General features: G+C 60.9%; 126 protein-coding genes, 2 tRNA genes and 1 pseudogene (2 of these 129 only partly in view). 59 read left to right on the top strand and 70 right to left on the bottom strand.

What is annotated here, in order from left to right; all coding sequences use genetic code 11:
• A protein-coding gene (locus Q3Y53_RS10330) for an FAD-binding oxidoreductase (protein WP_303535614.1) crosses the window boundary here: on the bottom strand, nt 1–1,214 show its 5' portion. The gene continues 100 nt to the left of window position 1, outside the view; 1,214 of the gene's 1,314 nt are visible here — the first part of the coding sequence; it begins with the start codon at nt 1,212–1,214; the stop codon falls past the left edge of the window.
• Here Q3Y53_RS10330 and Q3Y53_RS10325 point away from each other — a divergent pair.
• Complete coding sequence (locus tag Q3Y53_RS10325) at nt 1,155–2,270, top strand: sirohydrochlorin chelatase (protein WP_303535612.1); 1,116 nt, start codon at nt 1,155–1,157, stop codon at nt 2,268–2,270. The two genes, Q3Y53_RS10330 and Q3Y53_RS10325, sit on opposite strands and share 60 nt — an antisense overlap.
• A 406-nt stretch (nt 2,271–2,676) precedes the next feature.
• Nucleotides 2,677–2,943, top strand: coding sequence for a DUF2811 domain-containing protein (locus Q3Y53_RS10320; RefSeq protein WP_226399210.1), 267 nt, complete (start codon nt 2,677–2,679; stop codon nt 2,941–2,943).
• Here Q3Y53_RS10320 and Q3Y53_RS10315 read toward each other — a convergent pair.
• From Q3Y53_RS10315 to Q3Y53_RS10290, 6 genes are all read right to left on the bottom strand, one after another.
• On the bottom strand, nt 2,924–4,567 hold the full coding sequence (locus Q3Y53_RS10315) for a GMC oxidoreductase (RefSeq protein WP_303535608.1): 1,644 nt from the start codon (nt 4,565–4,567) through the stop codon (nt 2,924–2,926). The genes Q3Y53_RS10320 and Q3Y53_RS10315 overlap by 20 nt on opposite strands.
• A gap of 59 nt (nt 4,568–4,626) precedes the next feature.
• A tRNA-Met gene (locus tag Q3Y53_RS10310) sits at nt 4,627–4,703 on the bottom strand.
• 45 nt (nt 4,704–4,748) lie between these two features.
• The gene (locus Q3Y53_RS10305; protein ID WP_303535606.1) at nt 4,749–5,717 is read right to left on the bottom strand and encodes an asparaginase; all 969 of its coding nucleotides are present in this window, start codon (nt 5,715–5,717) and stop codon (nt 4,749–4,751) included.
• Nucleotides 5,718–5,734: 17 nt separating this feature from the next.
• Nucleotides 5,735–6,229, bottom strand: coding sequence for a CGLD27 family protein (locus tag Q3Y53_RS10300; RefSeq protein ID WP_226424268.1), 495 nt, complete (start codon nt 6,227–6,229; stop codon nt 5,735–5,737).
• Between the two features lie 11 nt (nt 6,230–6,240).
• Nucleotides 6,241–6,597 carry a ribosome silencing factor gene (rsfS, locus tag Q3Y53_RS10295; RefSeq protein WP_226424269.1) on the bottom strand — a complete coding sequence of 119 codons (357 nt, stop codon included), beginning with the start codon at nt 6,595–6,597 and terminating at the stop codon, nt 6,241–6,243.
• Nucleotides 6,590–7,225 (bottom strand): DUF3318 domain-containing protein, encoded by a 636-nt coding sequence (locus tag Q3Y53_RS10290; protein WP_226424270.1) that lies wholly within the window; start codon nt 7,223–7,225, stop codon nt 6,590–6,592. Before Q3Y53_RS10290 ends, rsfS begins: the two co-directional genes overlap by 8 nt.
• 104 nt (nt 7,226–7,329) lie before the next feature.
• Between Q3Y53_RS10290 and carB the strand changes: the two genes are divergently transcribed.
• The 3 genes from carB to Q3Y53_RS10275 are packed head-to-tail and all read left to right on the top strand — an operon-like array spanning nt 7,330 to nt 12,763.
• A complete protein-coding gene (carB, locus tag Q3Y53_RS10285; protein WP_226424271.1) occupies nt 7,330–10,653 on the top strand; it encodes a carbamoyl-phosphate synthase large subunit in 3,324 nt (1,107 codons plus the stop codon).
• A gap of 35 nt (nt 10,654–10,688) precedes the next feature.
• On the top strand, nt 10,689–11,354 hold the full coding sequence (locus Q3Y53_RS10280; RefSeq protein WP_226424272.1) for a DUF3386 domain-containing protein: 666 nt from the start codon (nt 10,689–10,691) through the stop codon (nt 11,352–11,354).
• 56 nt (nt 11,355–11,410) lie between these two features.
• A complete protein-coding gene (locus Q3Y53_RS10275; RefSeq protein WP_303535600.1) occupies nt 11,411–12,763 on the top strand; it encodes a sodium:alanine symporter family protein in 1,353 nt (450 codons plus the stop codon).
• Nucleotides 12,764–12,825: 62 nt separating this feature from the next.
• Here Q3Y53_RS10275 and Q3Y53_RS10270 read toward each other — a convergent pair whose 3' ends face one another.
• The gene (locus tag Q3Y53_RS10270) at nt 12,826–13,056 is read right to left on the bottom strand and encodes a DUF6447 family protein (protein ID WP_186510210.1); all 231 of its coding nucleotides are present in this window, start codon (nt 13,054–13,056) and stop codon (nt 12,826–12,828) included.
• A gap of 49 nt (nt 13,057–13,105) precedes the next feature.
• Nucleotides 13,106–14,851, bottom strand: a complete 1,746-nt coding sequence (locus Q3Y53_RS10265; RefSeq protein ID WP_303535597.1) for an ABC transporter ATP-binding protein — start codon at nt 14,849–14,851, stop codon at nt 13,106–13,108.
• A gap of 39 nt (nt 14,852–14,890) precedes the next feature.
• On the opposite strand from Q3Y53_RS10265, the gene Q3Y53_RS10260 reads away from it, so the two are divergent.
• From Q3Y53_RS10260 to Q3Y53_RS10245, 4 genes are read left to right on the top strand one after another with little or no spacing between them, the layout of a single operon-like run.
• Nucleotides 14,891–15,088, top strand: a complete 198-nt coding sequence (locus Q3Y53_RS10260; RefSeq protein ID WP_226424450.1) for an RNA-binding S4 domain-containing protein — start codon at nt 14,891–14,893, stop codon at nt 15,086–15,088.
• A 32-nt stretch (nt 15,089–15,120) separates the two neighbouring features.
• Nucleotides 15,121–15,852, top strand: a complete 732-nt coding sequence (gene tpiA, locus Q3Y53_RS10255; RefSeq protein ID WP_226424451.1) for a triose-phosphate isomerase — start codon at nt 15,121–15,123, stop codon at nt 15,850–15,852.
• Nucleotides 15,830–16,675, top strand: coding sequence for a dihydropteroate synthase (folP, locus tag Q3Y53_RS10250; RefSeq protein ID WP_303535593.1), 846 nt, complete (start codon nt 15,830–15,832; stop codon nt 16,673–16,675). The genes tpiA and folP overlap by 23 nt, the downstream gene beginning before the upstream one ends.
• A complete protein-coding gene (locus Q3Y53_RS10245) occupies nt 16,672–17,655 on the top strand; it encodes a GlcNAc-transferase family protein (RefSeq protein ID WP_303535591.1) in 984 nt (327 codons plus the stop codon). The genes folP and Q3Y53_RS10245 overlap by 4 nt, the downstream gene beginning before the upstream one ends.
• Before the next feature lie 80 nt (nt 17,656–17,735).
• On the opposite strand, the gene Q3Y53_RS10240 is transcribed toward Q3Y53_RS10245, so the two are convergent.
• The gene (locus Q3Y53_RS10240) at nt 17,736–21,746 is read right to left on the bottom strand and encodes a magnesium chelatase subunit H (RefSeq protein WP_303535589.1); all 4,011 of its coding nucleotides are present in this window, start codon (nt 21,744–21,746) and stop codon (nt 17,736–17,738) included.
• Nucleotides 21,747–21,863: 117 nt separating this feature from the next.
• Between Q3Y53_RS10240 and dapB the strand changes: the two genes are divergently transcribed.
• From dapB to Q3Y53_RS10215, 5 genes are all read left to right on the top strand, one after another.
• A complete protein-coding gene (gene dapB, locus Q3Y53_RS10235) occupies nt 21,864–22,697 on the top strand; it encodes a 4-hydroxy-tetrahydrodipicolinate reductase (protein WP_303535587.1) in 834 nt (277 codons plus the stop codon).
• 10 nt (nt 22,698–22,707) lie between these two features.
• On the top strand, nt 22,708–23,364 hold the full coding sequence (locus Q3Y53_RS10230; RefSeq protein WP_226424279.1) for a hypothetical protein: 657 nt from the start codon (nt 22,708–22,710) through the stop codon (nt 23,362–23,364).
• Nucleotides 23,365–23,429: 65 nt separating this feature from the next.
• Nucleotides 23,430–23,681 (top strand): high light inducible protein, encoded by a 252-nt coding sequence (locus Q3Y53_RS10225; RefSeq protein WP_186493572.1) that lies wholly within the window; start codon nt 23,430–23,432, stop codon nt 23,679–23,681.
• 41 nt (nt 23,682–23,722) lie between these two features.
• The gene (locus tag Q3Y53_RS10220; RefSeq protein ID WP_303535582.1) at nt 23,723–24,868 is read left to right on the top strand and encodes an FAD-dependent monooxygenase; all 1,146 of its coding nucleotides are present in this window, start codon (nt 23,723–23,725) and stop codon (nt 24,866–24,868) included.
• 20 nt (nt 24,869–24,888) lie between these two features.
• Nucleotides 24,889–25,101: a DUF2949 domain-containing protein gene (locus Q3Y53_RS10215; RefSeq protein WP_115010222.1), complete on the top strand. Its 213-nt coding sequence runs from the start codon at nt 24,889–24,891 to the stop codon at nt 25,099–25,101.
• Here Q3Y53_RS10215 and Q3Y53_RS10210 read toward each other — a convergent pair.
• Nucleotides 25,092–25,655 carry an adenine phosphoribosyltransferase gene (locus tag Q3Y53_RS10210; protein ID WP_303535578.1) on the bottom strand — a complete coding sequence of 188 codons (564 nt, stop codon included), beginning with the start codon at nt 25,653–25,655 and terminating at the stop codon, nt 25,092–25,094. The two genes, Q3Y53_RS10215 and Q3Y53_RS10210, sit on opposite strands and share 10 nt — an antisense overlap.
• Here Q3Y53_RS10210 and Q3Y53_RS10205 point away from each other — a divergent pair.
• The 3 genes from Q3Y53_RS10205 to Q3Y53_RS10195 are packed head-to-tail and all read left to right on the top strand — an operon-like array spanning nt 25,654 to nt 27,252.
• Nucleotides 25,654–26,202 (top strand): DUF3038 domain-containing protein, encoded by a 549-nt coding sequence (locus Q3Y53_RS10205; RefSeq protein ID WP_303535575.1) that lies wholly within the window; start codon nt 25,654–25,656, stop codon nt 26,200–26,202. The two genes, Q3Y53_RS10210 and Q3Y53_RS10205, sit on opposite strands and share 2 nt — an antisense overlap.
• Before the next feature lie 7 nt (nt 26,203–26,209).
• Nucleotides 26,210–26,824: a DUF4335 domain-containing protein gene (locus Q3Y53_RS10200; protein WP_303535573.1), complete on the top strand. Its 615-nt coding sequence runs from the start codon at nt 26,210–26,212 to the stop codon at nt 26,822–26,824.
• A gap of 59 nt (nt 26,825–26,883) precedes the next feature.
• Entirely contained in the window at nt 26,884–27,252 is a 369-nt protein-coding gene (locus Q3Y53_RS10195) for a hypothetical protein (RefSeq protein ID WP_226424285.1), read from the top strand.
• On the opposite strand, the gene Q3Y53_RS10190 is transcribed toward Q3Y53_RS10195, so the two are convergent.
• The gene (locus Q3Y53_RS10190) at nt 27,237–27,701 is read right to left on the bottom strand and encodes an EF-hand domain-containing protein (RefSeq protein ID WP_226424286.1); all 465 of its coding nucleotides are present in this window, start codon (nt 27,699–27,701) and stop codon (nt 27,237–27,239) included. The two genes, Q3Y53_RS10195 and Q3Y53_RS10190, sit on opposite strands and share 16 nt — an antisense overlap.
• A 136-nt stretch (nt 27,702–27,837) precedes the next feature.
• Here Q3Y53_RS10190 and Q3Y53_RS10185 point away from each other — a divergent pair, with 136 nt between their 5' ends.
• The 3 genes from Q3Y53_RS10185 (at nt 27,838) to ppk2 (ending at nt 30,873) form a co-directional block, all read left to right on the top strand.
• Complete coding sequence (locus Q3Y53_RS10185) at nt 27,838–28,563, top strand: response regulator (RefSeq protein ID WP_226424287.1); 726 nt, start codon at nt 27,838–27,840, stop codon at nt 28,561–28,563.
• On the top strand, nt 28,520–29,890 hold the full coding sequence (locus tag Q3Y53_RS10180) for an ATP-binding protein (RefSeq protein ID WP_303535570.1): 1,371 nt from the start codon (nt 28,520–28,522) through the stop codon (nt 29,888–29,890). Before Q3Y53_RS10185 ends, Q3Y53_RS10180 begins: the two co-directional genes overlap by 44 nt.
• A 158-nt stretch (nt 29,891–30,048) precedes the next feature.
• The gene (gene ppk2, locus Q3Y53_RS10175; protein WP_303535790.1) at nt 30,049–30,873 is read left to right on the top strand and encodes a polyphosphate kinase 2; all 825 of its coding nucleotides are present in this window, start codon (nt 30,049–30,051) and stop codon (nt 30,871–30,873) included.
• 168 nt (nt 30,874–31,041) lie between these two features.
• On the opposite strand, the gene Q3Y53_RS10170 is transcribed toward ppk2, so the two are convergent.
• Nucleotides 31,042–31,353, bottom strand: a complete 312-nt coding sequence (locus Q3Y53_RS10170; protein ID WP_303535568.1) for a hypothetical protein — start codon at nt 31,351–31,353, stop codon at nt 31,042–31,044.
• A gap of 171 nt (nt 31,354–31,524) precedes the next feature.
• On the opposite strand from Q3Y53_RS10170, the gene Q3Y53_RS10165 reads away from it, so the two are divergent.
• The gene (locus tag Q3Y53_RS10165; RefSeq protein WP_226424291.1) at nt 31,525–31,737 is read left to right on the top strand and encodes a hypothetical protein; all 213 of its coding nucleotides are present in this window, start codon (nt 31,525–31,527) and stop codon (nt 31,735–31,737) included.
• Nucleotides 31,738–31,903: 166 nt separating this feature from the next.
• On the opposite strand, the gene Q3Y53_RS10160 is transcribed toward Q3Y53_RS10165, so the two are convergent.
• Nucleotides 31,904–32,644 carry a hypothetical protein gene (locus Q3Y53_RS10160; RefSeq protein WP_303535566.1) on the bottom strand — a complete coding sequence of 247 codons (741 nt, stop codon included), beginning with the start codon at nt 32,642–32,644 and terminating at the stop codon, nt 31,904–31,906.
• 122 nt (nt 32,645–32,766) lie between these two features.
• Between Q3Y53_RS10160 and Q3Y53_RS10155 the strand changes: the two are divergent.
• Nucleotides 32,767–32,940, top strand: a pseudogene (locus tag Q3Y53_RS10155) (efflux RND transporter permease subunit); the annotation flags it as partial.
• Nucleotides 32,941–32,972: 32 nt separating this feature from the next.
• Here Q3Y53_RS10155 and Q3Y53_RS10150 read toward each other — a convergent pair.
• The 3 genes from Q3Y53_RS10150 to Q3Y53_RS10140 all read right to left on the bottom strand — a co-directional run bounded on the left by Q3Y53_RS10150 (nt 32,973) and on the right by Q3Y53_RS10140 (nt 35,588).
• On the bottom strand, nt 32,973–33,194 hold the full coding sequence (locus Q3Y53_RS10150; protein WP_041435027.1) for a hypothetical protein: 222 nt from the start codon (nt 33,192–33,194) through the stop codon (nt 32,973–32,975).
• Nucleotides 33,195–33,315: 121 nt separating this feature from the next.
• Nucleotides 33,316–34,569 carry an organoarsenical effux MFS transporter ArsJ gene (arsJ, locus tag Q3Y53_RS10145; RefSeq protein WP_226424292.1) on the bottom strand — a complete coding sequence of 418 codons (1,254 nt, stop codon included), beginning with the start codon at nt 34,567–34,569 and terminating at the stop codon, nt 33,316–33,318.
• Complete coding sequence (locus Q3Y53_RS10140) at nt 34,566–35,588, bottom strand: ArsJ-associated glyceraldehyde-3-phosphate dehydrogenase (RefSeq protein ID WP_226424293.1); 1,023 nt, start codon at nt 35,586–35,588, stop codon at nt 34,566–34,568. The genes arsJ and Q3Y53_RS10140 overlap by 4 nt, the downstream gene beginning before the upstream one ends.
• Before the next feature lie 60 nt (nt 35,589–35,648).
• Between Q3Y53_RS10140 and Q3Y53_RS10135 the strand changes: the two genes are divergently transcribed.
• The 3 genes from Q3Y53_RS10135 to Q3Y53_RS10125 all read left to right on the top strand — a co-directional run bounded on the left by Q3Y53_RS10135 (nt 35,649) and on the right by Q3Y53_RS10125 (nt 37,675).
• Nucleotides 35,649–35,966: a metalloregulator ArsR/SmtB family transcription factor gene (locus Q3Y53_RS10135; RefSeq protein WP_303535564.1), complete on the top strand. Its 318-nt coding sequence runs from the start codon at nt 35,649–35,651 to the stop codon at nt 35,964–35,966.
• Between the two features lie 2 nt (nt 35,967–35,968).
• Nucleotides 35,969–36,586 (top strand): DUF938 domain-containing protein, encoded by a 618-nt coding sequence (locus tag Q3Y53_RS10130; RefSeq protein WP_226424295.1) that lies wholly within the window; start codon nt 35,969–35,971, stop codon nt 36,584–36,586.
• Nucleotides 36,587–36,649: 63 nt separating this feature from the next.
• Nucleotides 36,650–37,675 carry a mechanosensitive ion channel family protein gene (locus tag Q3Y53_RS10125; protein WP_303535561.1) on the top strand — a complete coding sequence of 342 codons (1,026 nt, stop codon included), beginning with the start codon at nt 36,650–36,652 and terminating at the stop codon, nt 37,673–37,675.
• Here Q3Y53_RS10125 and Q3Y53_RS10120 read toward each other — a convergent pair.
• Together Q3Y53_RS10120 and Q3Y53_RS10115 are read right to left on the bottom strand one after the other, a co-directional pair.
• On the bottom strand, nt 37,636–37,950 hold the full coding sequence (locus Q3Y53_RS10120) for a Tat pathway signal protein (protein WP_303535559.1): 315 nt from the start codon (nt 37,948–37,950) through the stop codon (nt 37,636–37,638). The genes Q3Y53_RS10125 and Q3Y53_RS10120 overlap by 40 nt on opposite strands.
• Before the next feature lie 38 nt (nt 37,951–37,988).
• Nucleotides 37,989–38,378 carry a hypothetical protein gene (locus Q3Y53_RS10115; protein WP_303535557.1) on the bottom strand — a complete coding sequence of 130 codons (390 nt, stop codon included), beginning with the start codon at nt 38,376–38,378 and terminating at the stop codon, nt 37,989–37,991.
• Between the two features lie 70 nt (nt 38,379–38,448).
• On the opposite strand from Q3Y53_RS10115, the gene purS reads away from it, so the two are divergent.
• From purS to Q3Y53_RS10100, 3 genes are read left to right on the top strand one after another with little or no spacing between them, the layout of a single operon-like run.
• Nucleotides 38,449–38,703 (top strand): phosphoribosylformylglycinamidine synthase subunit PurS, encoded by a 255-nt coding sequence (gene purS / locus Q3Y53_RS10110; protein WP_226399180.1) that lies wholly within the window; start codon nt 38,449–38,451, stop codon nt 38,701–38,703.
• Nucleotides 38,700–39,350 (top strand): phosphoribosylformylglycinamidine synthase subunit PurQ, encoded by a 651-nt coding sequence (gene purQ / locus Q3Y53_RS10105; protein ID WP_303535554.1) that lies wholly within the window; start codon nt 38,700–38,702, stop codon nt 39,348–39,350. The genes purS and purQ overlap by 4 nt, the downstream gene beginning before the upstream one ends.
• Entirely contained in the window at nt 39,350–40,303 is a 954-nt protein-coding gene (locus tag Q3Y53_RS10100; RefSeq protein WP_226424300.1) for an LD-carboxypeptidase, read from the top strand. Before purQ ends, Q3Y53_RS10100 begins: the two co-directional genes overlap by 1 nt.
• An 86-nt stretch (nt 40,304–40,389) precedes the next feature.
• Here the strand turns inward: Q3Y53_RS10100 and fba are convergent, their stop codons facing one another.
• From fba to hisA, 19 genes are all read right to left on the bottom strand, one after another.
• Complete coding sequence (gene fba, locus Q3Y53_RS10095) at nt 40,390–41,463, bottom strand: class II fructose-bisphosphate aldolase (protein WP_226424301.1); 1,074 nt, start codon at nt 41,461–41,463, stop codon at nt 40,390–40,392.
• 60 nt (nt 41,464–41,523) lie between these two features.
• Nucleotides 41,524–42,606 carry a Gfo/Idh/MocA family protein gene (locus tag Q3Y53_RS10090; protein ID WP_303535551.1) on the bottom strand — a complete coding sequence of 361 codons (1,083 nt, stop codon included), beginning with the start codon at nt 42,604–42,606 and terminating at the stop codon, nt 41,524–41,526.
• A 1-nt stretch (nt 42,607) separates the two neighbouring features.
• Nucleotides 42,608–42,979 (bottom strand): hypothetical protein, encoded by a 372-nt coding sequence (locus Q3Y53_RS10085; RefSeq protein WP_303535548.1) that lies wholly within the window; start codon nt 42,977–42,979, stop codon nt 42,608–42,610.
• Nucleotides 42,976–43,857, bottom strand: a complete 882-nt coding sequence (gene accD / locus Q3Y53_RS10080) for an acetyl-CoA carboxylase, carboxyltransferase subunit beta (protein ID WP_226424304.1) — start codon at nt 43,855–43,857, stop codon at nt 42,976–42,978. Before accD ends, Q3Y53_RS10085 begins: the two co-directional genes overlap by 4 nt.
• Before the next feature lie 53 nt (nt 43,858–43,910).
• Nucleotides 43,911–44,708 carry an A24 family peptidase gene (locus Q3Y53_RS10075; RefSeq protein ID WP_303535546.1) on the bottom strand — a complete coding sequence of 266 codons (798 nt, stop codon included), beginning with the start codon at nt 44,706–44,708 and terminating at the stop codon, nt 43,911–43,913.
• A complete protein-coding gene (locus Q3Y53_RS10070; RefSeq protein ID WP_303535545.1) occupies nt 44,696–44,983 on the bottom strand; it encodes a hypothetical protein in 288 nt (95 codons plus the stop codon). Before Q3Y53_RS10070 ends, Q3Y53_RS10075 begins: the two co-directional genes overlap by 13 nt.
• 67 nt (nt 44,984–45,050) lie before the next feature.
• A complete protein-coding gene (locus tag Q3Y53_RS10065; RefSeq protein WP_226424307.1) occupies nt 45,051–45,953 on the bottom strand; it encodes a phosphoribulokinase in 903 nt (300 codons plus the stop codon).
• A gap of 64 nt (nt 45,954–46,017) precedes the next feature.
• A complete protein-coding gene (gene leuB, locus Q3Y53_RS10060; RefSeq protein ID WP_303535543.1) occupies nt 46,018–47,091 on the bottom strand; it encodes a 3-isopropylmalate dehydrogenase in 1,074 nt (357 codons plus the stop codon).
• A 32-nt stretch (nt 47,092–47,123) separates the two neighbouring features.
• Nucleotides 47,124–48,167 (bottom strand): UDP-3-O-(3-hydroxymyristoyl)glucosamine N-acyltransferase, encoded by a 1,044-nt coding sequence (gene lpxD / locus Q3Y53_RS10055; RefSeq protein ID WP_226424309.1) that lies wholly within the window; start codon nt 48,165–48,167, stop codon nt 47,124–47,126.
• A gap of 35 nt (nt 48,168–48,202) precedes the next feature.
• Nucleotides 48,203–49,276, bottom strand: coding sequence for a glutamate 5-kinase (proB, locus tag Q3Y53_RS10050; protein ID WP_226424310.1), 1,074 nt, complete (start codon nt 49,274–49,276; stop codon nt 48,203–48,205).
• Nucleotides 49,273–49,794: a YqeG family HAD IIIA-type phosphatase gene (locus tag Q3Y53_RS10045; RefSeq protein ID WP_226424311.1), complete on the bottom strand. Its 522-nt coding sequence runs from the start codon at nt 49,792–49,794 to the stop codon at nt 49,273–49,275. Before Q3Y53_RS10045 ends, proB begins: the two co-directional genes overlap by 4 nt.
• A complete protein-coding gene (locus tag Q3Y53_RS10040; RefSeq protein ID WP_226424312.1) occupies nt 49,782–50,336 on the bottom strand; it encodes a DUF3727 domain-containing protein in 555 nt (184 codons plus the stop codon). The genes Q3Y53_RS10045 and Q3Y53_RS10040 overlap by 13 nt, the downstream gene beginning before the upstream one ends.
• Nucleotides 50,337–50,356: 20 nt before the next feature.
• Entirely contained in the window at nt 50,357–50,833 is a 477-nt protein-coding gene (gene ruvX / locus Q3Y53_RS10035; RefSeq protein WP_226424313.1) for a Holliday junction resolvase RuvX, read from the bottom strand.
• The gene (locus Q3Y53_RS10030) at nt 50,833–51,864 is read right to left on the bottom strand and encodes a hypothetical protein (protein ID WP_226424314.1); all 1,032 of its coding nucleotides are present in this window, start codon (nt 51,862–51,864) and stop codon (nt 50,833–50,835) included. The genes ruvX and Q3Y53_RS10030 overlap by 1 nt, the downstream gene beginning before the upstream one ends.
• Nucleotides 51,865–51,901: 37 nt before the next feature.
• Nucleotides 51,902–53,062: a F420-0:Gamma-glutamyl ligase gene (locus Q3Y53_RS10025; RefSeq protein ID WP_226424315.1), complete on the bottom strand. Its 1,161-nt coding sequence runs from the start codon at nt 53,060–53,062 to the stop codon at nt 51,902–51,904.
• Between the two features lie 64 nt (nt 53,063–53,126).
• Nucleotides 53,127–53,693, bottom strand: a complete 567-nt coding sequence (locus tag Q3Y53_RS10020; RefSeq protein ID WP_226424316.1) for a thylakoid membrane photosystem I accumulation factor — start codon at nt 53,691–53,693, stop codon at nt 53,127–53,129.
• 15 nt (nt 53,694–53,708) lie between these two features.
• Nucleotides 53,709–55,304 carry a DUF3685 domain-containing protein gene (locus Q3Y53_RS10015; protein ID WP_303535788.1) on the bottom strand — a complete coding sequence of 532 codons (1,596 nt, stop codon included), beginning with the start codon at nt 55,302–55,304 and terminating at the stop codon, nt 53,709–53,711.
• Nucleotides 55,305–55,372: 68 nt separating this feature from the next.
• Entirely contained in the window at nt 55,373–55,741 is a 369-nt protein-coding gene (locus Q3Y53_RS10010) for a Fur family transcriptional regulator (RefSeq protein ID WP_226424454.1), read from the bottom strand.
• Nucleotides 55,742–55,869: 128 nt separating this feature from the next.
• Nucleotides 55,870–56,637: a 1-(5-phosphoribosyl)-5-[(5-phosphoribosylamino)methylideneamino]imidazole-4-carboxamide isomerase gene (gene hisA / locus Q3Y53_RS10005; RefSeq protein WP_303535539.1), complete on the bottom strand. Its 768-nt coding sequence runs from the start codon at nt 56,635–56,637 to the stop codon at nt 55,870–55,872.
• 71 nt (nt 56,638–56,708) lie between these two features.
• Between hisA and Q3Y53_RS10000 the strand changes: the two genes are divergently transcribed.
• Nucleotides 56,709–57,629: an NAD-dependent epimerase/dehydratase family protein gene (locus Q3Y53_RS10000; RefSeq protein WP_303535785.1), complete on the top strand. Its 921-nt coding sequence runs from the start codon at nt 56,709–56,711 to the stop codon at nt 57,627–57,629.
• On the opposite strand, the gene Q3Y53_RS09995 is transcribed toward Q3Y53_RS10000, so the two are convergent.
• Nucleotides 57,598–58,134: a CDP-alcohol phosphatidyltransferase family protein gene (locus tag Q3Y53_RS09995; RefSeq protein ID WP_226424319.1), complete on the bottom strand. Its 537-nt coding sequence runs from the start codon at nt 58,132–58,134 to the stop codon at nt 57,598–57,600. The genes Q3Y53_RS10000 and Q3Y53_RS09995 overlap by 32 nt on opposite strands.
• A 31-nt stretch (nt 58,135–58,165) precedes the next feature.
• Here Q3Y53_RS09995 and Q3Y53_RS09990 point away from each other — a divergent pair, with 31 nt between their 5' ends.
• Nucleotides 58,166–58,639, top strand: coding sequence for a CBS domain-containing protein (locus Q3Y53_RS09990; RefSeq protein WP_226424320.1), 474 nt, complete (start codon nt 58,166–58,168; stop codon nt 58,637–58,639).
• Between the two features lies 1 nt (nt 58,640).
• On the opposite strand, the gene Q3Y53_RS09985 is transcribed toward Q3Y53_RS09990, so the two are convergent.
• Nucleotides 58,641–59,804 carry a hypothetical protein gene (locus Q3Y53_RS09985; RefSeq protein WP_303535537.1) on the bottom strand — a complete coding sequence of 388 codons (1,164 nt, stop codon included), beginning with the start codon at nt 59,802–59,804 and terminating at the stop codon, nt 58,641–58,643.
• Nucleotides 59,805–59,889: 85 nt separating this feature from the next.
• Between Q3Y53_RS09985 and Q3Y53_RS09980 the strand changes: the two genes are divergently transcribed.
• The 3 genes from Q3Y53_RS09980 to Q3Y53_RS09970 all read left to right on the top strand — a co-directional run bounded on the left by Q3Y53_RS09980 (nt 59,890) and on the right by Q3Y53_RS09970 (nt 61,705).
• On the top strand, nt 59,890–60,348 hold the full coding sequence (locus tag Q3Y53_RS09980; RefSeq protein ID WP_303535536.1) for a L,D-transpeptidase: 459 nt from the start codon (nt 59,890–59,892) through the stop codon (nt 60,346–60,348).
• 25 nt (nt 60,349–60,373) lie between these two features.
• On the top strand, nt 60,374–60,643 hold the full coding sequence (locus Q3Y53_RS09975) for a hypothetical protein (protein WP_303535535.1): 270 nt from the start codon (nt 60,374–60,376) through the stop codon (nt 60,641–60,643).
• 771 nt (nt 60,644–61,414) lie between these two features.
• Nucleotides 61,415–61,705, top strand: a complete 291-nt coding sequence (locus Q3Y53_RS09970; protein WP_303535533.1) for a 2Fe-2S iron-sulfur cluster-binding protein — start codon at nt 61,415–61,417, stop codon at nt 61,703–61,705.
• A gap of 171 nt (nt 61,706–61,876) precedes the next feature.
• Here the strand turns inward: Q3Y53_RS09970 and Q3Y53_RS09965 are convergent, their stop codons facing one another.
• From Q3Y53_RS09965 to grrP, 4 genes are all read right to left on the bottom strand, one after another.
• Entirely contained in the window at nt 61,877–62,104 is a 228-nt protein-coding gene (locus Q3Y53_RS09965) for a hypothetical protein (RefSeq protein ID WP_226424456.1), read from the bottom strand.
• A 461-nt stretch (nt 62,105–62,565) separates the two neighbouring features.
• Complete coding sequence (dcd, locus tag Q3Y53_RS09960) at nt 62,566–63,090, bottom strand: dCTP deaminase (protein WP_226424324.1); 525 nt, start codon at nt 63,088–63,090, stop codon at nt 62,566–62,568.
• A 467-nt stretch (nt 63,091–63,557) separates the two neighbouring features.
• Nucleotides 63,558–63,893: a GrrA/OscA1 family cyclophane-containing rSAM-modified RiPP gene (gene grrA, locus Q3Y53_RS09955; protein WP_303535531.1), complete on the bottom strand. Its 336-nt coding sequence runs from the start codon at nt 63,891–63,893 to the stop codon at nt 63,558–63,560.
• Between the two features lie 39 nt (nt 63,894–63,932).
• Nucleotides 63,933–64,817, bottom strand: coding sequence for an extracellular substrate binding-like orphan protein GrrP (gene grrP, locus Q3Y53_RS09950; RefSeq protein ID WP_303535530.1), 885 nt, complete (start codon nt 64,815–64,817; stop codon nt 63,933–63,935).
• Nucleotides 64,818–65,090: 273 nt separating this feature from the next.
• On the opposite strand from grrP, the gene Q3Y53_RS09945 reads away from it, so the two are divergent.
• A complete protein-coding gene (locus Q3Y53_RS09945) occupies nt 65,091–65,534 on the top strand; it encodes a hypothetical protein (RefSeq protein WP_303535529.1) in 444 nt (147 codons plus the stop codon).
• Nucleotides 65,534–65,932 carry a hypothetical protein gene (locus Q3Y53_RS09940; protein ID WP_303535527.1) on the top strand — a complete coding sequence of 133 codons (399 nt, stop codon included), beginning with the start codon at nt 65,534–65,536 and terminating at the stop codon, nt 65,930–65,932. The genes Q3Y53_RS09945 and Q3Y53_RS09940 overlap by 1 nt, the downstream gene beginning before the upstream one ends.
• Nucleotides 65,933–66,169: 237 nt before the next feature.
• Here Q3Y53_RS09940 and Q3Y53_RS09935 read toward each other — a convergent pair whose 3' ends face one another.
• The 5 genes from Q3Y53_RS09935 to pdeM are packed head-to-tail and all read right to left on the bottom strand — an operon-like array spanning nt 66,170 to nt 69,369.
• Complete coding sequence (locus Q3Y53_RS09935; RefSeq protein WP_368506443.1) at nt 66,170–66,490, bottom strand: hypothetical protein; 321 nt, start codon at nt 66,488–66,490, stop codon at nt 66,170–66,172.
• Complete coding sequence (locus tag Q3Y53_RS09930; protein WP_303535525.1) at nt 66,469–66,666, bottom strand: hypothetical protein; 198 nt, start codon at nt 66,664–66,666, stop codon at nt 66,469–66,471. Before Q3Y53_RS09930 ends, Q3Y53_RS09935 begins: the two co-directional genes overlap by 22 nt.
• Before the next feature lie 28 nt (nt 66,667–66,694).
• A complete protein-coding gene (locus Q3Y53_RS09925; protein ID WP_303535522.1) occupies nt 66,695–67,264 on the bottom strand; it encodes a 4'-phosphopantetheinyl transferase superfamily protein in 570 nt (189 codons plus the stop codon).
• 3 nt (nt 67,265–67,267) lie between these two features.
• Entirely contained in the window at nt 67,268–68,698 is a 1,431-nt protein-coding gene (locus Q3Y53_RS09920; RefSeq protein WP_226424331.1) for a hypothetical protein, read from the bottom strand.
• Nucleotides 68,695–69,369, bottom strand: coding sequence for a ligase-associated DNA damage response endonuclease PdeM (gene pdeM, locus Q3Y53_RS09915; RefSeq protein ID WP_226424332.1), 675 nt, complete (start codon nt 69,367–69,369; stop codon nt 68,695–68,697). The genes Q3Y53_RS09920 and pdeM overlap by 4 nt, the downstream gene beginning before the upstream one ends.
• A gap of 89 nt (nt 69,370–69,458) precedes the next feature.
• Here pdeM and Q3Y53_RS09910 point away from each other — a divergent pair, with 89 nt between their 5' ends.
• Nucleotides 69,459–69,638 (top strand): hypothetical protein, encoded by a 180-nt coding sequence (locus tag Q3Y53_RS09910; protein WP_226424333.1) that lies wholly within the window; start codon nt 69,459–69,461, stop codon nt 69,636–69,638.
• A gap of 87 nt (nt 69,639–69,725) precedes the next feature.
• Nucleotides 69,726–70,799 (top strand): transporter substrate-binding domain-containing protein, encoded by a 1,074-nt coding sequence (locus Q3Y53_RS09905; RefSeq protein WP_226424334.1) that lies wholly within the window; start codon nt 69,726–69,728, stop codon nt 70,797–70,799.
• Between the two features lie 8 nt (nt 70,800–70,807).
• On the opposite strand, the gene Q3Y53_RS09900 is transcribed toward Q3Y53_RS09905, so the two are convergent.
• The gene (locus tag Q3Y53_RS09900) at nt 70,808–71,044 is read right to left on the bottom strand and encodes a CopG family transcriptional regulator (RefSeq protein WP_115009451.1); all 237 of its coding nucleotides are present in this window, start codon (nt 71,042–71,044) and stop codon (nt 70,808–70,810) included.
• Nucleotides 71,045–71,128: 84 nt separating this feature from the next.
• Here Q3Y53_RS09900 and Q3Y53_RS09895 point away from each other — a divergent pair, with 84 nt between their 5' ends.
• Together Q3Y53_RS09895 and Q3Y53_RS09890 are read left to right on the top strand one after the other, a co-directional pair.
• Nucleotides 71,129–71,731, top strand: a complete 603-nt coding sequence (locus Q3Y53_RS09895) for a DUF296 domain-containing protein (RefSeq protein ID WP_303535517.1) — start codon at nt 71,129–71,131, stop codon at nt 71,729–71,731.
• Complete coding sequence (locus Q3Y53_RS09890; RefSeq protein ID WP_226424336.1) at nt 71,709–71,945, top strand: DUF6737 family protein; 237 nt, start codon at nt 71,709–71,711, stop codon at nt 71,943–71,945. Before Q3Y53_RS09895 ends, Q3Y53_RS09890 begins: the two co-directional genes overlap by 23 nt.
• Here the strand turns inward: Q3Y53_RS09890 and Q3Y53_RS09885 are convergent.
• Together Q3Y53_RS09885 and Q3Y53_RS09880 are read right to left on the bottom strand one after the other, a co-directional pair.
• Complete coding sequence (locus Q3Y53_RS09885; protein ID WP_226399143.1) at nt 71,936–72,136, bottom strand: hypothetical protein; 201 nt, start codon at nt 72,134–72,136, stop codon at nt 71,936–71,938. The genes Q3Y53_RS09890 and Q3Y53_RS09885 overlap by 10 nt on opposite strands.
• 43 nt (nt 72,137–72,179) lie before the next feature.
• Entirely contained in the window at nt 72,180–73,715 is a 1,536-nt protein-coding gene (locus tag Q3Y53_RS09880) for an NAD(P)/FAD-dependent oxidoreductase (protein ID WP_226424337.1), read from the bottom strand.
• Between the two features lie 44 nt (nt 73,716–73,759).
• On the opposite strand from Q3Y53_RS09880, the gene Q3Y53_RS09875 reads away from it, so the two are divergent.
• Nucleotides 73,760–74,299, top strand: a complete 540-nt coding sequence (locus Q3Y53_RS09875) for a rhomboid family intramembrane serine protease (protein WP_226424338.1) — start codon at nt 73,760–73,762, stop codon at nt 74,297–74,299.
• 16 nt (nt 74,300–74,315) lie between these two features.
• Here the strand turns inward: Q3Y53_RS09875 and Q3Y53_RS09870 are convergent, their stop codons facing one another.
• A complete protein-coding gene (locus tag Q3Y53_RS09870; protein WP_226424339.1) occupies nt 74,316–75,047 on the bottom strand; it encodes an AhpC/TSA family protein in 732 nt (243 codons plus the stop codon).
• A gap of 84 nt (nt 75,048–75,131) precedes the next feature.
• Here Q3Y53_RS09870 and Q3Y53_RS09865 point away from each other — a divergent pair, with 84 nt between their 5' ends.
• The 5 genes from Q3Y53_RS09865 (at nt 75,132) to Q3Y53_RS09845 (ending at nt 77,114) form a co-directional block, all read left to right on the top strand.
• Nucleotides 75,132–75,530: a hypothetical protein gene (locus Q3Y53_RS09865; protein ID WP_226424340.1), complete on the top strand. Its 399-nt coding sequence runs from the start codon at nt 75,132–75,134 to the stop codon at nt 75,528–75,530.
• Nucleotides 75,531–75,784: 254 nt separating this feature from the next.
• Complete coding sequence (locus Q3Y53_RS13130) at nt 75,785–75,952, top strand: DUF4278 domain-containing protein (RefSeq protein WP_226424341.1); 168 nt, start codon at nt 75,785–75,787, stop codon at nt 75,950–75,952.
• 406 nt (nt 75,953–76,358) lie between these two features.
• On the top strand, nt 76,359–76,556 hold the full coding sequence (locus Q3Y53_RS09855) for a hypothetical protein (RefSeq protein ID WP_303535510.1): 198 nt from the start codon (nt 76,359–76,361) through the stop codon (nt 76,554–76,556).
• Between the two features lie 47 nt (nt 76,557–76,603).
• The gene (locus Q3Y53_RS09850) at nt 76,604–76,834 is read left to right on the top strand and encodes a hypothetical protein (RefSeq protein WP_303535508.1); all 231 of its coding nucleotides are present in this window, start codon (nt 76,604–76,606) and stop codon (nt 76,832–76,834) included.
• A 64-nt stretch (nt 76,835–76,898) separates the two neighbouring features.
• The gene (locus Q3Y53_RS09845) at nt 76,899–77,114 is read left to right on the top strand and encodes a TFIIB-type zinc ribbon-containing protein (protein ID WP_226424344.1); all 216 of its coding nucleotides are present in this window, start codon (nt 76,899–76,901) and stop codon (nt 77,112–77,114) included.
• Here Q3Y53_RS09845 and pepN read toward each other — a convergent pair.
• The 3 genes from pepN to Q3Y53_RS09830 all read right to left on the bottom strand — a co-directional run bounded on the left by pepN (nt 77,104) and on the right by Q3Y53_RS09830 (nt 80,992).
• Nucleotides 77,104–79,707, bottom strand: a complete 2,604-nt coding sequence (gene pepN, locus Q3Y53_RS09840) for an aminopeptidase N (protein ID WP_303535505.1) — start codon at nt 79,705–79,707, stop codon at nt 77,104–77,106. The genes Q3Y53_RS09845 and pepN overlap by 11 nt on opposite strands.
• 180 nt (nt 79,708–79,887) lie before the next feature.
• On the bottom strand, nt 79,888–80,187 hold the full coding sequence (locus Q3Y53_RS09835; protein WP_226424346.1) for a cAMP phosphodiesterase: 300 nt from the start codon (nt 80,185–80,187) through the stop codon (nt 79,888–79,890).
• A 217-nt stretch (nt 80,188–80,404) separates the two neighbouring features.
• On the bottom strand, nt 80,405–80,992 hold the full coding sequence (locus Q3Y53_RS09830; protein WP_303535503.1) for a hypothetical protein: 588 nt from the start codon (nt 80,990–80,992) through the stop codon (nt 80,405–80,407).
• Nucleotides 80,993–81,100: 108 nt separating this feature from the next.
• Between Q3Y53_RS09830 and Q3Y53_RS09825 the strand changes: the two genes are divergently transcribed.
• Nucleotides 81,101–82,252, top strand: a complete 1,152-nt coding sequence (locus Q3Y53_RS09825; RefSeq protein WP_226424348.1) for a histidine kinase — start codon at nt 81,101–81,103, stop codon at nt 82,250–82,252.
• A 47-nt stretch (nt 82,253–82,299) separates the two neighbouring features.
• Nucleotides 82,300–82,372, top strand: a tRNA-Glu gene (locus Q3Y53_RS09820).
• Nucleotides 82,373–82,545: 173 nt separating this feature from the next.
• Here the strand turns inward: Q3Y53_RS09820 and Q3Y53_RS09815 are convergent.
• The gene (locus Q3Y53_RS09815; RefSeq protein ID WP_226424349.1) at nt 82,546–83,067 is read right to left on the bottom strand and encodes an SRPBCC family protein; all 522 of its coding nucleotides are present in this window, start codon (nt 83,065–83,067) and stop codon (nt 82,546–82,548) included.
• 161 nt (nt 83,068–83,228) lie between these two features.
• On the opposite strand from Q3Y53_RS09815, the gene Q3Y53_RS09810 reads away from it, so the two are divergent.
• The 7 genes from Q3Y53_RS09810 to Q3Y53_RS09780 all read left to right on the top strand — a co-directional run bounded on the left by Q3Y53_RS09810 (nt 83,229) and on the right by Q3Y53_RS09780 (nt 90,421).
• Nucleotides 83,229–84,419, top strand: coding sequence for an FAD-binding oxidoreductase (locus Q3Y53_RS09810; RefSeq protein ID WP_303535501.1), 1,191 nt, complete (start codon nt 83,229–83,231; stop codon nt 84,417–84,419).
• Between the two features lie 169 nt (nt 84,420–84,588).
• Nucleotides 84,589–86,112: a glucose-6-phosphate dehydrogenase gene (zwf, locus tag Q3Y53_RS09805; RefSeq protein ID WP_303535499.1), complete on the top strand. Its 1,524-nt coding sequence runs from the start codon at nt 84,589–84,591 to the stop codon at nt 86,110–86,112.
• A gap of 56 nt (nt 86,113–86,168) precedes the next feature.
• A complete protein-coding gene (locus Q3Y53_RS09800; RefSeq protein WP_226424352.1) occupies nt 86,169–87,455 on the top strand; it encodes a glucose-6-phosphate dehydrogenase assembly protein OpcA in 1,287 nt (428 codons plus the stop codon).
• Between the two features lie 14 nt (nt 87,456–87,469).
• Entirely contained in the window at nt 87,470–88,897 is a 1,428-nt protein-coding gene (locus Q3Y53_RS09795) for a cobyrinate a,c-diamide synthase (RefSeq protein WP_303535497.1), read from the top strand.
• Nucleotides 88,825–89,145 (top strand): acylphosphatase, encoded by a 321-nt coding sequence (locus tag Q3Y53_RS09790; protein WP_368506446.1) that lies wholly within the window; start codon nt 88,825–88,827, stop codon nt 89,143–89,145. The genes Q3Y53_RS09795 and Q3Y53_RS09790 overlap by 73 nt, the downstream gene beginning before the upstream one ends.
• Before the next feature lie 85 nt (nt 89,146–89,230).
• The gene (locus Q3Y53_RS09785; RefSeq protein ID WP_303535495.1) at nt 89,231–89,605 is read left to right on the top strand and encodes a hypothetical protein; all 375 of its coding nucleotides are present in this window, start codon (nt 89,231–89,233) and stop codon (nt 89,603–89,605) included.
• 129 nt (nt 89,606–89,734) lie between these two features.
• On the top strand, nt 89,735–90,421 hold the full coding sequence (locus tag Q3Y53_RS09780) for a GAP family protein (protein ID WP_226424356.1): 687 nt from the start codon (nt 89,735–89,737) through the stop codon (nt 90,419–90,421).
• Between the two features lies 1 nt (nt 90,422).
• Here the strand turns inward: Q3Y53_RS09780 and Q3Y53_RS09775 are convergent, their stop codons facing one another.
• From Q3Y53_RS09775 to folD, 5 genes are read right to left on the bottom strand one after another with little or no spacing between them, the layout of a single operon-like run.
• Nucleotides 90,423–91,874, bottom strand: coding sequence for an AAA family ATPase (locus Q3Y53_RS09775; RefSeq protein WP_303535491.1), 1,452 nt, complete (start codon nt 91,872–91,874; stop codon nt 90,423–90,425).
• A complete protein-coding gene (locus Q3Y53_RS09770; RefSeq protein WP_226424358.1) occupies nt 91,871–92,383 on the bottom strand; it encodes a divergent PAP2 family protein in 513 nt (170 codons plus the stop codon). Before Q3Y53_RS09770 ends, Q3Y53_RS09775 begins: the two co-directional genes overlap by 4 nt.
• Nucleotides 92,380–93,270: a geranylgeranyl diphosphate synthase CrtE gene (crtE, locus tag Q3Y53_RS09765; protein ID WP_303535488.1), complete on the bottom strand. Its 891-nt coding sequence runs from the start codon at nt 93,268–93,270 to the stop codon at nt 92,380–92,382. The genes Q3Y53_RS09770 and crtE overlap by 4 nt, the downstream gene beginning before the upstream one ends.
• 40 nt (nt 93,271–93,310) lie before the next feature.
• Nucleotides 93,311–93,988: a TIGR02466 family protein gene (locus tag Q3Y53_RS09760; protein ID WP_226424360.1), complete on the bottom strand. Its 678-nt coding sequence runs from the start codon at nt 93,986–93,988 to the stop codon at nt 93,311–93,313.
• Nucleotides 93,989–93,996: 8 nt separating this feature from the next.
• Nucleotides 93,997–94,878, bottom strand: a complete 882-nt coding sequence (gene folD / locus Q3Y53_RS09755) for a bifunctional methylenetetrahydrofolate dehydrogenase/methenyltetrahydrofolate cyclohydrolase FolD (RefSeq protein ID WP_303535487.1) — start codon at nt 94,876–94,878, stop codon at nt 93,997–93,999.
• 70 nt (nt 94,879–94,948) lie between these two features.
• Between folD and Q3Y53_RS09750 the strand changes: the two genes are divergently transcribed.
• Nucleotides 94,949–97,039 (top strand): HDIG domain-containing metalloprotein, encoded by a 2,091-nt coding sequence (locus Q3Y53_RS09750; RefSeq protein WP_226424361.1) that lies wholly within the window; start codon nt 94,949–94,951, stop codon nt 97,037–97,039.
• Between the two features lie 30 nt (nt 97,040–97,069).
• Here Q3Y53_RS09750 and Q3Y53_RS09745 read toward each other — a convergent pair whose 3' ends face one another.
• The 4 genes from Q3Y53_RS09745 to Q3Y53_RS09730 all read right to left on the bottom strand — a co-directional run bounded on the left by Q3Y53_RS09745 (nt 97,070) and on the right by Q3Y53_RS09730 (nt 98,805).
• Nucleotides 97,070–97,675 (bottom strand): RluA family pseudouridine synthase, encoded by a 606-nt coding sequence (locus Q3Y53_RS09745; RefSeq protein ID WP_303535485.1) that lies wholly within the window; start codon nt 97,673–97,675, stop codon nt 97,070–97,072.
• Nucleotides 97,676–97,683: 8 nt separating this feature from the next.
• Nucleotides 97,684–98,172 (bottom strand): hypothetical protein, encoded by a 489-nt coding sequence (locus Q3Y53_RS09740; RefSeq protein WP_226424363.1) that lies wholly within the window; start codon nt 98,170–98,172, stop codon nt 97,684–97,686.
• An 82-nt stretch (nt 98,173–98,254) separates the two neighbouring features.
• On the bottom strand, nt 98,255–98,557 hold the full coding sequence (locus Q3Y53_RS09735; protein WP_226424364.1) for an MTH1187 family thiamine-binding protein: 303 nt from the start codon (nt 98,555–98,557) through the stop codon (nt 98,255–98,257).
• Nucleotides 98,557–98,805 (bottom strand): hypothetical protein, encoded by a 249-nt coding sequence (locus Q3Y53_RS09730; RefSeq protein WP_226424365.1) that lies wholly within the window; start codon nt 98,803–98,805, stop codon nt 98,557–98,559. The genes Q3Y53_RS09735 and Q3Y53_RS09730 overlap by 1 nt, the downstream gene beginning before the upstream one ends.
• A gap of 90 nt (nt 98,806–98,895) precedes the next feature.
• Between Q3Y53_RS09730 and Q3Y53_RS09725 the strand changes: the two genes are divergently transcribed.
• Complete coding sequence (locus Q3Y53_RS09725) at nt 98,896–99,342, top strand: hypothetical protein (RefSeq protein WP_303535481.1); 447 nt, start codon at nt 98,896–98,898, stop codon at nt 99,340–99,342.
• Between the two features lie 70 nt (nt 99,343–99,412).
• Nucleotides 99,413–99,622, top strand: a complete 210-nt coding sequence (locus tag Q3Y53_RS09720; protein WP_303535479.1) for a hypothetical protein — start codon at nt 99,413–99,415, stop codon at nt 99,620–99,622.
• Between the two features lie 18 nt (nt 99,623–99,640).
• Here the strand turns inward: Q3Y53_RS09720 and Q3Y53_RS09715 are convergent, their stop codons facing one another.
• Entirely contained in the window at nt 99,641–99,886 is a 246-nt protein-coding gene (locus tag Q3Y53_RS09715; RefSeq protein WP_226424368.1) for a Nif11-like leader peptide family RiPP precursor, read from the bottom strand.
• 62 nt (nt 99,887–99,948) lie between these two features.
• Here Q3Y53_RS09715 and Q3Y53_RS09710 point away from each other — a divergent pair, with 62 nt between their 5' ends.
• The gene (locus tag Q3Y53_RS09710) at nt 99,949–100,263 is read left to right on the top strand and encodes a hypothetical protein (RefSeq protein WP_226424369.1); all 315 of its coding nucleotides are present in this window, start codon (nt 99,949–99,951) and stop codon (nt 100,261–100,263) included.
• On the opposite strand, the gene Q3Y53_RS09705 is transcribed toward Q3Y53_RS09710, so the two are convergent.
• Entirely contained in the window at nt 100,180–101,004 is an 825-nt protein-coding gene (locus Q3Y53_RS09705) for a carbohydrate ABC transporter permease (RefSeq protein WP_303535476.1), read from the bottom strand. The two genes, Q3Y53_RS09710 and Q3Y53_RS09705, sit on opposite strands and share 84 nt — an antisense overlap.
• A 10-nt stretch (nt 101,005–101,014) precedes the next feature.
• Nucleotides 101,015–102,637 carry a 2-isopropylmalate synthase gene (locus tag Q3Y53_RS09700; protein WP_226424371.1) on the bottom strand — a complete coding sequence of 541 codons (1,623 nt, stop codon included), beginning with the start codon at nt 102,635–102,637 and terminating at the stop codon, nt 101,015–101,017.
• Nucleotides 102,638–102,746: 109 nt separating this feature from the next.
• On the opposite strand from Q3Y53_RS09700, the gene Q3Y53_RS09695 reads away from it, so the two are divergent.
• Nucleotides 102,747–104,363: a glycoside hydrolase family 57 protein gene (locus Q3Y53_RS09695; protein WP_303535473.1), complete on the top strand. Its 1,617-nt coding sequence runs from the start codon at nt 102,747–102,749 to the stop codon at nt 104,361–104,363.
• A gap of 72 nt (nt 104,364–104,435) precedes the next feature.
• Here Q3Y53_RS09695 and Q3Y53_RS09690 read toward each other — a convergent pair whose 3' ends face one another.
• On the bottom strand, nt 104,436–107,883 hold the 3' end of the coding sequence (locus Q3Y53_RS09690; RefSeq protein WP_303535471.1) for an autotransporter outer membrane beta-barrel domain-containing protein. The gene runs 7,244 nt beyond the window's last position; only the last 3,448 of its 10,692 coding nucleotides appear in the window; the start codon falls outside the window, past its right edge — the gene reads right to left on this strand; it ends in the stop codon at nt 104,436–104,438.

Raw genomic sequence — 107,883 nt, 5'->3', positions numbered from 1 at the left:
AAGGGCAGATGGTCATGAAACTGCGCCAGATGCACACCAGGGCAGACCGGCTGGAGGACCTGCCAGACCTCCTCTAACCAAGCGAGGCTGCGCCTGGAGCCCGGGGTATCCCCCGGGCTCCAGGCGGCCGTAATCCATGGTTTCCACTCGGCATTGCGGTGCACAAACGAGCTGGCCTCCACGTCAACCTGTTGCGTCGCCGCCCCAAGCTGCTGACAGGCCAGACTGCAGAGCGGATGAGGACGGTGCTGCAGCAAACGGCATAAATCCGGCATCAAAGGCCCCCAGAGCTCAGCAGCTGCCGGCCCCAACAAGCCGACCACCTCCGTGTGAGAGCGGGGAGGCATCGGAGCCGATCCACTCAACGGTGGAAGCTGATGCAACCCTTCGATCTCCTGCGCACCAGCCCATGGGGCATCGGCAATCCGGAGCAACTGCACCGCGTCTGCGCTCTCCCAATGCCACTGCAGGCTGGTGCTGGAGTCGGCCGCTTCCGCCTGAAGCATGAACTCAGGCAGTTGATCCGGAGACACCACGCATTGCTCCACCCACAGCGGCACGAGCGGCTGGGTGGTCATGCGCAACTCGCTCACCACCCCCAGAAACGGCGCAGCACCACAGAGGCTCCGCCACTCCAGGGAACCAGCATCGGCAGCCCGAGACAGCGAAAAGGGGCTGCCATCTCCCCAGACTCCATGGATCTCGAGCACTTGATCAACAGCAAGCCCCACCTGCCGGCTCAGCGGCCCCATGCCGCCCGTGAGCACATAGCCAAGCCCAGGCAGACCCGACAAACCTGCAGCCACGGTTCGGGCGTGGGGAAGCAAGGCCTCCAGCACCTCTCCCATGCGGCAGCCCCCGCCAATCCAGACCGACTGATCAGCGGGCTGCCACTCCAGGCGCTGGAAGTGGGTTTGAAGATCAAGGGTCCAGTGGTCGGCCACGGCGGCCCGAGACGTGGTCCCCCCGCCACAGAGACGCAGCGGCCGGGGGCCGGTCCAGTTTTGAACCAAGGTCACCAACTCCTCTGGTCGGGGGGACACCAGACCGGAGCGCCTCGCATCAGCCGCCTGCGCATTGAAGAAAACGGGACGGTCTGAATCCATTGCGATGCGACCGATATCGTCAAACCATTGGAACAGCAGAGCGAGCTTTTGGCCGAACAGCACGAGGAAACCGGCAACGAGCGCCTTGGCGTTCTGATCTGCGGCCATGGCAGTCGAAACCGATTGGCCGTCGAAGAATTCGCCGAGATGGTGGACGCCCTGCGACCTCGGCTCGCCCCCATGCCGGTGGAGCACGGCTATCTGGAATTCGCCCGGCCCATCCTTCGAGATGGCCTTGAAGCGCTCCGGGGAAAAGGCGTCACCAAGGTGTTGGCCATTCCAGCCATGCTTTTCGCCGCAGGGCATGCCAAGAACGACATCCCCTCTGTTCTGAACACCTACACGGCCGAAACGGGTTTACCGATCGATTACGGCCGGGAGCTGGGGGTGGACCGGTTGATGGTGTCGGCCGCCGGGGCCCGCGTTCAGGAGTGCCTGGATGCGGCGAAGCACGACGTTCCACTGGCCGAGACCCTGCTGGTGGTGGTGGGTCGAGGTTCCTCGGATCCAGACGCCAACTCCAACGTGGCCAAGGTGACGCGGCTGTTGGTGGAGGGATTTGGCTTCGGCTGGGGAGAAACGGTGTATTCGGGCGTGACCTTCCCCCTGGTGGAACCGGGGCTTCGTCACGCCGTGAAGCTGGGCTTCCGCCGGGTGGTGGTGGTGCCCTATTTCCTCTTTTCAGGGGTTCTGGTGAGCCGAATCCGCCAACACACCGAGCTGGTGGCTGCCGATCACCCCGAGGTGGAGTTTCTCTCTGCGGGCTATCTGGGCGACCACACCCTGGTGGTGGACACCTTCAAAGAACGGGTCGAAGAGGTCTTGCGGGGGGACACCGCCATGAACTGCTCACTCTGCAAGTACCGCGCCCAGGTGCTTGGCTTCGAACAGGACGTGGGACGCGCCCAGGAAAGCCACCACCACCACGTGGAAGGACTTGCGGAAAGCTGCACGCTCTGCGAGCTGGAGTGCACGGGTGCCTGCCAACCTGACGGCATCCCGATTGCCCATGACCACAGCCACCCTTCAGACCACAGCCATGGGTCAGATCACAGCCATGGGTCAGATCACAGCCATGAACACCATCACCCCCCTTATCCCCACGCCGACCATCCCCTGGGGCCTACCACGTTGAAGCGCAACAACGGCATCCCTAAAGATTGATTCTATGGATCCAAAGAGAACCTGCTGTTGACTTGTCGCCAATGACACGGTTCTCGAAAGCGACAGCAGCGACGAAGCAAAGATCAGGCTTTCTTATCGAAATTGCTTCGCAAGGGTTCACCCTCTTTTTCCACAAAAACTGACATCGTTTTCCACAGACGGAAGTTGGCACGCCGGCTGTGACGGTCAACCTGTGAATTTCTGAGGGAATCGTGCCACCGGGTTGACAGACTGCCTATTCGACCTAGAGCAACCGCAGTTCGTCATTTCTTGTGCACTCAAACCCAGTCACAGACTGCAGTCTCATCTCGTCTCACCTGCAATTCAACAAATGTCGACGGCTTTGACGCAAGCGCCGGTTGTGTGGCTTTCTTGGTGGGCGTTGGACAGGGACAAGCTGGAAGGAATGAACCGAAATCACCTCGAGCGATGCCATGAAAAGGGGACCACGGAGCGCGGAACTGCTTCAAAAGCCAGTTACGTCAGCCTGGAAACGGAAATCCCCGAGGTGCTCTATCGAGGCATGAAGGATTTCCTCGGGGAGAACCCCACCTGGGACCAATACCGCGTGATGAGTTCTGCTCTCGCCCACTTTCTGTTTCAGAACGGCTGTGACGACCGCGCGGTGACCGAGCGCTATCTCGACGATCTGTTCATCCGCCCCGACCACTGAAGGCCAGCAGACAGGCTCGACGGCTCAGGGCCATCATCGTCAGCGTTGGGCTCTGCCAGGCCGACGTCGGCCAACAGGCGCCATCCACCACAAGAACATTGGGAGCTCGCCAAAGACGGTTAGAGGAATCAACAACGCTGTTGGTCTCGCTTCCCCCCATCGCAGCCCCTCCAACCTCGTGGATGTAGTAGCCCGGGGGGGCTGCGCCGTCAGACAGCGCAACAGCACCCTCCAGAAAAGGCTCAACCAAGGGCAGGTGAAAGAGGTCTTTGATCGATTTAGCTTCGCCTCCGGCGGCGGCAATGCAGGACTGGATCGAAGCGCGCATGTGCCTCACCATTGCCAATTCATTGCCGCTCCATCGGCAGGCAATCGAAGGGACACGCACGCCCCAGCGATCCGTGCGCTCGCTCAGGGTCACCCTGTTTTCAGCCCTGGGAAGAACTTCGCCATGACCAATGAGGAAACCGGTGATGCTTGAAGGGCGACGCCGCAACCACCGCGGCGGATCAAACCGTCCAATGCCACCCCAGAGGGCATAGCCACCCTGAAAATCAGCCGATGGCAGGTGTCGGCCAAACGGAACAAAAAAACTTCCAGCCCCCGTGAGCGTGGGTTGTTCCCCATGCACAGCCTCGGGGAAGGCAAAAAACTGCGATGTGGACACATGGTCCATCAAGCGTGTGCCAAGTCGCCCTGAAGGGTCGTCCAAACCGTTGCTCTGTTCCCCACGACGGGAACGCAACAGGATGGACACGGTCTGAATCGTGGAAGCAGCCAAGACCACGAGATCCGCCTTCAACTCCTTGCGGTTGCCGTTGGATTGGTCAACGGCAACCACACCAATGGCTTTGTCTCCGCCGGCACCCATCAACAGATGCTCCACCAAATGCGCAGAAAGCAGCTGTGTGCGTCCTGTGGCCATGGCGCGGGGAAGGCTGCTGCCGCGACTGCTGGAGCGGGGCCAGGCGGGGGCCGCTCCCTGCGGCGCCGGACCAAACCCCCTTGAGGGAATCACGGGATACCCCAACCGTTGCCTCACAGCTTCAGCAAAACGCTGTTCCGCCGGAGTCGCCGCCAGAGCCGGTTGCGTTTCGCCATCCGGCAGATGATTCAAACCATCGCGCCCACCATGAACGCCAAGCCAGCGCTCCAGTTCGGAGTAGTGAGGTGTCAGCTCACCGCTGCGCAAAGGCCAACTGACCTCTTCACCCTCCACATCCACACCGGCCAGATCCTCATCGGAGAGACGCAGGGTGATGCCACCCCAGGTGAGGCTGCGGCCGCCAACCTGCAAGCCTCGCGTCCACAGAAACGGCTGTTCCGCCGGGTGCTCATAGGGATGCAGACGCTCGTCGGCATACAGACGAGGGTTGGCTTTCCAGTAGCCAGGATGCTGGGACTGCTGGCGATGGCTACCGCTGGTCAGGCCCACGATCCGCCGCAGCAGATTTCCTGGTTCAGCCCCGAAGGCTTGCGTGCTGTTGAGGTCAGGTCCTGCCTCCACCACGAGCACGCGCGCTCCTGCTTCAGCCAAGGTCATGGCGGCCACGCCGCCACTCGCTCCAGAGCCAACAACAATGGCGTCCCAGGGGCCATCGCAGTTCATGGAGCGACTGCTCATGGAGGTACGACAGGCAAAAAAAAATCTCCCATGAGGGAGATCTTTCATTCAATCAGAGTTGGTGGCGGGGGGGAGATTTGAACTCCCGACCTTCGGGTTATGAGCCCGACGAGCTACCAGACTGCTCTACCCCGCGGCGACCCAAAAATCATACATGTCGGTGTCGCAGGTGACAGCAAAGTCACGACTGCAAGGAACCGGACACGCTGAGCTTGACGCTCGGGTTCACGACCAGCACCTGCTCATCGAGCTCATCGAGCCCCATCGGTGTGAGCCACTCCAGTTGACGCAAGAGATGCAGAGCAACCGCTTGCTTGGCACGACGGGAGCCGTCTTCCACCTTGATGGCTACTCCAAGACCTTCACCAACACGGCTGAGGCATTGAATGCCCTCTGCACCACCTTTGCTCAAGACCTGACCATGGCTGCGCCGCATCAGCTCGGTGTCAAAACGACCCTCGCCGGCCACCAGGTCGGGATGACTCAGCATCGCCCGACTGATCTGCTCGAGTTCAGCATTCTGTGAGGCGCCGAGGTGGGCATACAGCAAGGCCATCTGAGCCAACTGCAACACCAGGGTGGGAGCACCACAGTCATCCCGTTCTGCAACCAATTCCTCAGCAGGAAGACCGATTAGTTCAGCGACCCGGCGGTTCACTTCAACCTGCAGCGGATGGTCCTTCTGGAGATAGGTCTCGATCGGCCAGCCCATCTTTCGACTGGTGGCCAGGAAGGCAGCGTGCTTACCGGAACAATTGTGCTGCAACGGACTGTCAGCCCCGTTTGGAACTGGACATTGCAGTGAGGAACTGTCCAACTCTGCTTTCCAGAGCAATCTGAAGGCTTCCCGGGCGTGGACATTGGTGCCCGCATGGGACGCGCAGCTGATGGCGATGCCCCGTTCATCTACATCCAGTTGGTCGGCGGTTCCACTGCTGAGAAACGGCAGGGCCTGAAAGGGTTTCAGAGCCGAACGAATGAAACTTTCCTGCCCGGGGTTTCCTGCCGACATCAACACCCGTCCTCGGCCATCACAAACCACCGCATGAACCCGATGCACCGATTCCGTGATCGATCCGCGCCGCAGACAGACCTCAAGGGGGGCTGAACCAGACCGGGCTGCAGGGCTGAAGCCCGAGGGCAAAGTCATCGGACACCCCAATTGATTCAGAGAGCCTGACAGAGACTGGCACCAGCCAGCATCAAACCCGCCGAGGTGGCCATCGCTCGTCCTAGACGACCAAGGATCGGGCGAACCTCATGCCGGGCCACAAGCAGATCCCGTTCCCGCCAGGACAGCGGCTTTTCCCAGGTCTGCCCGTCATACCAGCCGGATTCCTCGTAGTCGACGGATTCACGCAGAAGCCTCTGCATGACGTAAGTCCAACCAAGCCATTGCCGGACCAGCAGCAGCAGGGGGAGCACAAGAGCTGCAACAGCGGCTGAGGCCAGGAGCCTGGGGGGATCCTGCTTCAAGGTCCAACTCCCACTGGCAATCAGGCTGCAGACCGGGAGGATCAGCAGCCAGAAGCCGGCAAGGCGTTGGGTCAGGCGAGGATCCTGACCCGCTGGCCAGGAAAAGAACCATGACTCGCAGAGCTGCTGAAACTCCTCGAGTGGCCGCTGCTCCGGTGGAACGGGGCAGGACACCGCTTCAGGCATGGGGCAAGCGGTTACTTCACCGACGGTAAGAAGGTTCGGGTTTCACCGTGACTCCAAAACGCCTCAAGGTCGTAGTAGCCGCGCTCATCGGGCATCAGCACATGCACGATCACATCGCCGTAGTCCAGAAGAGCCCAGCGCCCCTCATTAAGCCCTTCCTTGCGCAAAGGAAGTAGATCAGCCTCAGTCTCCAGGCGGTCTTCAACCGACCGAGCAATCGCACGTACCTGAACGTCGGACTGACCGCCGGCAATCACCATCCAATCCGCCAGGCTAGAAACCTCATCAACACGGATCAAGCGGATATCGGTGGCCTTGCGGTCATCACAGGCATCGGCCACCAATTCGGCAAGCTTTTCGCTATCCATAGACGTTCTCGCTGGTAACGGAGCTTCGTGAGCCCTCCTGTTGGGCCATTTCAGCTCTGGCCTTGCTGGCACTCTTGCGCAGCGCCTCAAGACGGTCTTCGTAGTAACTGCGGCGGCGCTTCTTGCGGGTCTTTTCCACCAATTCCTTCAACGCACCCCCCAAGCTCCGATAGGCGTTCGGCACGCTGTATCCGAAGCGGCAGGCCAGATCGATTGCACGCTCGTCGGCACTGATGGCGTCCTGCAGGCGTTTCTCAGAGTTGTTCTTCAAATAGAGCCGATAACCCGCAAAGCCAGACAGGCCGAGGGCCATCATCAGCAGAAGACCGTCTTGAACCCACAACTCACCGATGGCACCGCCGAGGCCGATGGCCAGAGCGGCCATCTCCCACCCATCCCGGGGAATGGTGTCGTTCTGGATCCGACCGACTTCATGCCAGAACAGCAAATTGCGGTGATCCAACGCGAGAGCGTCCCATTCTTCGAGATCCACCTGGATCTCCACTTCATCCCGGCCGATCTCCTCAAGGGTGATCAATGGAGGATCGACTGCAGCAGCTGATTCCACAAACACCCAGCTCTGCATTTCCGGTGGCAGCAGCCCCTTCAGGCGCTGGAGCTCACTCATTGCAACTCTGGTGCTGATCTCTCATCACCGTAGCGAGGCCAAGTCCCCCAGTCGGGGCGAGTCCGCGTGAGAGGCTTGAAATGTTTGGCCAAGGACGATTTCCCATGCCGAGGCGGTCTGATCTGCGTCGCATTCTCCTGGTGGGATCTGGTCCGATCGTGATCGGCCAGGCCTGTGAGTTCGATTACTCCGGAACCCAGGCATGCAAGGCCCTCAGAGCCGAGGGATATGAAGTCATCCTGATCAACTCCAACCCGGCGTCGATCATGACCGACCCGGAGATGGCGGATCGCACCTACATCGAGCCGCTCACGCCCGACGTCGTGACCCGGGTGATCGAAAAGGAGCGGCCGGATGCTCTGCTGCCGACCATGGGCGGGCAGACCGCCCTGAACCTGGCGGTCACCCTGGCGGAAAACGGGACCCTGGAACGCTTTGGCGTCGAGTTGATTGGTGCTGACCTCCAGGCGATTCAGAAGGCGGAAGACCGTCTGCTGTTCAAGCAGGCCATGGAGCGCATCGGGGTGAAGGTCTGCCCTTCGGGCATTGCCTCATCCCAAGAAGAAGCCGAAGCCGTCGGGGCCGCGATCGGAAGTTTCCCGCGGATCATCAGACCTGCCTTCACCCTGGGGGGAAGTGGCGGGGGCATTGCCTACAACCCCGAGGAATACGCAGCAATCTGCAAGAGCGGGCTTGAGGCGAGTCCGGTTTCTCAGATCCTGATCGAGCAATCGCTCCTGGGCTGGAAGGAATTCGAGCTTGAAGTGATGCGTGATCTGGCGGACAACGTCGTGATCGTCTGCAGCATCGAAAACCTCGACCCCATGGGGGTGCATACGGGGGATTCGATCACGGTGGCTCCGGCCCAGACCCTCACGGACCGGGAATACCAGCGGTTGCGCGACCAGTCGATCGCCATCATTCGAGAAATCGGTGTCGCAACGGGCGGCAGCAACATCCAATTCGCGATTAATCCCGACAACGGCGACGTTGTGGTGATCGAGATGAATCCCAGGGTGAGCCGATCGTCGGCCTTGGCCAGCAAGGCCACCGGCTTCCCGATCGCCAAGATCGCCGCTCGCCTCGCCGTCGGCTACACCCTCGACGAAATCCTCAACGACATCACCGGGAAGACGCCTGCCTGCTTCGAGCCGACCATTGATTACGTCGTCACCAAAATCCCGCGCTTCGCCTTCGAAAAATTCCGAGGTAGTCCGGCCGTCCTCACCACCTCAATGAAATCGGTGGGCGAAGCGATGGCCATCGGCCGTTGTTTCGAAGAGTCCTTCCAGAAAGCCATGCGATCCCTGGAAACGGGATTCTCGGGATGGGGAGGCGACCGGGAGGAACCGGAGCTCACTGATGGTGAGCTGGATCGCCAGTTGAGGACCCCCTCTCCAGAGCGCATCCTCAGCGTGCGAACGGCGATGGTGCGCGGACGCAGCGATGAGGAGATTCATCGGATCAGCACGATTGACCCCTGGTTCCTGGCCAAACTGCGACGCATCATTGAGGCGGAGGCAAGGCTGATCAAGGGCAAAAGCCTGGAGCAGCTGAATGCCGACAGCCTGTTTGAAGCCAAGCAACTGGGTTTTTCAGACCGACAGATCGCCTGGCAGACCAACAGCGACGAATTGTCGGTGCGTCAGCGGCGTCATCAGCTCGATGTTCGCGCCGTCTTCAAAACCGTCGACACCTGCGCTGCGGAGTTCGCTTCCTCCACTCCTTATCACTACTCGACCTACGAGCGTCCCTTGCAGACCCTGCAGGCCGACGGATCGCTCAAGCCCCTTCCCGCTTCATCTGAGGTGAGTCGCCGCGAGGGCGGCCGCAAGATGATGATCCTTGGTGGTGGACCCAACAGAATCGGGCAGGGCATCGAATTCGACTACTGCTGCTGCCATGCCTCCTTTGCAGGGCAGGAGCAAGGGATCACCACGGTGATGGTGAACAGCAATCCGGAAACGGTGTCCACCGATTACGACACCAGCGACAGCCTCTACTTTGAACCGCTCACTTTGGAGGACGTGCTCAATGTGATCGAAGCGGAGCGTCCCGATGGCGTAGTGGTGCAGTTCGGTGGACAAACACCTCTGAAACTCGCGATTCCCCTGCTGCGCTGGCTTGACAGTGATGAGGGGCGCGCAACGGGCACCAGCATCTGGGGCACCTCTCCTGAATCGATCGACCGGGCCGAGGACCGCGAACAGTTCGAAGCCATCCTCCGGAAGCTGAACATTCGCCAACCCCGCAATGGCTTGGCACGCAGTGAGGAGGAGGCACGGGCCGTGGCGACAAGGGTGGGCTATCCAGTCGTCGTGCGTCCCTCCTATGTCTTGGGCGGACGAGCCATGGAGGTGGTGTTCGACGAAGAGGAACTCAACCGCTACATGCGCGAAGCCGTGCAGGTGGAGCCAGACCATCCGGTGCTGATTGACCAGTACCTCGAAAATGCCGTTGAAGTGGACGTGGACGCCCTCTGCGACCACACCGGTGCTGTGATTATCGGTGGTCTGATGGAGCACATCGAACCGGCGGGAATCCATTCCGGAGACTCAGCCTGCTGCTTGCCCGCGGTCTCCCTCGGCGAAGCGGCACTGAACACGATTCGCGAGTGGAGTCGCTCCTTGGCGCAAACCCTCGAGGTGCGGGGTCTGATCAACCTTCAGTTCGCCGTGCAGCGCAACACCGATGGATCAGAGGTCGTCTACATCATCGAAGCCAACCCCCGCGCCTCCAGGACTGTCCCCTTCGTCGCCAAGGCCACAGGACAACCACTGGCTCGCCTGGCAACCCGACTGATGGCGGGCGAAACCCTCACCGACATCGGTATGACCAGCGAACCGAAGCCCCCGCTTCAGTCGATCAAGGAGGCGGTGCTGCCGTTCCGGCGCTTCCCAGGGGCGGACACGGTGCTGGGGCCAGAAATGCGCTCCACGGGAGAGGTGATGGGATCCGCCGACAGTTTCGGCATGGCCTATGCCAAGGCTGAACTCGGCGCTGGAGAAGCTCTGCCCACCCAGGGGACAGTGTTCCTCTCCACCCACGACCGGGACAAGCAAGCGCTGGTGCCCATCGCCGCTCGGCTGATCGAACTCGGGTTCGATGTCACGGCCACCTCAGGCACGGCTCAGGCTCTCGCCAACGCGGGGTTGAAGGTGCAATCTGTACTCAAGGTGCATGAAGGGCGCCCCAACATCGAGGATCAGATTCGCTCCAATCAGGTGCAGCTGGTGATCAACACACCGATTGGCCGGCAAGCTGCCCATGACGACAAGTACCTGCGTCGGGCAGCGCTCGATTACGCCGTGCCAACGGTGACGACTCTCGCGGGAGCACGGGCGGCAGTGGAGGCGATCTCAGCACTCCAGCAACAGCCGAGGCTCAGCATCCATGCCCTGCAGGACGTCCACGCCATGCAGCGTTAGGCCACCGGTAGGGTTGCAGAAGCCTACTCACCGCTGTGACAGCCTCCGTTCCCGTTAAGTCTGGTAGTGACCTGCGTGATGACTTCCGTCGCGCCTACGAAAACCGCTACACCTGGGCACCTGGATTCCCCGGCTACCGCGGACGCTGCATCTGGCAGCAGGGGGATCAACGGGTCGAAGGCAAGTTTGAGATCGGCGCAGATCTCAAAGCCAAGGTGGAAGGCATTGAAAACGAAGAGATCCTCAAGGCGGTGAATTCCCAGCTCTGGGAAGTCGCAATCCATCGCGTGCGTCGCAGCTTTGAGCAGACCCACGGTGAGAACACCTTCACCGCCGGTGATACCAACGACGTGGGAACCGAAGTCCTGGTCGGCGGCAAAGGAGCAGGGGACAAATACCGCATCAAGGATGACGTGGTGACCATGGTTCACCGTCACATCCACGGCACTGTCGTGACGATCTACACCACCGATGTCACCGACACGGGTGCGGGCTACCTCAGTCACACTTACACCAGTCAGTATTCCGACCCGGCAACGGGAGAAGCCCGGGGCGGGCGCAGCAGCTTCAAAGACAGCTTCGCTCCTCTTCCTGGGGATGGCCCCTGGGTGCTGGCCGAGCGGGTCGTGACCACCGAAGCCCATGGCGATACCCCCGCAGGCAGCCAAACCTTCCGCTTTGAAGATCTCGAATCGCTCTGAGTTGATTGCCGGTACAAGCCGGCTATGAGACCATCCGCCCAAACCTGTTGAAAGGCATGGGCGGAGTCGAGTCGACCATTCAGGCCATCAATGGCCCGATCAACAGCATCGTCTGGGGATGGCCCACCGTCCTATTGATTGCCGCGACAGGCATTCTTCTAATGGTGGGCCTGCGGTTCATGCCACTGCAACGGCTGGGCTATGGCATCTCAATGATGCTGCGTCCTGCCGCATCTCAAACCGAAGGAGAGATCACCCCCTTTCAAGCGCTGATGACGTCGTTGTCGGCCACGATCGGTACAGGAAACATCGCCGGTGTTGCCGGGGCCATCGCCGTTGGTGGACCTGGCGCCGTCTTTTGGATGTGGATCATCGCGATCTTCGGCATCGCGACCAAGTACGCCGAAGCAGTGCTCGCGGTTCAGTTCCGCGAAACCGATGGAGACGGCAACCACGTGGGTGGGCCGATGTATTACATCCGCAACGGTCTCGGCAGCGGCTGGAGCTGGATGGCTGGCCTGTTTGCCCTCTTCGGCATGTTGGCGGGCTTCGGCATCGGCAATGGGGTTCAGGCCTTTGAGGTGTCGTCAGCCTTGAGCCTGATCGGCATCCCGAAGCTGGCGACCGGCGTGGTTTTGGCGGCTCTGGTTTTTGCTGTCGTCATCGGGGGCATCAAGCGCATCGCCCAGGCGGCCTCCGCCATTGTTCCGTTGATGTCGATCCTCTACGTCGCTGCATGCCTTCTGGTGTTGTTGGCCAATCTGGGGAGCGTGCCTGAGGCCTTCGCCACGATTGTCTCCAACGCGTTCTCTGGCAAAGCTGCGGCCGGTGGTGCCCTCGGTCAGGTTGTGCTGATGGGGTTCAAACGGGGCATCTTCTCCAATGAAGCAGGCCTGGGGAGCGCTCCGATCGCTCACGCGGCTGCCAAAACAGATGATCCCGTTCGCCAAGGAACGGTGGCGATGCTGGGCACCTTCATCGACACCCTGATCATCTGCACAATGACCGCCCTGGTGATCATCACCACCAAAGCCAATCTGATCCTCGATGCAGCAGGCGAAAAGCTGAGCGGCGCAGACCTCTCAATCGCTGCCTTCAACACCGGCATCGCCGGCAGCGGCGTGGTGGTCACTTTGGGGTTGGTGGTCTTCGCCTTCACCACCATTCTCGGCTGGAGCTTCTATGGCGAGCGCTGCACCACCTATCTGTTCGGTGAGTCCGCCGTGCTGCCCTTTCGTCTGACTTGGGTGGCTGTTGTCGTGATTGGTGCTGTCGCCGGGGACCGTGGAGTGATCTGGTCGATCGCCGACACGCTGAACGGCCTGATGGCTCTCCCCAACCTCGTGGCCTTGATCTTGCTCTCCGGAACGGTGTTCAAACTCACCAAGGCCTACAGCTTCAGCGACTGAGCACAACGACGAGCAATAAAAAAAGGGGGGCTCAACGCCCCCCTTTTTTTATTGGCGGCTGATCAACCCTGATCGGGCAACGGAGTTACGGACTTGAGCTTTTCATTGAGCTGCATGGCCAGGCTCTGACGACCCACAGCCAGAACCTTGAGGGTGTCTTCGTGCATCCGCAGCTGAGCGTCGGCAACCTGCATGCCACGCACAAGCTCCTTGAGCTCATCGGGAAGCGTATTGAGGTCGTAGCGCTTGCCCTCAAAGGTCAAGACAGGGTTGTTGGCTGCAGAGTCAGTCATCGTTCATCGCCGGGATGGCGGTGTGCCGGCGGCCAGATCGTAGAGGGATTCAGGACTTTTGCCGATCTCGAATGAACTGCCGTTCGCACAATTCGCGATAACGCCCACCACGCTGCATCAATTCATCGTGGGTTCCTCGATCGACAACAGCACCTTTCTCAAGAACCACGATTCGATCGGCTTCCTGCACCGTGGCCAGACGGTGAGCGATCACCAACACCGTTCGTCCCTTCATCGCCTGCTTAAGGCCGAGTTGCACCGCAGCCTCGGCTTCTGCATCGAGGGCACTGGTGGCTTCATCCAGTAGCAACAGCGCTGGATTGCCGAGCACCGCCCGGGCAATGGCGATCCGCTGCAGTTGTCCTCCGGAAACGTTGGTTCCCCGTTCCTCAAGCTGGGTGTCATACCCCCGGGGCAAGGCACGGATGAAATCATCCGCATTGGCCAACCGAGCCGCATCGCGCACCTCGTCGTCCGTCGCACGACGCCCGAACCGAATCGCTTCGGCAACGGTTCCGGAGAACACGGTTGTGCGCTGCGGAACCAGGGCCACCTGCTGACGCAGCTCACGGGCGCGCATCAGGCTGATGTCGGTGCCATCAAGGCGGATCTCGCCCTGTTGAACGGTGTTGAATCGCAGCAGGAGCGACAGCAAGGTGCTTTTGCCCGCACCGGAGGGGCCAACGATGGCCAGAACCTGACCGGCATCCACCTGCAGATTCAACTGATGCAGCACCGGCTGGGCTGGGTCATAGCCAAAGCTCACCTGATCAAAAACCAAATCACCTCGAAGAGCACCGATGGATTGCGCCTCGACTGGATCGGCGGCCTCCTGAGGCTCTCTCTCGATCTCACGCAGACGTCGCAGCGACGCCTGACCCTGCTGAAATTCGTTGAAGTTGTTGGTGACGTGAGCAATGGGATCGATCAGCACGATCAGCCCCGTCAGGTAACTGCTCAGCCCGGCAATGCTCAGATCACCGGTCTGAATCCGCCAGGCTCCGAGAGCCAGCACGGCAAACAGACCCACCACCTCGATGATGCCAACCACCGGATGCTGAAGCGCCACGAGGCTGTAGGTGCGGTGGCGGGCCTGCCGGTGCTGGTCGATTTCTGTCTCGAAGCGGTCCTGCAACCAGGGCTCAGCGGCAAAAGCACGCACCAGGGGCAAACCTTCGATGGCCTCACCAAGCAGACCGGCCAGTTCACTCACCTTTTTCTGACTGCGTTCCGTGGCCACCATCACGCGCGCACCAAACAGGCTGATCAACCAGACGATCACCGGTGCCAGCAACAGGATGGCCAGCGTCAGTTTCCAGTCGAGCCAAAGCATCATCCCCAGCACAGCAAAGAGCTGAAGCACGCTGGGAACCGTGTCGTGAATGGTCTTGTAAAGCACCTCGCTGACGCGATCTGCGTCTTCGGTGAAGCGGTAGGTGAGATCACCGGCCGAGAGCTTCTCCAGCGCTCCCAGCTCCACGGTCTGCAAGCGGCGGAACAGATCGCGCCGTAAATCCTGGCTCACCAGCAATGCAGGTCCGGCAAGAAGAGAGTCCTGACCGAACTGGGCGATTTTCTGAACAGCAAAGATCAGCAACGCCAGCCCGATCAGCTGAAACACACGAGCAAGATCACCCGACCCCAGCGCTGGAAACAAGTCCCCGGCCAGCTGCACGAGGAGCGGAAAGCTGCCGACGTAAACCACCATGCAGCAGCCCCCCCAGAGCAGTTCCCGCATGTGGGGGCGAAGCAGCGGCAGCAGCCGGCGGAATCCGGCCTGGGATGGGGTCAGCATCGCGGCACAGTATCAATGTTGAGCTCAGAACTCTCTCCAATGAAGCTGGATCAGTTCCTGAAATGGAAGGGTTGGGTCTCCACCGGCGGTGAAGCGAAGCAACGCATTCAGATGGGTGAAGTGGAGGTCAATGGAAGCGTTGAAACCCGGCGCGGTCGTCAGCTTTCCCCGGGAGATCGGGTTGTGCTTGCTGGGGAGGAGTCCGTTGTCGAGAGCGAAAACGCGACCGGGCCGTAAGTTGGCTGCCACATTCCATGGGGAAGCAAGGCGTGCGCAGACGGGTGATCGCTGGCAACTGGAAGATGCACATGACCTGCGCCCAGTCGCGGGAATTCATGGAAGCCTTCCTGCCACTGATTGCTGACACCCCTGACGACCGCGACCTGGTGCTGGCACCACCCTTCACGGCGCTGTCGACCATGGCGGAACTCAGCAAGAACTCCCGCCTCTGCCTGTCAAGCCAGAACGTGCACTGGGAAGGCCAAGGTGCCTTCACTGGAGAGATCTCCCCAGCGATGCTCAAGGAGCATGGTGTGACCCACACGATCGTGGGCCACAGCGAACCCCGGAAATACTTCAGTGAAAGCGACGAGCAGATCAACCACCGGGCCAGGTCATCCCAGTCCAACGGTCTGATTCCGATCGTTTGCGTTGGCGAAAGCGATGAGCAACGCGAACGGGGCGAAGCCGAACGGGTAATCCGCCGCCAGATCGAGCAGGGACTCGAGGGTCTCGATGCCGAGAAATTGGTGGTGGCCTACGAACCGATCTGGGCAATCGGCACAGGCAAAACCTGCGCTGCCGAAGAAGCCAACCGCATCTGTGGTCTGATTCGAAGCTGGGTGGGCTCCCCCGATCTGGTGATTCAGTACGGCGGCTCCGTCAAACCCAGCAACATTGATGAGTTGATGGGAATGAGCGATATCGACGGGGTTCTGGTGGGGGGCGCTTCCTTGGAGCCTGAAAGCTTTGGACGGATTGCCAACTACCAAGCGGCTTGATTCAGGCGACTGGCCCCAGGGCTGGCGCCAACGCACAACTGTGATGGGGGTGATCAACATCACTCCCGATTCCTTCAGCGACGGAGGACGATTCCTGGCCAGTGAAAGGGCCCTCGCCGAAGCCCAGCGGCAACTGTGCAATGGCGCTGACGTACTGGATCTGGGAGCCCAGAGCACCCGCCCTGGAGCTGAGGAGGTTGGCGCTGAGGAGGAATTACGCCGACTGTTACCTGCGCTCCAAGCAATACGGCAGCACTGCCCAGAGGCCCTGATCTCCGTCGACACGTTTCTCGCACCAGTTGCCGCGAAAGCCCTGGAGGCAGGTGCCAATTGGATCAATGATGTGAGCGGTGGCAGGCGGGATCCCGATCTGCTGCGCGTGGTTGCCGATGCGGGCTGTCCGGTGGTGCTGATGCACAGCCGCGGTGACAGCCAAACAATGGATCAACTCACGACTTACACCGATGTCGTGACGGATGTGAAAGAGGCGTTGCTGGAGCGCAGCGAAGCCGCGATTCAAGCCGGCGTTGATGAAAGCCAAATCATCTGGGATCCGGGTCTCGGCTTCGCCAAGACCCACGAGCAAAACCTCCAACTGCTGCGGGATCTGGAACAACTCACCGAAGGCCCAAAACCGGTGCTGATCGGCCCTTCGCGCAAACGCTTCATTGGTGCCGTGCTCGACGAGCCCAGACCGAAGGCGCGGCTCTGGGGGACCGCTGCCGTGGCCTGCCGCTGCGCTCAGGCGGGCGCTGCCGTGCTTCGGGTGCACGATGTAAGTCCCATCAGCCAGACGCTGCGCATGGCTGCTGCCCTCTGGTGAGATCCACGATCTTCATACAGATCGCGGCTTACCGAGACCCGGATCTCCCGGCCACGCTGCACCACCTGATCGAAAGGGCAGCGCAACCCGAACGCCTGCGCTTCAGCATCTGCCTGCAGCTGGCTGATAACGACCCAGCCCACTGGGGAGAAAGCGCGTTTCCGAATCATCCACACCTGAAGATCGTCAGGTTCGATGCAACTGAAAGTCATGGAGCCTGCTGGGCCCGTCGGCAGGCCCAAAGCTTTTACGGAGGAGAAGATTTCCTGCTCCAGATCGACAGCCACATGCGGGCCGTGGAGCACTGGGATGACCTACTGCTGAAGACCTGGAAGGAATGCAGCGATGAGCGAGCCGTTCTCAGTGTTTACCCCAACGGCTTTCACCCACCCTGCCGATTTCAAACATCAACATTGCCGGTGATGGGTGCCGACGAGTTCGATGCGTACGGCATCCTCAAGCTGCGAGGCATCAGCCGATTCCAACTTCCAGAAGAACAGCCAGAACGTCCTATCCCCGGAGCCTTTATCGCTGGAGGCTTCCTGTTCGGAGCCGGCTCAATCGTGAGCAAAGTTCCCTACGACCCAGAGCTGTATTTCTACGGAGAAGAGATTGCAATGTCGGCACGACTTTGGACTTCGGGTTTCAACATCTACGCCCCAAACCGTCTACTGCTCTTTCATCTCTATAAATCGGAAAGTACGGCAGCAGAGCATTCAGCCACCCATTGGGGCGATCACAGTGACTGGCACCAGTACAACCTTCGCTCACACAAACGTGTTCACAGACTACTTGGCAGCCTCGACAACGCCCCGGCGGCAATCCGTTGCTTCAATGATCATCCTGACGGGCCAAAACCTTTTGAATTAGGGACAACACGAAGCCTAACCATGTATCAACAGTGGGCTGGGGTTGATTTCAAAAGAGCAGAAATCAGCCAAGCTGCAAGAAAGGCAGAGTTCAACATTTCGCAGCTCTGAAATGCAGCACATTCATCTCCAACAAAAAAGCCAGAGTTTCTGACGAACTCTGGCTTTTTTGTTCATCACTTGGTCGAAGATTAGTCGGTGACAACACCCTCAATCCGATCTTCCACTTCCTGATACAGCTCCTGCAGCTGCTCGATGTTCTCGTCTGAGGTCTCCCAGTAGCCGCGACCGTGAACCTCAAGAAGCGTACCCACGATCTGACGGAAGCTGTTGGGGTTCAGTTCCAGCAGACGCTTGCGCATCTCCGGATCGTTGATGAAGGTCTCGTTGGCTTCCTCGTAAACGAAGTTGTCGACGGCACCACTGGTTGCACTCCAACCCAAAGTGAAGTTGAGACGCTTGGCCACCTCTCGCACACCCTCATAGCCGGAGTCGAGCATGCCTTCGTACCACTTGGGATTCAGCAACTTGGTACGAGAATCCAAGCGGATGGTTTCACTCAGCGAGCGCACCTGCGCGTTGGCCGTGGTGGTGTCAGCGATGTAGCTGGTGGGAGCTTTGCCGTCATCACGGAGGCCCGCGATCAGCTTGGTGGGATCGGAGTCGAAGTAGTGGCTCACATCAGTGAGGGAAATCTCAGCCGAATCCAGATTCTGGAAGGTGACATCCGCAGTCTTCATCACGTTCTCGAACACCTCACGCTTCTGGTTCATCTCACCAGGGTTGTCGGCATTGAAGGCGAAGGTCTTGCGAGAGAGGTACATCTCCTGCAGCTCACCTTCCTCCTCCCAGGTGCTGTTCTCCACCGCAAGGTTCACATTGGAGCTGTAGCTACCGCTGGCATTGGAGAACACCCGGCAGGCCGCATCACGCAGACTCATGCCTTCTTTCTCGGCCTGCTCGAGGGCGTGCTTGCGAACGAAGTTCTGCTCTAGGGGCTCGTCGGCCTCTGCAGCCATTTTCACGGCCTGATCAATCAGGGCCATCTGGTTGATGAACAGATCGCGGAACACACCGGAGCAGTTCACCACCACATCAACGCGGGGGCGACCGAGTTCTTCAAGGGGGATCAGCTCAAGCTTGTTGACCCGACCCACGGAATCAGGCATCGGCTTGACGCCAACGAACCAAAGAATCTGAGCCAGAGATTCGCCGTAGGTCTTGATGTTGTCCGTTCCCCAGAGCACGCAGGCGATGGTCTCGGGCCAAGTGCCCTGTTCCTCGCGCTGACGCTCAATCAACTTATCGACAACACTCTTGGCTGCAGCCACCGCGGCACGGGTGGGAATCGCCTGCGGATCCAGCGCGTGGATGTTCTTGCCGCTGGGAAGCACACCAGGATTCCGAATCGGATCACCACCAGGGCCCGGAAGGATGTATTCGCCATCCAGAGCCTTCAGGAGACTCTCCATTTCCATGTCGGCACACACCTGCTCGAGGCAGAAGCGCAGATAAGCAAAGAGCTTGTCGAGCTCGGCGGAATCGATCTGAACGAAACCGGCCGTGCAACAGGCCCGCAACCAGGGTGAGGGAAGCTTGAAGCCAAACTTCGCCAGCAGGTCGTAGAACCAACCGAAGCTGTTGCGCAGGCTGACCCGACCATCACGACCGGTGAGGGTACGAACCATGGCACCGATCGCAGCACGGGATGTCTCCGTGATCGTGCGATTGAACTCAACATCAGCGAGCACGCCCTCGTCGTTGCCTTTGTAGATGTCTTCGATGGAGCGGCCCATTGCCTCAGCCAGCAGGCCGGGGAGTGAGCGCAGGCCATCCTCCTCACGCTCAAGAGCAGCGATGCTCACCAACGTGGCAACGGCTTCCTCTGCGGTGGGAGGCTTGCCAATGGTGTGCAGGCCACAAGGAAGGAGACGACTTTCAATCTCCATCAACTGGCGGTAGACGGCACCCACAAGGGCATCGCGTCCCTCCAATTCGAGAGTCGAGGCATCTTCCTCAGGAAGGTCGACGTCCTTATCGAGGTTGCACTGACGTGCCGTCTCAACGATCGTGTTGACGATCTGAATGCCGCGGCCGCCCTCACGGAGCTGCTGGTAGGAACCCACCAGCTCACCCAGCTCCTTCAGGCCCTTGTATAGACCGGCGTTTTCGGCAGGAGGGGTGAGGTAGCTGATGGTGGAGGCATAACCCCGCCGCTTGGCAATGGTGGCCTCGGAGGGGTTGTTGGCGGCGTAGTAATAGAGGTTGGGCAGCGCACCGATCAGTGAATCGGGATAACAGGTTTCGCTCATGCCCATCTGCTTGCCGGGCATGAATTCGAGGGAGCCATGGGTGCCGAAGTGCAGCACCGCATCAGCCTTCCAGATCTTCTGCAGGTAGGTGTAGTAGGCGGCGAAGCCGTGGTGAGGGCTTGCACTACGGGAGTAGAGCAGGCGCATCGGGTCACCTTCGTAGCCGAAGGTGGGCTGAACACCAACGAAGACGTTGCCGAAATGGCGACCGAAAACCAAAAGGTTCTGGCCATCGCTGTTGAGGTTGCCGGGGGGCTTGCCCCAGTTCTCTTCAAGCCGCTCGGAGTAAGGAGTTAGGCGCTCGTACTCCTCAACGCTCATCCGATGGGCGATCGACAGCTCCGGGGAGCCCTGCATGGCATCGGCGTCATTGATGACGGCCTCCAACAGCTCTCGAGGAGTGGAAGGCATGTCCTGAACGTCGTAGCCCTTTGCCTTCATCTCCTGCATCACCCGATGGATCGAGCCGAAGACGTCGAGGTAAGCCGCCGTTCCGACATTCCCCTTGTCGGGAGGGAAGCTGAACACGGTGATCGCCAGCTTCTTTTCGTTTCGGGGCTTGATCCGCAGTGATGACCAGCGAATTGCACGCTCAGCAATGGCATCAACCCGGTCTTGGAGGGTGTGAGCTTTGCCGGTGGCGTCGTCACGACCGGACAGAACGATGGGCTCGATGGCACCATCAAGTTCCGGAATGGCGATCTGCAAGGCCACCTGCACCGGGTGCAGGCCGAGGTCGCTCTGTTCCCACTCCTGGGTGGTTTGGAAGACGAGGGGAAGCGCCACCATGTAAGGGCGGTTGAGCTTTTTCAGAGACTCAATCGCCTTCGGGTGGTCCTGGCGGGCCGGACCTCCGACCAGCGCAAAACCGGTGAGGGAGACGATGCCATCCACCAGGGGCTGTTCGGGATTTAGCGGGTCGTAGAAGAAAGCGTTGACCGGCCTAGAGAAGTCGAGGCCACCGCAGAAGATTGGAATCACGCGGGCACCACGGAACTCCAGTTCCTGGATGGTGGCCACGTAATGCGCATCGTCACCGGTGACGATGTGGCTGCGCTGGAGAACCAGGCCGATCACAGGTCCTTTTCGGGCTTCCTCAGACAGGTCTGTGCGACTGGAGTTCCAGTTCAAATATTCCTTGAGGTCCTCGAACATCGAGGGAGCCAGGGGGTGCCAGATGCCGAGGTCGGGGAACACTTCGGGCTCCGCCACGTCCATCGCTGGACGCTCCTCACCTTCTGCGGCTGGGAAGACGTACTTGTCCGCCAGCATCAACAGGAAGTTGCGCAAGTTGTCGGGAGTACCGCCGAGCCAGTACTGGAAGCTGAGCATGAAGCTGCGGGCATCCTGCGCCTTCTCGACCGGCAGGTACTTGAGGACGGTGGGCAGCGTGTTCAGTAGCTTGAGCATCGCGTCCTGGAAACCAGCACCTCCGGCCTCCTTCCGCTTCTTCATGAAGCCTGCGATAGCGCTCTTGCTCTGACCGAGCTGGGCCATCGAGAAGCTGCCCAGCTTGTTCAGCCGCATCACTTCAGGCATGGACGGGAAGACCACAGCCGCCTTGAGTCGATCGCGGTGTGGGGCAACGGCGTCCACAACCTTCTGAGCCAGATCTTCAATGAAGATCAAGGAGGCGATAAAAACATCAGCCTCTGCCACATCGGCACAGAAGCCGGCGTAGTTGTCGTCGTCGCGGAGTTCTTCGATCAGATAGCCGCTCAGCTCGATCCCGAGATCGCCACCTGACGCATTCAGTGCCGTCGCAGCCTGGGTGAGGGCGTTTTGATACTGAGGCTCGAGCACCACATAAACCGCCTTCATCACGGACTTGTGGTTCTGACCCTCCACAGGAGCAACTCGGCGATCGGCGGAGCGGACCTGCGTGAACATCTGCGCGCTTTGAGCAATGTAAAGAACCTTACGGTGACTGGCCCTAAGGACGCGAGGATTTCTGATCGGCCGTTACACGAGCCGACCCATAGGCTTTGAAGCGTCTGCTGCGCTTTCATGACCGCTCCGATTCCCGTCGTTGTCGCCGGTGCCCTGGGGCGAATGGGTGCCGAGGTGATTAAGGCTGTGGTGGGAGCCCAGGACTGCAGCCTGGTTGGCGCCATCGACAACACACCCGGCAAAGAGGGGGCAGACGTGGGTCTGGAGCTGGGCCTGGGCGAGCTTGAGGTGGCCGTGACGGCTGATTTTGAAGGCTGTCTCTGCGCTGTGAGCCAATCGGTGCGAGACAGCGGCAGCGGCGCCGTGCTGGTGGACTTCACCCACCCTTCCGTTGTGTACGAGCACACCCGAGCGGCGATCGCCTACGGCGTTCATCCCGTGATCGGAACCACAGGGCTCTCCCCTGAACAACTCAACGACCTCACCGAGTTTTCGGCCAAAGCGTCCGTGGGTGGGGCCGTGATTCCCAATTTTTCAGTGGGCATGGTGCTGTTGCAGCAAGCGGCAGCCGCAGCGGCACGGTTCTACGACCACGCGGAACTGACGGAGTTGCACCACAACCGCAAGGCCGACGCCCCCAGCGGTACCTGCATCAAAACCGCGGAGCTGATGGAGGAGCTGGGGAAAAGCTTCAATCCCGAGGAAGTGGACGAGCACGAATCCCTGGCGGGTTGCCGCGGTGGACAGCGGGACAGTGGCCTGCGGCTGCACTCCGTACGGCTGCCGGGCCTGGTGGCTCACCAGGAAGTGATGTTCGGTGCCCCGGGGGAGACCTACACCCTGCGTCACGACACGATTGATCGTTCCGCCTACATGCCAGGCGTGCTGCTCACGGTGCGCAAGGTGGGCAACCTCGGCAGCCTTGTGTATGGCCTTGAGCGCCTGATCTGAAGGCGACACCATGCTCATTCCCCTTCGCCCCGGTGAACTTCAACGGCTGATCCCTGCCGTTGCCACGGGCAACCAGTTCCGCTTCTCCCTCGGCAACCCCCAGGAGGTGCTGCAGCGCCTGATGATCGCCGCCATCGGTGGAGTCATCACATTCCTGATCTACAACCAAGCGCAGCTCGGCAGCCGCTGGGGCCCCGTCTGGCTGGTGATCAGCGTCGTGTTCTTCCTGTATGTGCTTTGGGGCCCAATCGTTCAGGCCGGCCAGCGCAACGCCACCCTTCGGCGATATCCCTCGGCAGCCCTGTTCGAGGGCGAGGTGGCAGACGTGATCACGAGAGAGCGGGTGGAAAACCGCCACGAGCAGGCCGACAGCCGCGGCCGGCTGGAACTCGTGGAGAACCGACGCACATGGATGCTGCTCGAACTCGAAGACGAGGAGGGTTATCTCGGCCGAGTGGCATTTCCGATGGAGAAAAAACACCAGTCGATCCGCCGCGGCAGCCTGATCCGCTGCCTGGTGCTGAGTGAGCGCAAGGATTTCTCAAAGATCGGCGCCCTCAGCGATGCTTGGCTGCCGGGCATGCGGATGTGGGTTGGCGAATACCCATTCCTGCTCCGCCCAGCCTTTGAGGAGCTCTGCCAACTGCGCCTGAACAGCCGGCGCTGAACAGCCACTGCTGAACATTTCTTAAACCTGGTTTACACTTCTTAGTAATTCAACCGGTGGCTTCCATGTCTCAGTCCTCACCTTCCACTCCTGTCGTGCGCGGTGCACAAGTCACCATGGAAGACGGCGGCCGCCTCAACGCCTTTGCCACCGAACCCCGCATGGAAGTGGTTGAAGCGACGCAGGGTTGGGGTTTCCACGACCGCGCCGAAAAACTGAACGGCCGCATGGCCATGCTCGGCTTCATCGCTCTGCTCGCCACCGAGTTGGCCCTGGGCGGCGAATCCTTCGTTCACGGACTGCTCGGCTTGGGCTGATTGCCTCGCGCTGGATTGGGATGGCTGGCCAGACTCCCTGAATGGCCCCTTCCCTTCCAGAGATTCATGTGTTGGGCGCTGGTCCTACCGGCGCCCTTACAGCTCTTGCCCTCGGCCTCCGTGGTCAGCGCGTGGTCCTGTTTGACCCGCTGACGGCATCGGAACTGCAATCCAGAAGCCGGGCCTACGCCATCACCCACTCCAGTCGTCGGTTGTTGACGAATCTGGGGCTCTGGCACGACCTACGCGATGCCTTGGTGCCTTTCCGTGACCTCGATTTGCGAGATGGGGCCACCAACGCCCGCGTTCTCTTCGGCCAGAACGATCTGGCATCAGCCAATCAGAACCATGACGGCATTGGCTGGATCCTCGATCACCGGCCGTTGATGAAGCTGCTGCTGGCACGGCTTGAGGCCAATGACAACGTTGCCATGTACCTGGACGAACCATGCCCTGATCCAAGCGCTGATGCCCTGATCGTGGCGGCTGATGGACCGCGCTCCCCCACGCGAGAGGCCTGGGGCATCCGTCACTGGGGCATCCGCTATCGCCAGGGGTGCCTCACCGCCAAAGTTGCCCTGCGGGGACTCCCCCACGACAGGGCCTGCGAGTTGTTTCGCCCGGAAGGCCCTCTTGCTGTTCTGCCCTTGGGGCAGGGCACGTTCCAGGTGGTGTGGAGTGCACCCTGGCAGCGTTGCCAGCAGCGCAGCACGCTGCAGCGCAGTGCGTTTCTCGATCAGTTGGCCGCTGTTCTGCCGGAGGGTATTGAACCGGATTTCCTTCTGGATCAACCCCGAGCCTTCCCACAACAATGGCTGCTGGCTCGCCGCATGCATCGCGGACGGGGCGTGCTGATTGGCGAAGCGGGCCACCGCTGCCATCCCGTGGGAGGCCAGGGGCTCAATCTCTGCTGGCGTGATGTGGAAGGCTTGCTGCGCGCCGTGGAGCAGGGCGGCAGCGCCGCAACAATTGCTCGGCGCTACGGGATGAGCCGCTGGCTGGATGTGCTCCAGGTAGGTGTGGCGACGGATCTTCTGGTGCGGGTGTTCTCCAACCGCCAACCGCTGTTGCTTCCCCTGCGGCACTTGGCCCTGCTGCTGCTGAAACAGTTCTCTGTGCTGCGCCAACTCAGCTTGCGGGCCATGAGTGACGGCCCCATGCAGCTCTGGCGGGCCTTGCCAAACTGAGCCAAGCGCGGGTCGCAACCATGGTGATGTCCAGCCAGCGGCAACCCCCAGCAACAGACGCCTTGCTGCAATTCCTTCAACGCCGATTGGGGTTGAGTCCAAGCGCCCTGGAGCTAGGGCAACGCCAGGCGGAGCTGGAACAAGCCCCCCTCCCGATTGTGCTGTGGAGCTTCGGGTTGTTGAGTTTGCAGCAGTTGGAAGACGTCTTCGACTGGCAGAACAGTCAGCCGTAGCGCAACAACGCTTCCACGGGTTGACCCGCAGGTAACGCCTGACGGCCTCCCAGCCCCTCCAGCTCGATCACAAAGGCAAAACCCACCAAGCAACCACCGGCCTGCTCCACTAGTTGTCCAGTCGCTGCTGCTGTTCCACCGGTGGCCAGCAAATCGTCCACCACCAGGACACGGGGTGAATTCTCAAAGGCATCGGCTTGAATCTCGAGCCGATCGGTGCCGTACTCCAGGGCGTAGTCGAGACCGACCACCTCACCGGGCAGCTTTCCAGGCTTCCGCACAGGCACGAAGCCAAGCCGTCGGTCGCTGGCCAACGGAGCCCCAAAGATGAACCCCCGGGATTCGATCCCCACGATCAGGTCAGGCTTCACCTGGTCGCAGAACCGGCCCAGCTGGCGGATCACCTCGGCCATTGCTTCGGGCGACCGCAGGAGCGGGTTGATGTCTCGAAACAGAATTCCAGGCTTGGGAAAGTCTGGAATTGAACGAATGTGCGACTGAAGATCCAAATCCAGGTGACGCAATGGCGGTGCCCCTGGCATCATCGCAGCCATGACTGAAGCTCCAGCCCCAAGCGCACCCAGCGACGGCGCGCGTCTCAGCCGGCGGGGCGTCGAGCGCCTCGACCTATTGCTTCTGACCATTGAGGCTCTTGATCTCAATGGTGGGGAGGCGATGGTCTGGACCAGCCAGCAGATGGGCCTTCAAGCGCAATTCCCTAACCGGGTTGAACTCTGGAAGCGGCGCTGTCATAACCCCCTTCGGCGCACCACCCGGCGGGACCAGCTCGACCCAGTGGACGCTGAATCCCTGATTTGCCTGGTGTGTGCCATGGCAGATCGGCTCTATCCAATGCTCCACCAACTCCTCTCGAGCCGCGAGCCGGAACAGCTCACCCAACAGCGTTGGCAGTTGTTCCACGAGCGCCTGCGCGACCTCATCGAAGAGCGGATGAATCAACGCCGGGAAGCGGTTGTTCGCCTTCTCACGATGGAGCCGGCGGCCCCTCTGCACCGCGAACTGATCAGCACCCTGGCGTTCTGCGCAGGCCCAGGAGGAATCGATCGACTCCGCGCCACCCTGCTCGACCCCACGCCCTAGGCCGACCATGTTGAAAACGACGTACCAATACGAACAGACCGCAGCACGGCTGGTGGTGGAAGGCTTTCCCGACCTCTCCGCCGACCATTCCAATGAGGCGATCGGCATCCTGTCGTCTTGGCGGCTGCAGTTGGTCGGAGCACCGGAACTGGAAGGCACACGGGATCATCTCGAGGCTCTGATGGGAGCCGTGATGCCCTACGCCAGACATCGTTTGTCCGGTGTGCAGCGCCGTTTTGGCCAGGAGAGCGGTTTTGTGAGCATCGCGCCGGATCAGGCCAACCATCGGCTGGAACTTCGCAGCAGCAGAGAGGGCGTTGAGCCGCTGCAGCTCAAGCTCGATGACGCCGAACTGGCCGATCTGGTGCGATGCCTCGATCGCTTGCGGCTGGACAGCCGGGTCAAGCTGACCTGGACGTTCCCCGAGGACCGCCCCTTGAAGCGTCAGGAGATCGTCGATCGCGTTCCTCTACAGAAACGCCTTGGACCACCCCTTCTGGCTGGGGTCGCTCTGGCGTGCACCATCGCCACAGCATGGCTTGTTCCTCTGCCTCAGGAGACCAAGGAGTCATCGCCGGCGCCCGCCCCCGTGGACAAGCCTGAAACGCAGTCCGAACGTTGACGTGCAGGAAACACGCTTCAGAATCGCCGCATTAACGGCTCACTGATCAGCACCATGCCATGAGGAAGGCACGCCGTAGCAGCAAACTCGATCAACGACGGGTCTTCCGCCCCCGTCGTCGCTTTCCCTACGGCGCCGTCTTGCGTCAGTTCACGGTCGTCGTTCTGATGCTGGCTGCGGCAGCCGGGATCGCTGTGCTTCTTCATCAGTTGCCCCAGCAGGTCGACATCATGCTGCTGCTGAGCAAGGCCATCGATGATCTGATTGGCGGTGTTCAGCAACTGCTGGAAGCCATGCTTGGGCTCGCAGCCATCGTGCTGATCGCTGGCATCGTGCTCCTGGCCGGCATTCTCTTACTTGGTGCGCTCTGGAGGTTGATTCGCATGATCCGCCTGGTGATCTCGCCCCCCGCTCAAGGCCGGCGCTGAGGCGGAGCCAGAGAGCGCTGATGATTCCACAACTCCTCCAGCGTCACGGTTCCATCCCGATCACCATCCAAAACATTGAAGTTGCGACTGATCCAGGGGATGCGCTGGGCTTCCTCTGAATCCAAGCGAAGATTCCGGTCGCGGTCGGCCTGGCGGAAATGGCGCTTCAGGCGAGGGCCAGTGGGCGATGAATCCTGAAGACGTAGGTCCTTCAAGAGGAGATATGAGCGATTGTTCTGGCGTTTGAGCACACGGCTCAAGGCACGTCGACCCTGCACTTCCGAGGCATCCAATCGACCGTCTCTGTTGACGTCCAAGCGGATGAACAGGGTTTCCATCCTGGTGCTGTAGACGCGCATGGTCTTGTCGCCCGGGGCGGCCTGCAACGCCATAGGACTCAGTGCCAATGCCAACGGGCCGAGCACACGGATGGCTTTTGGCGCAGTCATGTCACCAGCCTATGGAGCATGAGCAGCTCTGACGATGACTGATGCATGACCGCCGGCTGCTGAGCTGTGACTGGGTCCTACCGGGGAGGGACAGACGCCAGGCCACTGCATACCATCAGCCCATCCGCTGATGGCCATGGCCAAGGACACCATGATCTGGGTGGTGGACGACGACCCGGAACTGAGAAAGATGGTCGGCACCTACCTGATCGACCAGGGCTATGACGTGCGCAGCCTCTGCGATGTGAAGCAATTCGAGGCACGTCTGGAGTGCCAACGCCCGGATCTGGTGGTCCTTGACCTGATGCTGCCTGGTGATGATGGGCTGACGGCTCTGAGAAGGCTGCGGGATGCCGGAGATGATCTCCCCGTGTTGATGCTCACCGCCCGCGCGGACGGTGTGGATCGGATTATTGGCCTTGAACAGGGGGCCGATGACTACCTGGCCAAACCGTTCTTGCCCAGAGAACTCACGGCTCGAATTGAAGCCGTGCTCCGGCGGCGCAATGCGATGCCAGCGGGAACACCGGTGGAAGGTGGGGAATGCATCCGCTTTGGCGACAACCAACTGGATCTCTCCGCCCGCACCTTGCTGCAGAACAACGAGCCGGTTGTGATCACCAGCGGTGAGTTCAGCCTTCTGGCCGCCTTTGTGAGCCATCCCCATCGCCCCCTCTCGCGGGAACGTCTGATCGAACTCGCCCGAGGTCCCGGCAGCGACACCGACAGCCGCAGCATGGATGTTCAGGTGTCGCGGGTGCGCAAGCTGGTGGAACCGGATCCAACCCGCCCCCGCTACGTGCAGACGGTTTGGGGGTATGGCTACGTCTTTGTGCCGGACGGCACGCCGAGATCCCGCTGAGATGCCTCGCCAACGGGGACTGACACGCGGACTTGCTCGCTTCGGCGCATGGGGGACAGCCCTCATGGCCTGTTGGATGCTGGCTCTGCTGCTGCTGCAGGTGCTGTTCGGCAGGCAACTGGAACGGATTCAGACGCTGCAATTGGGGCGGGACCTGGCGTTGAACATCCGCCTCACCGAACTAACCCTGGAGCGTTACCCCCCTTCACTGATCAGCGAACTCACGGGCCTGGAACTCGTGGTGAGCGCACAACCAGCGGCGCCGGATCGAGAAAGCCAAGCTGCGGCCCAGCGGCGCCAAGAGCTGCGGCAGGTGCTCTGCTCTCGCCTCACGCACTGCCGTGAGCTCCGGCCTGCCCCGAGCAGGGCTGGCACGCCGGAGGCATGGATTGAACTGTTCTCTCCGCTGGAACCAGTCTGGCTGCGCACACCCCTGCCCATGTCGCGCGCCTGGCCGCCTCCACCAACACTGCTGCTGCTGGCCCTGGTGGGCGCGACGGTGATGACCGGGGTGCTCTATCTGCTCCTCGATGTTGCCCGTCCTCTTCGAAAGCTTGAGGACGCTGTTTCTCGAGTGGGAGAAGACATCAACCGCGAACCTGTCCCCGAACAAGGATCCGCTGAAGTACGGCGGATCTCCCGACGCTTCAACGCAATGGTGCACCGCCTGGCTGAAGGGGAAAAAGAGCGCGCCACGATGCTGGCCGGCATCGCCCACGATCTACGTGCACCTCTCACGCGGCTGCAGTTTCGGTTGTCGATGCCGGAGCTCAATTCCGAGGAGCGGACGCGTTGCCACAGCGATCTGGAGGCCCTAGAGCGCATTACAGGTCAGTTTCTGCTGTACGCCGGAGGCGGTGAACGGGAGGAAAGCGTTGAATGTCCACTGGATCAGTGGCTTGCTGAAACCGTGGCGGGCCAACCGAGGGACCAGATTCAGCTCGAGCTCAGTCCGATCAGCTTGCCGATTCGGCCGGTCGCCCTGGGCCGCGCCGTGAGCAACCTGATCGACAACGCTTTCAGCCATGGCACCGCACCGGTTGTCGTTCGGCTGCGCAGGCGGGGAGCGGAGGTTGCCATTGAAGTGTGGGACCAGGGGCAGGGAATGCCCGCCAATGCCTGGGAACGAGCCCTGCAACCCTTTCAACGCCTGGATTCAGCGCGAGGGAGTCAAGGCCATTGCGGCCTCGGGCTGGCCATCGTGAACCATGTGGTCCGCACCCACGCTGGACGACTGAGTATTCGGCAGGGCAATGGCGATCCAGGCCGGTTTGCCGTGATCATCACCCTGCCGGTGAAGGAGACGAAAATGCCAGACATTCCGTAAAAAACCGGACTGGATCATCCCGGAAGATTGCATTGCTGGCAGAACTGAACTGGCGATCCACCTGAAGCATGAGCCAGCCCAGCGACCCTGACATGACAGCCGTCCTGGATGCCATCGATCACTACAGCGATGGCGATGTCGACCAGCCGCAGGAAATCATGGTGGAGCTGCAGGAGGGTTGTTCAAACAAGCACAAACCGCTGAACAAAAAGGTCTACGAAAAAGAGCTGGCCAAACTCCAGACGGAACTGGTGAAGATGCAGTACTGGGTGAAAGCCACCGGCTTTCGCATGATCATCCTGTTTGAAGGGCGGGACGCCGCAGGCAAGGGAGGATCGATCAAACGGCTGACGGAGCCCTTGAACCCCAGGGGATGCCGGGTGGTGGCCCTAGGCACACCTTCAGAGCATCAAAAAAGCCAATGGTATTTCCAGCGCTATGTGGAGCATTTCCCCAGTGCCGGAGAAATCGTTATCTTCGACCGGAGCTGGTACAACCGGGCCGGCGTGGAGAGGGTGATGGGCTTCGCGACACGCGAACAAGTGGAGCAGTTTTATGTGTCGTGCCCACAGTTTGAGCAAATGCTGGTGCAGGACGGAATCCTGCTACTCAAATACTGGTTCTCCATCAACGATGACGAACAGGAGAAACGCTTTCAGGAACGCATTGATAACGAAGAGCGTCGCTGGAAGATGAGTCCGATGGACATCGAATCACGCAATCGCTGGGTGGAGTACTCGAAAGCGAAGGACATCATGTTTTCCAAGACGCATATTCCGGAAGCCCCATGGTTCACCGTGGAGGCCAATGACAAGCGCCGCGCCCGCTTGAATTGCCTGCGCCACATCCTCAGCAAGGTGCCCTATGAAGACATGACACCTCCGCCCATCAAGATGCCGAAGCGTCCAAAGCAAGGCAGCTACAAACGACCTCCCTTCAACGAACAATTCTTTGTTCCCAACAACTATCCATACAAGAACTAAACAGAGGAGCTCAATGGAATGGGAGCAGGCCAAGAAGCACGTCAATAAAACCAAGCTCCACTCGCAAAGATCGTTTTAGAGATTCCAACCAACCCATCGATCTGCTGCCCTCAGACAGACTGATGAGTTTCGCCTAAGCCAAAGCCATCGAAATCCGTTTCATCCAACTCAATACACAAACCAGCAAAACAAATAGACGAGCAGCGACAAGCCAAACACCAACATTCCGACCGATGTTTTAATCCTCATCCACTTTTTGTCCCACTTGTAGGGAGCCATCACCACGATCGTAAAAAATGTCAAAGCGGCATACACAACTAAAGTGTGCTTGGGATGCTCTTTGGCAACCAACATGCTGATGCCATGCCAAAAGAAGGTCAGCATCGAGGCATAGGATGAAATCGCTCCAAGGTTGTAAAGCAACTCTTTGCGCTTTTGGAGTTGCCCACTAATCCATTCTTGAAGGCGCATCAGGGACATCGAAGGGACGAGAACTTCAACTTAGCGATTGGATCTTTTAACTCACATTGCAAGGAATCCCCTCACCACATCGAGTGTCATGTGCAGCGGGCTTGAGCCCAGACAGCAGCACGCTTTAAGGTGACCAACCATCAAGTCCCCCAGGTTTTGCTCGCTTCCTGGCAAGTCCTAATGCGGTGTATCGCCAGCGCACTGTTCCTGGTGGCCCATGGCCTGCTGGTGCTGGAGCACATCACCATTGGGACGGCACTCCATGGGATTGCGGAGTTGTTCCTTGCCCCTTGGGCTCTGCGCCACAAAGCCTGGGACATCATCGTGATCGGACTGATTTTCTGCGTCTTCGACCTGTGGGGAACGCTGCGCTTGACCGGCGCCCTGGTCTAAGAGCCCCTCAGCCACTGAGCTGCTGGGACCAAAAACCAAAGAGCTGCCAAGACGACCAGAGGAACATCCCAAGGAACACCCAGTTCAGCCAAGCGGGACGTCGGTCGTTTTCAAACATCTCTCAAGACAGCGAGAAGGCGACACCTGACCTTATCGGTGCCGCCAGTCAATGACCATGGAGCAGGAGTTGAAGCAGCAACAGCGCTCCCATCCCGCCACAGCCCGCCAGCAGCCAGGGCAATCGAGCCTGCCGGGGATCGGGCAATTCTTCGCGAAACACCCCCATCAAAAGGCCTCCACCTAAGAAGGCCGAAGCCGTTGCCAACGTGAACTCATTGACCACACCAAAGACCGAGGCATGAAGAAGACCCAGAACGAGCACAGCACTGCCAAGCAAACTGGCACGACGACGGAACCGCGGTGGGTGGTGCATCGCGGCATGACGGTCCATCAACAACACGTGAGTACTGATGGCAACCGTGAACAAAACGACATAACCCACTCCTTCTGATTTGAACAGTGTCGGCAGGGAATAGGCGTAGATGTAATTGAGAGACGCGTAGTTAAAAAGATCAAGCCAAGCCGCATAGGCCGGTGCGACCTCTTTTTGCTTCGTCAGCACATTCAGGCTGAAGACCGCCAGCACACCCCCAAACGCGGCCAGAAACAGCCAGGACTCCACCACAGCTGTCGGCACGTGACTCATCAAACCCTGGGCTTCCGAGAGTTCAGATCCCCCAGCCGCCAACTCCGGCAGCAAATGAAGGAACACGTAAGCCAAGCTGGCGCCTCCTCCAATGGAAGCCAAACGGTGCTGCTGCTGCTCTGGAAATGATGCGAGCCAGCCTGCCAACCAATGACAACCGCTAATCGCCAGGACACACAGTGATGGAACCAGCCAGATCATTTACGGCCAATCAGATGATCAAATTCTGATGAGGTTCAGCGGAAACGTCATGTGGTCTGACTGGGGCAGATCAGCGGGCCCAAGCGTTCGCGATTCGCATCAGAACACCGACATCCACAACCGGCATCCTGATCGTGGTGGTGGCCAATGGCGCCGGCGCCCACAGCCAGCAGTCGCTTGGCACCGTGATCTTCGGAGGCCTGGTGGTGGCCACTGTGCTGTCGCTTGGGGTCGTTCCCCCGGTGTACGTGCTGGTGAAAAACTTCGAACAGCCTCTGTTTAAACCGATCAACTGACCTGATTCGTCATTGATGCCGCGGCCGAAGCATCACTTCGCCGAGGAACTCCAATCGGCCGAACGAAACGACACGTTGGCACCACCACTGCGTTTCAAGTCGTGCATGCCCTCCAACTGGTTGTAGACCGACAGCAGCTGCCGGCGCATGTGATCGGTATGCGGCAGATCAGCGATCAAACGCAGCACATCCTCTAAGGATCGCTTGGCATCGATGACCAAACGACAATCGGGGCTGCCAGGCTCATCACGCATAAATCAGAAGCGAATACCTCTATTCAGCAGAAAATCGCTGCTTGCGGGTGTCTGAATCCCTACCAATACAGCGATATTCAGCAGAAATTCAGGGTTTGATCCCAACTGGCTTAACGCTCATTCATCCCGCGGCGTTTCGCACCGCTGGCAGCCTGAGGCTGCTGAGCCACGACAACAGCACCAGCAAGGATGAAGCCCAGAGACAAGCCTGCATGCCTGCGGCTTCGGTTCTGCCAAGCATGAACACCGCTCCCGAGAGCAACGTGCCCACGAGTCGCCCGGCAGCATTGGCCATGTAATAGAAGCCCACATTGAGGCTGACGCTCTCCGCATCGGTGTACGCCAGCACCATGTAGGAGTGGATCGACGAATTCATCGCGAACACCACCCCGAAGGCGGCAAGGCCTGCGGTGATAGCAACCGCCACATCAACCTGGCGCCACAGCGCCACAGCAATCAGGGCCGGTATCGCCGTCAACAACGCACTCCAGAACTGCACAGCAGACACCCCCGGGGATGTGGTCTGCCCCCAGAGCCGTCTCAGGCCAGGCGCTGATCCCTGGACGATGCCGTAGCCAATCACCCAGAGACCGAGGAAGCCACCGATCTCCCAGAAACTCCAGCCCAGGGAGGTCTCGAGAAACACCGGCAAGGCCACCACGAACCAGACATCCCGGGCACCAAACAAGAAGAAGCGCGCCAGAGACAGCACGTTGATGCCCTGGGATTTGGAGAACAGGGAAGAGAAGGCCGGCTTGGACTTCATCTTTCCGATCTCCCCGGGCAGCACCAGCGTGAGTAGGAAGGCGAAGGCGAGGCCTGCCGCCATCCAGCCCACAGCGGCATTGAAGCCAAAGGCAGTCAGCAGCACCCCACCGAGGAAGAAGCCGACACCCTTGAGGGCGTTCTTGGACCCCGTGAGGATCGCCACCCACTTGAAAAGCTGCTGTTGCCCCTGCTGCTGATCATTCGGAGTTTCCGGTACCACCGTCTTGATGGCACTCTTGGCGCTCATCTTGTTGAGGTCTTTGGCGATGCCGCTGATGGCCTGAGCGACCATCACGTAGATCACGCTCAACAGTTTCGGCCAGCTGGCGGCGACGGGCATCAGCATCAGCAGCGCAAAAATCTGCAGCAGCGTGCCCACCCAGAGGGTGAGCCGAAGCCCATAGCGGGCACCGATCCAACCGCCATAGAGGTTGGTGAGCACCCCGAAAAACTCATAAAAGAGGAACAGGAACGCGATCTCGAGGGTGGTGTAGCCGAGCTGATGAAAATGGAACACCACCAACATCCGCAGGGCCCCATCGGTGAGCGTGAAGGCCCAGTAATTGGCGGTGACGATGCCGTACTGCTGCAGGGGGGAAAGCTTCATGCGTCCAGCCCAACCACGTGACAGGTGAGGTCGGCCATGCGGCAGCTGTAACCCCATTCGTTGTCGTACCAGGCAAACACCTTCAGCTGGTTGCCATCCACCACCATCGTCGAAAGGGCATCGACAATCGAGCTGCGGTTGTCGTTGGTGTAGTCGCAGGACACCAAAGGGCGTTCCTCGTAACCCAGGATTCCCTGCAGCGGCCCTTCAGCAGCGGCTTTGAAGGCAGCATTCACCTGCTCCACCGTGACGCTCTGCTTGAGCTCGAACACCGCATCGGTGAGCGATCCATTCAGCAGAGGCACGCGAACAGCATGACCATTGAGCTTGCCCTTCAGCTCGGGAAAGATCATTGCAATCGCCTTGGCAGAGCCGGTGGTGGTGGGGATCAATGAGGTGAGCCCGGAGCGCGCCCTACGCAGATCGCTTTTGAAGGAATCGATCGGCACCTGGGTGTTGGTGATGTCGTGAATGGTGGTGATCAGGCCGTGCTCGATGCCGAAGCTCTCGTGAACCACCTTCACCACCGGAGCCAGGCAATTGGTTGTGCAGGAGGCAGCCGTCACCAACTTGTGCCGCGCCGGTTCATAAAGGTGATGATTGATGCCGTAGACGATGTTGAGTGCTTCCTCACCGGCGACGACACCCTTCACGGGACAGGCCACCACCACACGCTTCAAACCAACCTGCTCGAAATAGGGGTTGAGGGTCTCCGGCGTTTTGATCTTGCCGCTGGCCTCGAGCACCATCTCCACACCCCGATCGATCCAGGGAACGGCGGTGGGGTCTTTTTCGCTGGACCAGGTGAGTGCGGATCCCTCCACACTGAATCCATCAGGGCTGCTGGTGATGCCTCGATCCCAGCGACCATGAACAGAATCGAACTCCAGCAGGTGGGCCGCCGTTGCTGCATCGCCAGCGGGATCATTGACGTGCACCAATTCGATGCCAGGCCGGCCCCAGAGGGCCCGGAACACCAGGCGACCAATCCGCCCAAAGCCATTGATACCAATCCGCATGCCAGCCTCTTTGATCAATCAAATTATGTTGATCCAAACAGAGCGGGGGACACTGCTCTTGTGATCCAGAACACCCTCAATGTTGAGCAGTCGAGACAGCTGCTCAAAGCACTGGCCGACCCGATCCGCCTCGACGTGATCCATGCACTGGCGCAAGGCGAACGATGCGTCTGCGACCTCACCGGTGTTCTCAACCTCTCCCAGTCAAAGCTCTCGTTTCATCTCAGGGTGCTTCGAGAGGCGGGGCTGCTGACAGACCGACAAAGCGGCCGCTGGATCTACTACCGCCTGCAACCGGATGCCCTGGCAGCACTGGAAGCCTGGCTGGCTGAACTGCGCCGCAACTGCAGCCAAAGCGCCGCCCCCTGCCCGAGTTAACGATGGACCAACGGCTTTTTTTCCCAGCCACGGAACGCAATCGCGGCCCCATCGGAGATCTGCTGCACCAGCTGTTGCCTGCCTCAGGGGCCGTGCTGGAACTGGCCAGCGGCAGTGGTGAGCACGCCGTCTGTTTTCAGCAGCGCTTCCCCAATCTGCGCTGGCAGGCCAGCGATCCGGATCGAGACCATCGCGCCAGCATCAACGCCTGGATCCAGCACCAGGGTCTGAGCCAGGTGATGCCAGCAGCCCTCAACATCGATGTTGAGAAACGCCCCTGGCCCCTTCCCCAGACCGTCCGAGGGGCACTGAACGCTGTGGTTTGTATCAACCTGCTGCACATCAGTCCAGCCAGCTGCACGGATGCCGTGCTCGAGGAATCCGCCCTGTTGCTGCCCAGCGGAGCCCCCTTGATCATTTACGGCCCGTTCATGCGCAATGGTGCTCACACGAGTGCAAGCAATGCCGCCTTCGACCAATCCCTGAGGGAACGCAACCATCAGTGGGGGTTGAGGGAGCTGAATCAAGTGACAGCCATCGCCGCCAAAGCAGGCTTCAAAACTGAAAACGTGCTCTCCATGCCCGCCAACAATCTGAGTCTCATTTTTCAGCGCGCTTGAGCCCGATCTTGTTGCCAGCTTCAGCACGGCCGTCGACAATCACGGACATCTCCTGTGTGCGCGATGGATCTGACTGGTTTTTTAACAACGCTGCTGATCGGTTCAGCCATCACCCTGACCCTGGCCTTCCTGTGTAGGACGGTTTTTCCTCGGTTTACGAAGCGGACCACATCAGACTTCGACGACGTTGTGCTCAAGACCTTCGCCGCCTCGGTGGTGCCTTTCGGTTTGGTGGTCACCCTGATCCTCGCGCAGGATGATTTGGGCTTGCCCAACAACATTGAAAGGGCCTACGACACATCGCTGCGCATTGTTGGCACGATCATTCTGATTCGGTTGGTTAACCGGATTGGATCGCGATTTCTTTTCGGATTGGTGCGACGCGCAGGCGCGGATGATCTTCAACAACTCCTCCAAAGCCTGCTCCCACTGCTGAGAACCGTGGTGTGGGCCATCGGCACTTTGGTGCTGCTGCAGAGCTTGGGCGTGAAGATGACGGTGATCTGGGGTTTGCTCAGTGCCGGCGGAATCGGCATCGGCTTGGCCCTTAAAGAACCGGCCCAGGAATTGTTCGCCTACCTGATGATTCTTCTGGACAAGCCTTTCACCGTTGGGCAATTCATCACGGTGGGATCCACCTCAGCAACGGTGGAACGCATTGGTGTTCGCTCCACCCATCTGCGCAGCCTGCGCGGCGAACAAGTGGTGATGAGCAACTCGACCCTTACCGGCTCCACCATCCTCAACTTCGCCGAAATGGCGCAACGCCGGATGATCTATTCCATTGGCGTCACCTACAGCACATCCGTCGAGCAGATGCAGTCGATCCCGACGATGGTTCAAGCCATCATCGATGCTCAGGAGCACAGCACCTTCAACCGCTGCCACTTCACCGAATTCGCTGATTCAAGCTTGAATTTTGAACTGGTTTATTACATCGACACCCGCGATTTCACCGTCGCTCTGAACGAACAGCAAGCGATCAACCTCGGCATCATGGAGGCCTTCGCCCAAGAAGGCATCGACTTTGCCTTCCCAAGCAGGACGCTCTACCTGGAGGGAGATTCACTCACTGGCAAAGCCTCCTGAGCCGTCGGCACAGCAGAACGCCAGACGATGCCACCGATCAGCAGGGCCAAGGCCGCCACAGCAGCAGCTAGGGGAATCAAGCGGCGCTGATCCGGACTGGGTCCAACGGCGATCTGGCCCGAGATGTTGTCGCGTCGTGACGCCAGAAATGTCCCCTGCCGGCATCGGGTGCACACCGTGTTGGTGATGCCGGCACTTTTCAACTTGAAGCCGTAACGCCCAGGTATCTCAACGGGTGTTCCGCAGCTGGAACAAGTGAGAGAAAAAACTGTCATGGGGAATCTGCCCTCACTTCAGATTTATCACCCCGGTTTCACTCCAGCGGGATGACGCCCGTGGCACACACAGAACCCCAGCAGAGGCTGTGATCCACCGTCCAGAAGGGCTGCACTTCAAGCCAGTCCTCAGCCTGACCAAGCCGCATCATCATCTGACCGCTGCCGTCATGGACAAATTCGACGCGCTGCTGATTCCAGGTCAACACCCAGCGCTCTCCAGGGCTGGAGGCGACCATCCGACAGGGACTCCAGGCCTGCTGATCGATCCGGCAACGCATTGAGGCCGCTTCTACCGAGGTTCCACCTACTGAGCTGCCAATCAGCAGCAGAGCAGCGGTCCAGAGCTGAATGCGAAACACAGACAACGACTCGGCAACACGCTGGAGAAAGGCCTCCTTTTCACCATGGAGCCCGGCGATGGTCATGCCGTTGAGGCGCACCGGATCTCTTCAGGGTTTGGTGTCTGTCAGGATTTGATCAGAGCAGTTGCTGATCGTGCCGCGTTTTCAAGCCCGCGTCCTTGTGCGTTTGCGCCCCTCTGTGCTCGATCCAGCCGGAGAAGCCGCGCGTGGTGCCGCTGAACGGCTTGGGGTGGAAGGCCTTAGCAAGCTGCGCATCGGCAAAGCCGTGGAAATGGAGCTGGAGGCTCCTGATGAAGCCGAAGCCCGCCGCAGGTTGGAACTGCTCAGTGATCGCTTGCTGGCCAACCCGGTGATCGAAGACTGGACCCTGGAGCTGGAGCAGTCATGAGCATCGGGGTCATCGTTTTTCCCGGCTCGAACTGCGATCGGGATGTGCAATGGGCAACCGAGGGTTGCCTTGGGATAAGCACACGCCGGGTCTGGCATGAGGAGACCGACCTCAGCAGCTTCGACGCCATCGTTCTGCCGGGCGGTTTCAGCTACGGCGACTACCTGCGTTGCGGTGCCATCGCCCGCTTCGCGCCAGCCCTGCAGTCCTTGATCGACTTTGCAGCCAAGGGCGGACGAGTGCTCGGCATCTGCAACGGATTTCAGGTGCTCACAGAACTGGGGCTCCTCCCCGGTGCACTCACCCGGAACCGGGATCTGCACTTCATCTGTGAAGATGCGCCCCTCAAGGTGGTGAGCCAACGCACGGCCTGGACGCAGGGTTACAACGAAGGGGCCCTGACCCTGCCGATCGCCCACGGTGAAGGCCGTTACCAATGCAGCGATGACACGCTGAAGCAGCTTCAGGATGAAGACGCCATTGCCCTCAGCTACGGCAACAACCCGAATGGGTCGGTATCCGACATCGCAGGCATCACCAATGCCAGCGGAAGTGTTCTTGGCCTGATGCCCCACCCGGAGCGAGCCTGTGATCCAGCCACGGGAGGCACCGACGGCCGCCGGATGCTGGAAGCCCTGCTGGGCTGATGCCAACCCGACGGACGCTGCTGCTTTCAGGGGCATCCACCGTTGTCACGGCCCTGCTCTCCCCCAGGGGCATGGCTGCCCAGCGCAGGCTGAAACCCCTGAAACCTGGATCACGCATCCGCGCCGTGAACCCCGGCACCTGGATGGATCCGGACACCGATCTGCAGGCCTTGCGGGAACGCTGTGATCAACAGCAGTGGCATCTGGAGATTCCCGCAGCTGTCACCCGTCAATGGCGCTATTTCTCAGGAACTGACCAGGAACGGGTTCAGGAGCTGAAATCAGCCTGGAACGATCCAACGGTGGATGCCGTGGTGACCCTTGGCGGTGGCTGGGGGGCCGCCCGTGTGCTCGAAGCTGGGTTTCGCTTTCCTCCTCGTCCCAAATGGAGCCTGGGGTTCTCCGACACCAGCTCCCTGCTGCTGGCCCAGTGGGCCGCTGGGCTGCCGGGGGCCATCCATGGATCCAGCGGCGGCACTGAGGCGCAGTGGCAACGCACGGTTGATTTGCTCTGCGGACGTCCGGTGGCGCCCCTGCTGGGCGAGTCACGACGCCGGGGGATCGCTCGCGGACCTTTGGTGGTAACCAACCTCACCGTGGCGACCCACCTGATCGGAACGCCCTGGCTTCCCTCCCTGAAGGGGGCCATCCTCGTGCTGGAAGACGTGGGCGAAGCGCCTTACCGGGTCGATCGGATGCTGACCCAGTGGCGCAGCGCAGGCCTGTTGCAGCACTTGGCAGGGGTGGCCTGCGGTCGCTTCAGCTGGGCTGAAGACGACATCCTTCCGGGTGACTTCACGATGGACGAGATCCTTGAAGAACGACTTGGCGATCTCGGTATTCCACTGGTGCTGAATCTGCCACTGGGCCATGGACGGCCCAACCAGGCCTTGCCCCTGGGAGCGCAAGCGCAACTGGATGGCAACCACGGCCGTCTCAGCCTGATGGCCTGATCAAAGACTGACGCCGCTCACGATGGTGCAGCGCAACAAAAAAGGGGCCTTTCGGCCCCCAGTGATTGATCGTTTGATCGTGATGATCAGGCAGCGACGGCAGCCTTGGGATCGAGAGCGCCCTTGGAGTAGAGGCCGGCGTAGTAGGTGATGCTCTGCTGCTGGATCTTGCTGGCGTTGCCGGCAGCCCAGAACTGCTGGTAACGATCCAGGCAGACCTGCTTCATGTACTTCCGAGCCGGCTTGTTGAAGTGGCGGGGGTCGAAGTTAGAAGGATCGGCCATGGCGGCTTCGCGCACAGCAGCGGTGAAGGCCAGACGGTTGTCGGTGTCGATGTTCACCTTGCGCACACCATTGCGGATGCCTTCCTGGATTTCTTCGACGGGAACGCCGTAGGTCTCGGGGATGGCACCACCGTGCTTGTTGATCATCTCCAGCCATTCCTGGGGAACGGAGGAGGAGCCATGCATCACCAGGTGGGTGTTGGGGATGGCTTTGTGGATCTCAGCGATGCGGCTGATGGCCAGCACTTCACCTGTGGGCTTGCGGGTGAACTTGTAAGCGCCGTGGCTGGTGCCGATGGCGATGGCCAGGGCGTCGCACTTGGTCTTGGCAACGAAGTCGGCAGCCTCAGCGGGATCGGTGAGCAGCATGTCCTTGGACAGCTCGCCCTCAAAGCCGTGGCCGTCTTCGGCTTCACCCTTGCCGGTTTCCAGGGAGCCCAGGCAACCCAGCTCACCCTCAACGCTCACACCCACGGAGTGGGCGAAGTCCACAACCTGCTTGGTGACGTTGACGTTGTAGTCGTAGCTGGCGGGAGTCTTGGCGTCGGCTTCCAGGGAACCGTCCATCATCACGGAGGTGAAACCGTTGATGGCAGCGGAGTAGCAGGTGTCAGGGGCGTTGCCGTGGTCCTGGTGCATCACCACGGGGATGTGGGGATAGGTCTCGGTCGCGGCCAGGATCAGGTGACGCAGGAAGATCTCGCCGGCGTAGCTGCGGGCACCGCGGGAGGCCTGGAGGATCACAGGGCTGTCGGTCTCGTCAGCCGCTTCCATGATGGCCTGGACCTGCTCCAGATTGTTCACGTTGAACGCAGGAATGCCGTAGCCGTTCTCAGCGGCGTGGTCGAGCAGGAGCCGAAGCGGAACGAGCGCCATGGATAAATCCTCGGAGGGTTGGGGTCGTCAAAGACGAATCGCCGGCAATTTTACCGCGTGTTACGCAAAATCCAATGTGCCGAGGGCAGCCTGATCGCAGGCCACACGACTCGCCACGCCCTCGGCCAGTCCAGGCAGCATCGGTTGCCCACTGCGAATGCTCTCGGCCCACCAGCCCAGCACCCGGGCCACAGGGGCGATGCGGCCATCCGACCAGGTTTCCGGGAAGGCGAGGTCGGTATCGGGCTCCACCGCGCGGAAGGGCTCACCGATCGGAGCGTGCTGCAGCTCAAAGCCATGGACGTAGTCCTTCTGGTTGGTGCTGCTGAGCAGCAGCGATCCCGCGGAACCGACCACATCCAGACAGAAACCGCGACCGTTACGCGACACGGAACTGAGGCTGACCTGAGCCGGCACAGGCAGCTCTTGCATTCCCTGCCAATGGGCAACGGTCTGCAGCAGCGACACATCGGGGGCATCCACGGCGGCCAGGCCACCATCGGGGTGGGGGCGTTGCTTGATCGAAACACTGTTTCGAGCCTGGATGGCCCCCAGGGGACCGATCAGCCAGGCCAGCATGTCAAGGGCATGGGTTCCGAGGGCTCCGATCACGCCGCCGCCCTGATCCGCCTGGGCATACCAGTTCCAGCCGCGCTGGGGATCGGCACGGCTGCCCATCAGCCAGTCGAGCTTCACCAGCCAGGGCGTTCCGACAGCACCAGCCTGCAGGAGGCGTTTGGCCTGCATGAACAGGGGAACAGCCCTGTATTCGTAATCCACAGCCACCGAGAGTCCCCGTGCCAGGGCCAGCCGCTGCAGCTCCCGGGCCTGATCGGCATGCAAAGCAATGGGCTTCTCCAGCAGCAGGTGCTTGCCCGCCTCCAGAGCCCGGCGGGCCAGGTCAAAGCGAGGTGCCGGGGGGGTGGCGATGACCACCGCGTCCACCGCGGGATCGCCCAGCAGATCGTCCCAATCGCTGAATCCCCTCAAGCCATGGGCAGCCGTAACGGCATCCAAGCGCTCCTGGCGGGGGTGCCAAAGGGCAATCGCCTCAAGATCGGGCGCGGCAGCAAGGGCCGGCAGGTGCACCTTCTCTCCAAAGCCGAGACCGGCAACGGCAACACCAAGGGGTTGTCGAGACATCTCAGCTGGGGAGGGGTTCGGTACAGACAGCCTTAATCACTGAGGTGATCAGCCCGTCATCCCCGGCAGGCTGCCATTGGGCGCGAAAACGCGGCAAACCATTCACTTGTTTATCGCGATACAGCTCCTGGGAGCAGTCCAGTTGCATGACATAGAGCTCTCCGGAGGGTTGATCCTCGTCGTCGGTGGCCGCTGGAGTGAAGCGGCTCAGCACGGTTCGATATCCATCCCGATCAATGCGCACACTGCCGCGGTCCCACCACTGCTGACCCGCATCGGTAGCGGGAACCTCGATCCATTCCACGGGGCCAGCCAGCACCGGGGCGACCCAGCAGAGCAAGGCCAGGATCAAAACAAGTCCAGCTCGGATCATGCGCTGGTGAGCTCCATCGGTTTGCAGCCGTGCAGGCGCAGAAGATTGGCCAGGGCGGGTCGCAGCTGGGTGCGGGGAACGATCGTGTCCACGAACCCATGCTCCTGCAGATATTCAGCCGTCTGGAAATTGTCGGGCAGCTTTTCCCGCAAGGTCTGCTCAATCACCCGGCGCCCAGCGAAACCAATCAACGCTTTCGGTTCCGCCAGGATCAGGTCGCCCAGCATGGCGAAACTGGCGGTCACACCTCCCGTTGTGGGGTGGGTGAGCAAGGGCATGTAAAGCAGCTCAGCTTCGCGGTGGCGTTCCAGCGCGCCAGAAATCTTCGCCATCTGCATCAGGCTGAGCATCCCCTCCTGCATCCGGGCACCGCCGGAGGCACAGACAATCAGCAGCGGCAGCTTGCGGGCGGTGGACTCCTCGATCAGACGGGTGATTTTCTCCCCGACCACGGAGCCCATCGATCCCCCCATGAAACGGAAGTCCATTGCTGCCAGGCCCATGGGGATGCCTTCCACCCGGCAAAGCCCAGTAACCACACCATCCCTCAGCCCCGTCGATGCCTGACTCTCCCGCAGCCGGTCGGCGTAGGCGCGCCGGTCTTTGAATCCGAGAGGATCCACCGGTGCCAGATCCGCATTCAGCACCTGGAAGCTGTCGGGATCCGCAATCAGTGCGATGCGTTCAGCACTGTCGATCCGGTGGTGATAGCCGCAGTTGGCGCAAACACTGGCATTGAGTTTCAGGTCTTTGAGATAGACGACCTGACCACATTCCGGACATTTGCTCCAAAGACCATCGCCTTCATCCGGTTCCTGCTTGACGTTGGCGACGTACTGACCCTTGCGGCGATCAGCAAACCAATCGAACAGAGACACACAGGGCCGTCAGCTCACACCATTAAAAGCCGGCCCGGGAATAGAGCTGGTCATCAAGCGCCCAACAACATCAACCAGGTGCTCCACCACCACTGCGGACCGGTCAACCAGACCAACCAAATGCCCAGGGCGATGAAGGGCCCGAAGGGGAATGGTTCCCTGGGGCCCAGCCGGCCACTAAGGCGGGCGATGCTTCCGAGCAATGCTCCCGACACAACCGCAAGGGCCATCGCCGCTGCAATGCCCCCGGGGCCCAGCCATGCCCCACCCAACGCCGCCAACTTGGCATCGCCCAGGCCCAGCGCAGGCTGTCCCAACAACCGTTCGGCCAGGGCACTGAGACCTTCCAACAGCAGCAATGCCAGCACCGCGGCGATCAAATGGCTCGCCAGGAGAGGGATCCCAGCAGCAGTGCTGACGAGCAAGCCCAGCACCACCCCCCAGCGGCACAGGGGCTCCGGCAACCAAAGGTGATCCAGATCGATCAACACCAGCGGCAACAGCAGCGCGATCAAGAGGAGACCAGCCCAGGGGAGCCAGAGATCCGGCAGCCCCCCTCCAGCACCAGGCCAGACCAACAGCGCCGAGATCCAGAGGCCGGCACTTAGGGCTTCCACTGCGGGGTAACGCCAGCTGATCGCTGCATCACAGTCGCGGCAGCGCCCCTTCAGCAACAGCCAACCGAGCAGCGGGAGATTGTCATACCAGCGGATGGCATGGCCGCATTTGGGGCAGTGGCTGCCGGGGAAGACCACCGATTCCTGGCGAGGCAAGCGCCAGGCCACCACGTTGGTGAAGCTGCCGACGCAGGCGCCCAGCAGGCCGGTCCAAACCAGGATCAACCCTTCCATCGAGCCCGACCACGGCTCGTGCGCCCCCGGATCAGATCGATGGCAATGAACTCTTCATCCGGCAGAAGAACAGGTGTCTCGAAGACCACCCGACCATCGGGTTCCTGCGGATCCACCACCACGCCGAGGGGCTCCTGCCCTGCAGGGCTGCTGGAGAGATAAGAGAAATAAACGCGACGGGCTTGAGCGATCAGAGAGCGGCTGTCAATGCGGTCCCAACGGGGAGTCGACGGCGCCCCCGAGGCTCCACGGATTTCAAAGGAGGGCGTTGACAAAGAAATAGAGCCCACCTGATCACTCAGATGGACCCATTGTAGAGACGATTGTTGTAAGGAGAAGCGCTCAGCTGACCTTGTTCTTCTCTTCGATCATGCGGTGAATGATCGGGGTGAGAATCAGCTCCATGGCGAAGCCCATCTTGCCGCCATTCACCACGATGCTGGTGGGGCTCGACATGAAGGAATCGTGGATCATGTTCAGCAGGTAACCGAAGTCGATCCCCCACTTCTCACGAGCACCTTTGCGGAAGTGGATGATCACGAAGCTTTCATCCGGGGTCGGAATGTTCCGGCAGATGAAGGGGTTGGAGGTGTCCACTGTGGGGACCCTCTGGAAATTGATGTCGGTCTGGCTGAACTGAGGGCAGATGTGATTGATGTAATCGGGCATCCTGCGCAGGATCGTGTCAACGATGGCCTCAGCGGAATAACCACGCTCAGCGTTGTCCCGGTGGATCTTCTGAATCCACTCGAGGTTGGTGATCGGCACCACACCCACCAAGAGGTCGGCCAGGGCGGACACGTCGTAGCCCTCGCCCTTCACACCGCCGTGAAGGCCTTCGTAGAACAACACGTCAGTGCCTGAGGGGATGTCTTCCCAAGGCGTGAACTGACCCGGCTCGAGGTTGACGCCAAGACGGGCGTTGTGTTCAGCAGCTTCTTCGACGCTGTGAAGGTAGTAGCGCTTCTGACCAGCACCGGTTTCGCCGTAGGTGCGGAACAGTTCCTCAAGCTTGTCGAAGAGATTGGCCTCAGGGCCGAAGTGGGAGAAGTTCTCACCCTTGGCCAGGGCATCCGCCATGGCCTTTTTCATGGGCATCCGCTCGTAGCGGTGGTAGCTATCGCCTTCCACCACTGCAGGGGTAATGCCTTCCCTCGCAAAGATGTGCTCGAAGGCGCGCTTGACGGTGCTGGTTCCAGCTCCGGAAGAACCGGTAACAGCGACAACCGGATGACGCTTCGACATCGACGCAGGGACTACGGGCCCGGCGATCCTGCCAGATCAGGGCCCGATTGCACCAATCTCGGGCTTAAAGAGCTTTAAGCAATTGCTCACCCATGGCGCGACAACCCAGCTGGGTGCAGCCTTCTGCCATCAGATCACCGGTGCGGAAGCCACCGGCCAAAACAGCATCGACGGCCGCTTCCAGATCATCGGCGGCCGCGGATTCTTTCAGACCAATGCGCAGCATCATTGCGGCCGACAGCACCATGGCCATGGGATTGGCCTTGTCCTGACCGGCGATGTCGGGGGCAGAACCGTGCACAGGCTCAAACAGACCAGGTCCCTCACTGCCAAGGGAGGCCGAGGGCAGCATGCCGATGGAGCCGGTGAGCATCGCCGCCTCGTCGCTGAGGATGTCTCCGAAGAGGTTGCCGGTGAGCAGCACATCGAACTGGCGTGGATCACGCACCAGCTGCATCGCCGCGTTGTCCACATACATGTGACTCACCTCCACTCCGCCATAGGTGGGCGCCATCGCATCAACCCGGTCCCGCCAGAGCTGGCTCACATCGAGCACATTCGCCTTGTCCACCGAGCAGAGCCGGCCCCGCCGTTCCTGGGCGATCTCAAAGGCCACCTTTGCAATCCGATCCACCTCCGAGGCTGAGTAGGTCATGGTGTTGAAACCGCGCTCCTCCCCCTCGGTCTCGATGCGTCCCTTGGGCTGACCGAAATAAATCCCCCCCGTGAGTTCCCGCACCACCATCAGGTCCACACCTTCGATCACCTCACGCTTGAGGCTGCTGGCATCGATGAGGGCCGGAACAATCTTCACCGGCCGCAGATTGGCGAACAGCTCCATGCCGGCGCGCAGGCCAAGCAATCCGGTCTCCGGCCGTTTCTCGCGGGGAAGGCTGTCGAAGCGGGGGCTGCCGATGGCGGCGAGCAACACCGCATCGGCAGCCTTGCAGGCCTCCAGGGTGCTGGCAGGCAGCGGCTCACCGGTGGCATCGATAGCGCTGCCGCCGATGGGCTGTTCCTCAAAGCTCAGCGAAAAGCCATGGCGCTGGCTCACCACCTCCAGCAGCTGGCGGGCGACAGCGGTGATCTCGGGGCCGATGCCATCACCGGGAAGGAGAACAACGCGGTGCTGAGCCATGACGGTGCGGTGCGGCAGGTCGACCGCTGAGGTTACTGAGGGGTGTCGCGCTTGAGCTCCCGCAGGGTCTTGGCCATCTCCGGCAACTTGCTGAAGGCGGCGGAACAGCGCAACCAGAGACGATTCGGGATCGCGGGATAGCCACTCACCACCTCTCCGGGGGCTACCTCACCGTGAATGCCGCTCTTGGAGCTGGCGATAGCACCGTCACCCACCACAGCGCGGTTGGCGACCCCCACCTGGCCCGCCAGGATCACCCCCTGGCCGATCCGGGCTCCCCCGGCGATGCCCACCTGGGACGCGAAGGCACAGCCACGCCCGGTGGTGACGCCATGGCCGATCTGCACAAGGTTGTCGATCTTGGTGCCGGCACCAATGCGGGTCTCCCCCACGGAGGGGCGATCGATGGTGGTGCCGCAACCCACCTCAACAGCGTCTTCAAGAACCACCTGGCCTGTCTGCGGCATTTTTCGCCATCCTTTCGCCGTCGGCACAAAGCCGAAGCCCTCGGAGCCGACCACGGCGTTGGAATTCACCACACAGCCGCGCCCGAGACGGCTGCCGGGGTGCAGCACGGCATTGGCGTGCAGCTCGCAGCCATCACCCACCACCACGTCGTCGTAGATCACGACACCCGGATGAAGGATGCAGTCAGCGCCCACACGACTCCCCTCACCGATGCAGACCCGCGGGCCCACCGCCGTGCCAGGGCCCACCACAGCCCGTTCATCGATCACCGCCGAGGGGTGAATCTCCGCCAAGGGCCGGCGGCGGGGATGCAACTGATCGAGGGCTTCAGCAAAAGCCAGACGCGGATCGGCGAAGACCGCAAAGGCGATGCCACGCTGCGACGCCAGATCAATCAGATCCTGTTGATCGGGCAGCAACAAGGCACCCACGCCGCTGGCGCCCAAAACCGCCGTAAGGGCATTGCCCTTCTCCAAAAAGCTGAGCTGCGCGGTTGAGGCCTGATCGAGCGAAGCAGCACCCTCAAGCCATGGGTCCAAGCCCGCCTGGCTCCAGCGCAGGCCTGCATCACCGGTCTGCAGAACCTTGATCAGGGTGCTGAAACGCATGGAGGCCAGGGCAGACGGCCGGATCGTAGACGTGGTTAACGGCTGCGAAGCACCAGACCATCGCGATGCACCACCACCGGGGAAGAGTCCCCCGGAGATGGGTCATTCATCGCGGCCCGTAGCTGGTCGCTGTCCATCGAACAGAGGCCGCGGCCCAGGTCCTCGCCCTGGGGGTCCAACAACTGAACGGGTTGATTGGCGGCGAAGTCGCCCCGCACCGCCGTCACCCCCACCAGCAGCAGAGACGCGCCACGGTGCTGCAGCGCATCACAGGCCCCCGCATCCAGCTGAAGTTCACCCTCAGGCCGAAGCACGTGGGCGAGCCAACTGCGTCGATTGCCCAGGGGTTCGGGGTGGGGATGGAACACTGTCCCCCCCCGTTCCCCCTGCAACAAGGCCTCGAGGCGAGCTGGGTCGCGGCCATCGGCGAGCTGCACCGTGATGCCACTGGCGGTGGCGATGCGGGCTGCCGCCAGCTTCGTGGTCATGCCCCCGGTGCCCCAGCGACCACCGTCGCCGGCCCCCTGTTCCAGCTGGTCAAGGTCGCGGGGGTGGCGAACATCCGAGATCGGTTCGGCGTTGGAATCAACCCTTGGATCGGAGGAATAGAGGCGATCAACATCCGTCAGCAGGATCAATTGCTGCGCTTCAACGGCGGCGGCGACCAAAGCCGAGAGGGTGTCGTTGTCGCCGAAGCGCAACTCCGCCGGCGAGAGGGCATCGTTCTCGTTAATCACCGGCAGCACCCCCCAGCTCAGCAGCTGCCGCAAGGTGCCCGAAGCGTTCTGATAGCGACGGCGATCGGCCAGATCGGAGCGGGTCAGCAACACTTGAGCCACGGAATGACCGTGGCGTTCCATCGCCCGTTCATACAGAGCCATCAGCGCGCCCTGGCCGATGGCTGCAGCGGCCTGCAGGGCTACCACCGTCTCAGGTCGGCTGGTGAGAGCCAGCTTCTGGCAGCCCAGCCCGACGGCACCACTGGTGACCAGCACCACCTGGTCCCCCCGGGCCATGGCCCCTGCGAAGCAGCGGGCGTAGCCATCAATCGTGGCGGCGGTCTCCCCCCGAAGCAGGCTGGTACCGATTTTCACGACCCACAGGGTCATGCTGAAGGCGCCCCCATGACGCGTGCCATGGCGCGTTCAAACCGCTGCACCCGGTCATGGCGGCAAGGCTTGCCGTCCTCTCGAACCGGTCGCACCAACACTGTGTAGAGCCCCATCCGGTTGCCGCAGAGCACATCCGTGAACAGGCGGTCTCCGATCATCGCGATCGCCTCCGGTGGCAGCGAGAGATCGCGAACCACCCTGCGCAGGGCGCCACGCCGGGGCTTGCCAGCACCGAAGGTGAAGCTGACCTCCAGCTGATCAGCCACAGCAGCAATCCGATCGCGGGAGGGGTTGTTGCTGAACAGATGCAGCTGAAGGCGGCGGCCGGCATCCACCATCCAGTCGCGCACCGGCCCTGGCAAGGTCACATCACGACCGGGCAGGAGAGTGCGGTCGACATCGATCACGGCGGCCCGCAGACCATGGGCCGTGAGGTGGGGCAGCGAAAGCTGGGCAATGGTGAGATGCGGATCCCAATCAGGGGTCAACCAACGCTGTGCCGTCACTCCGGCCATTCACGCTCCTCCAGTTCGGCCTCAATCAAGGGTTGAACGCGATCGAGCTCATCGTCGCTCAGCAGCACCGCCTGACCATCCACCATCCGCACCAACACCAGGAAAGGATCGAGCGGGATGTAGAGGCCGTATTCCTCCGCTTCGACCATGAAGCTCACCAGCAGTTCAAAGGTCTCGGCGTCCTCATCAACGTCGTCGTCCTCCTCCAGCTCATCGAGCTCGTCCTGATCCGGCTCCTCCAATTCACCACTGACGGTGAGGGTGATCGCCGATCGCACCAAGACCAGGTCGTGCTCCTGCAGCACCACATCAGCCACCGAGAGAATCGGCTCGCTGCTAGCGACTTCCGTGATCGGCACCGGCTCAGCATCGTCATTGAGCCGAAACAGCGACACCGGTGTGTCGACCGGCGAGAGCAAGGCGTAGTCCTGCCCCTCGATGGGGATCAGATGCTCGAGAAAGCACAGCAGGTCATGGCCCTCGCGGTCGCGTACCAGCAGGGTGGGGTGATCGCTGCTCTTACCGGGACCCGACTCAGACATCGACGCGGCTATGACTGGGCTCAGGATCCACCATCGCCAGCCCCGGCGCCCGACCTTGAGGCACTCTGTTGGGCCGGTTTGAGCTCCGGACCATCCGCAAGCCACTGCTCCAGCAGCAGGGCAGCAGCTGCACTGTCCAGACGCCCGCTGCGGTCGCCCGTCAACCCGAACTGTTCACCGGCCGCCCAGGTGCTGCTGTGTTCATTCACCCAGGCCAGGGGCAGGTCAAGGGCGGCGGCCAGCCGCAGGCCGTAACGCTGGCAATGCTCCGCCTGGGCCGTGGGCTGGCCCGCGGCATCCAGGGGCAATCCCACCACGAGCCCCTGCACCGACCGTTCGCGGCAGTGAGACCGCAGAACGAGCAGATCGGCATCAAAGCGACCGCGACGCAGGGCAGCGAGGGGCGTGACGCTGATACCGAGGGCATCGCAGCCGGCCAGGCCGATGCGCCGCCGGCCCACATCCAGGCTGAGGATCGAACAGGGACGCGGCCGCATCAGTGCCGATCACCCAGGCTTGGCGTGGGCAGGGGTGTGCCCTGGGGCCGCAAACGGCCCAGCACCTGATCGAGCGATCGGGTCAGCTGCAGGTTGCGCTGGGGTGACTGACGCCGCCACATGCTGCGTCCGAGCAGCAGCAGCTCTTCGCCGCGGATCCACCCCTCCGCCTCCAGGATCCGGTTGAGGGGTGCATCGTCAAACGCCGTGAGCAGCCCGCGCGGGCGGCCGCGCTGAATGATGCCGTTCAAGACGTGGGGAAGGGCCTGATCCAGCCGGGGATCCCAGGCGACATCACGCATCAGCTCCAGGAAACCGGCCTCGCCCGCGTCGGGAAGGCGGATGCAGCCCGCAAGAACAGCGTCTCCGGCCATGAGCACGCCGCAGCCGGGTCCGTTCCGATCCAGCAGATCCAGCCAATGGCGGTCGGTGATCTGACGCAGGTGGCTGTGGCTACCGCCCTGCTCAATCGGCCACAGCAACTGGGCGGTGCGGCGGTTCAGTGCCGCCCAACGCAGACCCGCAGGCAGCTGATCGCTGCCCGTCGACTCAACCTCGCCACCTGGTGGACACCAGCACTGATACGGGCGAAGCGGTTGAAAACCAAGCTCCCGCAGCAGGGCGATGGCATCGGCATCGGTGGCCGGACAGCGGATCACCCAGCTGCAGATCTGGGCCGTCCAGGACAGCAGGGCCTGCTGAAGCAAGGATTGCTGAATGGTGCGATGGCTGTGATCGTCCACCGGCCCCAGCAGCTCCGGCAAATGGAGGATCCAGCAGCTGCCGCGGCGGTTGAACGGCCGCGCCACCACACTGGCCACCGGGCGATCAGCCTCAAGGGCCATCAAGCAACGTGGCGAGCGGCTGGGGAGCAGATCAGGGAAGCGCTGCTCGACTCTTGAAAGCCATTCACCGATCAGGAAGCCCTGAAACCGTGAGAGCTGATCGATCGGCGCGTCTTGCACCCACTGCGCCAGGTGGGCCGGATTGAGGGGCTCAATGCGGATGGAGGTTGTCTTGGGTTCTGTCACCGGACACCCTCCACCCCAACTGTTCACAATGTATCGCTCATTCCAGGCCTGGCCGCACCAAGACAAGGGGGGTGCGCTCATTGGCATTGCCAGCGGGATTGGGGCGCAGGGCCCGGCCCAGCAAGCCCTCATCACAACCTGGGCTGGAAGCCAGCACCTTCACACGGCCGAGGTCATTGACGTCGACGATGGCAACGTCAACTCCGAGTTCAGCAGAGGCATCACGACAGAACTGCTCGGCCCGGGATGGACCCAGAACAATGGTCTGGTCGTAGGGCGGTGTGGTTCCGGTGATGTCGTCGATCAAGCGGGCCTGGTCACCGGCGAGGCGATAGAAGCCCCCGGGGATGCCCACCAGCTTCATCAGCAGCCCCCCCAGCCAGGCTGCAAGCACCCGGGTCGGGCCCACCAAATCGATCAAGGTCTGCATACCGCAGGCCGTGGCCAGGCTGCTGGTGGGGTGGAACACACGGCAAGCCAGACGCGCCACCATGCCGGGTTCCACCTCACTTGGATGGCGGTAGCGACCCTGGATCACAGCCACGGGGGTCTCGCCAATGGTAAGGATGTCGCCGGGCTGGACTAAATCAGCGGCATAGGTGCGCAAGACGTCAATGGCGTCATCCAGGGGTCCGAGCAGGTGGGTGCGCAGCGGCAACACACGGCACCCTTCCCCCTGGCGGAAGTGGGCTTGATCGGGCTGCAGGGGGTCCGGACGGGTCAGGGGAACCAGCACGCCCTGACGGCGCTGCAGGCGACCGAAGGGTCCGTAATTCACCCAGTGGGCATCCACCCAGAGGCTGTCGACCCGGGCCGATGGCGTTGGTCCGGTGATCTCGATCGAAACCCGGGCACGCGTGGTCTTGCGTCCTTTAACGATGTAAGCCGCCCAGTAGCCGTCCGCCCGGGTCTCCTCATCGGGATGGTCGGCAGTGATCCGCGTTTTCACCTCCAGACCGGCGGGGTCGGAGGACCCCAGCAGCACGGGCTCGACCCGCAGCTCCGGCACAAAAACCTCCATGCGGGGGTGGGGGTTGCTGATCTCAAGCACACCTTCGATCCGAAGCCGCCCGCCCAGATCATCGACGCGCCAGTCGCGAGGCGTCATCCTCAACGGCGAGGCGGGTCTTAGGCGGTGGCGGAGCTCCAACCAGGCCACAGCGAGTCCAAGGCCTAGCGGAGCAAGCAGCAGCGACACAGCGGATCCGGCTCAGCGACCGGGACAACTGGGCGGCAGCGTAGGCGCCATGGAGATGGGCGTCTCAGTTGGCGGTGACTTCGATGTTCACTTCGTTGAAGCTGCCTTCCTGATCAATCCGCCCCAGATCGGGAGCGGGAAGACCGGTGGAGGCGCTAATGGCGTCGTTGATCGCCGCCAGGGGAACCTGACCGTTCTGATCGAGAACAACCCGGCCATCGGTGCCGATCACCACCACCTGCGGAATGGTTCCAGACCAATAGGTGGCTGGATCACCGGCACCCAGCGCTTCTCGGCCCTGCAGCGGATCGGTGGAGAGCGGCAGCAGATCAATGCTGCGGCCCCAAAGCCGTTGCAGTTCAGACACCACCGGAGCGAAGCGTTTGCTCACGGCACTGTCATCCAGGTAGTAGACGATCACGGCCGTGCGTCCCTCAGCGAGGGACTCCTCCAGGGTGTTTGCGGGAGGCACCAACGAACCGTTGCCGGCATAGAGGGCATAGATGTTGCCGTCGTAGCTGTCACTGTTCAACACAGCGGCGGCTGGAGCGACATGGAGCAGCAGCGCGATCGAAACGGTGATCAGACAGCGCACCAAAGCAAGCATCAAGCCGAAGCAGCGGATCGCCATTGTGGACCCAGGGACCTAACCGCGGCCGAAGCTGCGTCCCATGCCCTGGGCGATGCCCCGCCCAACTAGACCGATGGCGCGACCCAGCACCTGAGTGAGCAGGATCACAGCAAGGTCGCCGATGCGGCGCACCAGGGCCTGCACCTGCGGTGCGAGGGCATCCCTGGCTTCCAACAGCAAGGCCACCTGCCGCTGCCACCAACCCAGCTGATTGAGCTCTTTGTCGCGGGGCTCAGTCAGTAGAAGCGGTTCGATGCGACCGGAGCGCAACTGAAACAGGGTGCGCTGGCTTTCGTAGAGCTGAATCGGGCGCTCAACCCAATCCGCCCAACGCAGCTGGGTGTTCAAGCGATTCCTGAGGCGATCGAGTTCCCGGGTCGCCAGGAGGGGATCCCGCAGCAGATAACGACGCAGCTCTGGCCAGTCACCACAGGCATCGAGCAGTTCGGCACCAATCAGTTCAGCCGTCCGCACCAGCCAGTTGCTGACCAGGGTTTCCAACTGCAGGAAGGCCCTGGGGTCATCGGCCGGCAGCAGCAAACCATTCACCAGCATCGGCTGATCGGCCACCAACGGGGCCAGCATTCCGGTTGGATCCGGCAGCTCGCCGTCCGCACCGGTGAGATCAGCACGGCTGAGCAGCGATGCCACCACCGGTTGCAGCTCGCCGTCGCAGGGGATCTGGACGTAGCTACCGGCCAAAGCGGTCAGAGCCTGCTGTCGCAACTCGGGCTGCAGGGCATCCCAGGCTTGGGCTATCGCATTGCTGTCCTGGCGGCTGCGCAGGCGCTGCAAGACCTGATCAAGCTGTTGCAGCAGAGCCAGAAGCAACTCCCGGCGGCGATCCGGGTGCAGGCCCTCAATCGCCAGCAGACGGCCGGTGGAATTGGTCAATCCCGCCTGAACCGATGCATCGATGCGGTCTCGGATCGCATCCCAAACCGCAACGGCATTGCGTTCACGCAGGCTGATCGCCGTGGTGGTGGGTGATCCATCGCTGGACACAGATGGGGCCAAAGGTTCTGCATGCTCGAGGCCCATTTGCAGCGGCCCCCAGAGCCAGAGCAGCAAACCCTTGGCGAAGCGCAATTCACGTCGGCGCCCCTGGAGCAGAAGGAACAGCAAGGGCTGCTCCGGGGGTGGATTGAGCAGGGCCTCCACCCCTTGGAGGTCGCGGCTGACCTGCTGCAGGCCACTGACCAGCAACCACTGCCCCAGGCCCATGGTTTGACCCTGGTTCTGGGTCTCCGAAGCAGCCTCAAGGCGAATGTCGCGCCCACCCTGCAGCAAAGTTTCAATGGCGTTCTGCAGGCCCTCGGCATCAACGTTTTGAAGCAGGCCGGCGGCCGGCAGCTCCAGCAGCTGTTCCCGCGACAGACGTAGCTCGCTGGGCAGCAGCAACAACACCGGGGCGGGCTGCCAGCGCTCCTGCAGGGCGAACAGCTCCTGCTGAATCGCCGACAATGAGGCCACGGTGTCGATCGACCAGATCACCAGGGCAGGGGAGCCCGTCAAGCGCTCAGGACGAAGCACCACCTCCCAATCGGTGCGGGCGGAGGTGAGTTTCAGCGCAAGCGACTCCCCGAGCAGATCCGGAGCGAGCAGCAACATCCGCACCGGCGAAGGGGAGGTCAAGGGTTGAACCCGAAACAGTTGGGCTCAAGGTAACGAGCTTCTGCTCAGTTCTCCAGGGTGCGGCGGCCGTTCAATTGCAGGGTGTACGACTCGATGCGAAAGCCGGTGCGCTGTTCGATCTGACGCAATAGGTCGTCGGGAAGAACAACGTCGATGTCTTCGATCGAACCGCTGTCCAGACAGGTGAGATGGCTGTGGGGATCACTCCGGTAGCCGTACAGGCGACCACTGGCGCGGTCGAGACACTCGATCACCCCTGCCGACTGCAGGGCTTCGAGGTTCTGATACACCGAGGTATGGCCGATGCTGCGACCCCTCAGGTTCAGTTGTTCAAAGATGTCGCGAGCACTGAGGTGGCTCTTTTCGCTCCAGAGCAGGTCGAGCACCATGCGCCGCTGACGGCTGAGGCGCATCCCCAGCCCCCGGCATTGCTCGAACACCTCCTGCAAGCTGCCCGCGAGGGACGGCGAGCTGTTCTTGCCGGCTGCTGCTCTTACCACAGAAAGGGCCTTCTGCATCAACCATAAGGCCCAAGGCCAGCTCAGGCGATGTCTGCCGCCACGGCAGTGACGTCCTGAAGCCTTGCCTCACCCAACGCGGCGATGGCCTCCTCCAGGTCAACACGGCCGTCGTAAAGGGCTCGGCCAACGATGACTCCTGTCACACCAAGGGGCTCCAAGGGCAGGAGCGACAGGAGATCGGCCATACAACCGATGCCACCGGAGGCGATCACCGGAACAGCGCTGCATTGCGCCATGGTTCGCAAGGCCTCCAGGTTGGGGCCGGCGAGGGTCCCATCGGTAGCGATGTCGGTGGTGATGATCGCCGCGATACCAGCGGCACTGAACTGCTTGGCCAGATCGGTGGCCAGAACATCGCTCTGCTCGATCCAGCCCCGGGTGGCCACTCGGCCATCGTTGGCATCAATGCCAACAACGATGCGGCCGGGATGACGTTGGGCCAACTCCTGGACCAACTGCGGCTGTTCAATCGCCACCGTGCCGAGGATGACCCGATCCAGACCACAGGCGATCAACTCTTCGGCACGCTCAAGCGAGCGCACACCACCACCGAGCTGAACAGGGATGTCGAGGGCGGAGGTGATGGCCCGCACCGCTGCGTCATTGATCGGCTCTCCCCGTTTGGCGCCATCAAGATCCACCAGGTGCAGACGGGTTGCCCCCTGGCTCTGCCAGCTCAATGCCTGAGCAACAGGATCCTCACTGAATCGGGTCACCTGGTCGTAATCCCCCTGGTGGAGCCGGACGCAGGCTCCATCGAGCAAATCAATGGCGGGAAGGATCTCCATCGGGGGCGGACCAGAGACCCTCCATCCTGCAGCGCCACGCTTCAATGGCTGCTCTTTTCGGGCCCAAGTGCATGAAGATCCTGGTGATGGGGGGAACCCGCTTCGTGGGCCGGCCCCTGGTGGCCCGCCTGCAGGCCCAGGGCCATGCACTCACCCTGTTCACCCGCGGCAAGAACCCCGTTCCCGCCGGCGTGGAACACCTCTGTGGCGATCGCAGCAGCGATGAAGGCCTGAGCGGGCTGCAGGGGCGCAACTTCGATGTGATCGTCGATAGTTCCGGACGCAAGCAGGCGGACAGCAGCCGCGTGGTGGCCATCACCGGGGCCCCCAGCCATCGCTTTGTCTACGTGAGTTCAGCCGGGGTGTATGCCGATTCGGAGCAGTGGCCCCTGGATGAATCCAGCCCCACCGATCCGCAGAGCCGTCACGCTGGCAAGGCCGAGACCGAGGCCTGGCTCCGCAAGGAAGGTATCCCCTTCACCAGCTTCCGGCCGACCTACATCTACGGGCCGGGCAACTACAACCCGGTGGAACGCTGGTTTTTCGATCGCATCGTTCACAACCGCCCGATTCCCCTCCCCGGTGACGGCAGCACGATCACCCAATTGGGCCATGTAGAGGATCTGGCGGAGGCAATGGCCCGTTGCATCGAGGTGGATGCAGCGGCCAACCGCATCTACAACTGCTCCGGCAAACAGGGCATCAGCTTCCGGGGCCTGATCCGCGCTGCTGCAGTGGCTTGCGGCCGCGATCCCGATGGCCTCGATCTGCGCAGCTTCAACCCCAGCGATCTGGACCCCAAGGCCCGCAAAGCCTTCCCACTGCGACTTAATCACTTTCTTACCGACATCACCCGGGTGGAACGCGAACTGGCCTGGCAACCAAGCTTCGACCTGGCCAAGGGCCTGGCCGACAGCTACAGCAACGACTACGCCAAGAGTCCAACTGCAGCGCCAGACTTCAGTTCTGACGAGGCGCTGATCGGGGCGTGAGGTAACCCAGGGCTGAGCTCAGAGCCAGGGCGAGGGAAGGCCAGAACAGCCACCAGCCCAGGCTCTGAAGCCCGGGAGCACCGATCCAGCCGGAAGGCCAGAGCATCAGCAACAGGCTGAGGAACTGAAGGATCGTCTTGGCTTTGCCCGACAACGAGGCAGGCCCCCCATCGCTGGCCTGGGACCGCCAGCCAGAGATCAGCAATTCACGGGCCAACAACAACCAGACCGCCCAGAGCGGCAGCACGGCGGACGACGCCAGCCAGAGCAACGGTGCCGCGATCAGCACCTTGTCAGTGAGGGGATCCAAACGGGCGCCCCAGCTGCTGCCACCCCCGGCGCGGCGGGCCAGCCAGCCATCGGCCGCATCACTGAGTCCGGCCAGTAACAGCAACCACCAGGCCCAGCCCTGCCAGCCGAACTGCAGGGCAAGGATCAGCGGCAAACCGACAACAGCTCGCGCCACGGTGAGTCCGTTGGCAATCGAACGCAAAGACAGAAACAACGCTCAGAATGTGGGGACCTGAACCTTGATCATGGTCCTGCAGCTGACGGTGGCTGATGTGATGACCAAGCCTGTTCTGACGGTCAGACCCGACACCCCGTTGCAGCAAGCCGTGCAGATCATCAGCGATCACCACGTGAGTGGTTTACCGGTGGTGGATGCAGAAGGGCGCCTGATCGGCGAGCTGACGGAGCAGGATCTGATGGTGCGGGAAAGCGGCGTTGATGCCGGCCCTTACGTGATGCTGCTGGACAGCGTGATCTACTTGCGCAATCCCTTGAATTGGGACAAGCAGGTGCACCAGGTGCTCGGCACAAACGTGAGCGATCTGATGCGCAAAGACTCCCACAGTTGTAGGACCGACCTACCGCTGCCCAAAGCAGCATCCCAGCTGCATGAGCGGGGCACGCAACGCCTGTTCGTTCTCGACGGGAACCAATGTCCCGTCGGCGTGATTACGCGGGGCGACGTGGTGCGCGCCCTCGCCTCCCATCAAAAGAGCTGATTCATCGGGCCGGCCGAATCCCGATCGCAATCGGTTGAATCGAGCGGAAACTGACGAAGTCACCCAGCTTGAGCTGGGCAAGGGGATCGCCGTTCAGCCCAGGGCGGACGTCGAGGTTGTGAACCCCTCCGAAGGGACCGCGGAGGCTCAGTTCATGGTCTTCCTCCGAGATCTTCACCACCTCCGCGGTTCCGGTCCCCATCGCCACCCTGGCGCCCTTGCGCACCTCACCGAAATCCTCTGAAAGGATCACGTCTTCTCGGTTAAAGCTGAGGCTGCTGGCGGAGCCTTTGCTTAGGTCCACCACAAGGCCATCCAAGACGTCGACGATCACCTCATCGCCGTTGCGCACCCCGGCTGTTTTGAGCCCCCCGCCCATGGTGATCAACAGGGTGTGGCCGTAAGGGCTCTTCAGCTCCATCACCTGCTGATCCGGCTCGTACTGCAGCAGCGTTCCTTGCACCTGCGAGAGCTCGAACGCCTCCAGGAGCTCGGCCTTCAGGCTGGTGCGGCGATCAGCACGGCTACTCAGCAGGGGTTGCGACGTTGACGCACCGGCTGTGGCAGCTGCGGTGGCAATGCGGTCGATACCGACCGCCACGGGCTGAATCAAGCGGAAATCCACCAGATCCCCGGCCTGCAGCGCAGGGAAAAGATCATCTCCACTGGGCATGACGACATCCAGGTTATGGATGCCGCCGAGGGGGCCCATCAAGCTGAGGCTGCGGTCGCTTGCTGACACCTTCACAACCCGCGCTGTTCCGGACGCCAGAGCCATCCGCATGCCCTTCTTCAAGGGACCCATGTCCATCGGCATGATGATGTCTTCGCGATCGAAGCTCAGCGTTGTTGCCGTGCTGCGCTCCAGATCCACCACCAATCCATCCAACAAAGAAACGTCGACGCGATCGCCCTTGCGGAGACGTAGGGGAGCCATGTCGATGCCGACGGTGACGATTTCCAGGTGACCCTCCGGATCAATCACCTCGATCACCTTCTGCTTCGGCAGCACGGCATTAACTTCACCGCGCAGGTGGGTGACTTCAAAGCCCGCCAGCTGCTCAGGCGTGAATCCAGCCCTGGAAGGCATATGGAAGGCCAGGGTCGAGACAACGGCAGCCGCACCAGCGGCCAAGACACGGCTGATTCCAGAGCAGCGGGTCATGGTTCAGGTACGGACAAAGCAATGGGTTGACGCTAGCCCCTTTCGAATAGGTCAAAATGCCTGCGGTCGCCTGTTGCGCAAGCCGATGCAGCTTCGTTCACTCCTACTGACGGCAGCGTTGGGCCTTGGCGCCTTGGCCACGGTTCCGGTGCAGGCCGAAACCTCCATCCAGATCAGCCTTAAGGACAGATATCTCACCCTGCTTGACGACGGCCAGGTGATCGGCAAGTACCCCGTGGCGATCGGTGCACCGGAATCGCCGACGCCAGCAGGCAGCTATGCGGTCACCAAAATGGATCCGCAGCCGGTGTACCACAAGAAAGGCAAGGTCATTGCTCCCGGCCCGAACAACCCCGTGGGCGTGCGCTACGTCGCCTACGTGCAGATCGGAACAGGCGAGTACGCCATCCACGGAACAGCCTGGCCCAACTGGGTGAAGTTGCGGGCCGCCGTCAGCCTTGGCTGCATCCGCATGCTGAACAGCGACGTGATTCAGGTGTACAACCGCATCAAGGTCGGCACGCCGGTGGTTGTCACCAACTGATCCTTCATTCTCCCTTTCCAGTCCGATGCTGCGCTTTGTTCTGATCGCTTGTGTGGTGGCAGCTGTGCCCCTTCACAGCCATGCGTACCCCTCAGCAGAAATCGAGGAAAACGACTTCCTCGATCTTGTGGATGGAGACGGAAACGTGCTGATCCAGGCCCGAGGGGTTGATGCGGTCAATGCTGAAGCCCGGTCCCAGGGCTTGGCGTTTCCTGCCCTGGGCTACTGGTCGCCGGAGGGGCACTGCTTTGTTAAACCTGCTCCGGGGGACTGCAACGGCGTGTTTAAGCGTTAGGGGCGTTCGATTGTTGGGGATGGCGGGCCAGGCTGCACGCGGTTATCCACACGCAACGGCGAAAACAAAACGAGGTTGCCCGCCACCAAACCTGCGGTGACAACAACAGCCGCGAGAACCTCTAAGCCTTCCGATGTTTTGGCTTGCATATCTCGATCATGCGCCGTTGGGTTGCCAATGGCGAGGCCTTGTCTGGCTTTCAACGTGTCCGAACGAAAGGAGTCAATTGATACGTCAAACTTCTAACAAGCAGAGTTACGACGGAGCAGTTGATGCACCCAGACCTGTGTCGCTCATCTCACGTTTTCACAACGACATGGGTGATGCTGCTCGGTGCGAGGTCCAGACCAGGCATCACACCAAAAAAGCAGAACACCTGAGCCAATTCATCCGAGAAAGAGTAATCACGTTGCTGCTGATGGGCAAAGCAAAGGAAGCGAATTCCCTCCTGGAGGAGTTTGATCAGCCACAGCTATGGGATGACCCACTCGACTGACAGACCATGGGAACTCCACTCACGCAATGGCTTCAGCTGGTGGGCTGGGTGCTGCTAGCCACAACCCTGATTTGCTTAAGTGCAACGGGGGTTTTCTGAGTTGCGTGATTAAACAATGCCCGTCCAAAGCAATCGATCTGACATACAACATCAGAGATCAATGACATCGAAATCAATCCGGTATGACTTGCTACATCGATCCCGAAGTCTTCCTTGATTCCTTCAGTGACGGCATCCAATCAGATTATTGATTGATGCATGCGTTGATTGAACCAATGGCTTCGTATCAAATCACAGTCACCACATCAGAAGGGTCATCCAGCTTTGCGTGTGCCGACGATCAGTACATCCTGGATGCGGCAGAGGAAGCTGGTGCTGACCTGCCCTATTCATGCCGAGCTGGCGCCTGCTCCACCTGCGCGGGCAAACTTTTGAGTGGCTCTCTTGATCAATCGGATCAAAGCTTCTTAGACGATGAGCAGATTTCCAAAGGCTTTGCCCTGCTTTGCGTGGCTTACCCAACAAGTGATTGTCAGATCACTGGTGAAGCCGAAGAAGACCTCTGATGCCACCGACCTGATGGTCAAGGCTTGGCCCTAGCGGTCGTGGATTGTCCCAAGAAAAAGTCCCGGCGCTTAATGCCGGGACCCCCGCCTCTCAATGACATGAATCCCACATAGCAAAGTGCGTAAGCACTTATACGTACGGTTTATACGACTTCTTACGGCGAAGAACGGTTAAACCCTGTTTCTGTTCTTTTTGACCAGCTCCAGTCCATTCACTTCAGCAATCACCTGATTCGCCCAGGCTGAATTCACCACGCGATAGGTGCCCAATGTCGCCATTGACTTGGTGCGAGCGTTCACGAAAGCTTTGAACTCCGTCTTGAAGCAGATTTCTCTCCTCCATTGAGCGTCATCGTCTTGGCGTTCGATGCAATACATGCCGAGAAGCTCGTTCAGCACATACAAGCCAGGCAATGCTCAAACACATTGAAATTGCAGAACTGCTTCGGGATCGCCTCTTCAATTCCTCACAGTGGCTTTTGCAGCGGCAGCAGGAGATGAATAAGCGCTCCCACTGATCCACCTGCAAGGAGCGGCGAAGCAAGGCTCGTCCTACGGATCAGACGCCAAAGAAAGCAAGGACTGCTTCTAAGGCTCCGAGACCCAACAGGAAAACAGCCGTGAGCAAGGCAAAGTCTTTTTTTGAGTTAGCCACAGATGCAACGGTTGCTCCGACGAATGCCAACAGGACAAACCTAAAGAGAATCGGAAGAGGCAACATTGCGGAGGATGTACGTCTCCGATGAGTTTTGTAAACCCGCTGCGGTGCAGGGAGTTAACGCCTCGATACCAATGTTGGGTTCCTTAATTCCTCTCAAAGGAGGTAATCAGACTGACGAAAGGCATCACCCTCCCCCCCCTCAAAAACTGCTCTGGCTCTGCCCAGCGAAGCGGCCCACGTAGTGCTCTTCACCATCCATCCGCTGAAAGATGAACTGACAGATCAGCGTGCCCGGCACCACCGCCAGTGGAGCCGGGCCGAAATTGCTCATTTCCAGCACCTGCTGACTGTCGATCCCCGGCCCCATAAATGGTGCACTGATGTGCACCATCAACCCCAGGCGAGCAAAGCGACTGCGGCCCTCAAGCCAACCGCAAAGGCCTGGTCCGAGCTTGACCCGCTCGCGGGTGATCCCCAGCACGGTCTCCCCCGGCATGATCAAGATGTGTCCGCCCTCTGGGATCTCCAGCTTGTCGGTGCATTCGCGGTAGTCGGTGTGATCGCGAACCTCGATCACTTCATGCACCTTGCGGAACACCCGAAACGTGGAGCCGAGGGTGAGGTCCACAGATGCAGGCCCGACATGGTCGGCACTGAAAGGCGTGATCGCGATCAGACCCTCATCAACTGCTTGAAGAATGGCCTGACGTCCAAGCACCGCCATGGGTCGATCCCTTGATGGGCCCTGAGTATGGACGCCTCAGACGCCTGGGTGCTCAAACAGAACCGTCGATCGCTCTGACTCGCTCAGCTCAGCAGGGTCTTGCTTCTGAGGCTGCTCAAGCGGTGGAGCGTCAGGGAGCCTGAATGCTTTTTCGAGGTCTGTCTTGATGGCACCAAAGGGGTAGGTCATAAAAAAGAGGGCTGCCCACAGCCCCCTAGGAACGACTTGACGACGCATCCCTGCGCCTCCGTTACATTAATCAACAAAGTTTTGTAATGAGAGCCATGGCCTTCACCACCCAGGACCTGCTTATCGCGTTTGGCAGCTTCGGCATGGCCCTTTTCGCCTTGAACCTCTACAAGCTGACCAAGCCGGCCAACGGCTGATCAGGCATAAAAAACTCCGCCATTGCTGACGGGGTGATGTCTTGAGCATTCGACGGAAGTCTGTAAAGCTTGCTCTCTGTTTCACCAGTTCGCGAAGCCACCTCGATAGCGGGCATTGGCAAATCCACCGCCACCATTGCCCCAGCCACCACCACGGGCGTTACCGAAGCCACCACCACCGCCACCGCCGTTGGCCCAGCCACGTCCGCGGCCGTTCCCCCATGCAGCGATATCCAACGATTGATTGGTCGTTTTGTTGAGAAAGGGAGACCAGCTGTTGTTGCTGCGTGCAGCGGCAATGCGTTGCTCAATTCTGTTGTCGGCTTTCTGAACGGAATAGGTGCCGGTTTCAGTGGCGCCAACACTGCTCCAAGTGCTGAGCAGGATCAGTGTTCCAAGAAGGGTTGTTGGTTTCATTGAATTGATTCGGTCAATGTTGATGGTTTTGCAGGAAAATCAGTCGGGCTGGGTGTTAATCCCTGTCACGGTCGACAGCACAGCGTTGTAGTAAGCGGCAATCGCCTCCCCAGAAAGGCCCACAGAACTCTCGGGACCGATCCAACGGTTGATCCGAGTGGTGCTTTCTTCATCTCCATCGATGTAGTTCTGGAGCAACTGGGCAATGGCAACATTGGCCTTGGCCAGCAACGCATGGTTCTCAGGATTGACAACGCAGGCAACGGCGGAGCGACCGTACGGACGCTCCGGTACGGCCTTGCTGCCAGGGACCGCATCGAGATTGGCCTTGGCCCAGAGGGCGCCATTGGCAATGGCATCCACTGTTCCTTGCTGAAGGGCATCCAAAGCAGCCGCAGGAGAGTCGAATGGCTTGGGCTCGGCTTCAGGTAACTGCTTCGCCACAACGCTTGCTGGGACAGAATCACTAATCACTCCAATGGTCCTGCCCTTCAGTTCTGCAGGCGTTCCATCGATATCAGCTGTGGTGAGGAGTCGAACACCGCCAACAGCAAAAGGCAGGGAGTAGCTCAATTCCTTGGCTCGGTCCCAACTGAAGCCCACGCCACAGGCGATGTTCGCGGAACCATCCTTGAGGGCTTCACCAGCCGCTTTGACGCTGGCCACCTCAATGATGTCAGGGCTTGAATCTCCACCGAGTTCAGCCTGAATCACACTCAGGACCTCATGGGACAGACCTTCCCACTGCTGTCCATTTTTGGCGCTGTAGGGGAGCGCATCGGTCACAGCCACGGCCTTCACGCTGGAGATTTGCTCTATGGGAGAAGCAGGTGCTTCAGCATCAGACGCAGAGTTCTTGTCTGGCATTGAACAGGCCGTCAGAGCCGTCAGCGCCAGGAACAGGGCAGAGGAGCGAAGAGGCATCAGGTGCAGCATTCAGCTGAACTACCGAATTGGTAGCCAAGCTCGAATCGCCCAGCCCTACAAATGCTTGATCTGTACCAGACGCATGCCTGAAGACAGATCTACTCCCAACTAGTTAAAAAGTAGAAAATCTGCCATTGCATACGGGGTGGGCGCTCTGAGTTGCTTCAGAAGCGTTTAATCAACTGTGTGCCTACCTGGTCGCGAGTTTTTGTCGATGGCGGACCTCCAGGAAGAAACTTCTGCTTAGGCTTGTCCTGCAGGAATCAGCCAATGGACAAGACCAAAGAGCCGGTTGGTCATCTCAGCTCGATCATCGGGATCGGCCTCTTGCTCGTTGGCCTCGTTGTGTTTGGAGTTGTCGAACAGAAGGCCTGGAGCCATCAAACGGAACTCACCAAAAATTTTGAAGCATGCATGGAGAGCGCTCCATTCAAAAAGTCTCTACTTGTGCCGAGACCAGAGGCTGTGCTGACAGCAGAGGAACTGCAAAACCACTTTGACGCTTTTGATCAGATGCTCAAAGAGACCGGACTACCGCCAATTTGGGATGGCAAAGCATTGATTCCTTGGAAGGATTACCACAAAAACTCGATTGAATTTGCAAGGGATTGCCATCTTCAGCTGGGCATCGATCAGCCTCAACAACAACTGAAGGGGACCTACTCCAAAACCGTTTGGGATCCCAACTCTCAAATCTGGCAGCAGGCTGATTGATGAGCTCGCCACGCTTCAAGGGCCTCTACCTGCAAGCAACTGGTGATCCGTTCTGCTTTTCATTTGTGACGTACACACCACAAACCAGAGACCAAATGCTGGCGTGTGGGGACCTAGATGCAAGCGAAGAATATTTTAATCCAGTGATTTTTGATTTTCTCTTGTTCACATCAGAGGCTGCCCTTGGAGCACCATCTGGCGGCAATTTCCCCATTGGATACGACGACGTCTCGATCATCACATCACGGAACAGAGGCTCTGGACTTCAGCACGAATATCTGATCAGGCTCTCAAGCCCCGACTGGAATGCTTCAAAGCAGAATGCAATTGATGAACTCCAAGACGTGTTAACGAGTGAGCGATGGAATGGATCTCAGCTCACGGATTCGCGGGATTAAAACAGGGTCAAACCGCGAACGGACAACCGAGTCCTTTAGCTTGCCGGCTTAAGCAGTCACTTCCATGATCCCAGAACCCCACGAGCCCTTTGACTCCAACCGAAAGGAAGACTCGATCTTCCTGTTGGGCTCAATGTTCATTGTGATCTTCCTTTTCCTTCTTTAAACGAGAAGATACTGATCACGAGCATCAAACAAAAAAGCACCTGCTCAACCCGAACAGTTGCCAGACAAATTTCAACGGCTCGGCAAGCTCACCCGATACATCGTGTCATCAGCAGGCTTCCACTGCACGAGATGAAGTCGGTCGATGTTGTTATTGTCCAAACAATCCCAAATTGTGGTGCCTGAAAGTGTTGCCATCGACCACACATCTCCCTGGCTCTTCATCTGCTTGCGATTGCGATCTTTCCATTCCGTCCAATTGATTTTTGGATAGGAGCCCACCTGCTCACTCAGAATCACCACCGTGAATTCCACCGAACGCAAATCAAAACCGGCGGCAACTCTAAGTTGTTGAATTGCAATTGCTTGGTTCAGCCCGTCGGTTTGCGCCAAATCCGCCAGACGAGCCAGCCCGTTACCCCGAGCCAGAGGAACGCCACGGCCGAGAGGATCGGGACGACGATCAGATAGCTCCACACCCCCAGGGCCACCCAGGCCAGCAAAGACGTGATCAACGCCTTCTGAAAGTTGTTGGCCTCGGCCAGACGTTGCTGAAGACGAGATCTCACGCTTTTGCTCGATGCTCCACCCCCTCCTCTAGCCACGGATGCCCTCAGCGACCGCCACGCTGAAGCCATCCTGGGTCCACAGGCTGAGGGCGTAACGCGAGCCATGCAGCCATGCCGCGGCCCCATCTGGCGCAATGGTCACGTTGGCAAGTCCGCCACCCAGCCCCAGTCCCGCTGCCTTCAACACAGCCTCCTTCGCCGTCCAGGCCTGAATCAACGTCCAGCGCTGCAGGCAGGTTGTCGCATCAGCGGCCGAGGCAAACATGCGCCGCTTCAACAGTTCAGAGGCCACACGCATCGGCCGGTCCAGCGCTTCCACATCAATGCCAATCGGATCAGGTCCCACCACACCAAGGCTGAGGGATCCGGTGTTGGAAATGCTGTGGTGCAGCGCAGAGTCGCGCAGCTGCGGCTTGCCATAAATCGTGCGGCCGATGTCATCCGCAGCAACCACCTGGCCTGCATCGGCGAACAGCCGGCAGGTGAGGCTGTCGCTCAAGGCCCGCTGCTCAGCGCGCGTTGGGGGTTGGGGGAGATGCGCCACCAACACCCGACGTTGGGTGCTGGGGATCGACCACCAGGACCAAACGGCTTCCAAAGCTCAATCCTGAACAGCAGGCACGGGCGCCTGCGGTAGGGGCGGCAGAGCCGGCGGCTGCATCACCGGTGGGGCTGGCTCATCGAGGAGAACCTCAGCGGGATTGAGCATCGGCTCATCAAGAACGATCGGCGGCGGCAGATCGGGGGGCAACGGCACATAGGGCTGCGGCTCGGTCCAGCTGTCATCCGGATCAGGCTCAGCCGGCTCCAGCTCCCGGATCACAGCCGGCTGCTCGCGCAACACCAAAGGATCAGCCGTGATCGGGGGTTCCCGCAGGGGGGCACGATCCAGATCGACGCTGCGGTCATCGGCATCCGCAGGCGAGCCCGGCTTGGTGAGGTTGGAGGGCCCCCAGATCATCCGGGCCAGAGGTTCAACGCCCTGTTCCATCACTCGGTTCAAGCCCGCCAGGGCGCGATCGGCGAGGTGATTTCCGAAGGACGACACACAGTCGAAGGGGCCATCACAGCCCTCATCCATCACCAGCCTGGGCGCCAGACCCGCGATCAAATTGCCCCGAAGCGGAATCTGGCGGGGGCTCAACCGCAGCATGTATGGGACATGCACAAAGCTGGTGGCTCCGCCGCTTATCCAGTTGGCGTCCTCTTCGGTGAATCCCTTGACCCCCGGGATGATGAAGCGGCTCTTTGAGGCATGGTCGGGCATATAAGCCGCCAGGTAGCCCCGGCGCCGGGCCAGCTCCTTGCTCTGCTCCAGGGTCAGGCCATCACGGCTCATCAGCACTTCCATGTGGCCGTCCTGACGCAGACCCATCACCATGCGAATCCTCGGCAGGTAGTAGCGGATCCGCTGGCCCATGCTGATGCTGTAGGCGCCCTTGTAGCTCTCAGGCGGCTCCTCGATGTCGTTGTAAAGGCTGTGCAGGCCTCCGATGAAGGTGTCGTAGGTGCGGCTGCGGTCATCGGTCAGCTCCCCGTAGCTGAAATCAATGCTGCCGTCGTGGCGGATGCCGACGTAGGCCCGTTGGCGTGACGCCGTGCGGTTACGCCCACGCCAGACCTGGTTGCCGAATTTGAGATCGCCCAGAGGAACCGTAATTTCGCGGCCGTCGTCGTCCACATGGCGCTCATACATCGGGCCGGACACGTAGGCCAGAGCAGCGCTGTCCTGGTAGGCGTCCTGTTCGCGATCCCAACCCTCCAGCAGGCCGAAGCGCACCCGCCTTGGGTCGAGATCCAGTGCGTAGACCTCATCGTCGGGGATGTAGCTGAACGGCTTGGCATCCCGGCCGCGCTGCAGGGCAGAACCGACAGTTTGATCCTCCAGATCGGAGCGCTCAGGAGCCACAGGCGCCAAGGCGATCAAACCGCCGAACACCACGAACGGCATGGCAAGCAACAGCCAGCGCTTGCGCAGACGAATCCTGCGCTTGGGTCGAGGTCTGGGTCGCGGCGCAGCAGGCTGGGTCACGCGATCCTTCGCTCTCGGTTTTGGGAGATTGGATCGAACCAAGGAACGATGGAGCCTTCGGCCACAAGCCATTGCTGGTAACGCTCGCCGCAGTCATGGCCTCCCGTCAACTGCCCGAAGGAAGGAATCACCAAACGCGGCCCATCCGGATCAAAGGCGAAGCAGGGCAAACGCAACTGATCGGAGCGGCTGCGAATCCGGGTGGTGGGATGCAGGTGACCGCACACGTTCAACAACCCCGGCTCGGGCACCCGTTCGGGCATGTGGCTCAACCAGAGATTGTCCAAGCGCTGAGAAGGCTGCTGGGGCAAGCCTTCAATCCAGCTGTCCTGGTCATGGTTTCCACCGATCAGCACCACCGGGCAACCACAGAGATCGGGCAACGCCAGCAGGGTCTCGCGCAGCGGAACGGTGATGCCGATCCGGGCATGCACGAGATCACCCAGCACAAACAAGCGCTGAGGTGACCAGGCATGGCAGAGCTCCAGCAATGGATTGAGGGTTCCCTGATCCCCGTCGCTGGGCATGGGGATGCCATGGGCCTGGAACACCTCGGCCTTGCCGAGATGCAGGTCGGCGACAAACAGCTCGCGCCCCTCAGCCCGCCACAGGGCACGCTGGGGCAGGAACGTGAGCGGGCTGTCGCCCCAGGACCACTCCAATGCGGTCATGAAGGGAGCAGATCGCAGATATGTAGCGCTGGCTGCATTGGATGACTGACGTCGTGCCGCAAGCTTCGAGGGCCTCCAGAAGACTCATTGTGGCGCGGAGCAAGGGGCCCCACCAGCTCGCGAGTTCAACCCTGAGCACGCTCGAACAACGGTTGAGCTTGCTGGAAGAGGAAGGCCGTTTCGAATGTGCTTATGCCCTGAGGATGGAAGTGGCCGACTGGCTGCTCGGGTCCAGGGATGCCAACCTGAGCGCACCATCTCTTTCCTGACGTTTCCATGACCATTGCCCTGCTGATCGCGCTGGCGGGTTCCCTGGCGGCAATGGCTGTGATCGTGCGTCGGCTGGAACAGCGCTGATGGGAAGGGTCCGGCGCTGGTCCGTCGTCCTCGCGCTCGCTTGCTTCAGCAGCGCAACCCCCCTGCAGGCCAATCAACTGAAGGTGGGGGTCAGTGGATCGGCCCCGTTCGTAATCAAAAACGGCGAGCAGATCAGCGGCATCAGCCTCGAGATCTGGCGACGCGTCGCCGAAGACAACAACCTCAGCTACAACCTGATTCCCCAGCCATCACCCAAAGCCGGGATCGAGGCGGTGAATGACGGCAAGATCGACGTGCTGGTGGGCCCGATCAGCATCACCTCCCGCCGACTTGCCATTGCAGGGATTGACTTCACCCAGCCCTACTTCCTGAGCAAGGAGGGCATTCTTCTTCCCCTAAAGGCCCCCTCCATTTTCAGTCGCGTTCAGGTGTTCTTCGGCTGGGCCGTGATCTCCTCAGTTCTGGTTCTGATCAGCGTGTTGTTGGTGGTCGGCAGCCTGATCTGGATGGCTGAGCGGCGCACGAACAGTGAACAGTTCCCCCGCGACTGGCTGCCCGGCATCAGCAGCGGCATGTGGTTTGCCCTGGTGACGTTGACGACCGTTGGCTACGGCGACAAGGCGCCGATCACACGAACCGGCCGGGGCATCACCGGCGCCTGGATGGTGATCTCGCTGATCGCGGTGTCGTCCCTCACCGCCAGCCTGGCTTCAGCCTTCACGCTGTTTCTCTCGGGGACCACCGAAGCAGCCATTGACAGTCCTCAACAGCTCAGCGGCCGCCGGGTCGCCGTCGTCGAAGGAACCGATGGCATGGAGCTCGCGGAAAACCGTGAGATGCGCGTCGTGCCAGCACCCAGCCTCGACAGCGCCGTTCAGTTGGTGCTGGATCGCAAGGCCGACGCCTTGATCTTCGATCGGCATTCGCTTCGTTACCACCTCAAACAGAACCCCGAGCTTGATGTGCGGATCGCACCGTTCACCCTCTCGGATGAGACCTACGGATTCGTGTTGCCCCCCAACAGCTATCTGCGCACGCGTATGGGGGTGTCGATCCTGAAGCTCCAACAGAGTGGCCAGGCGGAAGCCATCGCCGACAAGTTTCTGGATTGAACGGAGCCTCAGCCCAGGGGGCGATGACGACGCAGGGCCTCTTCCAAGAGATAGGCGGCGAGATTGCCGCAACTGCGCCCTTCAGCGAGAGCATGGCGCTTGAGATCGTCCATCACCCCGCGGGGCAGGGTGACGTTGATGCGCTCCGAGCCGGCCGCATCCGCCACCGCAGCCGTGCTGGGAGCCGCAGCCTGGCCCTCGATCCGCTGCTGCAACTCCTGAACCAGGTCTTGAAGGAGGGACACGATTTCGTGAAAATATACTCACAATAAATAAACAATATCGTGCAAGACAAGATTGCGTAATCTTGAGCACTCTTTTGAGGCGCCATGCAACCCCTGCCGCTGAAGCTTGCTCCCGGTAGTGATCTGCGCCTCAGCCTCGAAGCACTGGCCCAGAGGGACGGCATCAGCGGCTTCGTTCTCGGCGTGGTTGGCAACCTGACCAAGGCGTCGTTCCAGTGCCCCGGCCAGGCGGAGCCCACCGTGCTGGAAGGCGACCTTGAGGTGATCACCCTCAATGGAACCTTTTCCCCTGAGGGCGTACACCTGCACCTGAGCCTCTCGGATGGAGCCTGCCAGGTCTGGGGAGGCCACCTGGAGCCCGGCACGATCGTGCAGAAAGGCGTCGACCTCCTGATTGGGGTCCTCGAGCAACGCGAAGGCCGCCCCGCACGCCAAACAGCAGCGCCGCGGATCGAGATCGCCGTGCTGCCGGGATGCCCCTGGTGCAGCCGTGCCCTGCGCATCCTGAGAACCCTGGATCTGCTCCACACCGTCACCACCATCAACGACGACGCAGCCTTCCAAGCCGTGCAGCAGCGCAGTGGAATGACCACCTTCCCCCAGGTGTTCATCGACGGATCCGTGATTGGTGGCTACGACGATCTCGCCGCCATGCAAGCCGCAGGTGAACTCGACGCCCTCCGCTGAGCCTCCGGAACAGCCGCCCTTCTGGTCGCTGAAACCCTGGTGGTGCCAGCCCTGGTCCATCGTCTCCACAGGGGTGCTTGTGGTGGGTGGGTCCTGGGGCCTGCTTCATCAGCTCTGGATCAGCCTTCCCCTGGCCCTGGGCGTAATGGCCTGGTGGCTGCTGTTTCTGGTGCTCGTTCCCGCCGCCTACCGATCAGCCTCAGATCAGGCCTGACGTGAGGCTGATCGGGACCGCTGCTTCTCATCCAGCAATTCCCCTTCCAGCTGCTCGATCAAACGACTCACCAACGCCTGAAATTCCGGCTGGCAACCACGAAATGCCGCCTTGTGACGGATCGGCTCGTTGCGCATGCGCAGATCCGTGAGCATCAGCTGCAGCGAATCGATCCGGGCGTTGGAAGTCATGGACAGCGTCGGCGTTCCAAAGCGAGGTTATGACGCAGCTGCTTCAAAGCCCTAGCTCCCTCAGCAGACTGTTTTGCGTCTCCCGGCCGAGGACAGCATGGGCCGCCATCGCACCACTCGCCGCCACGGGGGGTATGCCGATACCGGGGAAGGTGCTGGCACCACAAAGCCAGAAATTGGCCAGAGGTGTCGTCACGCCCGGGAAGAGACCTTCAGCCGCTGAAAGGGCAGGGCCATAACTGCCCTGATGCACATTGAGAAAATAGCTATGGGTGAGCGGCGTTCCCTCCATGATCAGCTCGCAGCGGTCGCGGATGTCGGGAATACGGCGTTCAAGCACCCGCCAGAACACAGCGCATCGCTCCTGTTTTCTCTGCTGATACGCCGCACTGCCGCGCTCCAAGTCAGCCCAGAGCTCCCAGGGCTCGCTGGCCGGGGTGTAGGCATGCAGCACATGCCGACCGGCCGGCGCCATGGAGGGATCCAACACCGACGGAATTGACAACACCACGGCATTGCGCTCGGCGTCGATCCCACGCTCCCAGTCATCGACCCAGACGGTGTGGATCGGCAAATCCTCCAGCCCCGTGGCATCAAAGCCCAGATGGAGATGCAAGAAGCCGTTGCAGGCCGGCGTGGCCTGGCGCTGATGCTGCCACTTCGGCGCCACGGACTTCGGCAGCAGTTCCAGGGTGGACCAGATGTCGGCATTACAGATCACCTGCCGGGCCGCAATCTGCGTTCCATCGGCCAGGGTCACACCCACAACACGATTCCCCTCCACCCGCAGCTGTTGCACCGCCGTGCCCGTCTGCAGGCTGCCACCGTGGGCCTCCAGGCCACGCACCAGGGCCTCAACCACTGCAGCACTACCGCCAACGGGGTAGTCGAGATGGGCTTCCGGTTCAAACCACTCGCCAAACAGCGTGGCCATGGCTGCAGCGTTGGTGTCTCCCATCGGCATGCCGCTAATCAGGAAGGAGAGGAGATCCACCCAGTGGCGTAGGAAGGGATCGCTGAGGTGACGATCCACCAGGGGCCCAAAGGAACCGGAGAGGTGACGCATCGCCGCAAGGTGCGGCAAAAGGCGTCCGCCGCGCTTCAGCAGTTGCGCCATGCCATCCACCCCAGGCCGCAGGGCCAGCAAGGGCAAAGCATCGGCAGCGGCGGCAATCGGCTGAAGCGCCTCCACAAAACGCCGCCATTCGGCGGCCACCTCAGGGCCGCGCAGGCTGCGCACCACAGCCTCAAAATCGTCGTGGCCAACGGCGATGCGCAGATCCCCTTCCGGCAACAGCACATCCCAGGTGCGATAGGGAATCACTTCGACGGTCTGCCCCAGCGCGCGCAGCACCTGGGCCAAGGGATTGCTGCTGGGCCAACGTCCCAGACCACTCCAAAGGGATGGACCGGATTCAAAGTGATAACCCTGGCGCTGAAAGCCATGGGCGGCTCCACCGGGTTGCTGGTGGGCTTCCAGCACCAGCACTTCACGGCCGGCGCGGGCACACAAACCAGCGGCACACAGCCCACCGATGCCGCTGCCGATCACCAGAACGTCGACATCGCTTCTGATCATCCGCCCAGCATTCGCGTCATCATTGTGATCATTGGCGCAAGACGATGCGCGCTCGACTGCTGCTGCCCCTGCTGATCCTGGCGTTGGCCTGGGGGCAGGAGCTGATCGACCAACTGATCTTTGCGGGGCAGTGGAACCTGCCAATGGGCCCGGATCAACCGTGGTGGGGGGTCATCACAGCGCCATTCAGCCATGCCGGCTTGGGGCATCTGATCTCCAACAGCCTGGCGTTTCTGCCCCTGAGCTGGCTGGTGCTCAGCCGGGGGATGCGCGATTACCTGAGCGTCTGGCTGTCGGTGCTGCTGATCAACATTCCCGTCGCCCTGTTCTGGCCGGCCCGCAGCCATGGACTCTCGGGCGTGGTTTACGGACTGCTGGGCTACCTGCTGCTGATCGGCTGGCTGGAACGTCGCATTTTGTCCATCGTCCTAGGCCTGGTGGCGTTCTGGCTCTACGGCTCAGCCCTGATCGCGTTGATCCCCGGCGTTTCACCCGCCGGCGTGAGCTGGATCGGCCACAGCGCAGGCTTCATCGGGGGATTGGTGGCAGCTCTTGCGGTGTATCGCGAGCCTTCCGCCGCTTGAAGACAGCCGATTGAGCTCAGCCCTCAGACAAAACCTCATCGAGAAACGCCAGGGGGCGTTCCATGGTGGCTGAGTAGCCGAGCAGGCTTAGATCGCGGTGGGAGTAGATCACGCTGTCATCCCCATCGAGCAGAACGGTGGCGCCGCGCTGGGTGATGTAGTCGTCACAGGGCACATAGGTGCGCCAGTTGCTGAGCACTTCGTTCATGTTGCGCAGACGCTTGGTGGCGAGCTCAAACGGCCGCTGGAACCCCTCGCCACCAGCCCGGCGGAACAGAGCACCTCGGAAGCGCGGCAGAGGAAACGCCTCAACCAACTCGTCGTCGTCGAAGATCTGGGCAGCCGAGCGATCCCCGGTGTAGCCGCGCAGCACCTCGCGCAGGGTGCCCGGCGAGCCCACGCCGGCGCACATCAGTAAAAAGCCAGGCCAGGGCCCACCGGGCAGTTTCAAGCCGGCCTCCAACCCCAGGGATTCATGCAACAGCGGTGATGGATCAGCGATCAGCTGCTGCAGGGGGAACCCGGTGAAGGCAGCAAACCGCTCGGCGCTGGCGGCATTGCCGATGCCGAACAGCTGAACCTTGACCCCAAGCGCCGCCAACTGGGGGAGCCGCGGCACCAACGCCTGGGCGTATTCGATCGAGTCGAAATCTCCCAGCTGGCCCAGCACAACAACAAGACGCTTCGAGCCGCCCTCCATGCCGGCAACCCCGGCCAGCCGTTGCAGTAGTGGGTCCAGTGGAATCATCTCGACAGGCTGACATTTCGCCGTCGAAAACGTGGATGGCGCTTGCGCGCCGCCTGAGAGACTCAAATCAAAAGAAGGAAGCAGGTGGGCAAGAAATCTGGCTTCACAAGTGCTGAGATCGAAGAGATCAAGCGGCTGTATCTGCAGGAAGGGCGATCAATCCTTCAGATCCCCAAAATCCTGGGCAAAGGCAGTGAAAACTCCGTGCGCAACGCCCTGCACAAGGCACGGGTCAAAGATGCCCCCGAAGAACGCACCAAGCTGGAGCGATTCAAGCCAGAGCAAGTTTTTGGCAATGTCACCCTTTTGAAACGACTCAAAAAAGCGAAAAAACTGAAGTTCCACGCCCGCTGCTCCTGCGGCTATGAATTCGACGTGGACCCTTTTCGGCTGACGCTGCCGGAACACCACAAAGACAGAATTACTGCATGCCAGCGTTGCAGCACAGCGCAAAACAAGGAACACCCCAAGCCTCAAGCCTGAGAGACTCAATCAAGACAAGTTGAACAGCACGAGCAAAACCAACAAATATTTCAACCGCTTCACAACAACCAACACAACATCCCACAACTGGCATCAACCCCCTTTCACCTGTCAAGACGGGGCTGGAGAGCAGGACTTGTATCAAACCGACGCAGCCTTAACAATTGCTAAAGGACAAGGTATCAAGTGGAACCTTGCGGCTTTTTTACAACGACGTAGAACTCAAAAAGTTTTAATCCATCCCTATTTACTCAATGGAACTCACTTTCTTGGGCAACAAATATGCAAAGACAGAAACAGTATCTACGAGGCCAACAATCCAACTGAAATACATGGGAAAAAGCTATCGCGCTGAGCAAATCCAATCCGTTCGCAATTCTGTTGCTCTGACCTACCGCGGCGTCTCTTACTCCAAAGTCTGAGAAGGCGTTGGGCTGGGGCACTGAGAAGGCAGCCGACGTGACGGCATGACGCCACAGGATCGGCAAAAATGGCGCGATGAGACTTCTGATCACAGTCCTGATCGCGTCCAGTGCTTTGGCCTGGCCGGCAAAAAGTGCGGAACCTATCCCTCTCGTGGTGGTTCCCTTTGATGCCGCATGGGGATCGAGACGTCTTCCCGTTCAGCCCGCAGCGTTATTGCCGCCACCTCCAGTTCCCAGCCTGAATCAACGAACCGCAGTCAACGCTGAACCAAAACCGCAACGCCAACGCTGGTGCCGAGGCGGCTGCTGAACGCAGAAAGGCTGTCACCTGAACTCATTCTGAGTAAACCGAATGGAGAAACAATCCCATCGGGCGCTGACGATGCGACACGTGGCTCTATTGATGGCCAGCCTCCTTTTGGAATCCATGGCTCTTGCGGGCGGCAAGCGGGCCACAGCCCAAGGGCCGTCCAAGCAGTTCGCCACCGCTGAGGCGATGCGGGTGATCCCCAAAGGGGCAACGATTTCCGACACACACTGCAAAAGCATTGATGTGGGAGCCAGCAGCCGCTATCAGTGCACCATCACCTACAGCCCCTGAGCTGATCGATGAAAGGCTGGCGTGCTGCGTGTTGGAGCCTCGTCCTGTTGGGGATCCCGGCTGCGGGGCGCGCCGAATTTGATCAGTGCCGCCTAATCGATCAGGTGCTGAACCGCCTGGGCAACGCCATGGCGATCAATCGTTTGATCATTGCTGAAAGCGGTGACAGCACAGCCGTTGCTGCGGCCAGTGACGCTCTGGCTCAACAGAACGAGAGCTACCGGCACACCAAACGCCAACGCTCCAAAGCCGGCTGCGACGGCTGGGAGCGGGACTGAATCAGTGAGTGCCTGCCTGACTCACCAAGGCCAGGCAAGCTGGTGAAACGCTGATCGAGAGACCTTGGCCGTCACCGTCTGCCAGAACTGCGGAAGCCGCCGGTTTCTTGCCGACCGATCCATGGCCGGTCGGCTGGTCTGTCAGAACTGCGGCCTGGCGGCCGGGAGCCGAGCCGGGCGTTCCGCACCGGGCAGCAGCCGTCGCAGCACCGGAACTAAAAAACGCTGGCTGGTGATCCTGCTGATCGCGGTAATCGTGCTGGTGGTGGTCACGTCGTGAGCAATTGCACCACCTCGGCCGTGTTCGCCGACAAGGGCTTGGCGGCCAACTGGTCAATGGCCTGACGCATGATGGTTTGGCGCTCGGGGCCGTAACTGCCGCAGCGGCTGAACACCTTGGCCATCCGTGACGCGGTGATCGGATTGCGGGAATCGACCGCTGCAATTTGCTCCGCCATGAACCGGTAACCACTGCCATCGGCGGCATGAAATGCCTGAACATTGGAAGTGAATCCACCGAGAACAGCGCGAAGGGAATTAGGCGCGAGGGGATCGAAGCGCGGGTGCTCCAAAAGCTGTTGAACCCGCTCCAAAGCGTTGGACCTGGGAGCTGATGCCTCCATCGCAAACCAGGCGTCCAGGATCACAGGCTTGTCCTGCCAACGGTCGTAGAACAGCGCCAACGCCTGCTCACGCTCAGCGCCTTCCAGCGGCAGCAAGGCCCGCAGGGCCCCACGCGCCAAGGTCATCGAGGGACCGGAAACCGCCGCCAACGCCTCCGCTTTAACTGTGGCATCGCCCGCCGCGGCAAGCCAGCGCCAGGCCAAGGCCGTCAGGGCACGGCCGCCCTGACCAGATGGCCAAGCCAAGGTCCAGTCAGCTCGGGCCAGCTCTAGGAGTCGGCGCAGGGACGACTGCAGTTGAACGCCCATCTCCTGAGACCACGCCCGAAAGGCTTGATCCAGCGCCAGCGGATCCACCGGGGATTGCAACGCCTCCAGTTCCGCCATTCCCGGCAGCGCCAGCAGCGCCGCCAGGTCCATGCCATCACCGCCGTCATAGGCGCAGATCCTCTGATCGAAGGCCTGAATCAGTGCCGCCTCCACGGCAGGCTGCGGCTGTTTTTCAGCCCGTGCCAACAACACCTGGCGTGCCAGGCGCTGGGCCGCATCCCAGCGACAGAAGGGGTCATCATCGGAAGCCAACAGCTGGAGGCACTCCTCCAGCGGCTGCTCCAGACGCACGTGGACCGGCGCCGAGAAGCGACGCAGCACCGAAAGGGCAGGGGGGGTGTCGCCAGGCTGGCCCTGCAGGGTGATGCTGGCGCGTTCAGCCTCCATCACCAAAAGCTGCTCCTCACCAACACGGCCTTGCTCAGCCACCAGGGCCAGGGCAACCGGCAGCACCAGGGGCTGTTTGTCCGCTTGCCCCGGCGTCGGAGGCGTCGCCTGGTGCAAGTCGACCGTCAGCTGACCCGATTCGGGGTTCCACTGCCGATCAATGCTGAGTTCCGGAGTTCCTGCCTGGTGGTACCAGCGCTTGAAACGTTCCAGATCAAAGCCAAGGGGCTCGCCCTGGCTGGTGGCGCCATCAGCGATCGCCTGAACAAAGTCTTCCGTCGTGGCGGCCGTCCCATCGAAACGTTGCACATAAACCTCCATTCCCTTCATGAACCGATCGGGTCCAAGCAGGGTGCGCAGCATGCGGATCAATTCCGCACCTTTTTCATAGATGGTTGTTGTGTAGAAGTTATCGATCGCCTGGTATTCCGCTGGCTTCACCGGGTGCGCCGTGGGGCCTGCGTCCTCACGAAATTGGGTGTTGCGCAACATCGCAACATCTTCAATGCGCTTAACCGCTTCCGAATGCAGATCTGCGGTGAAGCATTGATCACGAAAAACCGTCAGGCCTTCTTTGAGCGACAGCTGGAACCAATCCCGGCATGTGATGCGATTTCCACTCCAGTTATGAAAGTATTCATGGGCAATCACACTTTCGATGCGTTCAAGCTCAGCATCGGTGGCTGTTTCCGCATCAGCTAGTACAAGCTTTGAGTTGAAAATATTCAGACTCTTGTTCTCCATCGCGCCCATGTTGAAGTGACGGACGGCAACGATGTTGTATTCATCAAGGTCATATTCAAGGTTGTAAACCGATTCATCCCACTGCATGGATCGCTTTAATGAAGCCATGGCGTGGGCCGTAAAGGGTTCATCCCCCTCCTCCACATGCAATCGCAGGGTGACCTGCCGGCCCGAAGCCGTTGTGTAGTGATCACGAATCTCTCTGAGGTCCCCGGCCACCAGGGCGAATAAATAGGAGGGCTTGGGGAAGGGATCATCCCAAGTGACCGCATGACGATCAGCGCCAACGGATTCCTCTTGAACCGCATTGCCATTGCTCAGCAGCACAGGGCAGCTGCTGCGACTGGCCTCAATCCGCACTTGCCATCGGCTCAGCACATCCGGACGATCGGGATGAAGGCTGATGCGCCGGAATCCCTCGGCCTCGCACTGGGTGCTCAGCAGACCACCACTGGCATACAAGCCTTCGAGCGAACTGTTGGAGTAGGGGTCCAAACGACAACAGGTCTCCAGCACAAACGGCTGGCCCGGCACGTTGGGAATGGAGAGGCGTCCGTCGGTGAAGCTGTAATCCTCGGGCTGCAAAGGCGTCTGATCGATCGCCAGGGATTCGATGGCCAGATCGATGCCGCACAGCACCAGGGGCTCTCCGGACCGGCGCGGCTTAAGGCTGAGCCTGGATGACACAACGACATGGTCGCTCTGGATGTTCACGTCCAGGGCGATGGCGGGGAGCTCAAACGCCCATGGCGTGTAGTCCGCCAGACGAATCGAAGTAGCAGCAGTCATGGCCTAACGACGCGAGCACGGAGTGATCCTGACGGACGAACCTCAAAACCGAGGCGTTTCAGGCGAGACAGTTCAGCCAAGAGGCCAGACGTCAAAGGGCAGAAGACAACAGAAAATACGAACAAAAAAACGTCTGACCTGATCGGCCAGACGTTGCAAGTACTGAAGACTGAAAAAGAATTATTTTTTGGAGGGCTTCAATGAGGCAGCAGCTTTTTCAAAACGAGCCTTTTCTGCTGCGGGGACTGATTTAGGGCAGAACTTCAGCGCTCCTCCAACAATCATGAATCCTGCATTATTGAGAAATTGCTTCTCTGGCAAGGGCTCTTTGCTGCCGGGAAGCAAACCACCGTGCTTGCCATAAATCACATGCAACTGACCAGCAAGAGCCACGGCCAAAGACTTGCTGAAATCAATCTTTTGAGCCCTTGCCTCACAGAAGGTGGCAATCGACATCACGCCATAGGTGTTGACCTCCATGGCTGTGGCAGGAGTGGGCTTGTCATTGGAGGACTGTGCCAGAGCCGTTGCGGGTGACAGCAAGGGGGCTGCCAGCAAAAGAGCTGCGGCAGCAAATGAACGACGAATCACCTTGGTTCCCGGGCAGCGTCAATTTTCGGCAACTTACCGCCCATGCCAAAGCTGGCCGAGGCTTAGGCGCGGTTGTTGAACTGGGCCATCAACACAACGGCGCCGTTCAGTCGTCCTCGATTGGCGGCAGGGGATCGGACATTCGAATCTCGTGATGGTGCTCAACAATCGAGAGCTCACCGTTCTCCCAGCTGTAGATGGCGCGGTAGCGATAGCGGTCTTGATCGATAAGGCGAATGTGCTCAAGGATGTCCCACTGCTGATAGTGGGATTCGAGGATGGTTTCGTGCTCATCCACCTGACGCAGCCGGGTGCGCACCGGGTCTCCCGTGAGGTAACCGCGACTTCTCTGAAGTTGATGGCCCCACAACGTGGCTTCCATCACACCACTGCGTTCAAACCAGGGCTTACGGGCGAAGAATTCGTCGGAATGCTGGTCTTCCTGATCAGACCACCAACTGAAGCGGTACCGACTCTCGCCGGCCTCGGGATGGGCGAAGGCCTCCATCTTCAGGTTGATGTCCAAGTGGAGAACCTGATCGTCGCTGAAGGTGTATTGCCGCCGGGAACGCCACAATCCCAGATTGCGGTTGAACCAGCGGCGCAGGTTGCTATCAACCTGAATCGAAGGCTGATCAGCCACTCCCCCCGGAACGGTCAGAGGAACACGGTTTTGCGCGGAAAAAAGCGACATGGACCGCGTCGATGACGCAACGGAGTATTCCTGTTCGTCTTAGCGCTGCTGGCGGTCCAGTCAAAAACCCATAAGGTGAGCATCGGTTTTTGCTGTCTTGCAGTCCGCGTGGTTAAGGACTCTCCCAAGACACGTCAACCGTTGATCCTGCTGTTGGTGGCAGCACGTCATCAATTGTCGGGTCAGGACCTCCGTTCCCTGGTGCAATTCCTGGAACGGGAAGACCTGGGCTTCGAAGTCACCCTGCAGGTTGCCGATCCCTCACAGCAACCCGAACTGCTTGAACTGCATCGCCTCGTGGTGACGCCAGCGCTGATCAAACTGGCGCCGAACCCCAAACAGGTGTTCGCAGGAAGCAACATCCTTCAGCAACTCAAAGGGTGGGTGCCCCGCTGGAAACAGGATGGGGTGGTGAGCGGCCTTGGCCTCAGCCTCAGGCCGACCGAACTCGATGGCAGTCGCACCCAGAAGGAACTCCAGCTGGAAGATCAACTGCTGGTGCTGCGCCAGGAGAACGAAACGCTGATCGATCGCGTCAGTGCTCAGGAACGGCTGTTGCGCATGGTGGCTCATGAACTGCGCACACCACTCACGGCAGCGGCGTTGGCCCTGCAAAGCCAGAAGCTGGGCCAGATCGATATGGATCGCTTTCAAGATGTGATCACCCGCCGCCTTCAAGAGATGGAGGCGTTATCGAAGGATTTGCTCGAAGTGGGCACCACCCGGTGGGAAACCCTTTTCAATCCACAGCGGCTTGACCTGGCCAGCGTTTCAGCCGAAGTGATTCTCGAGCTTGAAAAATTATGGCTGGGCCGCAACGTTGAGATCAAAACCGATATTCCCGCTGACCTGCCCAAGGTCTTTGCCGATCAGCGGCGCATGCGCCAGGTGCTGCTGAATCTCCTGGAAAACGCCCTGAAATACACCAACGATGGCGGGCACATCTCGCTCACGATGCTGCACCGCACCAGCCAGCGTGTGGAGGTGAGCGTTTGTGACAGTGGCCCGGGTATTCCGGAAGCGGAACAGCAGCGAATTTTTCTAGATCGGGTACGGCTGCCGCAAACCTCCGACCAAACCACCGGCTACGGCGTGGGGCTTGCGGTCTGTCGCCGCATCGTCGAAGTGCACGGCGGCAAGATCTGGGTGGTTTCGGACCCTGGCGAGGGTGCCTGCTTCACCTTCACGGTGCCGATCTGGCAAGGACAAGGCGTGGAATGGGGTCAAGCTGTCTTGACGGAGGGTCCGACCAAGCCCTAGTGTTCACAAGTGATCAGGAGCACAGAACGCTCGTTGATTACGGCCTCGCCCCCATCGTCTAGAGGCCTAGGACACCTCCCTTTCACGGAGGCGACAGGGGTTCGAATCCCCTTGGGGGTATGACGTCATCGCCAAGTTTGTTTTGGCGATGAGCCGAGTATCAGTTCAGAGTTTTTGCGGTGCGATTCGCGCACCAATTCCTTGAGTTCGCAAGATGAATGGAGCGCCCTCGCTCCTCGATCAGGTCCAATTGAACTTGGGCCAAGAACAGAACCCCAAACGAAATCTCTCGTTCAGTTGTTTCTGCGGTGTGCTTCCTGCACCACGGCCTTGAGGTTGCTGGAGAGATCGTCCCGCAGCCGCTCTTCGATCAGACCGATCGGCATGCCGAGGCAGCCTTGCACCGTCAGCTCATAAAGCAGTGAGCTGCCGTCAGGACGTTGACGAATCTGCCACGTGCCATCGAAGCGTCGGAAATCCCCTTTCACCATGCGGAATTGGAGTAGTCCGTCCTGGCGGTATTCCGTCAGCTCCAACTGAACCTGGGCCGAAAAGCGAAGCCCCAGAAGCTGCTGACTACCCACCTGTTGGAGCCGCACCGTCTGACCCTGGCGTTGGATCAGCTCGCTGCTACTGAGGTTGGGGATGAAGCGGGACAGGTTCTCGTAATCCGTCAGCACATCCCAGAGCAGCTGAACGGGCAAAGGAGATTTGAGTTCAGCTGCCAAACGCCGCGTCCCCTGAGGCAGCCGCTCCATGGTCTGCTCAATCGCAGTCCCTGAATCTGCGGAGGTTTGCAGCCCGCGTCCAAACATTGTCTGGGGGAAAACCAAAAGAGACGCCGAGATGAGGGGCCGAACTTGAGGATCTTAAGGAGGTTGCCTGGATCACATCAGATTCTGTTCCGAACAGCAACCTTTTTGTGTGAAATCAAAGGCCACGCCTATAGTCGCGCCACAAAAGTCAGGTAATTTCAATGCGGGTGTCCAATGCAGCGGCAGAGCACTGCAATGAAGCTCTGTTCACTGTTGTGGCTCGTGGTCCCCAGGCCGGCTCCAAGCCGTCCGTGGTGCGGACCTACACCGTTGCAATGAACCAGTTTTCCGCACTTTTCAAACGATTGGGGGCCACGGGCGCCAAGATCGTTTCTGTGAATGGTGCGGGCGAAGAGCCTTCTGCCGCTCCCGCTGCCGCCACCCCGGCACCTGCCAAACAACCCGCCAAAAAACCCGCCAAGAAAGCCGTGACGTCAAGCGCCCCGAAGAAAAAGCCCCACGCCGACGTTCCGGTCAACACCTACAAGCCCAAAACCCCTTTCATGGGGACGGTCACCGAGAACTATTCCCTGCTTCAGGACGGTGCGATCGGTCGCGTTCAGCACATCACCTTTGATCTCTCCGGTGGTGACCCCCAGCTGAAGTACATCGAGGGCCAAAGCATCGGCATCATTCCCGAGGGTGAGGACGCCAACGGCAAGCCCCACAAACTTCGCCTGTATTCCATCGCCAGCACCCGCCACGGCGACAACCTGGAAGGCAACACCGTCTCCCTCTGTGTTCGCCAGCTTGAATACAAGAACGATGCCGGTGAACAGATCTACGGCGTCTGCTCCACCTATCTCTGTGACATCGAACCCGGCACCAAGGTGAAGATCACCGGTCCGGTCGGCAAGGAGATGCTTCTTCCTGACGATGAGGAGGCCAACGTCATCATGCTGGCGACCGGCACCGGTATCGCTCCGATGCGCACCTATCTGCGTCGCATGTTCGAACCCCGCGAACAGGAGACCAACGGTTGGAAATTCCGAGGCAAAGCCTGGCTGTTCATGGGTGCGCCCAAAACCGCCAACCTGCTTTACGACGAGGACTTCCTCCACTACGAAAAGGAGTACCCCGACAACTTCCGCTACACCAAGGCGATCAGCCGGGAACAGCAGAACGCAAAGGGCGGCCGGATGTACATCCAAGACCGCGTTCTCGAACATGCCGAAGAGATCTTCGCGATGATCGAAGACCCCAAGACCCATGTGTACATGTGCGGTCTGCGCGGCATGGAGCCGGGCATTGATGAGGCCATGACCGCCGCCGCGGCCGCCAAGGGTCTGGACTGGGCCGAACTGCGCCCTCAGCTCAAAAAGGCCGACCGCTGGCACGTTGAAACCTATTGATCGATCAAGAGCTGTTCGATCAGCCATCAATCGTTTCAAGTCCACCCCGAGGGGTGGACTTTTTTTTTCGGTTGGCAACAAACGCTGAAACCAACACGGAAACAAAGCGGCGAGACCATGTCTATTGCCGGTTCCGTGCCTAAACCTGCGTCAGAAGCCTGGACACTCCATGGTTGCCACGATGACGAACCCCCTCAGGGTTGGACTGCGCCAGGAGCGCGTGATCGCGCCGCAGTGTCTGGTGATCTTCGGCGCCAGCGGTGATCTCACCCACCGCAAGCTGGTGCCAGCCCTGTTTGAGCTGTTCAAACAACGGCGTCTGCCCAGTGAGTTCGCCCTTTTGGGCTGTGCGCGACGGCCGTGGAGTGACGAGGAGTTCCGCGGAAAAATGGCGGAGGCGCTCGCCAGCACGATTCAGGACGATCCCCAGGCCTGGGAGCAGTTCGTCGGCAAGCTGTTCTACGAGCCGGTCGACCTACAAAACAGCGATCACATGCTGAGCTTGCACTCCAGGCTCGAGCAGATCGATCAACAGTGCGCCACCCGCGGCAACCGCACCTTTTATCTCTCCGTCTCCCCCAAGTTCTATGCCAGTGGCTGCCGTTCACTCGCCGACGCTGGCCTGTTGAAGGACCCCAAACGCAGCCGGGTGGTGATCGAGAAGCCGTTCGGTCGCGACTACGGCAGTGCCCAGGGCCTCAATCGGGTGGTCCAGGCCTGCGGTCAGGAGAACCAGATCTTTCGCATCGACCATTACCTGGGCAAGGAAACGGTCCAGAACATCATGGTTCTGCGCTTTGCCAACACGATCTTCGAGCCGATCTGGAATCGCAACTACATCTCCAGTGTTCAAATCACTGCCGCTGAAACCGTGGGCGTGGAAGAGCGCGCCGGGTACTACGAGTCGGCCGGTGCTCTGCGGGACATGGTGCAGAACCACCTGACCCAGATGCTGGCGATCACCGCCATGGAACCACCAGGACGCTTTGATCCGGAAGCAATCCGCAACGAAAAAGCCAAGGTGCTCCAGGCTGCTCGCCTGGCCGATGAGCTCGAACCCTGGAACTGCTGCATCCGCGGCCAGTACGGACCCGGTGGTTCCGCGGAATCGCCTCTGGCCGGTTACCGCCATGAACCCGGCGTGGATCCCAACAGCACCACCGAGACCTATGTGGCGATGAAGCTGTTCATCGACAACTGGCGCTGGCAGGGGGTTCCGTTCTATGTGCGGACCGGCAAACGGCTGGCCAAGCGCACGAGTGAGGTGGTGCTCACCTTCCGTGAAGCACCAGTGCATCTCTTTGATGCGGCCACCGGAGGCCCCACCGCCAATCAGCTGATCCTGCGCATCCAGCCGGATGAAGGGGCTGAATTCCGCTTCGAGGTGAAATCACCCGGCTCTGGCATGCGCAGCCGCCCCATCGATATGGAGTTCTCCTACGACGAATCCTTCGGTGAACCCTCTGATGAGGGCTATGTGCGGCTCCTGGCTGACGCCATGCTCAGCGATCCCACCCTCTTCACCCGCAGCGATGAAGTGGAGGCGGCTTGGCGGCTTTACACCCCGCTGCTGGAACTGATTGAAGACAGCCCCTGGCAGCTGCCGGTTCATCCCTACGAATCACGCACCTGGGGACCTGCCGCAGCAGACGCCCTGTTGGCGAAAGACGGACTGCTCTGGCGACGCCCCTGATACGGCTCTTCCATAGACCAGCTTCTCAGCTCTGCACGACTCGTTCATCCGTCACCATGTCCCCTCAGCTCACCCTGCAAACCCCGCTGGAACTTGCACCTGCGGAGGTCCCCCACTACCTCGAACAGCTCTGGTCCCCCGAGCAGCAGGGCAGTACGGGCTCCGGGGCCAACACCTTCTGCCTGCTGATCTGGCAACCCGCCTGGGCCGAGCAGCAACTCGTCCGCAGTGGTCGTCTGCCGGGGCCCGTCACCGGACAGCAGTCCGCCGCCTTGATCGCTGCGGGCCGCCAAGCGGTGCTGGATGCCGACCTTCCCCTGAGCACGCCGCCGCTGGATGGGGCCGTGGTGAAGGCGGTGGCTGATTTTGAAGGGCGGGCGAGCGCAGAAGACCTGCGTGGGCAGTACATCGATCCAGCCCTGAGTGCGCTGATGCCCCGGCGGTTGATCACCCTGGCGCCAACGATCGATGCGGCGCAGCCCCTCGAAACACTCGTGGCCGCCTACTGCCCGCTGCCTGAGGAAGGGGGGGGTACCACCGCCTGTGGAGATGTTGTGGTGCTGCGGGGCGGCCATAGCGCCCTAAGTGAGGGCCTTTCAATCCTCGAACCCCTGCTGCCGGAATCGATGCCGGCCTGGGTCTGGTGGAACGGCTGCATCGACGAAGCGCCGGAGCTGATGCAACGGCTCAACAGCGCACCACGGCGCCTGATCATCGACACCGCTTTGGGGGATCCGCATCAATGCCTTGAGCTGCTGCGCAGCCGCGTGGAGAGCGGCCAGGCGGTGAACGATCTCAACTGGCTGCGCCTGCGCAGCTGGCGCGAGACCCTCGCCATGGTGTTCGACCCGCCACAACGGCGTGATGCCCTAAGCCACATCACCCGTCTCGACATTGATGTTGAGGGCCATCACCCCGCCCAGGGGCTGCTGCTGGCCGCCTGGATCGCCGATCGACTGGGCTGGACGCTTGTATCGACCACCGCGATCGAAGACGGCACCACCGCCCAGTTCAAGCGATCCGATGGCACGGAGGTGAGCTTCCAACTGATGGCTGTGCCGATGGGGCAGCCCAACGTGCACGCCGGACAGATGGTGGGGCTTCGACTCATTGCCGAACCGGAGAACGGGCAAGGCGTGTGCGTGATTCTCTGCGCTGACTCCGGGGGCTGCATGCGTTTGGAGGGGGGAGGCATGGCCAACCTCGATCTGCATGAGGAAGTCGTTCCCGTGCAGCACGACACCCCTGAAATGGATGTGGCCCGCCTGCTGGGCGGCGGGCACGACAGCACCAACCCCTTGCTGGCCGCTGCGGCTCCGCTGGCTGCCAGGCTGCTGGGCTGATCCGCGTCTGAGCCATGGCCGCTGTCATCGCTGCACCAGCCAGTGGCAGCGGCAAAACCCTATTGAGCCTGGCGCTGTTGAGCTGGGCCCAGCAGAACGGCCGCCGGATTCAAGCTTTCAAGGTGGGACCGGACTATCTCGATGCCCAGCTGCTCAGCCAGGCCTCGGGTCAGGCCTGTCGCAACCTCGATCTCAATCTCTGCGGGGAAACCTGGGTTCGCCAGGCGTTTCACGGTTACGGAGGTGCCTCTGAGCTGACCCTCGTGGAAGGGGTGATGGGGCTCTTCGATGGCATCGGCAGCAGTACAACCGGAAGCACCGCCGACGTGGCCCGCCTGCTGAACCTGCCGGTGGTGCTGGTGCTGGATGCCGGTGGTCAGGCCGCCTCCCTCGGCGCCATCGTGCGCGGATTCCGCGATCACGATCCCCAGCTGCACATCGCGGGTGTGGTGCTCAACAAAGTCAGCAGCCCCAGGCACCGGGAGCTGCTGGCCGAGGTGCTGGAGCGCATGGGGGTGCCATTGCTGGGCTGCCTGCCGCGCAGCGAAGCCCTGGCCCTGCCGGGCCGTCATCTCGGCTTGGCCCCGGCCCATGAATTGGAGGCCCCCGAGCAGCGACGCCAGGCCTGGGCCGCTCTGGCCAGCCAGCACCTGAACCTGGAACGCCTGGAACCCCTGCTGCAGGCACCCCGCCCCGGGTCGCAGCCCCTGGCCAACATTCCCGTGGAACAGGGGCAGCCCCTGCCAGTGGCACTAGCCAGTGATGCCGCCTTTCACTTCCGCTACCAGGAAACCAGTGAACTGCTGGAGCACATGGGCATGCCCGTGCTCCGCTGGAGCCCCCTGGCCGATGAGGCCATCCCTTCAGAAGCCAAGGGACTGATCCTGCCGGGCGGTTTCCCCGAACAGCACGCCGCCCAGCTCAGCGGCTGTGAGCGAAGCCTGAGCTCGCTGCGGGCCTTCGTGCAGCAGCGACCGATCTACGCCGAATGCGGCGGGATGCTTGTGCTCGGACACCAGCTGACCGACCTCGATGGCACCAGCCACCGCATGGCGGGCCTGCTTCCCTTCACGGCCCAGCGCGGCCCGCTGCAGGTGGGCTATCGCCGCCTGCAGGCCCGGCGGGACAGCCCTGTTGTGAAGAGCGGTCAGCAGCTGGTGGGTCACGAATTTCACCGCTGGGAACTGCACACCAAACGGCCGTCCTCCGACAGGTCAGTGCTGTGGGACATTGAGGGATGGAAAGTCCATCGACATTCGGAAGGATGGGTCGATCAGACAGTTCACGCGAGCTGGGTTCACCTGCACTGGGCGAGCTCTACGACGATCTGCTCCCGATGGCGCGCCGCGCTAGAAGCCGGGGAGAAGCGATCAGCAAGCGCTTCGTCAGCCGCCAGCAACCCACGCGAATCCAACCCTTCGCCGAACGCTGGCGCTGGGTGATCGAAGGCCGCGTTCAGCGGGTGGGGTTCCGCGCCAGCTGCAATCGGCGCGCCCTGGATCTCGGCATCAGCGGTTGGGTGCGCAACCTCAGTGATGGCCGTGTGGAAGTTCAAGCCGAAGGGCCACCGCTGGCCTTATCTGAGCTTCGGGCCTGGTGTGAAGTCGGGCCGCCGGGTGCAAGGGTGCTTCGGGTGACACCCAGCCAGCTCACGGTTACGGGCGACGATTGGTTCGAAGTGCGCTACTGAGACACTCAGGCGAAAAGATTGCGAAGGGGGGTTCCACGCTCCGCCTATCTCGCTACGGCTGAAGCAGGACCTTCGCGCCAGTCGCATGCTCCGCTTCGGATTTGTCCTTTTGATCACCGCGCTGCCCCTGCTCGGCATGGAGGCCATGAGCACGCGACGGGAAACCACCAAGAAGGTGTTCGATTCCGCGGCAGAGGCCCTCGACGCCTGTCAGAGCTGGCGGCAGGGGGAAGGACAGTTTTCAGCCCTGATTCCCGCCGCTGCACCGGTGTCAACGCAGGCGCGGCCTGTCCAGACCGACATCCGCAGCTGCGAGGCCGATCTGGACCATGCGCTGGTGCTGGGGCGCCGTTACAGCGTTGTGCCCGGCGTGCACTACAAAAAAATGCTGCGGTCGCTGCACCGCCCGATCCGTCGCACCTTTCCTTACCTGCTGCCAGATGGCAAAACTGACGACTGAAGCCCCTGGCGTTCCTTGAGCAACTTCCTCGACACCAAAGACAAAGCCTTCTGGAGAGCCCTTCTCGGTGTTGTGAGTTTGGGGGTGAGCATTGGCCTGGCGGCCCTGATCCTGAGCCTCTGAAGGCCGATGGCGGAGCCCCGAATCTGGACGGAACTGCTGACCTACGGGCTTGGCGTGGCGCTGTCGCCCATCCACATCGTTCTGCTGCTACTGCTGCTGCTGGGGGGCTCGCCGCTGCGGCGCGGGGGCTTGTTTGTAGGCGGCTGGCTGCTGACCAGCGCCCTGGCGGTGATCGGGCTGCTGACGCTGGGCCACGGACTGCTGCTGGACATGACCCATGGATCCGACCACCGCACCGGCCTGGATCTAATCGGCGGCGGCGCCTTAATTGCCCTGGGCGGGCGTGAACTGATCCGAGGGGTGCTGGATGACGGAGCAGCCCCCACCTGGAGCGGCGCCGTGGACCGTTTCGCCGGGATGCCGCTTCCCTTGCTGTTGCTGATCAGCAGCGTCACTGAAGTGATCAGTCCCGACGACCTGTTGTTGTTCGCCAAAGGCGCCGCCGTCATCCTGACCGCGCAATTGCCCCTGCAGGAAGAGATTGCCTGCAGCATCGGGTTCAGCATCGCCGCCACTGCCCTGCTGCTGGTTCCGTTTCTGGCGGTGTTGATCGGACGCCAAGGGGTTCTTCCGCTTCTGCAACGCGGCAAAACCGCCCTGCTGCGCCGGGGAGAACTTGTGGTGGGCAGCCTCAGTTTCGGGCTGGGGACTTATCTCGGCTGGCAGGGGATCAGCGGCCTGATGCTCTCCTGATTCATACGGGGTCCCCGGTGGTGTCGAATTCGCGCTGCCAGGCAGCGCGCAGATCAGGCGACGTCTCCCCGCCAAGCAACCAAACCCCCGTGCGGGCCCGGGACACTGCGACATAACAGAGCTGCTGGCGAATGGCTGGGTCGGCCCGGAACACATCCGGTGCCACAAAGACATCCCCGAAACTGCTGCCCTGACTGCGGTGCACCGTGAGCACCGCCGCCGGCCCAAGGGAAGCGAAGGCATCACGAATCAGGAAGTACTGACGCCAGATCGCGCGACCGTTTTTCTTGCCGGCATCACGGGCCTGCTTGCGCAGCCGCTGCATCACCGCATCGAGCTCCTGACGACCAGAGCTGCCAATCGGCGGCTGCAGGCGCAGGGTGAGCTCCAGATCCCCCGCATTCACCGAGGCGGAGAGGGTCTCGATCACAGGCACAGGTCCGTCGGCGGAGGACAGGCCGAAATCCGCCAGGTCACAGGCCTCCGGCTTCACGTCCCGCACCGTCACTTCACGGTTGGAGCCGAGCACCATGTCGGGTTCTTCTCCGGCCTCTTCTCCATCCCTTGAGGCCGGGGCCATCACCGCGGTTCGAGTGATCAACACCTCACCGGGCAGCACTGGCATCTGATCCGCCATTTCCCCATGGATCGCGCGGCGGGCATGGGGCACCAAACGATCCAGGGTGCGGTTCGTGTAGCAGAGGATGCGTGCAGCGTCGGGGTTGTCTTGGACCGAGGCGTCCCGCAAGGCACGCCGGGCCTGATCCAGCCACTCTCGTTGCACCAGGCTGCGCACCTGCCCCTGCGGTGAACGAATCGGCGGCAGCAGCGGTGGCATCTGGCAGGGCAGGCGCCCCTCCCGCAGACCCGCCGCCAGCCGCAACACCGGGCCTTGATGCCGCACCACTTGGGTCAAGCTGGCAGAACAGGACCGTTGCATCGCAAACACGGGACTGTTCTGCTCGCCCACCGGTGGCAACTGGGCCGGGTCGCCGACAAACACCAGACGGGTCTTGAACGGATGGGCGCACTGGAGGGCGATACCCAACAGAGTGCTGTCCACCATCGAGGCTTCGTCAATCAGCACAAGGCCCAGGTTCTCCAGGGCCATGGCCGTCTGCTCGGTGGGTTCGCAGAGTTCAGAGTCGGCGGAGCGCTTGAGCTTCAGCCGTAACAAGCGATGGATGGTGGAGGGATACCAGGTGGGTTGGAGACCCTCCAACTCCAAGGCCTGGCGCAAGACCCCCACCGCTTTGTGGGTTGGGGCCACGACGGTCCAACACAAACCGCTGGCTTCCACCTGACGCAGCAGACGCATGGAAAGAAATGTCTTGCCGCTGCCAGCAAAACCACTGAGCACGAAGGGCGTGCCATCCACGGGCTGTTGGAGCCAGGCCGCAAAGGCATCCGCCGCAGCCAGCTGATCAGCGGTGAGCTCCGCGGCGGCGGTCACCCCAGCCCAGCTCCAAGACCCGACAGCAGATGCAGCGGTGATCCCACAAACTCCAAGCCAGGCAGAGCAATGGCGGGCCCCATCAGGCTGCCCACCAGCACCTGCAGCCTGCTGTGGCCCAGGCTTTCCTTGAGGGGTTTCTCCGGAGCCTCCGGCCAGAGCGAATCAGGCAAGCCATTCACCCGTTCCGCCGTCAGCCCGGCATTACGCCGAATGCCACTGGCGTCGTACATGACAACGAACGCCACCATCGCCGCAAGGGCAAAGAGGGGGTGATCAAAGCCCAGGGTCCAGCCCACACAGGCCGCCGTGCCTGTGACCAGGGCGGAGTGGCTCGACGGCATGCCGCCGGTTTCGATCAACACGGACGGCCGCCAACGGCGATGCAGGATCAACTCAAGGAACAGCTTCGAGAGCTGGGCAACGCCACAGGCCATCAAGCCCCAGGTGAGCGAACTGTTGTCGAAGAACTCCCGCAGGACCGCATGGGAAGGCGTGGCGTCGATCATCGGTCGCGGCTGGTGATGAAGTCGGCCAACGCCAGCAGGGGAATGGCCTTCTCCGCCCAGGGTTGAAGGGACTCTTTCGCTTCGTTCACCAGCGCATCAGCCCGGCGGCGGGACTCATCGAGCCCCAGGAGCTTGGGATAAGTGGTCTTATCAGCGATGAGGTCCTTGCCGGCGGTTTTACCGAGCACCTCGCTGCTGGCCGTGATGTCGAGGATGTCGTCGATGATCTGGAAGGCGAGGCCGATTCCCCTGGCATAGATGCGCAGGGCCTTGATCAGCGCCTCATCGGCGCCGCCGATCATCGCCCCGGTGATCACACAAGCACTCAACAGGGCTCCGGTTTTGTGGAGGTGGATGTACTCGAGGGTTTCAAGATCCACCTCCTTGCCCTCGCTTTCCAGATCCACCACCTGGCCGCCCACCAAGCCAGGGGCCCCGGCCACCAACGACAGTTCTCCCACCACCTTGAGCAGGCGCTCAGCCGGCACATCCGGACTGCGCAGCGCCACCATTTCAAAGGCGCGGGTCAGCAAGGCATCACCCGCAAGGATGGCGACCGCTTCGCCATACACCTTGTGGTTGGTGGGACGACCACGGCGCAGGTCGTCGTCATCCATCGCCGGCAGATCGTCGTGAATCAACGACATGGTGTGGATCATTTCCAGCGCCACCGCCGTGGGCAGGGCCTGCGTCGCCTCCCCACCCGCCAGCTCGCAGGCGGCAAGGCAGAGAATCGGGCGCAGGCGCTTGCCACCGGCAAGCAGCGAATAGCGCATCGCTTCCCTGAGGGACTCCGGCCGCTCAGGACCAAGGGATCCATCGAGGGCCGCTTCCACCTGCTCTTTGGCCTTGCCGAGATAGGCCTTGAAATCGAACTCGGCGCTCATGGGTGGACCCTGGCTGGCGGGATTCTCTCAGGCCGAGCCCTTAGCTGCCGAGGGGGACCCAATCCATCGGATGGGGCGTTCGCATCTCGCGTCCCTTGCCTGGCGCCGTGGTGATGGCCAGGTCGTAGGACACCGAATAGCGGGGGCCGCTTCCCTCGTAGGGGAGCACCCGATGGCGCAGGTCCGAGGGGAACAGCAGAAGACGGTGGGGCAGCGGCGCGAACACACCACCAGAGACAGCCGCGTCGCGGTAAGGAATCGCCATCACATGGCTGAAGTAATCGTCTGGCGCCTCAAATTCCAGCTCCCCGCTCTCGTTGGCCGAATCCGTCAACACGTAAAACACCGCGCTCAACTGGGCATTGCGGTGGCTGTGGAGATCCACCGTTCCGCCATTCCTCGCACACACCACGGGCCAGGCTTTTTGGATATGGGCCACAAGACCGTGATCCGGGCCTAACAGCGAACGGAGATAAGCCGACACCTGCTCGGCCAACTGGCCGTTCAGCCACTGGAACGCATCCATGCGATGCAACTGATCCAGGCCGGCATGGCCCAACAGATCCCCAGTGAGGTTGTTGCGATCGCTGAACTCGGGGTGCTGATACACCTGGGCATCGAACTGCTCCAGCTGCTGCTGCATGGCTGCGGCGGTGGCGGCATCCGGCTCGAGATCCACCTGCAGAACGGGGGTGGGGAACAGCCAGTGCAGCGCCATGGAACCGATCAGGGCACGAGATCGTCCAAATCATGGTCAAGGTTGTGGCGTCTGCACCAAGCCACAACGGTGTTCACCAGAAGCATCGTCACCGTCATCGGTCCCACACCGCCGGGGACAGGCGAAAGGGCAGAAGCGATCGACTCAATTTCAGCCGCTCGAACATCACCGCACAATCCGCCTTCCGGCTTGCGGTGGATGCCGACATCCACCACCGCCGCTCCCGGCCGCACGTACTCGGCCCCGATGAACTCAGGACGGCCGGCTGCCACCACAAGAATGTCGGCTTCGCGGGTGTGGGCCGCCAGATCGACCGTGCGGGAGTGGGCAATGGTGACGGTGGCGTTGGCGGCCTGCAGCATCAAAGCCATCGGCTGCCCCACAAGAATGCTGCGGCCGATCACCACAGCGCGCTTGCCCGCTGGATCGATGCCATTGCTGCGCAGCATCGCCATCACCCCTGCGGGGGTGCAGCTGCGCGGGCCCGGTTCCCCCTTGAGCAGCCGTCCAAGATTGAGGGTGTGTAGACCATCGGCATCCTTTTCAGGATCGATGGCCATCAGCAGCGGCCCCTCATCGAGGCCGGCGGGGAGGGGAAGCTGCAGGAGGATCCCATCCACTTCCGGGTTGGCATTCAATCGTTCAATCGTTTGAAGCACCTGCGCTGGAGGCGTGTCGGCAGGGAGGTGATCGCCAAAGCTGGCCACCCCAATCCGAGCACAGGCCTTTTCCTTGTTAGCGACGTAGACGGCGCTGGCGGGATCATCACCAACCCGCAGCACCGCCAAGCCCGGCGGTCGCCCCGCCTCGGCCAAACGCCGCTCAATCAGGGTTTGAAGACGATGCTCCACATCCCTTGCCAGCACCTTGCCGTCCAAACGCAGGGCCATGGCATCCCCGTGCACTCCGTCCAGCATGCCCTCTAGAGAGAGCTAGCGTTAGACCGCTATAGGGTCCTTTTTGGTTCGCGTTCCTCGGCTGAGCAGCCTTTGGCGGAACTGGGTGCGGCTCGAAGGCCCAGGCGGTCGCCTGCTGCGCTGGACGCGACTGCAGACCCTCGTTGTTCTGTTGCTGTGCCTTTCCGTGGCCGCAGCCTCAAGCCTGCCCTGGCTGATTAAGCCGAAAGTCCAACCCGGATCGCTGGCCCCGTTTGAAGCCATCGCTCCGAAAGATGCCCTGGTGCAGGACAGCACCGCCCTCGAGCAGCAGCGGGCCTCTTTGGTGGCGCGATCGGTGGTGCAGGTCATCGATCAGGAGCAAACCCAAGCACTCAAACAACGGCTCGAGCAACAACTGCTGCAGCTGCAGGAGGTCACCAACACCGGATCTGGGGCACGGATCGGGCCGGTGAACCTGTCTGAGCCGGAGAAGAAATGGCTGGAACGACGCAGTGAACGGGAACATCTGGCCTGGGATGAGGTGGTGCGCAGCACCGCTGATCGCATGCTCAGCCAAGGGCTGGTGAGCAATCTGGCCGTTGAGCAATTACGCCAGGCGGCCAACCTTCAACTCAAGCCGGTTGCCCTGCAGCCACCTGCAGCGAGCTCCCTGGCCGGCAAGGTGCTCACCAGCGCCCTGCGCGGCAGCAGCAACCTGCGCACCGACCCAAACCTGAGCAAACAGCTGATCGAAGAACAGCTGACCAAACAGGCCATCCCCACCATCGAGGTGCGCAAGGGGGATCTCATCACCCGCAAAGGCGAGCCGATCAGCCCCCAGGCCTACGACGTGCTGGATTATTTCGGCCGCGTGCGCCGCGAACCCCAACCGTTGATCTGGTTCCAACGGTTTGCTGAAGCCGCTGCAGCCTGCGCAGTGATGCTGTTGGTGATGCGGCGCGAACGGCCTGGCCTGGAAGTGCGCCACGCCCTGCTGGCGGTGGGGCTGCTGCTGCTGGTGCAGGGAGCGAAACTCTGGTTCAAGGGAACCGTGAGCCCTCTGGCCATCCTTGTGCCGCCCAGCCTGCTGCTGGCGGAGGGACTGGGCACCGGTTGCGGGTTGGTCTGGATGGGGGTGGCCGCGCTGCTCTGGCCAGAACCCGTGCAGGGACTTGGGGATGGCCGCCTGCTGGTGGCGGCAAGCGTGGCCGCCGCTGGGGCCTTGATCGCGGGCCGTCAACGCAGCCGCGGCCAGCTGCTGCAACTGACGGTGCTGCTGCCGATCGGCGCCCTTGTGGGCCAGTGGCTGCTGCTGCAGCTGCAACCCTTCACCGGCCTGCGGCTCTGGGGAAGCCTGAATCCAAGCCTGGATGAACTGGCTACCGATGCCTTGCTGCTGGGGGTTGTGCTGATGTTCAGCCTGCTGCTGATCCCGATGCTGGAAGGATCCTTCGGCCTGCTCACTCGGGCACGGCTGCTGGAGCTGGCGGATCAGGAACGGCCTCTGTTGCGCCGCCTCTCCTGCGAAGCCCCAGGGACCTTTGAACACACCCTGATGATCTGCGGCCTGGCGGAGGAGGGGGCGCGGGCGATTGGCGCGGATGTGGATCTAATCCGGACCGGCTCGCTGTATCACGATGTGGGCAAACTGCATGCGCCGGACTGGTTCATCGAGAACCAGAAGGACGGGCCCAATCCCCACGACGCACTGGATGACCCCCAGGCAAGTGCAGCGGTGCTTCAAGCCCATGTGGATGAGGGGCTGAAGCTGGCCCGGCGCCACCGCCTCCCCCGGCGGATCGCGGATTTCATCCCTGAGCACCAGGGCACCTTGAAGATGGGCTACTTCTTCCACAAGGCCCAGGAGCGCGGCGGAGCGATTGAGGAACGCCGTTTTCGCTACAGGGGCCCGGAACCCCGTTCCAAAGAGACAGCAATTTTGATGCTGGCGGATGGCTGTGAGGCGGCATTGCGATCCCTCCCTCCCGACACCTCCGATGCCCAGGCAGTGGACACGGTGCGGCGGATCGTGGAAGCGCGGCAGCGGGATGGACAACTGCGCAAAAGCAGCCTCAACCGCAGCGAAGTTGAACTGGTGATTCGTGCCTTCGTGCAGGTGTGGCGGCGGATGCGCCACCGCCGCATCCCCTATCCAATCCCCGCCCGACGCTGACCGCAGCATCCACGCTCAGCAATCACGAGTTCAGCACTCAGTGGCAAAGGGAACCTCCTGCGCGATCAAACGAACGCGTTGCTGGGTGAAGGGATGGCGAAAGCTCAAGGCCTGGGCATGCAGATGCATGCGACAGGAACGGCCGGCATCCCCGTAGATGGGATCTCCCACGATGGGATGGCACCGTTCGGCCAGATGGGCCCGCAGCTGATGGGAGCGCCCCGTAAGCGGACGCAACCAGAGCCGCGTGCTGTGGGCACCAGCGGCGCGTGCTCGCCAGATCGTCAGCGCCAGACGTCCCTCGGGGTGGCTGCCGTAGCGCGGCGGTTGACGCGAGAGGCGCGCCAGGGGGCTGGCAATGCAGCCGCTTCCGTGAAGCTCCCCCTCCACATCCGCCTGATACAGCTTGTTGATCCGTCGTTCAGCAAACAGGGCACTAAGCCGCCGCAGGGCGTCAGCGCTTCGGGCCAAGAGCAGCACCCCCGAGGTGTCGCGGTCCAGGCGGTGAACCAGGCGCAGGCCTTGATCCTGCTGCTGCAAGCGGGTGATCACGGAATCGCTTTGCTCCGGCCCCAGGCCCGGTTGGCTGAGCAGGCCGGCGGGTTTATCCACCGCGATCAGCCATGGGTCCCGCATCAGCAGCTTCAAGGGGAGAGCCGCTTGGCGCAGTGTTTTTCAAACAAGGCCACCACCTGCTCCGCTGGCAGGGCCTGAATCAGCCGGGCTTCGGCCTCAACGTGATGCTGACTGGAGTGATATAGCTGCAACTCGTGAAAAGGATTGGGGTCCTGCTGGCGGGCCACCTCCATCTCACGGCTGAGCAAGGCCGCCGGCATCAGATTGCCGCCGTTGCACAACTGCATCACATGGGCTGATTCATGGGCCAGCACCACCCAAACCACCGCTGGATCGTCTGGCAGGTTGTTGCCGCACATCAACAGGGCCTGCTTGCCCTCATGGAAGGCCCCCAGTAAGCCCAACGGGCAGTCTCTCGCCACCAGGGCATTCACCCCAGCCCGCTGCAGCAGACGCAGGTAACTGGAGATGCGATCCCACGTTGATGCTTGAACAGCACTGCCCGTCAGCTGCACAACCAGCAGTGCCAACAGCGCAGCCCTGAAACCGCGACCCATCAAGCCAGGGACCACACAACAGTCTCATTGGTCTCAAGATCGGCTCAGACCGGATCGAAACGCACCGAAGTTCTACAGATTTTCAATCGCCGAGCAGCTCTTCCACTGAGGCGACCTTCTCAGCGAACGACTGCTGCCGATCGGTGCGGGTGTTGAGCTTGAGCGTTGTGTAGAGGCGCGGGACGCCCATGCCGTGCAACTCAGCGTGACAAGCCCGCACACAGTCCATGACCTCGTCCCACGGGCCTTCGATCGCCGTGCCATTGGGACCCAGCTGATGGCTCAAGCCGGTGGCAGCGATCACCCGCTCACAGGCTGCGATGTAAGGCGAAAGACTGACGCCGACACCGATCGGCACCACGCAGAGGTCAACACTGACCCACATCAGCCCGCTATCGCACTGGATCGGCTCAAGCAGCTCGGCGGATAACCAACGGTGCGCCAACTGCCGCTGTCAGTTCGCACTTCAACCGCAATGCCCTGCTGACCCATGGAACATCGGGAGCCTTGTCCCGTGCACCAATCGCTGGCATCAGCGAGGGCCAGTTCCAACGTGTCGTAGGGGGCGTCGAGCACCGGATGCGGTTGACCGTCGAGGCCAACCAACCGGTAGCGGGAGCGATGCTTGGCCATCGCAGTCCAATCCCGGAAGTGTCACCATCTTCCCATGGTCGGGGCCCAGCGGCATTCACACACTGGATCCAGCAACAGGACGGAAAGGGCATGAGTGAACAGCTGCAGCAGGCCTACAACGCCTTGATGGTGAAGGCTCCGGGGGCAGCATTTCAAAAAGCACGGGCCCTGTATCTCAACAAATATCCACTTCCCCAAGCCGACGGCAACGCTCCGCTGCGGCTCTACGTCTGCGATGAGCAGCTGGAGGAGTCGATTCAGCCCGCCAACGACGGCGATCCGAATCACCGCCTCGCGATTCTCCGCTCACGGCCGGGGCAGTTGGCCGTGGTGCACTGGCAACAGCCCCATCAGCCCGAGCCGGAGCAACTGCGCCGCTACCTGCAGGACATCTGGTCTCTCAACTTGGACGACCTGGAGATCGAGGCCCTCAGCACTCCTTGGTTCCGTGAGGGAGGACATCAGAGCCGCTTGGCAGCACCCACGGGGTTGAGCTGGCAACAACAAACCCTATTAACCCTCAAGGAAGAAAAGTAAAAGCAATTCCGCAGTTCGCGCCAAGCCGCAGCAAGGCACCGCTAGCGAACAGATAGAGCCCTCTCAGCCAATGCTCACTAAGTACGCCGAACGCTACGTGCTGCGCTCCTGTTCAGCCGGCGGCTATCTCGGCGTCAATGCCGTGGATCAACGCATCGAACGCCAAACGTCCCCTGACGACGCCTGGATCTTTCACACCCACGAAGGTGCCGTGAACCACGCCCGTTGGATCGGCGAAGTGCATGGGGAAACACCGGACGTGGTGAAGCTGGATCAGTGAATTGAACGGCGGTGGTGATCAGCCGTGGATGAAATTGCGCAGGCGCCGTGATTCGGCGGCTTGATCCTTCTGCAGCTCAGCTGCCGTTTGCACCTGGCATTCACGCTGCTGTGCCGCGAAGACATCCGCCTCACTCAAGGCAAAGCCATGCTCGGCAGCGAGCCCGAGAAACCGCTCAAGATCCATGGGCTGAGCAAGGGCCTTGGCCAGATCAGGGTCGCTGTCGCGAAGCGTCAGAAACCGATCCAGATCCTCAAGAGACATCCCGGCACAACTTGTTGAGTGCCCCCATTCAAGTCAGCATCGGCCCAAGTGGGGGAGGTTGGATGCTGTTGAAACTGATCAGCTGCGGCAGCCTGGCGCTGGTGAGTGTTCTGGTGGTGACCCTGCTGCAGGGATTGCGGCAGCACAACCAACGCATCCAGGCGCTGCAGGAACGGATCGATCAGCTGGAGGAGCGCGCGCCGAACCGTGCCCACAGTGCCTTGCTCAGCCAACAGATGGGTGTGATGCAGGAACGCATGGATGCCTTCGCAGCCGTACGCACCACGGCGGCTTCATCCCTTCACCGCATCCCCACTGGCATTGGGCAGGATGAAGCGCTGCAACAGCACAAACAAAACCAGCACCGGCAGGATTGAAACCACCGAGCCGGCGGCAACAATCCGCCAATCCAGCGAAAAGCTGCTGGAGAGTTGCTGCAGGCCCAGCGGCAAGGTGTAGAGGGATGGGTCGTCAAGGATCACCAGCGGCCAGAGGAAATCACTCCAGGTGCCGATGAAGACGAACATCGCCAGGGTGATCAGATCGGCCTTGGCGGCGGGGATCATCACGTTCCACCATTCCCCCAGACGGCTGCAGCCATCAATCCGTGCCGCCTCCTCCAGCTCCTTGGGAACGCCGAGGAAGCTCTGACGCAGCAGATAGAGACCAAAGGCTGTGGCCGCCTGGGGAATCACCAGGGCCAGCAGGGTGTTGCGCAGGCCCAGCTGCACCATCAGCAGATACAGCGGAATCATCACCACCTGAAACGGGATCAGGATCGTGGCCACCACCAAGCCCAGCACCAGGCCTCGGCCGGCAAAGCGCAACCTGGCTAGGGGATAGGCGGCAAGGGAGCAGAACAGCAGGTTGGCCAGCACCGCCAGGCCACTCACCACGGTGCTGTTGATCAGATAGGTGGTGAGGGGATTGTCTTGAAACAGCCGCACGTAGGCATCGAAGCTCGGCTGGGCGGGCAGCAACGCCGGCGGACTGCTGAAGATGTCTTCCGCTGGACCCTTGAGCGAGGTGCTCACCAACCAGAGCAGCGGGGTGAGCACCAGCAGGGCGAGAAGAATCAGCAGCACCAGCTGGAAAGCCCGGGCGGTGGAGGTGCGCATGGCGTCGGCTCTAGAGCGTCGGTCGGGTCTCCAGAACAACAGGATCCTTCTGCGGATGCAATGACTGGCGCTCCTCTCCGGCCACCAGGCGATTGAGGGCATTGACAAAGGCCATGGCCGCCGCCACCACCACATCGGTGTCGGCAGCGTGGCCGGAATAGAGCGCACCGTTGCGGCGCAGGCGAATGGTCACATCGCCCATGGCATCGATGCCTTCGGTCACCGACTTGACCGAGAACTCGATCAATTCATTGGGCACACCGGCCAGATCATTCAAAGCACGGCAGACGGCATCCACCGGACCAGTGCCCACCGCCGAACCTGTGGTCTCACTGCCTTCTTCATCGAGAAGGGTGACGGTGGCGGTGGGGCGCAGGCTGCTGCCACAGCTGACCTGTACAAATTTGAGCTGGAAGCGGGCTTCCGGCTGCTGCACCTGTTCGCTGACGATCGCCTCCAGATCACGGTCGGTGATCTCGCGCTTGCGATCAGCGAGTTCCTTGAAGCGGGCAAAGGCCTCATCGAGGTCCTCACGGGTGAGGTCGTAGCCCAGCTCCTCCAGACGGGCGCGAACGGCACTGCGGCCGCTCAGCTTGCCGAGGGAGATGCGGTTGTCGGACAACCCCACGGTCTTGGCATCGATGATTTCGTAGGTGAGCCGGTTCTTGAGAACGCCGTCCTGGTGGATGCCGGATTCATGGGCGAAGGCATTGGCACCAACGATGGCCTTGTTGGGCTGCACCACCATGCCGGTGAGATTGGACACCAAGCGTGAGGTCTTGGTGATCTCTTCGGTGCGCACGGCTGTCAGGGGCGTGGGGCTGTCTTCATCCCGACCAAAGAAGGGGTTGTAGTAACGACGGCGCACGTGCAATGCCATCACCAACTCCTCGAGGGAGGCATTACCGGCCCGTTCGCCGATGCCATTGATCGTGCATTCGAGCTGACGGGCGCCGTTCTTGACCGCCTCGAGAAAATTGGCCACAGCCAGGCCGAGATCGTTGTGGCCGTGCACGGAGATCACGGCATCGCCGATGTTGGGCACGTGCTGATTGATCCCTGCGATCAGGGCACCGAACTCCGACGGGGTGGTGTAACCGACGGTGTCGGGGATGTTGATCGTGGTGGCACCCGCAGCAATCGCTGCCTCAATCACCTCGTAGAGGAACTCCGGATCGCTGCGGCCAGCGTCTTCACAGGAGAACTCAACGTCTTCAACGAGAGAGCGGGCATAGCTCACCATCTCGGGAACAATGCCGAGCACATCGGCACGGCTCTTGCGCAGCTTGTGCTCGAGGTGGATGTCGCTGGTGGCGATGAAGGTGTGAATGCGCCGATGTGGTGCTGGCGCCACGGCATCGGCACAGGCCTTGATGTCGGCCCGCGAAGCACGGGCCAAGCCGCAGATGATCGGGCCGTTGTCGCCACCCACCTGCTGGGCGATCCGCTGCACGGCGGCGAAGTCCCCAGGACTGGCGAAAGGGAATCCCGCCTCGATCACATCCACACCGAGCCGCGCCAGCTGCTGGGCAATGGCCAGCTTTTCCTCCAGGTTGAGGCTCGCCCCGGGCGACTGTTCACCATCCCGGAGGGTGGTGTCAAAAATCAGGACGCGACCGGGGTCCTTGGCCATGGAAGAGGCTCCAGCGGAGGTCTTAGTCGGAATGACTATGAGTTAGTACATCCTAGTTCAGCCCCCGAGAGGGAAACGGATTAATGTCAGCCACCGTTTGGGCTTGTTCGTGACCAAAGGCGCTGTCGCCCTGGTGTTGCATGCCCATCTGCCTTACGTGCGATCGGCACAACCTGGCTCCCTGGAAGAGGATTGGTTTTTCCAGGCCCTGATCGAGTGCTACCTGCCCCTGCTGGAAACGCTGGAGCTGGCCAGCGCCGACCCCAACCAGCAGCCCAAACTCACCATCGGCTTGTCGCCGACGCTGCTGTCGCTGCTGAGTGATCAAGACCTCAAGCAGCGTTTCCCCCAGTGGCTGAACGAACGGCTGGATCTTCTGCCAAAAGCGGATCCATCGCTGCGTGAGGGCGCCGAGCACCTGGCGGCCGCGATCGAGCGGCATCGGCTGGCTTGGCGGTCCTGCGACGGTGACCTGATCCAACGCTTCGCTGCCCTGCAACGCGCTGGGGTGGTGGACCTGCTCACCTGCGGCGCCACCCACGGCTATCTGCCCCTGCTGCGCCATCACCCGGAAGCGGTGCGCGGCCAACTGCGCACGGCGGTGCGGGAACACCAACGCCTCGTGGGCGAACGCCCCTTGGGGATCTGGTTGCCCGAGTGCGCCTATTACGAAGGCCTGGATCGCTGGATGCGCGATGCCGGGCTGCGTTACGCCGTGCTGGATGGCCATGGGCTGCTGCATGGCCGACCCAGACCCCGCTACGGGGTGTACGCACCGATCTGCAGCCGCAACGGGGTGGCCTTCTTCGGGCGTGACAGTGATGCAACCCTGCCGGTTTGGTCGGCCAAGGACGGTTACCCCGGCGATCCCCACTACCGGGAGTTCCATCGCGATCTGGGCTGGGACCTGCCCATCGAAGAGCTGAAGCCCCTGGGGCTCGACCAACCCCGCCCGCTTGGCCTGAAGCTGCATCGGGTGACCGATCACAGTGCACCGTTGGACCGGAAACAGCCCTATGAACCGGGAGTGGCGGCTGAACGGGTGAAAGAGCATGCCGCCGATTACCTGCAGGGCCGGCGGCGGCAGTTGGATCAGCTCGGGAATGCCATGGAAGTGCCGCCGTTGCTGGTAGCCCCCTTCGATGCGGAACTGTTTGGCCACTGGTGGTTTGAAGGGCCGGCCTTTCTCAGTCAGCTGTTCCGGCAGGCCCCCCAGGAGGGGGTGGCCTTCACCCGGCTACGCGATGTGCTGAATAGCGTTGGCCAACTTCAGCTCTGTGATCCCTCCCCCTCCAGCTGGGGGCAAGGGGGCTATCACGACTACTGGCTGAACGACAGCAACGCCTGGATCATCCCGGAGTGGGAAAAGGCCAGCGCCGCGATGGTGCAGCGCTGCAGCCGCGGCGTGGGCAGCGAGCAGGCCATGCAATGGCTGCAGCAGGCGGCGCGGGAACTGTTGCTGGCGCAGTCGTCGGATTGGAGCTTCATCCTCCGAGCCGGCACCACCACCGAACTGGCCAAAGAACGGGTGGAGCGCCACCTGGGCCGCTTCTGGCAACTGATGCAGGCGATCGATGGCACGGCCGAGTTACCGGAGGGCTGGCTCGAGGAGGTGCAGACGGACGACCGCCTTTTCCCAATGATTCAGCCACTGGACTGGGCCCCGGTCCAGCCCACCGCACAGCCTTCTGCGCCCAGCGCACAAACAAACGCCTCCCCCAAATGAGGGAGGCGTGGATGCTCAGAACTCCCTCAACTGAGGGAATGGCTTCCTGATTACTGATCAGAACTGTCCCGTTCAGAACTGGAAGGTCACACCGCCGCTCGCACGCCAGGTCGTGCCCCGGTCGCTGGCCCAGAACTCCATACCACCTCTTCCGTACAGCTTCACCGAGATGCCGTTGACGTTCTGCACCGTGTAATCAAGGCCCGCCTCGATCAAGGCGCCGTTCTCGGTGCCCAACTGTGACTCGAAATTCACCGTCTTGTCGGTGAACTTGTAGCCAATCTCCTGGCCCTCGTTATTGGTGTTCCAATCGGCGAGCCAGGCCGCCCGCAGACTCGGCACCAACAGCGCCCGGTCGCCGGTGCGGATCGGCACCGACAGCTTCATGCCCAACTCCGTCTCAGCAAAGTTAGTCGTGCGGCTCTTGTACTTCAGCCGCAGATTCTTCTCGGAGCCATTGGTCTCTGCAAAGCCTTGTTCGTGGTTGCGGGTCCACACCACCTGGCCCTGCGGCTCGAGCACCACGCCACCAGTCTTGAACGGGGCACCAATCCGAAGTGCGCCCAGATAGCTGGTAACGCTCTTGTCACCCCGGGCTGTATTCCCGCCCAAGTCGTCGTTAATCCGCAGGATGTTGCGCGACTGCTCACCACTGAATTCACTCGCCCCCAGCAGGCCCTGCACATAGAAATGGCGAGTGGAGTACTGGGCCGTTAAGCCGCCGCCCCAGCCCTCGGGGTTCCAGCTGCCGCCACCGGTCTCGCCACTGTGCTGGTTCACATTCAGATCGCCGTAATTGGCATAGGCACCGATCTGGAACGTCTCGCTCAAGGCCACATCCACACCAAAGCTGGTGCCGTAGGCGTTCAAGTCGTAGTCGTTGTACAAAATCGACGACTCATCAGCCCGGCTGTTGCCGCCGAAGCCCTTCACCCAGGCGCTAACGCCATCACGTTTGGCCAGATCGAGTTCGTCATCCTGCAGATCGACAAAGCTCACATCACCAGCACCCTCCCCTTCCTCAACAACGGCCTTGTCTTGCAGATCCGCTTCGCTAGCCACCAGCTCCTCGAACTGACGCAGCGGTTGCCGCTCAAACACCGCATCCACCAGCAAGTTGTTATGCAGCGCTAAGCCACGGCCAGCAGCATCCACATTCCGGGGCGCTAAGCCGCTACTCACCAACCGCGCCAATTGGCCGTAATCAAAGCCAAAGGGAAGATCAAGTTCATCATCATCTAGACCATCATGTAAACCGTCGATGATTTCACCAGCGACCTCTTCTTCTTCCTCCAAGGCCTGATCATCATCACCATCGATATCACTAATCACGTCGCACAGATCATCACCCACATCACAACCTGGCAATTGGTCAAGTTCACCATCGCCATCGGCATCGGGATCACCAGATTCATCATCATCACCCTTGAGATCCTCCTTTAAGTCGCCGAGATCTTTTTGGACGACAACCATCTTCAACGAACCTTCTTCGAGCCGCACATCAGAGAGGGCAGCCGCCGCTAGAGGTTCATCAACACCATCGAATCGAGCAACGCGGTAAACACGCTCGCCGATCGTGACAAGATCGTCATCACCTTCAGCAATCTCATCCGCCAAAGCAGGAACAAGCAGATAGGTATTTTTGGCGAGTTGATCAGCATTTTCAACCTCACCATCAATCACATTCCAGGTACCTTCTTGCTGACGCGAAGCATCATCAGCCATGACCATATACAACCTGGCATCACCAGGATCCTTACGATTGGCGAACACAAATGACGCGGCTTGATCCATCTGGATAGGAGCTGTTGCATCTGTTCCAGAGTCAAGGAATGCAGCAATCCGTCCTTGATCGAGTTCAAGCAACTCTTGAATCCTTACTGGAGCCAAAGACGACACCGTCAATGTGGCGTCGGCATCACCAGAAATCTTGAGACTCTTCAGGTAAGCGCTGTAACCGGTATTCCCAGGAGCTGCTTGTCTAGAGAAGGTACTGAGATCAAGAACTCCATTACCAGAAATTGTGAAGTCTGAATTGGGACTCAGGGCCGCAGATCCAGCTGCAATCAACCTGCCATTCTTCACAAATGTGGGAGAGGAATAGGTGTTCACACCGGAAAGAGTGAGATCTTGATCAGATGTTTTCGTAATGGAGCCAAGACCAGGCAAACCAGCATCATCAATCGTGCCCGCAAAAATGCCCGATTTAATTTCTAAATCAGCGCCCTCTGGCTCATCATCGGAGGCAGCCATCGGATCCATTTCCGTCATCAAGAAAAGATCACCACCTCCTGAGAGGGAATTAATGGTTTGATCAAATCCCTGTAGATACAAACCACCACCCTTTTCAAGCACAACAGACGACTCTTCAGACAGGGCGAAATCATTTTCGGCGAAAAGAGTTGCTCCATCCTGAATCAAGGTTTTACCGCCATAGCTACTCTTGCCTGAAAGACGTACTTCACCCTGAGCATTGAGTTGGGTGCTAGCACCATGAATACCGTCAATCACGCCTAGGGATGCATCAGAAGCAACCTCGATACTGAGAGCATTACGTCCACCATCGATCCGCTGGAACGTCGCTCGACTCACAGAGGTTGCGTTATTCAACGCACGGTCAAGCGCAGTCGTCTTAACTTCGATCGTGCCGGCTGCCGTGGTGTCGGGGAAAACACCAAAGTCATCTTCCAAGGAATTAACGGCATACGACCATGTGCCGCCCAACTGATGAATCGCCTCAATATCAACAATGCCACCAACAATCAACTCACCACTTTGATTCGTTTCTGACTGTCCCAAAAAGATGGTTTCTTTCTGCGTTGGCAGATCGTTCTTGGCCTTGCCGAGCTCAGAACGGAAACGATTACGCAGCTCATTCCCACCCTCGACCAACACAGCACGAAGAGATCCCTCCTCAACACGAATGTTGTTGGTACTTCCTCGACCCAAAGAGACAACCCCCGCTTCAACTCGCGCTCCTTTTGTAATAACGATTTCTTGATCTTTATCTTTTCCACCCGTAATACCAACACATTGGGTATATTCATTAAATTCCTTGCTTTTACCTCGCACCTGGCAATTCTGACCCTGCGGGAAAATCCATTGATCCTCTTCAACATCAAGCTTGATCGCAGCAAAATTGACCAGCTGAGACTCCTTTAATCCGGAGGAACTGATAGAGGAGTCAGAACGTGGATCAACGCCCTGCCTAAAGATGTTGAGGCCTTGAACAGGCTGACCAAGCTCCAAGACCAACTCCTCACCACCATCAATAATGGAATCACCGATGTCAAACGTGCCGCGGCTCAGGATGAGATCATTGCCACCACCAAGTTGGATTGAGGTTTTATCGCTTGTTGTGGTCTGAATAATTCCACTGTTCAAGATGACATCATTATTCAAGCCCATGGTGATTTTCTCAGCCACCAATGATCCGGGCTCAGGCTCAGCACCCACACGATTGGATTTTTCGTATTCAATAACGTCTCGTAGGTTGCGGATGTTGATCAGCGCATGACCA

Origin of the sequence: Synechococcus sp. YX-04-1 (assembly GCF_030546365.1) — a bacterium.
Lineage (GTDB): Bacteria > Cyanobacteriota > Cyanobacteriia > PCC-6307 > Cyanobiaceae > Parasynechococcus.
The sequence above is the reverse complement of the archived record's forward strand: the minus strand, read 5'-3'. Positions and strand labels throughout refer to the sequence as shown.

What these genes read in the sequence shown, in the direction of transcription:
- Q3Y53_RS10320 (WP_226399210.1), top strand. Translation starts at nt 2,677, where the DNA reads ATGAACCGAAATCACCTCGAGCGATGCCATGAAAAGGGGACCACGGAG.
- Q3Y53_RS10315 (WP_303535608.1), bottom strand. Translation starts at nt 4,567, where the DNA reads ATGAGCAGTCGCTCCATGAACTGCGATGGCCCCTGGGACGCCATTGTT.
- Q3Y53_RS10305 (WP_303535606.1), bottom strand. Translation starts at nt 5,717, where the DNA reads ATGACTTTGCCCTCGGGCTTCAGCCCTGCAGCCCGGTCTGGTTCAGCC.
- Q3Y53_RS10300 (WP_226424268.1), bottom strand. Translation starts at nt 6,229, where the DNA reads ATGCCTGAAGCGGTGTCCTGCCCCGTTCCACCGGAGCAGCGGCCACTC.
- rsfS (WP_226424269.1), bottom strand. Translation starts at nt 6,597, where the DNA reads ATGGATAGCGAAAAGCTTGCCGAATTGGTGGCCGATGCCTGTGATGAC.
- Q3Y53_RS10290 (WP_226424270.1), bottom strand. Translation starts at nt 7,225, where the DNA reads ATGAGTGAGCTCCAGCGCCTGAAGGGGCTGCTGCCACCGGAAATGCAG.
- carB (WP_226424271.1), top strand. Translation starts at nt 7,330, where the DNA reads ATGCCGAGGCGGTCTGATCTGCGTCGCATTCTCCTGGTGGGATCTGGT.
- Q3Y53_RS10275 (WP_303535600.1), top strand. Translation starts at nt 11,411, where the DNA reads ATGGGCGGAGTCGAGTCGACCATTCAGGCCATCAATGGCCCGATCAAC.
- Q3Y53_RS10270 (WP_186510210.1), bottom strand. Translation starts at nt 13,056, where the DNA reads ATGACTGACTCTGCAGCCAACAACCCTGTCTTGACCTTTGAGGGCAAG.
- Q3Y53_RS10265 (WP_303535597.1), bottom strand. Translation starts at nt 14,851, where the DNA reads ATGCTGACCCCATCCCAGGCCGGATTCCGCCGGCTGCTGCCGCTGCTT.
- Q3Y53_RS10260 (WP_226424450.1), top strand. Translation starts at nt 14,891, where the DNA reads ATGAAGCTGGATCAGTTCCTGAAATGGAAGGGTTGGGTCTCCACCGGC.
- Q3Y53_RS10240 (WP_303535589.1), bottom strand. Translation starts at nt 21,746, where the DNA reads ATGTTCACGCAGGTCCGCTCCGCCGATCGCCGAGTTGCTCCTGTGGAG.
- dapB (WP_303535587.1), top strand. Translation starts at nt 21,864, where the DNA reads ATGACCGCTCCGATTCCCGTCGTTGTCGCCGGTGCCCTGGGGCGAATG.
- Q3Y53_RS10230 (WP_226424279.1), top strand. Translation starts at nt 22,708, where the DNA reads ATGCTCATTCCCCTTCGCCCCGGTGAACTTCAACGGCTGATCCCTGCC.
- Q3Y53_RS10225 (WP_186493572.1), top strand. Translation starts at nt 23,430, where the DNA reads ATGTCTCAGTCCTCACCTTCCACTCCTGTCGTGCGCGGTGCACAAGTC.
- Q3Y53_RS10220 (WP_303535582.1), top strand. Translation starts at nt 23,723, where the DNA reads ATGGCCCCTTCCCTTCCAGAGATTCATGTGTTGGGCGCTGGTCCTACC.
- Q3Y53_RS10215 (WP_115010222.1), top strand. Translation starts at nt 24,889, where the DNA reads ATGGTGATGTCCAGCCAGCGGCAACCCCCAGCAACAGACGCCTTGCTG.
- Q3Y53_RS10205 (WP_303535575.1), top strand. Translation starts at nt 25,654, where the DNA reads ATGACTGAAGCTCCAGCCCCAAGCGCACCCAGCGACGGCGCGCGTCTC.
- Q3Y53_RS10210 (WP_303535578.1), bottom strand. Translation starts at nt 25,655, where the DNA reads ATGGCTGCGATGATGCCAGGGGCACCGCCATTGCGTCACCTGGATTTG.
- Q3Y53_RS10200 (WP_303535573.1), top strand. Translation starts at nt 26,210, where the DNA reads ATGTTGAAAACGACGTACCAATACGAACAGACCGCAGCACGGCTGGTG.
- Q3Y53_RS10195 (WP_226424285.1), top strand. Translation starts at nt 26,884, where the DNA reads ATGAGGAAGGCACGCCGTAGCAGCAAACTCGATCAACGACGGGTCTTC.
- Q3Y53_RS10190 (WP_226424286.1), bottom strand. Translation starts at nt 27,701, where the DNA reads ATGACTGCGCCAAAAGCCATCCGTGTGCTCGGCCCGTTGGCATTGGCA.
- Q3Y53_RS10185 (WP_226424287.1), top strand. Translation starts at nt 27,838, where the DNA reads ATGGCCAAGGACACCATGATCTGGGTGGTGGACGACGACCCGGAACTG.
- Q3Y53_RS10180 (WP_303535570.1), top strand. Translation starts at nt 28,520, where the DNA reads ATGGCTACGTCTTTGTGCCGGACGGCACGCCGAGATCCCGCTGAGATG.
- ppk2 (WP_303535790.1), top strand. Translation starts at nt 30,049, where the DNA reads ATGGTGGAGCTGCAGGAGGGTTGTTCAAACAAGCACAAACCGCTGAAC.
- Q3Y53_RS10170 (WP_303535568.1), bottom strand. Translation starts at nt 31,353, where the DNA reads ATGTCCCTGATGCGCCTTCAAGAATGGATTAGTGGGCAACTCCAAAAG.
- Q3Y53_RS10165 (WP_226424291.1), top strand. Translation starts at nt 31,525, where the DNA reads ATGCGGTGTATCGCCAGCGCACTGTTCCTGGTGGCCCATGGCCTGCTG.
- Q3Y53_RS10160 (WP_303535566.1), bottom strand. Translation starts at nt 32,644, where the DNA reads ATGATCTGGCTGGTTCCATCACTGTGTGTCCTGGCGATTAGCGGTTGT.
- Q3Y53_RS10150 (WP_041435027.1), bottom strand. Translation starts at nt 33,194, where the DNA reads ATGCGTGATGAGCCTGGCAGCCCCGATTGTCGTTTGGTCATCGATGCC.
- arsJ (WP_226424292.1), bottom strand. Translation starts at nt 34,569, where the DNA reads ATGAAGCTTTCCCCCCTGCAGCAGTACGGCATCGTCACCGCCAATTAC.
- Q3Y53_RS10140 (WP_226424293.1), bottom strand. Translation starts at nt 35,588, where the DNA reads ATGCGGATTGGTATCAATGGCTTTGGGCGGATTGGTCGCCTGGTGTTC.
- Q3Y53_RS10130 (WP_226424295.1), top strand. Translation starts at nt 35,969, where the DNA reads ATGGACCAACGGCTTTTTTTCCCAGCCACGGAACGCAATCGCGGCCCC.
- Q3Y53_RS10125 (WP_303535561.1), top strand. Translation starts at nt 36,650, where the DNA reads ATGGATCTGACTGGTTTTTTAACAACGCTGCTGATCGGTTCAGCCATC.
- Q3Y53_RS10120 (WP_303535559.1), bottom strand. Translation starts at nt 37,950, where the DNA reads ATGACAGTTTTTTCTCTCACTTGTTCCAGCTGCGGAACACCCGTTGAG.
- Q3Y53_RS10115 (WP_303535557.1), bottom strand. Translation starts at nt 38,378, where the DNA reads ATGACCATCGCCGGGCTCCATGGTGAAAAGGAGGCCTTTCTCCAGCGT.
- purQ (WP_303535554.1), top strand. Translation starts at nt 38,700, where the DNA reads ATGAGCATCGGGGTCATCGTTTTTCCCGGCTCGAACTGCGATCGGGAT.
- Q3Y53_RS10100 (WP_226424300.1), top strand. Translation starts at nt 39,350, where the DNA reads ATGCCAACCCGACGGACGCTGCTGCTTTCAGGGGCATCCACCGTTGTC.
- fba (WP_226424301.1), bottom strand. Translation starts at nt 41,463, where the DNA reads ATGGCGCTCGTTCCGCTTCGGCTCCTGCTCGACCACGCCGCTGAGAAC.
- Q3Y53_RS10090 (WP_303535551.1), bottom strand. Translation starts at nt 42,606, where the DNA reads ATGTCTCGACAACCCCTTGGTGTTGCCGTTGCCGGTCTCGGCTTTGGA.
- Q3Y53_RS10085 (WP_303535548.1), bottom strand. Translation starts at nt 42,979, where the DNA reads ATGATCCGAGCTGGACTTGTTTTGATCCTGGCCTTGCTCTGCTGGGTC.
- Q3Y53_RS10075 (WP_303535546.1), bottom strand. Translation starts at nt 44,708, where the DNA reads ATGGAAGGGTTGATCCTGGTTTGGACCGGCCTGCTGGGCGCCTGCGTC.
- Q3Y53_RS10065 (WP_226424307.1), bottom strand. Translation starts at nt 45,953, where the DNA reads ATGTCGAAGCGTCATCCGGTTGTCGCTGTTACCGGTTCTTCCGGAGCT.
- leuB (WP_303535543.1), bottom strand. Translation starts at nt 47,091, where the DNA reads ATGGCTCAGCACCGCGTTGTTCTCCTTCCCGGTGATGGCATCGGCCCC.
- lpxD (WP_226424309.1), bottom strand. Translation starts at nt 48,167, where the DNA reads ATGCGTTTCAGCACCCTGATCAAGGTTCTGCAGACCGGTGATGCAGGC.
- proB (WP_226424310.1), bottom strand. Translation starts at nt 49,276, where the DNA reads ATGACCCTGTGGGTCGTGAAAATCGGTACCAGCCTGCTTCGGGGGGAG.
- Q3Y53_RS10045 (WP_226424311.1), bottom strand. Translation starts at nt 49,794, where the DNA reads ATGGCCGGAGTGACGGCACAGCGTTGGTTGACCCCTGATTGGGATCCG.
- Q3Y53_RS10040 (WP_226424312.1), bottom strand. Translation starts at nt 50,336, where the DNA reads ATGTCTGAGTCGGGTCCCGGTAAGAGCAGCGATCACCCCACCCTGCTG.
- ruvX (WP_226424313.1), bottom strand. Translation starts at nt 50,833, where the DNA reads ATGCGGCCGCGTCCCTGTTCGATCCTCAGCCTGGATGTGGGCCGGCGG.
- Q3Y53_RS10020 (WP_226424316.1), bottom strand. Translation starts at nt 53,693, where the DNA reads ATGGCGATCCGCTGCTTCGGCTTGATGCTTGCTTTGGTGCGCTGTCTG.
- Q3Y53_RS10015 (WP_303535788.1), bottom strand. Translation starts at nt 55,304, where the DNA reads ATGTTGCTGCTCGCTCCGGATCTGCTCGGGGAGTCGCTTGCGCTGAAA.
- Q3Y53_RS10010 (WP_226424454.1), bottom strand. Translation starts at nt 55,741, where the DNA reads ATGCGCCTCAGCCGTCAGCGGCGCATGGTGCTCGACCTGCTCTGGAGC.
- hisA (WP_303535539.1), bottom strand. Translation starts at nt 56,637, where the DNA reads ATGGAGATCCTTCCCGCCATTGATTTGCTCGATGGAGCCTGCGTCCGG.
- Q3Y53_RS10000 (WP_303535785.1), top strand. Translation starts at nt 56,709, where the DNA reads ATGAAGATCCTGGTGATGGGGGGAACCCGCTTCGTGGGCCGGCCCCTG.
- Q3Y53_RS09990 (WP_226424320.1), top strand. Translation starts at nt 58,166, where the DNA reads ATGGTCCTGCAGCTGACGGTGGCTGATGTGATGACCAAGCCTGTTCTG.
- Q3Y53_RS09985 (WP_303535537.1), bottom strand. Translation starts at nt 59,804, where the DNA reads ATGACCCGCTGCTCTGGAATCAGCCGTGTCTTGGCCGCTGGTGCGGCT.
- Q3Y53_RS09980 (WP_303535536.1), top strand. Translation starts at nt 59,890, where the DNA reads ATGCAGCTTCGTTCACTCCTACTGACGGCAGCGTTGGGCCTTGGCGCC.
- Q3Y53_RS09975 (WP_303535535.1), top strand. Translation starts at nt 60,374, where the DNA reads ATGCTGCGCTTTGTTCTGATCGCTTGTGTGGTGGCAGCTGTGCCCCTT.
- Q3Y53_RS09970 (WP_303535533.1), top strand. Translation starts at nt 61,415, where the DNA reads ATGGCTTCGTATCAAATCACAGTCACCACATCAGAAGGGTCATCCAGC.
- dcd (WP_226424324.1), bottom strand. Translation starts at nt 63,090, where the DNA reads ATGGCGGTGCTTGGACGTCAGGCCATTCTTCAAGCAGTTGATGAGGGT.
- grrA (WP_303535531.1), bottom strand. Translation starts at nt 63,893, where the DNA reads ATGAAACCAACAACCCTTCTTGGAACACTGATCCTGCTCAGCACTTGG.
- grrP (WP_303535530.1), bottom strand. Translation starts at nt 64,817, where the DNA reads ATGCCTCTTCGCTCCTCTGCCCTGTTCCTGGCGCTGACGGCTCTGACG.
- Q3Y53_RS09945 (WP_303535529.1), top strand. Translation starts at nt 65,091, where the DNA reads ATGGACAAGACCAAAGAGCCGGTTGGTCATCTCAGCTCGATCATCGGG.
- Q3Y53_RS09940 (WP_303535527.1), top strand. Translation starts at nt 65,534, where the DNA reads ATGAGCTCGCCACGCTTCAAGGGCCTCTACCTGCAAGCAACTGGTGAT.
- pdeM (WP_226424332.1), bottom strand. Translation starts at nt 69,369, where the DNA reads ATGACCGCATTGGAGTGGTCCTGGGGCGACAGCCCGCTCACGTTCCTG.
- Q3Y53_RS09905 (WP_226424334.1), top strand. Translation starts at nt 69,726, where the DNA reads ATGGGAAGGGTCCGGCGCTGGTCCGTCGTCCTCGCGCTCGCTTGCTTC.
- Q3Y53_RS09895 (WP_303535517.1), top strand. Translation starts at nt 71,129, where the DNA reads ATGCAACCCCTGCCGCTGAAGCTTGCTCCCGGTAGTGATCTGCGCCTC.
- Q3Y53_RS09885 (WP_226399143.1), bottom strand. Translation starts at nt 72,136, where the DNA reads ATGACTTCCAACGCCCGGATCGATTCGCTGCAGCTGATGCTCACGGAT.
- Q3Y53_RS09880 (WP_226424337.1), bottom strand. Translation starts at nt 73,715, where the DNA reads ATGATCAGAAGCGATGTCGACGTTCTGGTGATCGGCAGCGGCATCGGT.
- Q3Y53_RS09875 (WP_226424338.1), top strand. Translation starts at nt 73,760, where the DNA reads ATGCGCGCTCGACTGCTGCTGCCCCTGCTGATCCTGGCGTTGGCCTGG.
- Q3Y53_RS09870 (WP_226424339.1), bottom strand. Translation starts at nt 75,047, where the DNA reads ATGATTCCACTGGACCCACTACTGCAACGGCTGGCCGGGGTTGCCGGC.
- Q3Y53_RS13130 (WP_226424341.1), top strand. Translation starts at nt 75,785, where the DNA reads ATGGAACTCACTTTCTTGGGCAACAAATATGCAAAGACAGAAACAGTA.
- Q3Y53_RS09855 (WP_303535510.1), top strand. Translation starts at nt 76,359, where the DNA reads ATGGCCAGCCTCCTTTTGGAATCCATGGCTCTTGCGGGCGGCAAGCGG.
- pepN (WP_303535505.1), bottom strand. Translation starts at nt 79,707, where the DNA reads ATGACTGCTGCTACTTCGATTCGTCTGGCGGACTACACGCCATGGGCG.
- Q3Y53_RS09835 (WP_226424346.1), bottom strand. Translation starts at nt 80,187, where the DNA reads ATGGAGGTCAACACCTATGGCGTGATGTCGATTGCCACCTTCTGTGAG.
- Q3Y53_RS09830 (WP_303535503.1), bottom strand. Translation starts at nt 80,992, where the DNA reads ATGTCGCTTTTTTCCGCGCAAAACCGTGTTCCTCTGACCGTTCCGGGG.
- Q3Y53_RS09815 (WP_226424349.1), bottom strand. Translation starts at nt 83,067, where the DNA reads ATGTTTGGACGCGGGCTGCAAACCTCCGCAGATTCAGGGACTGCGATT.
- Q3Y53_RS09810 (WP_303535501.1), top strand. Translation starts at nt 83,229, where the DNA reads ATGCGGGTGTCCAATGCAGCGGCAGAGCACTGCAATGAAGCTCTGTTC.
- zwf (WP_303535499.1), top strand. Translation starts at nt 84,589, where the DNA reads ATGGTTGCCACGATGACGAACCCCCTCAGGGTTGGACTGCGCCAGGAG.
- Q3Y53_RS09800 (WP_226424352.1), top strand. Translation starts at nt 86,169, where the DNA reads ATGTCCCCTCAGCTCACCCTGCAAACCCCGCTGGAACTTGCACCTGCG.
- Q3Y53_RS09795 (WP_303535497.1), top strand. Translation starts at nt 87,470, where the DNA reads ATGGCCGCTGTCATCGCTGCACCAGCCAGTGGCAGCGGCAAAACCCTA.
- Q3Y53_RS09785 (WP_303535495.1), top strand. Translation starts at nt 89,231, where the DNA reads ATGCTCCGCTTCGGATTTGTCCTTTTGATCACCGCGCTGCCCCTGCTC.
- Q3Y53_RS09780 (WP_226424356.1), top strand. Translation starts at nt 89,735, where the DNA reads ATGGCGGAGCCCCGAATCTGGACGGAACTGCTGACCTACGGGCTTGGC.
- Q3Y53_RS09770 (WP_226424358.1), bottom strand. Translation starts at nt 92,383, where the DNA reads ATGATCGACGCCACGCCTTCCCATGCGGTCCTGCGGGAGTTCTTCGAC.
- crtE (WP_303535488.1), bottom strand. Translation starts at nt 93,270, where the DNA reads ATGAGCGCCGAGTTCGATTTCAAGGCCTATCTCGGCAAGGCCAAAGAG.
- Q3Y53_RS09760 (WP_226424360.1), bottom strand. Translation starts at nt 93,988, where the DNA reads ATGGCGCTGCACTGGCTGTTCCCCACCCCCGTTCTGCAGGTGGATCTC.
- folD (WP_303535487.1), bottom strand. Translation starts at nt 94,878, where the DNA reads ATGGCCCTGCGTTTGGACGGCAAGGTGCTGGCAAGGGATGTGGAGCAT.
- Q3Y53_RS09745 (WP_303535485.1), bottom strand. Translation starts at nt 97,675, where the DNA reads ATGCGGGACCCATGGCTGATCGCGGTGGATAAACCCGCCGGCCTGCTC.
- Q3Y53_RS09740 (WP_226424363.1), bottom strand. Translation starts at nt 98,172, where the DNA reads ATGGGTCGCGGTTTCAGGGCTGCGCTGTTGGCACTGCTGGTTGTGCAG.
- Q3Y53_RS09735 (WP_226424364.1), bottom strand. Translation starts at nt 98,557, where the DNA reads ATGTGGGTCAGTGTTGACCTCTGCGTGGTGCCGATCGGTGTCGGCGTC.
- Q3Y53_RS09730 (WP_226424365.1), bottom strand. Translation starts at nt 98,805, where the DNA reads ATGGCCAAGCATCGCTCCCGCTACCGGTTGGTTGGCCTCGACGGTCAA.
- Q3Y53_RS09725 (WP_303535481.1), top strand. Translation starts at nt 98,896, where the DNA reads ATGAGTGAACAGCTGCAGCAGGCCTACAACGCCTTGATGGTGAAGGCT.
- Q3Y53_RS09720 (WP_303535479.1), top strand. Translation starts at nt 99,413, where the DNA reads ATGCTCACTAAGTACGCCGAACGCTACGTGCTGCGCTCCTGTTCAGCC.
- Q3Y53_RS09715 (WP_226424368.1), bottom strand. Translation starts at nt 99,886, where the DNA reads ATGTCTCTTGAGGATCTGGATCGGTTTCTGACGCTTCGCGACAGCGAC.
- Q3Y53_RS09710 (WP_226424369.1), top strand. Translation starts at nt 99,949, where the DNA reads ATGCTGTTGAAACTGATCAGCTGCGGCAGCCTGGCGCTGGTGAGTGTT.
- Q3Y53_RS09705 (WP_303535476.1), bottom strand. Translation starts at nt 101,004, where the DNA reads ATGCGCACCTCCACCGCCCGGGCTTTCCAGCTGGTGCTGCTGATTCTT.
- Q3Y53_RS09700 (WP_226424371.1), bottom strand. Translation starts at nt 102,637, where the DNA reads ATGGCCAAGGACCCCGGTCGCGTCCTGATTTTTGACACCACCCTCCGG.